Source organism: Vibrio sp. FE10 (assembly GCF_030297155.1).
Taxonomy (GTDB): domain Bacteria; phylum Pseudomonadota; class Gammaproteobacteria; order Enterobacterales; family Vibrionaceae; genus Vibrio; species Vibrio apostichopi.
On sequence record NZ_AP028067.1, the window covers coordinates 2,306,856 to 2,422,198 of the forward strand.

Consider the following 115,343-nt stretch of genomic DNA (forward strand, 5'->3'; position numbering starts at 1 on the left):
AGTAATCAAAACAATTTTCAGATTAGTGACTCAAGATCACCTGATTTCGCCCTGAATGCTTGGCTTGATACAAGGCTTCATCAGCGCGGGCGATCGTCTCTGTCACCCTCTCCTGCTTCATCTCGGCAATCCCAATACTGCACGTGAGTGAATCGCCATGAATCCAAAGATGTTGGCTAACCAATAATCGAATTCGCTCAGCTTTAATCTGTGCTTCTCCGGCCTCCGTTTCTGGGCAAAAAACGATGAACTCTTCACCGCCCCAGCGCACCAGTTTGTCGGTCGCACTGATAGAGCTACCCACAACCATACTGAATTCACGTAAAATATGGTCGCCCATTTGGTGTCCGTATTTGTCGTTCACACTCTTGAAGTAGTCAATATCCAGATACAGCATGCTCAGCTTTCCATGACCCTGTTTCACATACTGAGACTGCATCTTCAACCAATCACGAATCGCGTGTCGGTTAAGTATTCCTGTTAACTCATCTCGGTGAGCCATCTCCGAAAACTCAAAGTTTTGTTCTCGCAATGCTCGGTTGACGTTCTTCAAATGATGATGTCTTTTCTCTGCAATCACCATGCGTTTTCTCGAATTGTGCAGCTCTGAAAGCAAGAACACGGTGCCCGTACCGACCCAGACAAACAGCAAGATCATAAATAGGCTTTCACCCGTGATATACGAGCCTTCGAACTCAATACTGCGTATGACAATTCGATGGTGGCCAAGCTTGGCACCCGATGCAGTCGCGAATTCCACCATGTTGACGTTCGAATACTCAGGCGCAGAGTGCTCTAGCGCGACATCGTTATCAGCAAGCCACCAAGTCATCACTTGTAAATTCCCAATTGGAATCTCAATCACTCCGCCATCCACGCCAGGCGAAAATTCCATCCCGTTATACTTATGCGTGTACTCGTCGTCAGGGACGGAGTAAGCCGGATTATAATTGCGTAAATAAGTTCTTAAACGGCCGCTAGAATCCGCTTCCGCATGGTAATCAATATTGACTCTAAAGGTGTGATACTGAGAAAGGTCGAGGCCAACCGTGATGTCTGGGTTGATACGAATCGATAGGCCGCAATACGGCCAAGGATACTCAGACTCTTTAAGCTCACAGTCGAGAATATACTGCCCATTTTCGTAGGATAATTGGGATGTACTAACGCCTCTATCTACCTGATCGCTGGTCGCGATAAATTCATACTTATCAGGCGTAATTGCCGTTATCACACGATTCCCGCTCACACGGTAATACTGCACAATGGCAAGCGTTGTGATAACGAGAAAAATAACAATCTTATGGATCCACTTCACGTCAAAGCTTCCGGCTTAATATCCCTATGGTTGGGGTTTCACGATAAAAAATAAGTTAGGTAAATTAGTGATCTTAATGCCAATAATTCACTAAAAAACGTTATATCACGCCCGAACAAAATGTCATACTATATTTTTATGCACATATTTAGTTCCAATTATTCACGCCGAGAATCAAGTAATATTGCGTATAAAAACAGGCTCTATTTGTTATACTCATCGCATAATCATCGTTAACCGTAGCGCCTGCTTACAGAGCGTCCGAGTCGACGAAATAATAATCAAAATACAACGAGTAATGTCATGTCTTTATTAGCAAAAGGAACACTCAAGAAAATGAGTGCTTCGCTTGATGGTGCGGTTACCTACCGTTTACCTGTCGGTGAAGAGTTTGTAGAGCTAAACCCTCTGATTGGTAAAACCATCAACCTCACTCACACCGGTAATATTTTTTGCTGCTCGTGTGGTAAGAAAACCAAGAAAAGCTACTCTCAAGGCCACTGCTTTGTGTGCATGAGAAAGCTAGCAAGTTGCGACATGTGCATCATGAAGCCAGAGACTTGCCATTACGATGAAGGCACGTGTCGTGAGCCTGAATGGGGCGAAGCGAACTGCATGGTTGATCACTTCGTTTACCTGTCGAACACATCAAGCCTGAAAGTGGGTATCACTCGACATACTCAAATCCCAACTCGCTGGATTGACCAAGGTGCGACTCAAGGCCTGCCAATCTTGAAAGTGAAAACACGTCAGATTTCTGGCCTGATTGAAGTTGAGTTAGCAAAACACATTGCCGACAAAACCAACTGGCGCACGTTGCTAAAAGGCGACGGTGACGATATGGAGTTGGTAGAAAAAGCCAAAGAACTTTTGCCATTGGTTGAGGATAAAATCCAAGAGATCAGAGCAAAGTTTGGTGACGATGCTATCGAGATCCTAAGTGAGAACATCACTTCACTCAGCTACCCAGTAGAACAGCACCCAGTGAAGATTGTGTCGCACAACTTTGATAAGAACCCAGAGGTGACAGGTGTACTTCAAGGCATTAAAGGCCAATACCTAATCCTAGATACGGGCGTGATTAACATCCGTAAATTTGGTTCTTACGAAGTCGAAGTGTCTGCATAATTTGTAGAACTTAAGCGTTTCTCACAGTGAGAACCGTTTAGCTGTTTAGCTGTTTAGCTAATAGCCAAAAACTAAAATGCCCTGAAGCCAATACTTCAGGGCATTTTTGTTAGGGATGCGTTTCGATTTGAAACGTTAATTCAGGGGATTAAAGCGCAACCACATCGCCACACACGCGATTCTTACCAGCCGCTTTCGCTCTGTAAAGAGATTGGTCAGTTAGGTTAACCAGCGCATCGATAGACACTTTTCCTTCGCAAGCTCGGCTATCACTCACACCGATACTCACGCTCACATTAAAACGCACCTGCTCATCAATCTTAAACTCGGTTTGATGAAACTGTTGGCGGATCTGGTCAGCGACTTGACGCGACACTTGAGATGACGCGTTAGGGATAAAGACAATGAACTCCTCACCTCCCCATCGACCTGCAACACCGCCCACAGCCTCAACATTACGCTTGGTAATATCAGCCAATGCGCAAATAACCTCGTCACCCACCATGTGCCCGTAAGTGTCATTGATCGATTTAAAATCATCGATATCAAGCAGCATACACACAAGATGAGTATCAGAGACAAGATGCTCCCTTAACCATTCATAAATCGCCCTGCGGTTAAGCAAGTCGGTCATTTCATCGTAATTTGCTTGGTGAACCAACTGCTTTTCCAACATCACCTTTTGAGTCACGTCTTCGAGCACCACCTGAACGGCTGGCTGACCTTTCCAAGTGATCGCATTATCGTAGATATTGAAGAATCGATGAACACCATCTAAACCAATGTTTTCAACAACCGTGCTGGTACCCGACAACTCACCAGACACGATCGCTTGATAATGGCTGCGAATGCCTTGGGTATCTTTCTGTGGCACTAAGTCGAGGATGGACTCTAGCTTTAAGACTTGCTCAATCGACTCGCCACCCTGAAGTTTTACCCATGATTGATTGGCCATCAACGGCTTGAAATCTCGGTGAACCAAGATGCCCTGCCCTGACTGCATGATCATATCGTGGTACATCTGGTCTTGCTCACGCACCACATTTTGCAGCTGAATCGCAGGAGACAGATCGATGACTGTCACTTGCAGTGCAGGTCTACCTTGCCACTCAGTCACATGATCAATAGAGAACACTGTGAACTCTCTGCCATTGCGGTCAACATTGGTAAAAGTATGAACCTGAGGATCTCGTTGACCACCGACGGTTTCTAGATAATTCTTATAGGCCGCGACATGAAACTTGTCTGGAATAAGATCCAGAAAGCTATCTATTTTAGACAGCAGTTCTTCGGGGGATGGGTATCCATAGATGCGCGCATAATTAGCGTCAACACTAACCACATTCATATCTTGAATAGTTATTACACCGTACGTGGATTCGAAATTTATTGAAGACATGGCCAACTCCGCACTCTCGCTATACTTCACAAACTGGAGTATAACTACATATCCTACCAACGCTTCCACATAATCCTTCACGCGTTAGGGGGAATTAATATTACAACTAGTATATCGTACTGATATAGGCTTCTCTACAATTCTATCGCTAACATCAGTTATCAAAAGTAGACAAGTATCTCATTCCTATTATTCGCGTCAAAAAACACAAATAGATAACCTATATCAATGTAAGTATTACCTTTTTCTACTTTTGGCTTTGAGCTGAGTTAGCACTCTAGCGTTCAACATCTCAAACTTGTTCGCTATTCTTTTAAACCTGCGCGCGTTATTCATTCCAATCGGAAAAATAAGAGACTAAGAAATCAATCGCAAGTCGTGCTCTCTGTGGAAGGAAGCGACGGTTTTGATATACGATCCAACTGCTTGTTCCTGCTCCCCAATATTCTTCTAATACTGGCACCAATTTTCCATTGGCAAGGCCGCCATTGAAGCTGCTTTTAGGAAGATAAACAATGCCAAGTCCCTCTTCACAAGCTTTGAGTACCGCGCTCGAATTATTGCTCTTCCAACGTCCATGCACTCTTACTGCATTTAACGGCTTTCCATCTTTCTCAAACAGCCACTGATCACTGTTGGCAATAATACAACTGTGCAACTTCAACTGCTCAGGCTGGGTTGGAGAACCAAATTGATCGATATAGTTCTGACTCGCGGCTGCTGCCATTGGGCGATCCACCAGCTTCCTTGCCACCAAACCCGAATCATCTAACCGACCATAACGAATCGCGAAATCGATACCATCTTCGATGAAGTTAACCATGTTGGTATTGAAGTTCATTTCGATGGTGAGATCAGGGTGGTCTTTGGCAAATTCCATCAGCGCCGCTGCGACATGATTCTCGGCAAACGCACCCGCCGCACTCACACGTAAGGTACCGCTCAACTGAGCTTGTTGAGACGTGACTTGTTCATTCGCCTGCTGCAACCCGATAACCAGATCTTTGCATTGCTGATAATAGGTATGCCCAGACTCGGTCAAACTCACCATACGTGTTGAACGCGCCAACAACGCCACGCCTACCCGTTCTTCTAGTCTCGATACTTGGCGGCTGACATGGCTGGTACTGCAACCTAATTGTTTCGCTGCCGCAGAAAAGCCGTGGCACTCTGCAACCGCCACAAATTCATTAATACCTTCAAAGCTATCCATACTTCACCTGCTTACATTTAGCTGATTCGCGTCTAGCCAGTTTGCGTCCCGCAAGTTCGCACCCCACTAGTTCAACCCCGACTCATTCATATCTTCACATTCAACTGTTGCTATATAGCAATAATGTTTTGCTTATTACCCATATTATCACTCATACGATTTACAATTAATATAACGACATCAGCAATTCAACTATGCTTAGACAAACATCAGCCCTGAAGGAACGAATCATGAAAAAAATATTAATCCCAGTGACTAACCACGCAACACTAGGCGATACAGACCAAGCGAACGGTACTTACGCTCCAGAACTGACTCATGCATTGAAAGAGATCATTGCCGCTGGTTTTGAATACGACATCGCTTCTATCAAGGGTGGTAAAGGTCCACTGTATGGAACCGATATTGAAGGTGATTCAGTAAACGCAGAAATCTTGGCGGATGATGACTTCCAGAACCGTATCAACAATACAATTCCTGTAAGCCAAGTTAACGTAGAAAGCTACGATGCTATCTTCTACCCAGGTGGTTTCGGTCTGCTTTCAGACCTAGCAACCGACGAGCAATTCGCCACGATTGCCGCTAAGCATTACGAAGATGGCGGTTTGATCGCATCAGTATGTCACGGCCCAGCAGCCCTGCTTCCGATTGTCCTGAGCAACGGAGAAAAGCTATTAAGCTCTAAATCAGTGACTGGCTTTACACGTGAAGAAGAGATCGACTTTGGCACCATCAACGACATTCCATTTCTATTGGAAGAGTCTCTTGCTCGTAGCGCAGCGCGTTTCAACAAGGTTCAACCTTGGCAAGAGCTTGTGATTGTTGATGAGCGAGTAATTACCGGTCAGAACCCAACCAGTGCCCACGCAGTAGGTGCAGCTCTGGCTAAGCATCTGTCTTAGTTAAATCACGGACTTTTTCGATTAGCGATTAGCGATTAGCGATTAGCGGCTTTAGTCTTAATAGACTTTGCTAAACAGATATAAATTCAATCAAACAAAAAGAGCATACTTCCTACTCAATATTATTGAGAGAAGTATGCTCTTTTCTGATTCTGTAGCTATTAAGTGCTAGTGGCTTCGCAAGATCCCTTCAAGCACATTGAACAACAAGTCGATCTCTTCAATCGAGTTGTAATGCATACAACCAATACGCACCACGCCCTGCTCTTCAATACCCAACTGCTTAACCAGCCCTAAAGCGTAGAAGTGACCGTTCCACACACAGATATTATGCTCACCCAACTTCTTAGCGATGAACTCTGGAGAATGGTTATCAAAGGTAATCGCAAACGTTGGAGTTCTTAGGTTTGAATCAAACTCGGTTTTCCCGTAAAGCTTTGCACCTTCAAGGTCGGCCAAGCGTTTAAGGAAGTACTCACTAAGTTGGCTCTCGTGCTTATTATACAGCGCGTAGCTTTGCTCTAAACGAGAACGCAATGAATCGGCTGGATCACCTAATTGAGCCAAGTAATCCACCGCCGCAATCACACCGGCAAGGCCTTCAAAGCTTTGTGTTCCTGTTTCAAATCGACCTGGGCCGATATTGGTTGCAGGCTCTACCTTGTAAGGCTTTAGAGTATGCAGCCATTGAGGCGCAACATAAGCAATGCCCACATGCGGGCCGAAGAACTTATACGCTGAACACGCTAAGAAATCACAATTCAGTTGCTGAACATCGATCAAGTGATGCGGTGCGTAATGCACAGCATCGACATAAACCTGCGCACCATGTTGATGTGCAAGCTCGATAACTTTCGCCATGTCGACAATAGAGCCAGTCGTGTTCGAAGCAAACGTCACAGCGACAAGCTTGGTTTTCTCGTTAAGAAGCGATTCAAAGTGCGCCATATCCAAACTGCAATCCGACTCGTCTACGCGAACTTGGCGAACAATCGCGCCTTTGTCGTCTGCCGCTTGCTGCCAGCTCGATACATTTGAGTAATGGTCTAACGCAGTGACGATAACCTCATCGCCCTCTTTCCAATCGCGGCTGATCGCTCGGCTAAGTTGGAAGGTCAGAGATGTCATGTTCGCACCGAACACAACGTTGCCAGAAGACTCCGCATTAAGCAGTGCTTGCGCCGCTTCTCGCGCTTGCTGCATTAAGCTCGTGGTCTTTTGGCTAGAAAAATAGTGACCGCCTAGGTTTGAATTGAAATGCCCTAGGTATTCGGTCATCGAGGCTAAAACATTTTCAGGCACTTGAGATCCACCCGGTCCATCAAAAAAGGTCACAGGCTTGCCATTATGATATTGGCCTAAAGCACTAAACTGTTGGCGTACATCATTAAGAGTGAAGGACATTGCGCGCATCCTTAGCCGTTAGAACAAACACATCCATATAGCCCATCTCATCGTGGTCTATGGTGCGAATCGGTTGTGCATTGTGCCAAAGCTTACTGTCTGCCAGCATCGCAACCTCGCCATCGCCTAACACCTTTCTAAAAAATGGCGCTTCATGTGAGTCTTGGTACAACATGATTTCACCACCCACAATGTTGTGTCGGTTCACACCGATTAAAGCGATGTGGTCAAAGCCGTCTTGGTGAACACCTTCTGGAGCAACCTGAGTCTCTTCAAAAATAGCGGCAATACGGATTTGATGGATTTCGATTTCTTGCCCGTCTTCAAGCCCGTTGGTTTCAATAAACAGTTCACACATTTCTTGCATGCCTTCACTGCTTAGAATATTCGCTTCAATCGGCTCGAACTGACGAACAACGTCACCTTGGAAGTGATTAATGTTTTCAGACTGAACAAAGTTATGTTTGTCTTGCTCAACGACTTGTCCATTACTGAATTGAACCACCGAGTACCTTCTCAATCGAAACTGGCCATCCGCATGCTCTGTGCTTGGTAGCTTAGAGAATGATGGTGACAACTCCTCAACCGCGTGGTTACTGAGGTGGGTAATATGTAGGGTATTTTCGTGAGCATGTAACATCATCGACTCCTTAATGATTGTTAATTTACTTTCGATATTTAACGTTTTATTTACATAAAGGATACTTGAAGATCTTGTCAAATCAACATTAAACAATCATTTATCCCGTCAGATTTAATAATTCAGACACTAAATCCAACTTGAAATTCAAAAGCAGTGTATAACACCAGAATAAAAGATGACCAACTCTTAAAACTAGCACACTCCACTAGCTAGTTATAAATCCCTACGAATTTGAATTTAACGATATTAAAAACTAGCAAGCTATGTTTCATATTGTGTCAGACCTTTCGCTTCAATACGCCAGCCTTATTGTATGAGTTCAGGCATCACGCTCGTCATCATTCATTTCTATGCTTTTGCACAGCAAAATACGACCTACCTATCAGTTGCCAAGCTATTGATTATTTACACAACAAACTGAAATTGGTTAATTTATGAGTAAGCCAGAAACCAAACGCCTTTGCTTGCGCGTCTGGAACAGGTCGAGTTCGGGGGGAACTCGGCCGCCCTCAAATCAATTTGCTTCCTTTCAGATAGCGGCTTCACTGTTCTTTCAGTTACGAAAACACTCAGCTTTAAACGGTGTGCTGCCAACTCGAATTGATAATGTGGTTTATGTGAATTGCTTGAAATGGAATATTGCGAGAGGAATTTACTTTGTGGTTTCTGACAACTAAGAGCACGAAGCATTTGATATCGATAATAACAACGGACGCAACTTCAAGTTCATCGGCAGGTATTCACCAATATTTGATGTTCTTCGCTAACACGTTTATGCCCCGTTGTAAGCCAGTGTAAAATTGAACCTGATTTCAACCCCTGCTATTTGACTTACTTTTCCTCATGCAGAGGTCTCTAACTTTGTTGCTAAATTAGCTAGTCAATGACGCTGACAGGTGGCCATAAATCAGGAGAGGCATAGGATGATAGATGCCGTTATCACTCAACTCTGTCGCATCATCTTGTAATCTGTAAATCTCACTCAGTGGCACAACCCACAAAATTTAGATAAACATGTCTTTTCATCTAAGTCGCTGTTTTAGTTTGATTTAATTAGACAGCGACACGTAGGTTTTAAAAACTATGTTACTTACAACTGGTAATATATTGTATTACTATATTATTGCGTTATCCCTGATTTTTTCGATAGAATATTGCTTTAAATAAATCAATTCTGCGCAGGTATTACAATGTTAAAATTCATAATGGGAATGCTAACTATAGTTTCATTTCATTCCATAGCTGAAACAAATTGGGTCCTATCTGATAAATTTTCGTGGAATCAAGATGGGGAAGTGTTGCTTGTTAAATTTGGAGAAAATGACGAGCCTGAGAAAATGGTAATGATAGAAGCTACAAGAGATATACACGGTAATTTCACTATGTTTTTTAATTACTTAGATTTTGAAGGTGACATCTGTGAATATGACCGAAAATCAGATAATCAGGGTCACGGTTACAATCTACTGCCAGAAATTCATACCCATTTTTTTAATGGACAACCAGTGAGGATGAGAGCTTTCTGTTCTCGCGGTCCGAATGATAACGCTGCTTATATGTACTTCAGACCCTACACAGATCCAGGAATGGATTTCGTTGCCGCGGAATTTAAAAAAAGTAACATTGTGAAAATTCAACCGAGCGTATGGAATAGCAATGAAGTTATCAGTGTAACGGGATCAGGCTTCACAAAATATTGGAATACGAATAATCTTAAAGCGTTATAACATTGCCTCGAGTAGTCAGTTCCTGAAACGCCATTTGGTTGTATGGCGCTCTGTAAATCCTATTGTTTTCATAACCTTTTATGTTCGGGAACGGCTTAGGGGGTACCTTCATTTGTCACTATATCGACAATGGTTTTTGCCCCTGTAGAACCATTGCTCGCCGCAAGAACCTCTTAATTATCAAAATAGTTTAGTGAATCCGACATCTCCAGAGCTGTCGTGGAAGTGTATATCTGGTCACTAAGCTATAGGTTTAGTGATACCAAAGGTAATCTTGTGAATGCTAATTTAGGAAAAGCGCTAAAACGTTTATGTCCTGTGGTATTTTTGAGCCGATCACGGCAAACACGCCTTTGCCTCAAGTGAGCCAGAGAAGGGTTGAACTCATTTTAAACCCTGCAACTTTCCTCATTCCTAGGGATCAACAATATAGCTAAATTTTCTAGTCCACAATAGACTGACCTTCAAACACAGTTACGCACGAATATGTTGTTCAAATAATTCTAAGCTATTGAATAGTAATGAACTAAAGGGAAGTTATTGATTGATAATGTGACTTGAATCGGAAGCAATGTGTGCTTGCACGCTTTTCAACTAGAAATTAGATCTAACCTTAACTATATGTATACTTTTTAGTTTGTTAGGTGTGTTTCTTGAGGTGTACTGAATACATCATTTCGTGCTGGCACGATATGAAATATGTTAGGGCTAAACTTTGTCGATAGTCAAATCGTCATGATATATTACCTATTACTTTCAAATACTTAAATTGTAGGGACATACTGTGTCGAATAAGGTAGCTTACAAAAAATCTAGAAAGGTAATTCTGAAGTTATTAAACGATAGCTTTCCGACTCCTGTAGATATAGATATTTTTTACATTGAAGGCGAGACTCCGCCCGCTGATAGAAAGCTCAAAAATTACAATGATGTCACGCGCTCATGGGATAACGGATATAGTTTTGATGATAATCCAATCCAGAATGAGCTCTATATATACAGAGAGACGTTGAGAGTTCTAGTGGATGAAGGATTGGTGAGTCATGAAACAGAAGATAAGGAAAATCGGAGACTTTACGTACGTTGTAAGCTGACACCTAAAGGACAGAATTCAAGTTTAGCAAGTGGTTCTGAGTTACTAATGCTGGAGCCAAACTTTTATGGTATTGGAATTAGGCTCAGAGTGCTGTTCAAGAAGTTGGGAGCCTTGTTTGGAATAAAGCCCTAACAATAAATTTAAACAGATTCGCAATGCTTGGCACTTTTGGTTTGAATTGGCTTAAGTGTTTACGGAAAAATGTTTTAGGTAGGTGGTAGCGTTGCTCACTACTTAATTTGGCGTTAGCCGTCATCAACCAATTTATAGTAAGAGGAATAGAATTGAGTTCTCCAATATTAGAAGCGCTTCCAGCGTTGCATGTGACAATTATCGGTGTAGTTGCTGCATTTTTCTCTGCTTTTGCAATTTATGCTTATCAAAAAGTAAATGACGCTAAGGAGAAATTAGAAGACGCTTTAAAACATAGTATGTCTGTTAGTACTCCAAATACTATGATGTTTAATGGCAATAATATTTACGTTAATGAAGATGGATCACTGAATTGGGATAACAGTGGCAAAGAAGCATTGAGAAGAGCAACTATGTTGTACTCATATTTAGATTATGAGGAAAAATATGGAATCCCGAGAAGTTCTCACCAAAGTGAGCCAAGTTCAGAAGATGTAATATCTGCATGTAATGAGCTTTTTTCACTTTTTACTACGATATTTACTACTTACCCATTTTGGAATAATAATTTAGTTCATATTGAAGGACAAACGGATAAAGTTGCTAAGCTATGCTCAAAGGAGTTTGACGCTAAACGTATTCAAGAGATGCACCGGATTGTTAGCTACTTAAATTGGACTTGGAATACAAATAACCGCTCACTAATGACTTTAGCAAGTTATGCCATTGAATTTACAAGACAGAAACAGTTAAAGGAACAAACTGAGATGTTTGAAAAACAAATGGCAGAAATGCCTTATAAAATGGATGAAAATGAAAAGCAAAAAATTTGGAAGCAGTATCATTTACCTCATATAAATAAGGTTACTGATTTTCAAGGAGTATTTGTTAGTTACTTTGAAAAGGCTCATGTTGTTGAAAAAGAGGTCATTCCATTATTGTCAGTAGCTATTTCTAACTTTAATACCTACAACGAAACTTTTCGTGTTAAAGAAACAACATTAAAAGTGATCACATTAATCATGTTCAATATGCTTTTTGGGGTTTTGCTGCCGTTAGTTACTCTTAACTTACTTGTTGGTGTTCAGTTTGAATGGTCTAATTTCTGGTTTAGTTCTTTTGAATATTTCGTACTGTTTTTAACAATGTTCCCATACTTGTGGGCTGGTAAATTCTTATACTATAAAGTTAAGAAATTAAATTTCGCATAAACGGCTAACAATCGCATCAACACGATTTGCTACACTCGGCATTGTCAGTTTGCCTTTATTTTCAGTGATTAAGACGCTAAAATTCAGCTAAGTCTGTATCGTAGCAAACGTGTTATGCAGGCGTTAAATGCACGAGGAAGTTATGGATAAACCGTTTCAGAGAATAGGCTCTAAATCCAACGCTCATGTAGGTCGTGAGTTCGAATCTGCTGCATCAAAATTTTTTCTGAGCCAAGGCTTAGAACTTGTTCCCAATCTGAAAGTTGAAGTCGGAATTTCAAACTTGAAGAAACTACATGCGTTCGACCTCGGTTGTATTGATCAACAAATCATTGTCGAGTGTAAGGCTCATAAATGGACAACAGGTGGTAATGTTCCTAGCGCGAAATTGACGGTTTGGAATGAAGCAATGTATTACTTTTATACAGCGCCAGCCGGTTTCAGAAAAATCATGTTTGTTCTTAGTGATTTCAGTGCAAAAAGAAACGAGACTTTAGCTCACTATTATATCCGTACTTATAAGCACTTAATCCCAAATGACGTCGAGCTTTGGGAATACGATGAGAACACTGAAAGCGCCTCGAAACTGTGCATTTAACAAGCATTTAAGGTTTTCAAGATACTTTTTCTAATCTTCTATAAACGATTTAGAGCTATAGGTCTAAATCGTTTTTGTCCAAAACTAAGTTAGCCCTTCCTAACTAACTTAGCTTGTCACGCTTACATGAGATCAACTATCTGCAGGATAAAGTTTAGTCGGGCCAAGAAACATGGATTGGTCGCTCGGAGCCAGAATTTGGGGTAAGCCATTAGATTTTTCTGTACTTCTTACGTACGTACAATGTACTTCTAATACAGGAACATTGGCTGCACCTGGATAGGCTGGTTTTTTCACTATACGGTCAATAGATAGTTGAGCTGAAGGTGGCAGTAAAAACTCCGCTTGAACAGCAATGGCGGAATCATTGCTCTTGAACCCCATAAGCTTTGACATATTCTCAAACCCTTGTTTCATTTTATTTATACGGCGATGTTCAAAAAATAGGGTTTTGCTTTTTTCGATTACATCGTTAACGTATTTCTTCTCATAACTAGCAACGCTATTAATAGAAGGGTCGTTTAAGTTCAATAGCCTAACGGCAGTTTCATCCAAGCGATTAGCGAGATTGGTACTATTGTAACCGCTGAAGGCACTAATATTGACACCTTGAGCGCGACGAATAATAAAATTCAGAATACCTTCAGTATTTCTGTAAACGGGGAAACAAGCACCTTCGATAAAACCTTTGTGAAAACTACATGACAAATAACGGCTACTTTTTATGGTACCGACTGGTCCTTTGGGGTTAGCACCGTTAACGATGTCATCCGCATACTTCCACCAAGCTGAATTCTGTGGGTTTGGTATGGTAATTTGACGGTACACTGGAACGTCGACATGCGACGTTGAATGTTGTCTCCACTTTTTGTAAGAATTCCAGACATCAACCGCACGACTATCAAGTGCTTTCGCTTTAGTTGTGTATCCCGTCATTCCTGTATTAAGAGCACTAGAATTAAACGTATAATAGGAAAGTGCTGTAACCATTTCCATTTGTTCTACTAATGCTCGAGCTTCGGAGTCGGTGACTTTCAATCTAATGCTATCAGGAAGAGACCAACTGTGACGCATGCTTAGTGCCACTTTGAATTGGTTAACAAATCCTCTCATCATGTTAATCCAATCCATTGGATTCTTATTCTGACGGCAATGTTCTCTATATGAGGTTTGAGTGATTTGTAACGCCATTTGGTGTAACGCATCTAGACACTCTTTTTCCACTGCTTCATTGATTTTTAAATATTTTAGTCGCTTGTCTAAATTACCGACTCCGACAGACCTTAATTGTTCGTAACGATATTCATCGTAACCACCAATTTCCATTCCAATTCCTTTATTTAATGGGTGTCTTTATTTAGGAGTATTTTTCTCACTTAGCACACCTCAATCGAGGTTTGAATGAAACTAAGATTGAAAATTAAACCTCTTCACGACAAAACGTAGATTAAGTTCTATAACTTGACAATACTGTTCTCCTTAATTGGATAAGGCGTTTTTTTTAATCCAACTGAGATCTAATAGTTCGGGTCTTTTATTGGTTAATTTATCAATTTAAATGATGGTTCGATTAGTTTTGGGAATAATCTTGTAAAAAGTGAGAGCTCACGGATTAGACAACTCTGTGAAAATCGTAAGTTGATAGCACTAATTGAATGCTATCAACAATATTAAGTGGGAAATTATCTAATAATGAAGTACACAAGTGGTGACTTCCCAAACATATTATTTGTTCAATAAACCTCCGAAACTCACTTTGTGTCCAATTGTGAGCTTCAAAATCCGTAACTCCCCTTGTGCAAACTAAAACATACAAGCTTCTTCAAGATCGATTTCAAAATCAACGGGCGGTAGGTTTACTAAGTGCTTGTTCGTTGTGTTTAGCAGTTCGACTTTCGCGGGCTTCCCTACTTCGTTTGTGTAGATAGTCGCTAGGTAAAGCTTGTCTGAATGGTGGAACGCATCATGAAAGCTCACTTCTCTGTTTAGCAAGCTGGCAAGCAATGGTTTGGTCACAGGAATGTAAGCCCACTTAATGCACTGGCCGTTGTCGTAGTCCCCACTCCAATACACCATAAACCTTTGAGTGTTTTCATTCTTAACCGAAAAGCACTTCGGCCCTAAGACGTCTTGATACACTTCCAGTAGTTCCAATTTGCCTAGCTGTGTGCCTGTTGGGAGTAAGTTCATTGCTCGTTCCTCATCTTTCTAACTTTGCCTATCAAACATTGCGTGTAATCTTATAGTTAAATACTGTTTTTATATACAGTTATTTGGGCGTATTTTGATATGGCTGTTCGCAATCGAAAAGGCGGCAGCAACAATCCTTGAAGAAGACGGTGGTTTCGCCGATCTTTAAGCTACGAAAACGTTTGTCTCCATTAAGTTCTAACGTATAACGATTAATTACACTTCAGCCCTTGTTTACACTTTTATTGCCTCCATATTTTCCATACAATCCTAAGCGATTATAAATAAAAACAATTTCAATTTCGGAGTCCTCATGAGCGACGTAAAGCACTGTAATTTATTGATTCTTGGTTCTGGCCCTGCTGGCTATACAGCTGCAGTTTACGCTGCTCGTGCAAACCTAAACCCTGTACTTGTTACGGGTATGCAGCAAGGTGGTCAGCTTACAACCACAACAGAAGTAGAAAACTGGCCGGGTGATCCTGAAGGTTTAACGGGTCCAGCTCTAATGGATCGCATGAAAGAGCACGCAGAGCGCTTTGAAACAGAGATCCTGTTCGACCACATTAACGAAGTCGACCTATCAAACCGCCCTTTCCGTCTTAAAGGCGATTCTGGCGAGTACACATGTGATGCATTGATCATCTCAACGGGTGCATCAGCTAAGTACCTAGGTTTAGATTCTGAAGAAGCATTCAAAGGCCGTGGCGTTTCTGCTTGTGCAACGTGTGATGGTTTCTTCTACCGCAACCAGAAAGTGGCGGTTGTTGGTGGTGGTAACACCGCTGTTGAAGAAGCACTTTACCTATCTAACATCGCGTCTGAAGTTCACCTAGTTCACCGCCGTGACACGTTCCGCGCTGAAAAGATTCTAGTGAAACGTTTAATGGACAAAGTAGAGAACGGCAACATTGTTCTTCACACTGATCGCACGCTAGACGAAGTTCTAGGCGACGACATGGGCGTAACGGGCGTTCGTATTAAAGATACTCAGTCTGATAAGACAGAAGATATCGAAGTAATGGGCGCATTCATTGCTATCGGTCACCAACCAAACACTGAAATCTTCAAAGGCCAAGTTGATATGAAAGATGACTACATCATCGTTCAGTCTGGTCTTGAAGGTAACGCGACACAAACCAGCATCCCAGGCGTATTCGCTGCGGGTGACGTAATGGACCACAACTACCGTCAAGCAATCACTTCTGCAGGTACGGGTTGTATGGCTGCACTGGATGCTGAACGCTTCCTAGATGGCCTTAACGATAAGTAAATCTGAGATTGCAGATTTGATTATCGGTGCTCTCGCCTCAGTAGATGCAGGGCGTCATCACACTTTGTTGTAAATCCCTAGAGCCCAGTGGTATATCCACTGGGCTTTCTTTTGTATACTAGCCGCCCTCAACGAATAATAATTATCATTAAGCCTTCATAATGGATAAGAAAAAACAACGCAGCTTGAATAAGTGGCTTAAGCAACAGAGCAGTTTAGCGAAACGCTGGCTCATGATTGCGATTGGCCTTGGCGTACTCTCAAGCGTGTTTTTAATTGCTCAAGCAGCTCTTCTCGCCTCTATTCTTCACCAGCTGATCATCGAGAATGTCGATAAATCTGAACTGGTTGGTCATTTCGCTGGCTTAGCACTATCGGTCGTTGGCCGAGCTGGGTGTACATGGGGACGTGAAATCGCAGGCTATCGCTGCGGTGAACAGGTTCGTATTTACATCAGGCAGCTCATTCTCGATAAATTACGAGAGCTTGGCCCTGCCTACATCAAAGGTAAACCTGCAGGTACTTGGGCAACCTTGTTGTTAGAGCAAGTAGAAGACATGCAAGACTTCTTCTCTCGCTACTTACCTCAGATGTCTCTGTCGGTGATGATTCCGTTTATCATTCTTGTGGTCGTATTCCCAGTCAACTGGGCGGCAGGTTTGATCTTCTTGATTACCGCACCACTGGTACCAATGTTCATGGCACTTGTCGGTATGAAAGCCGCTGATGCAAACCGTAAAAACTTTAAAGCGCTGCAGCGTCTTTCAGGTCACTTTTACGACCGTCTTCAGTCTATGACAACCATTCGTCTATTCGACAGAACAAGCTCAGAGACAGAAGTATTGAAAGGCGCATCTGAAGTGTTCAGAACGCGTACTATGGATGTGTTGAAAATCGCTTTCTTGTCTTCTGCGGTTCTTGAATTCTTCACCTCTATCTCAATCGCAATGACGGCGGTTTACTTTGGTTTCACTTACATCGGTGAACTGAACTTTGGTCACTATGGCGCTGGTATTACGCTATTCGCTGGTTTGTTCATTCTTATCTTAGCGCCTGAATTTTACCAACCTCTACGTGACTTAGGTACTTTCTACCACGCGAAGCAACAAGCAGTTGGCGCAGCCGAAAGTATTGTCGAGTTCCTAGAAACGGACATCACTAAGGTTAAATCAGGCAACACTCAGCTCGATCCGGCTCAAGGCATTAATATTGAAGCTACCGACCTAAAAGTGTTAAGCCCTGAAGGTGTGCAATTAGTTGGTCCTATCTCGTTTGCACTGAACACTCGCCAATCGACTGCGTTAGTTGGCCCAAGTGGTGCGGGTAAAACCAGCTTGATCAATGCCATCCTTGGTTTCATGCCTTATGAAGGAAGCTTGAAAATCAATGGTATTGAATTGCGCGAACTCGATTTGTCTTCATGGCGTAAAACCATAAGCTGGGTTGGTCAAAACCCATTACTACTGCACGGCAGTATTCGTGACAACGTCACTCTAGGTAAGCATGATATCGCTGACCAAGTTGTCGAGAATGCACTTGAGCAATCATTTGCTAGCGAATTTGTAAACGAGCACGGCTTGGATTACATGATCTCTGATCGCTCTGGCGGCTTGTCGGTTGGTCAATCTCAGCGTTTAGCTTTGGCTCGTGCAATGATTCAAGATGGCCAGTTCTGGTTGTTAGATGAACCAACTGCCAGCCTAGATACTCGTAGCGAACAGTTAGTGATGAAAGGCATCAATAGCAACATTGAAAGCCGTACTGCCCTGCTTGTGACGCACCAACTCGCTCCTCTTAAATCAGTCGATAATATTCTGGTTATGCGCGATGGTGGTCTGGTTGAACAAGGTCATTACTCTCAGCTTTCAACTGCGGGTAGTTTGTTCGAAGAGATGCTGAACGCGAACTTAGCTCAACAAGATAATAAGGGTAATTTAGATGCGTGATTTACTGCCTTACCTGAAACTCTATAAAAAGCATTGGTTTGGCCTGTCGCTAGGCATGCTATTGGCTTTTGCTACTTTGTCGGCTTCTATCGGCTTGTTAACGCTATCGGGTTGGTTCATTTCAGCTTCTGCGGTTGCTGGCCTTACGATTGCTCGTGAAACCTTTAACTACATGCTGCCGGGTGGCGGTGTGCGTGGTTTGGCAATGAGCCGTACTGCGGGTCGTTGGGGTGAACGTGTTGTTAGCCACAATGCAACATTCAAGCTATTAACCGATTTACGTATTTTCTTCTTCAAGAAGCTGGCTCCGCTGATCCCAGGTCGTATTTCAAACCTTCGTGACGCCGATCTTCTCAACCGTTTGGTTGCTGATGTTGATGCGATGGATCACGTGTACTTGCGTTTAGTCAGCCCTGTCACGGTTGGTGTGTTTGGGATCTTCTTCCTGACTCTGTTCTTGATGTGGTTCGATAGCTCACTTGGTTTGATCTTGGGTTCTATCCTTCTGATCATGCTAGTGGTTTGGCCAATCTTATTCTACAAATTGGGCAAGCGTAACGGCGGTGAACTAACACAGAACAAAGCCGATCTTCGTGTAACTACGCTAGATTGGATTGAAGGCTACAGCGAACTGACTCTGTTTGGTGCTGAAGAGCGTTACCGCAATGCGATTCTAGAGACGCAACGAAAGCTGATGGCGAATCAGTTTGTGAATGCCAACCTAACCGGTATGGCGTCAGCAGCTCTGATGTTGTTCAACGGTTTGACGCTTGTTCTTATGCTTTGGCTTGCCGCTGACGGCGTAGGTGGTAATGCACCAGACCCGTTCATCGCGCTAATGGCTTTCGCTACTATGGCAAGTTTTGAATTGTTGATGCCAATTGCAGGCGCGTTCCAGCATTTAGGTCAAACTCTGTCTTCAGCGCGTCGCTTAAACGAAGTTATTCTCTCTGAGCCTGAAGTTCAGTTTTCTGAAGAGAAGCTCGACATCAGCAAGCCGCTGGATATTACGTTCTCAAACGTGACGTTCAACTACCCTGATTCTGAGCGCAGTGTTCTGAACTCTGTTGACCTAACGATTCCTGCAACTCACAAGGTTGCGATTGTTGGCCAAACGGGTTCGGGCAAATCGACTCTGATTCAACTACTGACTCGCTACTGGGATCCAAAGCAAGGCCATATCTCTATCGCAGGTATCGGACTTACTCAATGGAACGAGTCACAGCTTCGTGAATCTATCAGTGTGGTAAGCCAGCGTGTCGACATCCTAAATGGTACTTTGCGTGACAACTTGTTGATTGCAAGACCAGAAGCAACCGATGATCACTTAGCGAACATCCTTAAAGATGTTGGCCTAGAAAAGCTGCTTGAGAACAACGCGCTTGATAGCTGGTTAGGTGACGGTGGTCGTCAACTGTCTGGTGGTGAGAAGCGCCGTATTGGTATCGCACGTGCCATTCTTCATGACGCCCCTATCCTACTGCTAGATGAGCCAACAGAAGGCTTAGATAAGCAAACTGAGCAGAGCATCATGACGCTGTTCGAGAAGCACTTCGAAGGCAAGACGGTTATCTTCATTACGCACCGTTTGATTGGTCTAGAGTCGATGGATTCTATCGTTCTAATTGAGCAAGGCGAGATTGTTGAAAACGGCTCTCACGAGAAGCTGTTAAACGAAGAAGGACGTTACTTCCAACTTCGTCAGGCAATCTAGTTAGCCCGCTTTCATCAGCACAGATAAGCAATTCAAAGCCCGAGTTTATACTCGGGCTTTTTTGTGTCTCTCACTTTTGACTCTCTATTCCGCCCCGTCAACCTGCAACCCACATCTGTTATTGATATAGGGCTTAGTGTCAAAATCGACATTCAAAATCATAGGTTTAGGAAAAGTAACGAACATCTTCCCCATCTTTGAACCATAAATATAAAAACACATGAAAATCACACGTTATCAAACCGTGTACTTTTGGTTATTACTTAAACAACCCAATAGATAAAAATATCAACACAAACACCAGCACTGTTGCTAATCAGGAGTTAACCGTTGAAACGTATTTATCTAGCAGGACCAGAAGTATTTCTAAGTGATGCAGTCTCTATCGGAGACCAGAAGAAGAAGATTTGTGAAGCCTATGGGTTCGAGGGTATTTTCCCACTCGACAACATTTTAGAGTTGAATGAACCTAGCCCGCAGCAAAACGGTTTGAAGATTGGCCGCGCCAATGAAGAGTTAATTGAAAGCTGTGATGTGGTGATTGCCAACATGACCCCTTTCAGAGGTGCGAGTTGCGATGTGGGCACCGCGTATGAAATGGGGTTTGGCAAAGCACTAGGTAAGACTGTGCTAGCGTATACCAACAGTTCAGAGCTTTTCTTGAAACGAAACCTAGACCAACTGCCAAACGCAAAACAAGTCGACAACCAAACCTATGTCGATGGCATTGGTATGACGCTAGAGAACTTCGGTTTGATTGATAACCTTATGCTCGATAACGCAGTATCAGGATCAATAGAATTAGAAAACGTTGCGGTCGTTTATGATCAAACGGATGTGTATCGTAACTTGCGCGCATTTATTCGTTGTTTAGAGCAATTGAAAAACGCTTAAGCGGCTAGTTAAACAAATTGCTATGATTCTCCTGACATCCTCACAATGTTGGGAGAGTTTCTATTAACGATAAGGTATTAGCGCTGAGATATTAACGATAAGTTATTAAGGCTAAGGAAAAACATGAACGAGACTTGCATGATGTCTCTTACGAGAGATGAAGTAGCGGAACGCAAAGACTATGATGCAATAAAGGCATCATTCGACGATTTATGGTCTTCAATTGACCAAAGCGAAGACGCAGCAGTTAGCATTTGTACCAGTGAAGGGACTTGCCTTTTTGTTGATAGAAAATGTCAGCTATACAACATCAAGCTCAGTGTTGATCAAAATGAAGAGTATCTATCATGCAGGGTGAATCAAGTAGGGATTGAAGAGATAGAGAAGTTTCTCTATGCCTATTGCACGTACAGCAAAAGCCAATTGATCCAGTTAATCAAAGAACACAACGTAGAAAACCAAAAACGATAACCCTTCCTTCCAAAGACTTGCTGTTCAAAGTAACTCACATAGCGCTCTACCCTATCGATTTCACAGGTTAAAAAGCTAACCTCCCACACGAGAGGTTAGTGAACTAAAAGAAAAGGCAGTTCAGTTAAGGGAAATCTAAAAATGGCTTATTTTTAAACGCAGCTCCGTCACTCTACGAGTTAAGCGCTTCTACTCGTAACTCTTGTTTTCTTACTCAGATAAGCATTAAGCCGAAACTTGTCATCGGGCTTTGTCTCACCTTGTTCTATCAGATTTACTGGGTATGGCTTAGGAAGGTCTAGGTAATAACCCTGATAATAATCAGCCCCATATCGACCCGCCGTTTGATAATTTTCGACATTTTCAATTCCCTCAAAGATCACCTTGATCCCTTGTAGGCTAGTGATAGTGTTCAGCTCTTCAAGCAGGTTATTCTCTATTGATTCGCTCATACCAAATTCGAGCAACATTTCTCGGCTGACTTTAATATAGTTGGGCTGCACTATCGCCATACGGCTATAACCAGACCAACCCGTGCCAAAGTCGTCTAACGCGAACGATATGCCAATACTCTTTAGGTATTCTGTGCCCTTATGTAAGCTTTCGATATCCGCTAACGGGCAGTAATCTTCTACAATTTCAACGACTATCTGATTGAGTGCGTATTTCGGCTGATGTGACCCCTAGTTTCGTTTTTAATCGACCACCTTTTTAAGCCTCTCTTTTCTCTTCCTTAGTTTTACTCCAAGTGGTCGATTTAAGCCAGTTTTCTCATTGATTCCCCTCGTAACTCGATTCTATGACTTTGATGAACCAACCTATCTAAGATCGCATCAGCGATCGTCGAGTTGTCGATCATCTCGTGCCATTCTTTTACAGGTAGTTGGCTGATAATGATTGTACTGCACTCTTGGTATCTATCTTCTAGCACTTCGAGAAGATTACTTGCATGCTCTTGGCTGAGTTTTTCCATTCCCCAGTCATCGATAACCAACAGTTTTTTCTTAGACAAGCTCAGTAGCAGCTTTTGATAGCTGCCATCAAGGCGGCTACTACTCAGGTCATCAAGTAAACGATTTAGGCGATAATAACGACTTGGGCAGTGTTGCTCACACGCCTGCTCGGCGAGCGCACAAGCAACATAGGTTTTACCTGCACCTGTTGCACCTGTAATCAGGACATTCTGTCGCTTTTGTAAATAAGTGCCTGATAATAACTCTCCCATCATTGCTCTTTTTAAGCCTCGTTCTGGGCGGTAGTCCAGTTGATTACCGCTAGCGCTTAGGCGCAGCTTGGCTTGCCGTTTAAGTCGTTGGATTTTGGTTTGATCTCGGTTCACTATCTCATGATCAAGGATGAGTCCTAACCTTTCTTCAAAGCCAAGTTCAGCATAGGTCGCGGGGTGTATCCTTTGCTGTTCCAGTGCATCAGAAGCATGACTTAGGCGTAGTGATTTTAACTGTTGGATTATTGCGTCCATATTGTTTCTCCTAGTGGTAGTAGTTGGAACCACGAACATTAGTGTGTTTAAGGTTTGGGGTATCAGTGGAAGGCTGAGAGAGAGTGCCTTCTCGATGGTTCTTCAATAAGTTTTTGACGAAGCCAAGGTATGGCTTCTCTGTCACTAAGGCATCTCGGCAAGCTTGTTCTAACCGTGCGTCTGAGTGCTTTTTGGCAAGACTTAGTAACCCAAAGCAACTTCTAAAGGCCAATGCTTCATGCTCTGGGCGTTTGAGCAACATCTGAGTCAGTTCACCTGTGGCTGGCCCAATAGATTTTCCCCAACGGATAAAACGCTCGGGTGTCCATGATTGGTATTGATGGTTGCTTGGCATATGCTCGTAAACGGTAGAGAGACCATATTCTTTTTGGCTTGTGCAGTGGTGAGCAACAATGCTCCCTTTGTGGTAGATACGTATTATTTGATGCGTTGCTTCAAGCTCAACTTGTTGCCCAACAAGTTGGTGCGGCACAGAGTAGAAGTGCTTTTTATATTGAATGTGATAATCAGGGGAGACGGTTGCTCGTTTAGTTTCGATATACACATATGGTTGCGATGGCAGTGGTTTTAACGCTGGACGGTCAACTTTGTTGAACAAGTCATGTCGATTGACACCAAGCTGTTTCATCTCTCGTTGGTTTAAGTCATGCATCAGCTTTCGGATAGCCAGGTTCAGCTCAGCCATTGTATAGAACACTTGGTGGCGAAGGCGCATCATTATCCAGCGCTCTACGATGAGAACTGCGTTCTCAGCTTTGGCTTTATCTTTAGGCTTGTAGGGCCTGGCTGGCATCACAGCAACGCCGTAATGTTGTGCCAGTTTTCGGTAGCTCTCATTGAGGATAGGGCTATGACAGTCTGCTTTCGTTACAGCAGATTTCAGATTATCAGGTACAAGTAGATTCGGAGCACCACCAAAGTGATTAAAGGTATTCACATGAGCCATGAGGAAGTGTTCAAGCCCTTGGCTCTCACTCGCCTCGACATAGGTGTAATTTGACGCTCCTAAAGTGGCGACAAATACCTGAGCATGTCGGCATTCTCCTGTATCTGGATTCACAACAGGGATCGTTGGGCCACAGTAGTCAATGAAGAGCTTGTCACCAGCATGGTGAAGTTGGCGCATACTGCGTTTTTGTGTCTTTAGCCAACGTCTATACAGTTCGCAGAACTGTGTATAGCCATAGGCTTTGTCTTGATGCTGATGACAATACTCTTCCCAAAGCAAAGCTTTAGTCATCCCTTTACGCTTCAATTCTAAGTAGCAGAGAGTGAAATCAGGCATCACTTTATGCTGAGAAGATGAGCGACCATCAAACAAAGCTTGGGTGACTTGATTTTCATGATGAGTCTCTTCCAGTGGCCACGTGAGGCCACTGGATTTAAATCGGGATAGATGCTGGGATACAGTGGAATGAGCAATATTGAGGCAAGCGGCGATCTGTCGATTAGAAAGATTGCACTCGTATCGGAGGCGTAAGATTTCCTTAATTTTATTCATTGGCATTCTCTTTTTCGGCATGATTTATCCTTAGTGCTCTCAACATGAAAGACTCAGGTTAAACCTATTGATTTAAAAGAGAAAAGAGGTTTATTTCGGTAAATCGACCATCGATTTCGGAAACACACCGAAAAGTGGATGATTAAAACCGAAATGAGTGGTCGGTTAAAAACGGATTTGGTGGTCGATTAAAACCGAAATAGGCGGTCGGCTAGCTCCGAAATATGCAATTGAGATCGACCTGCTCTTCTTCGATTAACGGAAGGTATAAATTGTTTAAGTCATGCCCGTGCGAGAAGTATTTAAAGAAGCAAGGTGTCACGTTGAGGAATAACTTGGTATCACGATCGTAGATGCTCGATTGTCTAAAATTTCTTAAATGCATGATGTTCAGAAAGAACTTAAACCTGAACTCTGATTTTTCACCAAAGCCCTCGAGTATTTTAAAGAACCTCTTGATGTTAACTTTTTCACCTTGCATCTCAATCCGGCAAAGTGCTTCATAGCCAAACACACTCTGAGAGTCATCACTGATGGATTGAAATACACTGTGTACTTTGAATCCAAGTATGGTCATCTCATATCGATTGTTCTCTGAGCTCCACTCAAGCATAGGTGAGCCTCACTTGGTTTGGTTAGAACAGCACAGAGGCTGAATTGAACCCAATAAGATTGCCTCTGCCTCTTCTAACTCCATATTCCTTGCAAATGTGAGCTCTTCAGACACCAGCTCCTTAATATGGTCAGCTAAGATTTGGCGATCATCGGTTGAGATTTTTTTGCTCTGCAAATGGCATAGGCGCACCAACAAACCGATCACATCTAACCCTTTCGATTCCACGCAAGCGAGTTGTTTATACTCTTCAATGCTGCCTAGAATACGTGTAACACTTTCTTTAGAAACAACTTTCATTTCCACTCCCAAAAACAAACAACACGATTGATTATCCCTTTTTCTGTTGATGCTCTATCCGTGAATAAGTTTTTAATGTTACTTACGCCTACCTCAAACCACATCACTCAAAAATAATGAAAAACACACCAAATCTACATTCCACACATTTTTCAAACGAACTTGATTTTTGATGGCTAAAACTAGGAAAAAAAATAGAATCGGCAGCAAATAGGTTAAGCGCAATAACGACGACAATAATTAATTTTTGAGAAGTAGAATGAATAATGATAATTCACTTGTAATTAATGATGAGCTACATATAAACCTTAGCGATCGTTCAATAATGAATATTGAAAATAAAACCTTAATCAAATTAAGGCCAAAGCCTTTTCGGGTTTTACTTTACCTTCACACCCACAGTGGCCTTTGTATTAGCAAAGATGAGCTGTTTACTGAATGTTGGAATGGCGCAGTGGTATCCGACCAATCACTGACCAATACAATTAGCACACTAAGAAAAGCGCTGAGTACACTTGAAATAAAGAAGGTAAAACTCACCACAGTAAGTAAAGCTGGCTATTTACTTGAGAACGTCGTGATTGAAGAACTTACAAATACTGTGGTTCCTATCGACATGGATACCGAACCTTTAGAAATTGAGGGGGAGGCTGAGGTTGGGGTCGATGCAAAAATCGAGGCGTTGCCGCCAATTAACGAGCAAGCGATAACTAAAGCCCCAATAAAAAGTAATGACAAGGTGGTTTACCTGAGAAAGGTAATGATGCTGTTATTGGCGATTACTTCCCTCTCACTAATCAGGGGTTGCTATAACACCAATAATATTAATAAGAACATGAATCAACGTTTAGTCTCTACCGAGAGTATTTCATACAACCTTGTTGATCATACGGGAATATTAGATCTTGATAACGTTGAAGGGATAATAAGATTTAACTCTTACAAAGACTGTAAAGCGCGCCATATTGATATCACAGTAACTAAAAATGATGATGGCGTCTTCGAAACGGACTTCTCAATAATCTACAAAAATAAAGCTCATAATTACTTACACTCTTACAAAGTAAGAAACGACAATTCAGAAGTGAGAATAATACAGATCTCCAAGATACTCAGTTTATGTAAACTTTCTTTTTAACCAATAAGTCAATAGTGATTCATCCATTGGTATTGGCACGTTAATTCGATTGTCATTAGCGTATTACATCAATTGGTGTAATTTTCGTTATCTATTTGTTTGAACAAAACCTGAATAACTCAGATAGAGTTCGCTCCGCTTGGAAACTGAGCTTAATTAAACAAATTCAAGAGACTAAACATGAAAAAAACGCTAATCACGCTAGCTGCACTATTTCTTACAACGACAATGGCAACAACGGTTACCGCTGCGGACTACTTAACCACCAGCGATACTGCTCCTACAGGAAAAGACAATACACTGACTCTATACTATGAGACCACTTTCAACCTTGTTGGCAACAGCCTGTCTGTGGGTGACTACTTGCCTTCGGTTACATTGATGACGAACCAAAATCAGCCATACGACACCACGGCAAAAACAGAAAAAGTTCGTATCTTCAGCGTTTTAGCATCGATTGATACACCAGTATGTGACCAACAGCTTCAAGATCTTTCTAACTTTGTAGAAGCGAACCCTGCATTAACAAGTAACATTGAATTCATCGGTTTGAGCGCAGACACCACATTCGCACTTGACCGATTCAAGAAAGAGAAAGGCATCACCGACAGACTAACTTTGCTTTCAGATGCAAAAGACCACGTATTTGGTTTTGAATCAGGCACACAAATCAACGAACTGGGCTTACTGGCTCGTAGTACTTTCGTTGTCGATAAAGACAACAAAATTGTTCATATTCAACGTGTTCCGGAGCTGACGATGATTCCAGATCTGAACAAGGCAGTTGAAGTCGCGAAAGAGTACTTCTAAACACCGACACGAAATGGGTTAGCTGCGGCTAGCCCATTTAAGTCTCATTCAAGAAAGACCCTCAAACAATTGACAGGTGTAATTCATAACCCCAAACCATTTGTAAGCATTATCAATACATAACTTACAAAAGCTTACTAAGAGCAAATACCATCTCTAGTAACATGTTGGCTTTATAGCTTGCAGATAACTTGGTTCCCTATGGTATACAAACTCATTATTCCAACTCTTGTTCTGACTACGATGCTCACTGCGTGCGGCGGCAGCGACAGCAATAACACTAGCGCATCAAAGAATGTAATCGATGCATCAAGCGCAAAATCCGTTGTTAGCTTAGGAAGTAATTACTCACTGAAATTCCGTGTTAAGTCGATTACAACGGGTACAGATAAGAACGTGAACATTGATATTACCCAGTACGGTAATAATCTAGAATCGAGCGGCAGCTTCGCGCAAGTTCACGGCATTCCAGAGCGCAATTACAAGACTCAAAGCGATGCAGATATCACCTTCTCTGTAACAGCAACAAACTCAGCAGGTAAGACGTTCGACGTTGAAAACTTCAGTATTTACTACGAAAACTTTAACTCAACGAGCACTCTTGAAAAGCTTGCAATTGCCGAAGTTGAAAACAATATAAACAACGTTGTTCGATGGAAACAGGCCGATACTGTCACTATCAACAAACAATTCATAACTGATAGTACAGGCGTCAAATTTAATATCGAGCAAATGAGACCGATGAACCTCTATGTTCGTGTGGGCAACACTTTAAGTAACGGCATTCAATTTGTTCCATCCTTTGCTCAAAGTGCGTCAGAGACGTTTGCACGTGTACCAACGAGTGACTGCTCTGTTATCATAAATACGACAGGTGATTTGCTCGCCAATGGCATCAAGCAACGCACATGCGTAGAAGCACACGGTTATAAGATCCCACTGTTGATTGAAGACCAGTCAAAAAATAACGGTGCAGCAAAAGTGGCTCACGTTAAGAACATCATGCAGTACTACTTGGATAGCTTCCCAACAGAAGTAACTAAGGCCATTTACGACAGTAAAGCGACCATGGGTTTCTTTTATGATGAAGATTGGTCTGACAGAGACGGAGGAGACTTCTTAGATGAGAATTACCGCTTCCAAGATCTGTTCGCGACTGAAACTACAGACACGACAAAAGGCGAGAACAAACCGGACTTAGCGACTCAGAGAGATGCTGCATTTGAAGAAATCATCCACTTTGTACACGATTACGGTGTTATGAATCTAGCGGTACAATCGTCTTCTTCGAAATGGGCAACGATGCAGAAAGAGTTAGATGAACTCAATGAAAAAGCGATTCTTGCGGGCTCTTACTTTCCAAACGGAAAAGACTCAACGATTGTCGAAGCAGATCTAGACGCAGAGTCATACGATCAAGAGTACCTAGCTTACTCTCTGTATGCTTACTACGACGTGAACTACAAAGGCTACCGTGCTCAAGAGCTAAGTTCTGCAACATTCACAGAGCTGCAAGCTAACGACCCTGCGATGGTTAAATTTATGGAGCAGTACTTCCCTACTCGTGCAGCCCTTAAAGCTAAGTTCCCAGGCTACCCAAACAACTAGTTCGGTAGTTTAAGGCTCTAACGAGCAGGCACAAAAAAGCCGAATGTGATAATCACATTCGGCTTTTAAATTACCTGTTAGCGCTTACAGCTTGAAGCGGCTGATTTCGCTTTCTAGCTCGTGAGACAGTTCAGACAGTTGAGCAGCTTGCTCTGCAGCTTGGTGTGCTTCGTCAGCTAGCTCGTTAGATACGTCACGGATTCCTTCAGTGTTACGAGTAATCTCAGACGTTACAGACGCTTGCTCTTCTGCAGCAGAAGCAATCTGTGTTGCCATGTCGCTAATGCGTTCAACGGCAGCATGAATTTGCGTTAGGCTCGCAGCTGCTGAGTTTGCGTCATCAACACTGGTTTCAGCAAGCGTACGGCTATCATTCATGATGTTAACCGCTTTGCCTGTCGTACCTTGCAGCAATTCGATCGTCTGTTGAATCTCTTGCGTTGAACCGTGTGTACGTTGGCTCAGAACACGAACTTCATCAGCAACAACCGCGAAACCACGACCTTGCTCACCCGCACGTGCTGCTTCGATAGCGGCGTTAAGTGCAAGTAGGTTAGTTTGTTCAGCGATACCTTGAATGTTCGACAAGATAGCGTTGATGCTGTTGCCGTGCTCTTCTAGTTCTAGAATCACGTTCGTTGCGATTTGAACTTCTTGAGCTAGGTTTTGGATAGAGCTTTGAGTCTGTGTAACTTGACCAGTACCGTGCTCACACGCGCCAACGGCTTCAGATGAGTTCTGAGCTGTGTGGTCAGCGTTACCTGCGATTTCTTGTGTTGCTGCAGCCATTTCGTTAACGGCTGTTGCGACCATGTTGATTTCGTCTTGTTGCATCTGGATGCGAGCGCTACGTTCTTCAGCTTGAGAAGCCGTTTGGCGCGCTTGGTTGCCCAATGCAGCAGACACTTCACTTAGCTTGATAACCATGGTGTGCATGTTGCCCACAAAACGGTTGAAGTTTGTAGCAAGCTGACCAATCTCGTCGTCGCTCTTAGGCTCAAGACGTTGAGTAAGGTCACCTTCACCTGAAGCAATTTCTTCAAGTGCAGCAGAAACGCGGTTTAGGTCGCGGAATAGGAAGCTCACTAACCAAGAAACCAATACGATCACGATAAGCGTAATCACAACAGCGGTCATGATTAGCTGAGTTAGCAGTGTCGAGTGGTTCGCTTCTTCAGTCGCTCGGTCCATTTGAACCGCGAAGATCCAGTTAGTGTTAGGAACCTTCGTGAAGTAAAGCAGCTTCTCAGCGCCACGCTCTTTAATGATCTCGATGCTACCAGTACGCACTGCGTTCTCGATGATAGGCATAGAGATGTCGTTTGAAAGCTGGCTTACCGGCTTCAGGCTCAATGCTGAATCTGGGTGTGCTAGGAATGTGCCGTCAGAGGCATCAATTAGCATTGCGTTTGCATTGTCACCCACATCTAGGCTGATTACATCGTTAACCAATTGATCAATAAGTACGTCTGCACCCACTACACCAACAAGTTTGCCGTTATGGCGTACAGGTTCTGCAATTGTTACTAGCAGTGCTTTAGTGATCGCGTCTTGGTAAGCCGTCGTGATGATTTGCTTACCTGCTGCGTTTGCTTCTTGGTACCAAGGACGTTGACGAGGATCGTAATCTGCACGATTACGTTCAGGATGTGAACGGTACATTCCGCCTTCTGGAGTACCTAAAAAGATATCGTCAAAGCCACCCGCTACACGAGCTTGCTTAAGGAAAGGAACAACATCATCCTCTCGTGAAAAGTCATTGAATGCTGAAGCGATATCCGTACGAATATCGATCCAGTTCTTAATACCTTCAGATGCTGCTTCTGATACGCTTTCAGCTCGTAGGTATACGCCATTACGAGTCTGTTCAAATAACTGGTTTGCTGATAACCAAGTCAACGCTGTAGCCATAACGACAACAGCAGATAGGCTAGCACCTATTAACTTCTGTTTTAGTGTTAGTTTCATGTCAAAGTTCACGAGTGGTGGGAAATCTCGCGCATACTACCCAATATCAGTATTAAATTCGAGCGATTTCACGATTTAATAATGGAATATATTTTTATGTAAACCATAGCCTTAGCTTATGCCAATTAGTTGTCATGCCGCCAAATTCAAGGCGCTACTAAGTATATGGTTATTAGTAAATATGTCAGCTCCAATACGGTAAAAAATGTATAGAAATAGGTATAAAACCTAGATAGAAAATAGATGCAAAAAAGGCAGGTGAGTTTCCTCACCTGCCTTCGTATTATTTAGCATTCGACCGCCTATAAATCGCGGTCGATTTAAGCTTCAGAAGTTAGCGTTTTTCTGTACGCATACCCATTAGCAAGCTCACACACATCAATAATAGAATGATGGTGAACGGCAATGCTGTCGAGATAGCACCCGCTTGCAGAGCTTGTACTGCTTCTGTACCGCCAACCCACAATAGAGCCACAGCAATCGCACCTTCAAGGAACGCCCAGAACACACGTTGAGGCACTGGCGTATCAACTTTACCACCCGCGGTGATGCTGTCGATTACTAGAGAGCCTGAGTCAGACGATGTAATGAAGAATACTAGAACCAAGATAACCGCAATGATTGATAGCAGCGTACCAAACGGCAGAGCATCAAACATTTGGAACATCGCTAGTGATACATCAGTCAAACCATCTTGACCAAGGATACCCACGTTATTCACGATTTGATCAATCGCCATACCACCAAATACTGACATCCAAATGATAGTAACAGTCGTTGGAACAATCAGAACCGCTGTGATGAACTCACGAACAGTACGACCTTTAGAAACACGCGCGATAAACATACCTACGAATGGTGACCATGAAATCCACCAAGCCCAGTAGAATACCGTCCAACCGTGCATCCACGTTTCATCTTCGCGACCATGAGGGTTACTCAATGGAATGATGTTTTCGATGTATGCCATAAAGGTGGTTGGGATAGAACCTAAAGTCACCGCGTAGCCGATTAGAGCCACTAAGATAAGCAGTAGGAAAGCAACCAACATGTTGATGTTACTGATAACTTTAACGCCGCCATCAATACCGCGAAGTACTGATACGACCGCTAATAAAGTGACTACGGTAATAACAACAACTTGTAACCCTAAGCCAGCCTCGATTCCGAAGACATGTTGGATACCACTTGCTGCTTGTTGCGCACCTAAGCCCAGCGACGTCGCCAAACCGAACAGAGTTGCAAGAACTGCTAGAATATCAACAATGTGACCAGCCCAACCCCACGCTCTATCACCCAAGATTGGGTAGAAAATAGAACGAATAGAAAGAGGTAAACCTTTGTTGTAAGAGAAGAAAGCAAGTGACAGCGCTACAACACCATAAATAGCCCAAGGGTGTAGACCCCAGTGATACATGGTTGCACCCAATGCCAGTTTTGCAGCTTCTGGTGTGTTTGGTTCAACGCCTAACGGGGTTTCAAACCAACCTGTGAAGTAAGCAGCGGGTTCCGCCACACTCCAGAACATAAGGCCGATACCCATACCTGCGGCGAACAACATCGATAGCCAAGACATGAATGAGTAATCTGCGGTTGCATCAACGCCACCAAGGCGGATTTTGCCGTATGGTGAAACAATCAGGCCTAAACAGAAAATAACAAAAATGTTACCAGACCAGATGAACAACCAATCAAACGAGTTGATGATTTGACCTTTAACACCATCAAGTGCTGCTTTTGCTGATGCAGTATCTGTAATCAGAACACCGATCAAAAACAAAGTAATTAGGCCTGCGCTAATGCCAAATACAGGGTTATGAACATCAAAACCCCATTTTTGGACGTTATCTTGACCGACAGTGTAATCCGTACTGTCGATACTGTATTTATCTATACCTTTAGTCATTATCCCTCTCTACGGAATACTAATACGGTCTGTTGACCTCGTATCCCTTACTTACCTGCGACTTAATCACAAACTCGAACATACGATCCAAGTAGTACAAGCTGTTGTCACATAATTCAAATACTTGGATGTCTGAAGTTTAGCAGGTTAACTTATTGTTTTCAGTAAACCAGAATCGGTTCGATGAGTTTTCAAACAAAATTCACGTAATTACTCAAATTACTGACGAAAAAAAGGCCGACTCTGTCGACCTTTATTTGGAAAATACTTTTAGCTCAAAGCATTTTGATGCTTAACCAATTGATTTTCTGTTCGTAAACCTAACAATAAGCTTAGGCACATAAGCAATAATATGAATGCAAATGGTAACGCCATAGATACTGTTCCGGCTTGCAATGCTTGGATTGATTCAGTACCGCCAACCCAAAGTAAAACTGCGGCAATCGCACCGCCCATCAACGCCCAAAATACACGTTGTGGCACAGGTGCATCTACTTTACCGCCAGAGGTAATACTATCGATAACCAATGAGCCTGAATCTGAAGAGGTGATGAAGAACACCATGATCAAGCCAATCGATACAACAGAAAGCACTGAACTCATTGGAAGCGCATCGTAAGTGTGGAACAGAGACAGTGTAATATCTTGCAGACCATTCACACCTATCTCACCGACCTTGTTTGCCACTTGGTCAATCGCAATGCCACCGAAAATAGCCATCCAGATAATGATTACTGACGTTGGGATAAACAATACCGCCACGATGAATTCGCGAATGGTACGACCTTTAGAAATACGAGCGATGAACATGCCTACGAATGGTGACCAAGACATCCACCACGCCCAGTAGAATACCGTCCAACCTTGCATCCAAGTTTCATCCTCACGACCATGAGGATTACTTAAAGGAATGAAGTTTTCGATATAACCCATCAATGCCGTTGGAATGGCTTTAATACCCGCCATGCCACCAGCGATGGTTACGAAGATAAGCAAGCCCAAAGCAACCAACATGTTGACGTTACTTAGAACCTTTACGCCGCCGTTAATGCCGCGAACCACTGACATGGTTGCTAAGAAAGTCACCACTGCGATAACAATCAGCTGCATGCCAATACCACCGTCGGTACCAAACACATGGTTAATACCACTGGTGGCTTGCTGTGCGCCTAGGCCAAGCGATGTTGCAAGGCCAAATAGCGTTGCTAATACCGCGACGATATCAACGATATGTCCAAACCAACCCCAAGTTCTGTCCCCTAAAATTGGGTAGAAAATAGAACGAATAGAAAGTGGTAGACCTTTATTGAATGTAAAAAAAGCAAGAGATAGAGCAACAACGGCGTAAATAGACCAACCGTGTAAACCCCAGTTATAGATAGTCGCACCAAGCGCCAACTTAGCGGCTTCAGGAGAATAAGCTTCAACACCAAGTGGCGTTTCATACCAACCAGTGAAGTAAGCTACTGGCTCAGCAACACCCCAGAACATCAAACCAATACCCATTCCTGCGGCGAATAACATCGACATCCAAGATAGGTTAGAGTGTTCTGCTTTGGCATCATTGCCACCAATACGTATCTTGCCATACGGGGAGACAATGAGGGCAAAACAGAAAATAACAAAGATGTTAGCTGCCCACATGAAGAAACCATCGAAGTTACCGATGACTTTCCATTTAATTCCATCAAGTGCTGATTTTGCGGTTTCAGGATCAGCAACCAAAAGTGCAATCAGGAAGACGATGATCGCTCCTGCACTGATTCCAAATACTGGGTTATGAACGTCAAAACCCCATTTCTGAACGTTATCTTGTCCTACTGTATAATCGGTATTTTCAATACTATACCTATCTTTTACAGGCTCCATGCTTCCTCTCTAATTTGTAGCGCACAGTTTGCAACATTGCATTCGGCGCTTAAATTTCGAAAAGAAGAATATCAATCTGTCGCAAAAATACTAAAAAAACCTCCAAAAAGTAGGCGTAAATGGCAAAGTTAGTAATTCAATTACACTTTTCATGTAATTTAGCGTAAGATCAGTCCACAAGCCCCAAATTGACAGCATACTTAGCTAATTCTGCAGTTGAGTGAATATCAAGCTTATGCTTAATGTTTTGTCTGTGTGTTTCTACCGTTCGGTAACTGATATTTAAACCCTTCGCGATCTCTTTACTGCTCTCCCCTTTTGCCACCAATTTCAACACCGCTTCTTCACGTCTGCTCAATGGATTCTTGACGGATTGCGTGGGAGTAATCGGCTGAGTAAACAAATTCTGTGTAACTTTTTCACAGAAATAGGTCGAGCCTTGATTGACCGTTTTGATCGCCTGCACCATTTTTTCAGCGGAAATCTCTTTCAACATATAGCCAACTGCGCCCGACTGCATCACCTTCATAATGTATTCACGGTTGTTATGCATGGTCAGCATCAACACCTTGGCATCAGGGTCTTCTTCTTTAATCAGGTGGGTTGCATCAATGCCGTTCATGATAGGCATGCTAATATCCATCAACACCACATCGGGCCTTAAAGACTTAACAACCTCTACCGCTTCTAAACCATTACTGGCGGTGCCTATCACGCAAATATCTGGCTCGAGTTCCAATCTCGCCATAAAGCCATCCAGTACCACTTGGTGATCGTCAGCGATCACAACTCGAATAACTTCACTCATTCATTAATCCCTCTAGTGTCAGTAACACTGTAATTTCCGTTCCGAGGCCAATCTCACTCATCAGTTCAAAATCACCACCGATGAATTCCACCCGCTCTCTCATATTGCGCAGACCGATCCCTCGTTTTTCCATCGCTTTATAAGTGTTGAAACCGACACCGTTGTCTTGGATCAGCAGTTGCAACACATTGCCGATTTGCTGCGCGATAACCGTCACTTTAGTCGCTTGTGCGTGCTTTTCTATGTTGTTCAAAGATTCTTGTACTACTCGATATAAGGTCGTCGCCGCTTCTGATTTCAACTTGCCGGGTTGAGTGGTGAACAAAGTCTCCACTTCAATGCCCGAGTGCGCCTGAAAATCTAACAGCAATGAAGACAGCGCCGCTTCTAAGCCAATATCATCCAGTGAGCTTGGACGAAGTTGATGGGAGATGTGCCTCACCTCTTCAATCGCTCGCATCAGTGAATGCTGCGACTTATTCAAATGCGCTTTGAGGTCTTCATTTTGTAATTTATTACCAAGCAGTTCTAAGTGGCAACGACTTGATACTAATAATTGATTAATACCGTCATGCAGCTCTCGCGCTAAATGCTTCTTCTCGTCTTCTTGGAACATCACCGTTTTATGGGCGAGCTCTTTTAAGTTGTTATCCGCGATACGGTGTTCATGCATATTAATGGCTAAGGTCAGCACGATAATAACCGCCACGGTCACACTAAGAATTACGACAATGGAGAAGAACGTGGTTTCAATATTCTTGTTGATCGCAGCCTGCATCGAAGCCACTTCTTGATGCACGTCTTCGATATACAAACCCGTGCCAATCATCCAATCCCAACGTTCCAACCAAGCGGCATAACTCAGCTTAGACACCACTTCTCCGGTCGACGGCTTTTGCCACAAATACTGGTGAAACCCTCCTCCGGTTTGCGCCTCTCTTAATAGCGCTTCTATCAGAAAGTCACCGTCTTCATCTTGAAGTTCAAGTAAGTTTTGGCCAACCAACTCTGGTTGAATTGGATGAACCAAATTGGTTCCGTGGCGATCGTACGCAAAGAAGTACCCATCAGAGCCATATCTAAGTTTAGACAATATGCTTCGGACTTCTGCTTTGGCTTGCGCTTCTTTGATGTCGGGGTCGTTGTAGATATGTTCGATCGCATCGAATGCGAGGTCGACGGTGTCTTTGAGGGCGTTTTCACGCGACTTGATTAAGCTGTCTCTGAAGATCTCGACCTCTTTCGCACCCAACGTCTTGGTTTGGTGTAACGAGATCCAACTTATGCTCGCCGTTACTAACAGCAACGGGAGTAGCGTCAGCAAAATCAGCTTAGCTTTTAGAGGCATTCCTTTCCCTCACAAAAAACGGCTTACTGAACATCAATAAGCCGTTTTACTTTATCAATTTATAGATAGCCGTTGAAACATATCATTCACATTCTAGGCTTCACTCACATTCCATAGAAAGATGGGAAAGCGAGAAGTGATCCAAGTACGAGGATTTGAATCAGAATGAATGGCATCACGCCTCGGTAGATGTCCTTAGTGGTGACGCCTTTCGGTGCAACCCCTTTCAAATAGAACAAACTGAAGCCAAATGGCGGCGTTAAGAATGAGGTTTGTAGGTTCATTGCGATAAGGATAGCGAACCACGTCATGTTGATGCCCATCAATTCAGCCACTGGCGCAATGATCGGCACGATGATGAAACAGATCTCTACGAAGTCAATGAAGAAACCCAGAATCAAAATAACCAACATGGTGATGATCAGGAAGCCCCACTTTTCACCGGGTAGCTGCAACATCCACTCTTCAACAAGGTAATCACCACCCGTGTAAGTAAACGCCATCGAGAATGCCGTCGCACCAAGCAAGATAGCAAAGACCATCGCGGTCACTTTAACTGTCTCTTTCGACGCAGCAAACACCATCGACCAACTAAACTGACCGTATAACAGTGCAAGAACCAATGCACCAGCACCACCTAACGCTGCCGACTCAGTTGGCGTAGCGACACCCGCAAAGATAGAGCCCAGAACAACAATGATCAGTGCTAATGGTGGAAGAATCGCTTTAAGCGCATTAAACACTTCTTGCTTACGGCTAATAGAGTCATCACGTTCAATCGGTTGAGCCGATTCAGGGTTGAGCTTCGCGTATATCAAGATATAGACAATGTAAGCACCCACTAGCATCACGCCCGGCCAAATTGCCGCTTGGAACAAGTCCCCAACCGGTACACCCAATACATCACCTAATAAAATCAAGACGATGGAGGGCGGAATGATTTGCCCTAAGGTACCAGAAGCACAGATGGTGCCGCAGGCTAAGCCTTTGTCGTAGTTGTACTTGAGCATAACAGGCAGAGAGATAAGCCCCATTGCCACTACTGAAGCACCAACTACACCCGTTGATGCGGCAAGTAGTGAGCCCACCAGCACGGTCGAGATAGCAATACCACCTCGAACACCACCAAACAGTCGCCCCATTGACTCAAGCAACTGCTCAGCAAGCTTGGTCTTTTGTAGAACAAGCCCCATGAAAACGAACAATGGAACGGCCATCAGCACCGTATTTTCCATGATCGATTGAATTCGATATGGCATGAAGGCGAACATTTCGATGCCTTCAGCCCAAACACCAAAGATTAACGCAATACCACCAAAGGTGAACGCAACCGGGAAGCCAAGTAAAAGTGCAAACAAGGCTACGAAAAACATTACTATTCCAATCATGTTCAGCCTCTACTTATTCTTTGTATGAGTATTATTTGCATGGATAAGGTGCGGATTAAAAATCTTGTTGAGCGAATGCAGGATCAAACCGACTCCGCTGAGTGCCATTAAGAAAAATGAAAGTGGAATCATCGCTTTAATGATCCATCGGTAAGGAAGGCCTCCGGGATCGCCCGACGTTTCACCGAGGTTATAACTTTCTTTCGCAACATCGATTCCAAACCAAGCAACCAGCAAACAGAAAGGAAGCAGGAAGACAACGGTGCCGATTAGGTCAATAATCGCTTGTGCCTTGAAGCTGAGTTGTTCGTAGAAAACATCAACTCGCACGTGGCCACCCGCTTTGATGGCGTAAGGAACACCTAGCAAGAATACGGCTGAGAAAAGGTGCCATTCCATCTCTTGAAAGGCGATAGACACGTCGTTAAAGGCGTATCGCATCACAACGTCATACACAACGTTAGCAACAAGAAGGATAAACAACATACTGGAAAGCCATCCCAGTGCATCACCGATACGATTAAATAGGCGTTCAATATAAATTAGACTTCGCATTCCCGACTCCATGGAATTTGAAAAGACATCGCGTATTAGAGTTAGTGCAACTACAACGAGTAGCGCTAACAAGATGCACGACGTAGAAAGGGTTCTTGAGCGTATTACAGGATTTATCCTGCTTAATTATTATGGTTAAAATGAACCCGCCGCTTATCTGCTTATCTGCTTATCTGCTTATCTGCTTAGATACTTAGAGACTTAAGCCCTTAGGCACAAGTGACATCACAGTGCATCTGCTTTGGGTTCATTTAACTTTTAGGTCAACCGCTGTCGACTATTTCGCTTGGCTATTTAAATAAGCTCTATGTGAAATATCCGTCCATGAACGTACTTGCTCTAGGTAGCTTGCTTGTGAAGCTTGAATCTCTTTTGCTAGCTCATCTTTCTCAGCATGTGCAGCAAGTAGGCGATCGTTCGCTTCTTTCAGTGCAGACATAACCTCTGGCGGGAAATCTTTCACTTGTACATCTGGGTATTCTGTTTTCATTGAAACCCAGTTTTTGCCACTTTCATGTGTTGCTTGTGTGTACATGTCGTAAGCCGCGGTACGCATTGCAACACGCAAGATTTCTTGTAGGTCTTCAGGTAGCTTGTTCCAAGTACGTTTGTTCACTAGGAATTGAAGCTCTGAACCTGGCTCATGCCAACCTGTGTAGTAGTAAGGCGCGATCTTGTGGAAGCCCATTCGTAAATCAAGTGATGGACCAACCCACTCTAGTGCATCGATCGTGCGACGCTCTAAAGACGTGTAAAGCTCACCTGGGGCAATATTGGTAGGTTTAGCGCCTAGCTCCGCCAGAATCTCACCCGCAAAGCCTGGGATTCGCATTTTCAGACCTTGTAGGTCTTCCACGCTGTTGATCTCTTTTTGAAACCAACCGCCCATCTGGATATCCGTGTTACCACCAGGGAACGACATCAAGTTATGTGGAGAGTAAACCTGCTCCATCAACTCCATACCACCACCGTGATAGAACCACGCGTATTGTTCTGCAGGCGTCATACCGAAAGGCATAGAAGTGAAGTAAAGAGTGTTTGGAACTTTACCTTTCCAGTAGTAAGAGCCTGAGTGACCCATGTCGTATTGACCAGACTTGACCATGTCAAAAACGCCAAGCGGTGCTTTGTGTTTGTTCGCTGAATCGATTCTGATTTGCAGTCGACCATTCGACATTTTCTCAGCCATCGCAGCCATGTTCTTCGTCGCGTCACCGAATACAGGGAAGTTTGGTCCCCATGTTTCAGCAAGCTTCAAGCGATAAACCTTATCAGCAGCAGTTGCACCAGTAGCGACCAAAGCTAAACAAGCCGCTGCAGTTACCGCAACGTTTTTAAAAACTCGTGTGAGGGAGTTAGAAATGAGACTCATGTTCACGTCCTTTTGTTGGGTTAACACTCTTTCTTTGAGTATTTTTTATGATTCAACATAAGAGTGCACCTTGATGAGGCAACTAGATATCAGGGAGAGCACGCACGACGGACCCACACAAACTGCGTATTAGACCAAAGGATTACGTAGAACTACGTAGGAGATCATTGAGTAATGTCGATTTTAAAGGACTCACCTTATTCACCGGAGAAATACTTATTGATAAATACCTAAGTATTAATAATTAAATACCGTTAACAATTGATTGCCATTTCGTGATAAAGCCCTATTTCCACCACACATCAGATATGCACACGAGCACACTTAATCCATAAGAATCAAGGTTTCAGAGAATTAGACGCCCTATTTTGGTGCTTACTGATTCGAAACATGGGACACGCGAAACACAGATGAAAAACTGAAGGGGTCAGCCGATTGGAAATAAAGCTTCTGGGGCTAAGCGTGAATGTTAGGTTTGAATATGGGATTGGGATTATCCGTCAGATACAAAAAAGCCTCGATAATCGAGGCTTAAAAACTTTAACGAAGCGAATGTAATCCCGAAGGATTAGATAGCTTTGTAGATAACCTTGTTACCTGCAAGTTGCTCTTTCGCTACTAGGTTTTCTTCAAGAAGTTTTTTCAATGCGCCTGTTGCCCATGAAGCTGCTTTCGCGTCTTCTTGACCAGCTGCTAGGCCGATACCTTTAGGGTTAATGCCTTCAGCATTGCTAACAACGATGTCTAGAACTTGTTGTTGCTTAGGAGTCAGTGCTACTGCAACTTCTTTCGTTGCTGCTACTGCTTTCTCTACCGCTGGTTTTGCTGCTACAGTTTTTTCTGCTACAACTTTCTCTGCGACAGGCTTCGCTTTTTTCGGCGTTGCCACTGCTTTAACTACAGCCGCTTTAGTGCGTTTCTGCAGTTTAGCCTGCACCTTACGCTTATGAGCAAGTCTCATTGAATATTTCTCCAGTTCACTGCTCTTTTCGCAGTGGTGAAAATTTGAAGCGCGATTTATACCAAAAAACGGGAGCTATTTGTAGAGTGAAGCGTCGAAAGTCGACGAAAAATACCGATATTGTCTACTACCGTCTATTATTTAAACATAGACTTATCAATTTAGGGTCATATACACTGGTTATCCATCCAGACAAAAATATGAAAACTTGGTGTTGCCTATGGACACTCGTCACCTTACAAATTTCTCTTTGCCTGCATTTACGCAATCATATCGAATTATCGCCATCACTTTAGGATTCGCTTGCCTAATCATGGCGTTATACATTGATAACTCAAAATTACTGATCGTGGGTGCATTTTGCATTAGCGCCCTTTTGGGTACGGGCTATTATTTGATGCTTCGTAGCAGAGTGATGTTCACGCTCACCCCCACTCACTTTCAACAGCATTTTTATAAAGGTGGATGGGTTTTAAAGTGGAGCAATATTGAGAAGATTGGCATGTGTACCTACGAACAAGAAGGGTGGCATCAACCTCTCCCTTGGGTGGGCATTAAAATGAAAGATTACTCGCCCTACCTCGACTCTATTTGCCCAAAAATAACCTGCGAATTATTGCTGAGCCAACGTGCGCTTTTGTACTTGGGAGCGAAACAAGCGGGTAAAGAGTCGAACTTTGAAGACATGGTTTTAGACTCATCGCACTACCACACGCGTTGTACCGAAAACGGCTGTGTTGAATTGAGCCAATATAAAGACTCAGAGAATATCGACGACGATAACGTCAGTAATTACCAGCCACAGACTGCCCTTGATTCAACTAATGAATCAAACACTCAAAACGCGTTGATTAAAGACTATTCAGGATTACAGGCGATGCTTGCGAACAGGATGAAATATCAAAGAGGGTTTCACGGCTACGATATTTTCATATCAACCCATGATCTGAATATCAGTGGAGAGGAGTTTATTGGACTAGCTCGACGCTACTTGGCGGCTGCCGAGCGCTTTTCTGATTAAAAACAGACAAGTTTAGAAATAAACTCGCACGCTAATCCACGATGAACCATAAAAAAGCTTAACTTTCATAAGAAAAGCTAAGCTTCATTTTCAATCGTTCTTATATTAAATCAGAGACTTAATTAATAAAGAGGCATTTCATCCGCTACGAATGGGTTTGATGCGCGCTCACGGCCAAATGTAGACTCAGGACCATGACCCGGTACGAATGTCACGTCACTGCCTAGCGGCCAAAGCTTAGTCTTGATTGAAGCAATCAGTGTGTTGAAGTCGCCTTGTGGGAAATCCGTACGACCAATAGCACCGTTAAATAAAACGTCGCCAACAAACGCCATACGCGCTTGCTCGCTGAATAGCACGACGTGACCTGGTGTGTGGCCCGGAGTATGAATCACATCAATCACTTGGTTACCAAAAGTAACTTTGTCGCCCTCTTCTAACCATGTGTTTGGTTCGAAAGCTTTGCACAGTGGGAAACCAAACATCTGGCTTTGATTCTCTAAACCTTGAAGCCAAAAGTTGTCTGCCTTATGTGGGCCAACAATGTTCACGTTCAAGATCTCAGCAAGTGGTACTGTTCCGCCCACATGATCTAGGTGACCGTGAGTCAATACCAAGTTCACCACTTTAACACCTAACTCTTCGATGATAGCAGCCAGTTGCTGAACATCACCGCCCGGATCGACAACGATGCCTTCCATTGTCTCATCACACCACACAATTGAGCAGTTTTGAGAGAAAGAGGTAACAGGGACAACTTGATACTTAAGAGACATATACAAACCTTAGAGGGCAAACTGAAATTTGGGCAAACTATGACATTGGATGTCTACTTTGACAAGTACCTAGCATTCGCTCGTAAATTCAGTTTAACGCTACCAACTGCGTACAGGACCAGTATCAATATGGATAAAGTTGCTACGCGCATAATAACCGACACCACCCGCGTTCAGGCTTTTGGCTACGTCTCTTAATTCTTTTAGGTTAACGCCATCAATACGGAAATCGATCGCTTTACCCAACATGTGGTAGCTCTTCTTAGCTACGCCACTCGACTTAGAGCGCAATGCTTCATTGGTCGCTGGAGAACGGTAACCAGAGATGATTTGAACTTCTTTTTGAATACCCAGAACATTTTGAATCTGTGTGATCTGATCAAACAGGTTCTTGTCCATAGGATGAATTTCATTGCGGCGGAAATCACGACACAATTTGCTTAAACGAGCCATTTCATCACCAACATAGTTAGTGCCATCGAAATAACAGGTCTCTAATCGTTCACCAGTGTGAAGATTGTTCATGCTAATCGTTCTTGGTTGATCAGGGTATGAAGCAAAAGCGATAGAAGGAGTAATTGAGGCGACAACAGCGGTACCACCAGCGTAAGTCAGAAACTGACGGCGTGAAAATAAACTTTGAGACATACAGCAAAAAAACCAATTAGATCGAACGAAAAATGCACGATACATAATGGAAATTGCTGCGTCAACGTACAAAAACCGGCCAAAAGGTTAGTATTTGTAACCTTTGCACGGTTAGTTATTGATCCACATTATAATTTTATCAATAGAAGCTTCGTTGTCATTTTTTGGTCAAGATCACCCTTATTGGCTTCACTGATAATTAACCACCCTCTTTATCATATTGGTAGATGTCACCACGATACTGAATGCCCCCTTCTTCAAACAGCACGGTTTGATAGATGATATGCACGGGGATTCGCTTCTTGAGGCGAACCTTAGTATTAGGAGCAAGGTCATTATTCTGGTTCGGTGCTTTCCTTACCTTGGTGGCAAACAACAACTCAGCTAATTCCTCTGCATGTTCGACACGTATGCAACCGGAGCTATAAGCGCGGAAGTCGTCATTAAACAGGCCTTTACTTGGCGTATCGTGCAGATAGATCGCTCGCTTGTTCGGAGTATTGAACTTGTACAAACCTAATGCATTACGCGAGCCTGCTTGCTGACGCATTCGATATGGGAAAGAATTGAAGTTAATGGTCTGCCAATCGATCTCTGTGGTGTCAACCGTCTCCATAGTGCGCCAACCGTCAATCACTTGGAAGTTGTGTGTTTCTAGGTAGCTTTCGTCTGCTTTTACCTTAGGCAGGATGTCTTTGACCATGATTTTCCACGGCACGTTCCAAGTCGGGTTTAGGATGACCGAATCTAGGTTTATCTCTAAAAGCGGTGTTTTTCGCGACTTTCTGCCCACGACAACTTTGGACTCAAACACTTCTTCACCATCTTCCCAATACTTCATATCAAAGCTAGGTACGTTAACGACGATGAGAGAATCTCTGTCTCGTGGCCACAAACGCACGCGTTCCGCATTCAAAGCCAATGACGTCAATCGATCATCAAAGCTCATGTTGATCCATTTGATCGTGTCTGGCCCAACGATCCCATCGTCTGTAAGACCGTGCATGCGCTGAAATGATTTAATCGCCGCTTGCAGATCTCGATCGAACTCGGGAAAATCGACGGCGATCATCGAGGTATCAACGCCGACTAAAGCAATACGCTCAACAAGAATGGCTTTGTCTGAAAGCTGATCACCTAATCGCTTCAAACCTTTCTGTCTATAGCGTTCGATATTGAGTTCAGAGGCGGTTTCTAACACCGAATAGGTTGCTTTAAATTGGTCAAAATCCCCAACAGGCGGCGCGTAAGACAGCACTATCTCCAATAAGTAATCATTGGCGACGCTGCTTTTTAATCTCATTAGAATATGCGGAGAAGGCGCGGGTAATTTGGAATGCAACTTGCCTGAGAAATACCACTCTTTACCGGCAAGTGGCGCATTTTCAACGTAGCTAAGGTAGTAGATAAAAGTATCGGTTAATAAGATGTCCAACTCTTGCCACTGGGCATTGGATTGATAGTAACGGATTTGCTTGAGTTGTCGTTCGAAGAGTGGCGCCATTTGCGCTTGTTCGAGAAGCGACAATTGGAATTCAAACGCTTTAACAAGTTCAGGGGAATCCCACAGAATAGGCAGAGAAGAGTCTTGATAAATACTTTGGGTGAGCTCTGGATAAATCAGCATAAATGAGAGTTCTGAATCAGCCGGAATAAATCGGCTCTCGTCAGAACTCGTATAGCTCCATGCATGCACAGACACTAACACCAATAATCCACAGAAGTATTTCGCTAACATGCTTAACCCCATCACCAATCATCCCATAAGTATGGCAAAGAAATAGGAGTAAGCATGTTATTTTTTAAGGAGTTTTATGAACTAGATTGCACTCCAGTGATTATCCCACTGGACCGATGATTGCTGACTGGATTTCTCATAAGGCTTGCGTTGGCTCACCACACTGCCCGCTCCAGAGCTAAGTCGAAACTCACCATCAAGCAACACTGCACCAGAAGCATCAGATAACGCAGAGAGTTCAACTAACTCTTTCGTCTCTTTAGACCAAATACCGTAGCAGTTGCCTCTTGGCGAGGTCGCAATAATCCAATCGTCTGATGCCGCAATACTGGCGATATAGTGATTGAACCTTGCCCATTGCTCTGGTTCCGCGTTCAGTGATTCAAACTGCCCGCCTTTAGTATGCATCGCCAATAGCGAAGGATACTCGTCAGGCTCACCACGATATTGCTGACCACAAAGTACCGTTTCAGCACCATCATGGGCTAAGTGTCGAATGCTTAGCTTCTTGTCTAGCAGTTCAACCTGATCAAGCAGCGTACCTTCAGGTGAAACATAACTTAAGCTCGGTTGCATTGAATCCAAGTTTTTCGGGGTTCTGCCATCAGTATGAACGCCCCCTACGCCAATCGCGAGATTTCCATCCGGCATGATGATCACTTCATGAGGGCCAATACCAAAGCCAGTGAACTCCTCGACCTTGCGATAGCCTTGTGCGACATCGTAAACGCCAATCACACCTTGGCTGCTGTCCGTTTTCCCTTCAGTGGCGTACAGTAACTTGCCATCTAATGAGTAAACACCATGACCGTAGAAGTGACGATTATTCCCTTTCACAACTAACTTGATTTGGTCACCGCTTTTATAGTCAAACACCATAAAATAGTCACCAGGACGACGAGCAAATACCACCGCATGCGATGAGGTTGGGCAAATCGCGACGCCATGGCCACGGTCGGGGATCGGTAGCTGATTCAATGGCATACCATATTCGTCAGCCACAACCGCTGAATATTGGCCACGACCATTAAGCGCACAACCAATCAACTGGGGATCGTTCGACGAACTCGCCCCATCCTTTCGACTCACACAGCCAAATGGAAGCATCGGAACAGCTGCACAACCCAGTGCAGCCTTGAGTAGCGTTCTTCGCGTAGTATCAGTCACCATCGGTAGCATTAAATCCTATTACCACGCCAAGCTCTATCGCCACTTCTTCATGAATCAGGTACTTCAAACGTTCTAGTTTATTGTATTGAGTCAGCACATCTCGGTAGCCCTCTTTGCTCTGCAATAACTCAAACAAGCTTGAGTCTGTAGGCCAAGTATCTAGCGTCAATGTGAACTGGTCAGCAACGCGATCAGCAAGGTCGTTTAAGCCCTTCTCTCTTAATAAGCCGTCTAGACCATTGCCATCAGCCAGGTAAAGCTTTTGAAGTGCTGCTACATTCGCTTTTAGTTGAGTCATCGAGGTTTGTGCACGCCATGATTCAGAGAAGTAAGGACGTGGATGACCGATTTTCGCCATCGGACGGCTCAGCTTTTTCATGCTGTAATCAAGTTGGTTGGTCAATAAAGCGATGTATTCAGACTCCCAACGCGTCTCGTCTAGCGCTAACCAAGGGTTAACCTGCCATGCCTGTGCAATCAAAGATGACTTAATCGCTAAGTTTTCAGTAATCGCTTGCGACGACTGGCAACCTAGTGCTTTGTCTTGCAGCAGTGGCGATTGCTCGTCATAAAGCGACCACTCCAATGCGCCAAGTCCTTGTACTGTCACACTCTGCTGAGCAATTTCGTCTTGAGACCAAACTTTATCTTGCTGAGTCAGTTGGCGCATTTTTAGGCCGGTGGTGTTCTTTTTGTCTGGCCAGAATTGAACATTCCAGCTCTCTTCAAGCGCTGCTGTTGGGCCTCTTTCTTGGCCTTGCAGTGCCATCCAACTGTTCATGGTGAGCTGCCACTGATTTTTCAACGCATCTAACTCAACATCGTTGGTTTGGCAGTAACCCTGCATCAGGACTTCTAGCTCATTGGCTTGCTTGGCAAATAAGACGGCTGAATCAAACTCTTGTTGATAAACACTACGACTGATGTGATCGGTCGTGTCTGCTTGATAAGACACACCGTTAACCTCAGATGAAGCGGGTTGCTCACCCGATGATTGGCAGCCTGCCATGATTAATACCGACAAAGGCATTAACAAAAATTTATGTGTCATGCTGTTACCTTACTTCCTAGTTTTTCTTTTAATTATATGAGTTCATTAAATATGAAACGACCGCTGACCTCGTATTCCTACAAGTTCAGCGGTTGTGGGCTTTAAGTTAACTTTTTATCCGTGCCAACTCAGTCGTCGAGGCGCTGAGCTTCAGACTGCCTATAGTGAGTTTAAAAATGCCAGTAATGCTTCGCGCTCGGTCGCATTCAAAGACAGAACTTTTTGTTTCGCCATTTCAGCTTCACCACCGTGCCAAAGCACCGCTTCCATAACGTTTCTTGCACGGCCATCATGAAGCAAGAAGGTGTGACCATTCACTTCTTTGGTATAGCCTAATCCCCACAATGGCGTGGTGCGCCACTCTTGACCATTGGCAAGATACTCAGGACGGTTATCCGCTAAACCTTCACCCATGTCGTGTAGCAACATGTCGGTATATGGGCTAATTAACTGATTAGACAATGCAGGTAAGCCTTCACGCTCAGCCGTGCGGAATTCAGCTTGGTGACAACTTTGACAACCCGCGTCTTTAAACAGCTTTTTACCCTGAACAACGACTGGATTGTCGACGTTACGACGAATAGGTACCGCTAAATGCTGCGAATAGAACTCAACGAAATCTAAGATGTTGTCGCTGACTTCTGGCTCGCCACCATTCGGAAAATCATCACAGGTTGATTGCGCTGATGTGCAGTTTTCATTCGGGAATAAACGACTCGTTAGACCTAAGTCACCGTTAAACGCCGCGGCATTTTGCTGCATTAAATTTGGCTGACCGGCTTTCCAACCGAAACGGCCTAACGTCATGTCATTAGTTTGAACATCAAGAACGTAGTTGGCTTTGCCTGATACACCTTGCTTGTCAGCTAACTGCTGCTCAGCAAATCCAAGAATCGTTTCTTTTGAAATGCTCTCAAGCAAGCCAAGGCCAATCATTGGCGGCGCAACACGCGCAGAAAATTCAGTTTTAGGGTGCATCTCGCCAAAAGCAAGATCGGTAATCTTTAAAGTGGGTTTACGCAGAGTAACGACAGTGCCGTCTTTGAATTCAACAGGAACATCGGTGTAACTGATATTCACTTTACCCTCTGGTTTAACACCTTGAAGCGCGAAATCTTGTAGCTGTCCGCCGTAAGTCGGTTCTGGAATGCCACCATCGCGAATAAAAGCTTGTCTCTGCTCTGGTGTTTCAGCAGGAATACTCAAGCGAACCAGCATGGATACCGCGTTCTCATCGCCTTTTTCTGGCGCGTGGCCACGACCATCTTTGATGTGACAGTTTTGACAACCGTTGGTGTTGAACAATGGGCCCAATCCATCACGTGCATCGGTTGATGATGGTGCAGGAACCCAAGGGTTTCTAAAGAAGCTGTTACCTACGCTGAAATCCAAGCGTTTGCTCATTGGCAAATTGGCAGCAGGAAGAGAAAAAGCATTCGCTCCCTCTTTCTTCACGGTAGTTTTGCCACCAGAGTAGGTTTCATGAGCGTGTAATGGAGATAAGAAAAACAGTGCGGTTAATAGTGAGGCTGAGAGATACGACTTCATACATTGCCTTGCTGTGTTTTTGATTTTAGTTTTTATTTGGGAGTAACTTTCTTGAGTAGCAAACAATTAAGGGCTCAATGAGAGCCCTTACAATAGTTTTGGACTCGGGTTCTTAGAACTCGTGATCGGCCGTGTCTGGGTTTAGGCTATCAATGCCAATAACACCTGCAGCACGCTCGATTGCAGCTGTTTGAGACACTAGCGCAACAATTGTTTTGTTTACTAGTGCATTACCCGCAGCGTTGTCAGCAGCAATTAGCTGATCGAAGTGCTGGTTGTTTTTCTCCGCAGAAACAACAAGCTGACCAACTTGTGCACGTGCTAGGTCAAACTGCTTTTGAATCTCTTTCGCAGCTTGCTCGTCTTTTTGCTCAACTAGGTCAAACAGGCTAGGGCCTGAAAGTAGAGAACCATCTTCACGCTTGTACAAGCCAGTGTATACGTTGTAGATACCTTGCTCGTTGTAGTAGTGAGAGTTGTGCGTGTTATCAGAGAAACAGTCGTGCTCATCTTCAGTAGAGTTAGCTTCTAAAGCCACTTTCATACGCTCACCCGCCAATTCACCTAGAGACAGTGAACCCATGCCGAACAACATTTTACGTAGGCCGTTGTCGCTAGATTCAGAAAGAAGCTCTTGACGGTAGTTGCCTTTTTCGCCTTCAGCCCACTGCTTTTCCATCCACTCTAGGTCTTGGATAAGTAGTTCAGCTGATGCTTTTAGGTATGCGCCACGACGGTCACAGTTGCCGTTAGTACACTCAGCGCCAACAACGAAATCAGTGTAAGCACGCTCACCTGCACCGCTGTTTGTGCCGTTTAAATCTTGGCCCCAAAGTAGGAATTCAATAGCATGGTAACCAGATGCTACGTTTGCTTCAGAACCGCCGATCTCGTTAAGATCTGCGATTAGCTCAGGAGTAATGTTGGTTGCGTCTACTGTAGTTTGACCAATTTGGAACGTTTTGTTCGCAACGATGTTTGCGCTTGCGCCTTCGTTACCAAGCTCATATTGGTAATCAGAAGAAACGTAATCGATTAGGCCTTCATCTAGTGGCCATGCGTTTAATTGACCTTCCCAATCATCAACAACAACATTACCAAAGCGGAATACTTCAGACTGTTGGTAAGGTACGCGAGACTCAAGCCAAGCTTGTTTTACTTGTTCGAAGTTGCCAGCAGAAGGAGAAGCTAAGAAGGTATCAATAGAAGAGTTCAACGCTTTTGCTGTAATTACTGAATCTGCAAACACTGCATGAGCAATATCTGCGTAATGTTCTACAACTTGATCTTGAGTTACTGCTGCGAAAGAAGAAGCAGAGGCAAAAATGAGTGACGAAGTTACGGCTTTGGTCACTAAAGATTTAATGGTCATGAAGCATCCTTGTTGAGCTTTAAATTATTATTCGTAGTAATAGTGCAAACCATTATCATTTGCACTACGGATTGGAATAATACAAACTTACAATTTTATTGCAAGATAAATACAAAAAAACCTCACATTTGTGAGGTCTTTAAACATTTTTGTGTTAAGCGCAACAGTGGAGGCTAATCAGATGTCCAGATTATGCTTACCGTGTGAGACTTTGGCCTTCAAGTAGCTTTCGTTACCCGATTTAATGTGGGCCGAAGTGTTGACCACTTCTGCAATCTCAATACCAAACTCTTTAAGTTCGTTGATTTTCTTAGGGTTGTTGGTCACCAAGCGGATTTTTGTGGTACCCAAAGCACGCAGCATTTCTGCCGCTTCGGTGAAATCACGTAAGTCGTCGCCAAAACCCAAGTGGTTATTCGCTTCGTAAGTGTTCATCCCTTCGCTTTGAAGGCGGTACGCATCAATCTTGTTATATAAGCCGATACCACGACCTTCTTGGCGTAGATAAAGAATCACACCGCCAGTTTCACCCATGATTTGAATGGTTTCGTCTAGCTGCTCGCCACAATCACAGCGAGATGAATGAAAAACATCACCAGTAAGACATTCAGAGTGCATACGAACAAGAGGTATGTCTTGTGTCTTATCGGCTGATTTAAATATCACAGCAACATGCTCTTTATCTGTTTTCAATCCATGAAAAGACAGAAGTTCAGCATCAATACTGCTCGTTACCCCTACTTTGAAATCTATTCTGGCACGTACTTCCGCCATATTTATACTCACTTGAAAATTCGATGTATTTAACAACACTACATTATTTGTCTAAACAAGTTTTTGTAGCCAACTATCTAATGATAGACACTATGGGGCTGTTAACAATTTTTTTCAAGGTCGACTACGCACAAAGTGTTACATTATAACAATTAATCATCGAACAAGAAAAAACCCCACATTGGTGATACCAACATGGGGTTATAAATTAATCAGTTGCGACTGAGGCTCTACTTTTTACAGAACGATCAACTTACTTGAGTTTGCTTCCAAATGACCAGTTGAACCCAAGCATTCTCCAGCTCGGTCAGTTCTTCTTGCGTAAGCGTAGAAATACTCGACTTAGCACTGTATTTTTCTCCCCACTTGTCGGATTGGACATGGGTATGGAATTCTTTTTTCAAATTTGAGATTAGGTTATCCACAAATACATCCTTATATAACAGTGCTCAGCCTTTATAATCCCTTAATGTTACAAAATACAGGTTAATTGGTAAACAGTAATACGTAATTTTTATGAGCTCTTTCTAACACTTTTTACTGATAAATATATAAATAAGAGAAAAAATGCGATCGGTAAGAGCCAAAGTAATAGGGTTGAGGCCCCCATTGGTGGCTTATAGAGCACAAATTCACCAAACCTTTCCGTCATGTATTGAGTGATTTCATTATTGCTCTTCCCTGCTTTCACCATATTAAACACAACCAAACGCAAGTCTTTTGCTATCGGAGAGTTTGATTCAATCAAATTTTGATTCTGACATTGTGGGCAGCGCAGCGATTTTGCCAAAGTAATAGCACGCTGTTGTTGATCAAGGCTTTCAAACTCAAACAACTCGACTTGAATGCTTGTCTCTTTATCACCTGCAGTAAAAAGGTCTTCCGCTTGAAGAGGAAAAACAGCGAGCAGCGTCGTTGAGAGTACAAAGACCATTTGTAGAAGAGACTTCCTCATCAATTTGTACCTGAAAAATAGACGGCAAGTTGCTCCTGCCAAATCGATTCATTCAACACGCCCAAGAGTTTCTTAACGATTTGCCCATCAGCATCGACTAAATACGTCTCCGGAGTTCCTATGACACCGAGCTCTAAAGCCAACTTCCCTTGAGGGTCGCTGATCACTCTTGAGTATGGGTTTCCGTCGCTGGACAATACATTGAGCGCCGCTCCGGGGTTATCTCGGTAATTGAGACCAACAATTGGAACGCCTTTCTTCTGCAATTCGAGCAAAAACGCGTGTTCTGTTTTACAAATACCACACCATGAAGCCCATACATTAACGAGCTGGTAAGGATGCTGCGTAATATCAGCTAACGTAAGCGCTTGTGTGTCTGTGTTGCCTCTACCACTATTTATTAGCTGAATAGACGTGAATTCAGGGAACGCTCTTTGTTGTTGTGACACAATCGTCGTTTGCTGCTTGTTCTCGAGCACAAACACAAAAGCAACGACCAAAATCAGGGCCATTGTGAACAGAAGAATCAGTTTTTTACGAACGCTGGTATGCATACTGGGCAGCCTTAACGGTTATCTTTTTACGATGTGTCAATGAAAGTACGGCACCCAGAATTGAGAAAAGTGCACCAAACCAAATCCAACGCACGTAAGCCTTATACTGCACTCTAAACGCATAAGACGTGGCGTCTACTTTCTCGCCCATCGTAATATAAACATCACCATGCCAGAACCACTTCATCGCGGGTTCGCTCATGTTCATCACTCTAACTTGATAATGCCTTCTTTCTGGCGCAATCAAAAAGGTGTGCTCTTCATCTATTAAATCGAGTATTGCTTTTTCAGCGGTAAAATTTGAAGCGACATAAAGCTCGGTGTCCCGATGAGAAATGACCCAATCGACAAACTCAACCTGTTCGCCTGGGCTCAATTTATAACTGCGTTCGAATGAGTGGTAACTGTTCATCGCAGCGCCTACGGCTAAAACAGCAATCCCAACATGAGCAAAGGTCATCACCCAGACTTTGCGTTGGAACTTGGAGCTTCGCGTCACCATTAAGCCATAAACATGCGTCAATACCACCCAGAATGCGAGCGCCCAAGTCAGCAGCGCCATTATTTGTAGTTGTACCTGTTCCACTTGCCAAGAATAACAAAGGTAACCGAGCAACAATGACACCAAAGCTAACGAGGCAATCACACCTTTGCTTGCTTGAGGTTTAATACTTAACAATGGGGCCAGACCAACCACGCCAAGTGCGAGCAAAGCCAAAGGCGCTATCAATAGATTAAAGTACGGCGCACCTACCGATATGTTGCCCAATCCAAGCAGTTCAAAGACCATTGGATAAAACGTACCAAACACTACAACAGCGGTCGCCAGTACAAAAATGAGCATCGCAACTAAGCTCAAAAAGCTCTTACTCGCGAAGCTGGTAATCGGGTTCGACTCGAAAGACTCGCCTCTCACAATAAGCAACGAGAAGGAACTCAACAGCACAGCCACGAGTATTAATAACAGTGCGATGCCTTTAGTTGGGTCAACCGCAAACGCATGCACAGACGTTAATACGCCAGAACGAACAATAAAGGTGCCTAAGATACTCAGACAAAACGTAATGAACGCAAGGCTTAGAGACCACTTCAACAGCTGCTGTTTTCCTTTGGCAACACCTAGGCTGTGCAGTAATGCGGTCGATGTCAGCCAAGGTAACAAGCTCGCATTTTCAACCGGATCCCAAAACCACCAGCCTCCCCAACCTAATTCGTAATACGCCCACCAAGATCCCAAGGCAATCCCTGCAGTTAGAAAGATCCACGCAGTCAAACACCAGCTTCGACAATGCACAACCCAGTCAAACTCGATCGGATCGACCAGCAAGGCGGCAACAGCAAAGGCCAACACCACAGAAAAACCGACATAACCAAGATAAAGCAGAGGTGGATGAAAAATCAGACCAACATCTTGTAGCATTGGATTGAGGTCGCGTCCTTCAAAGGGCAAGGTCGAGTTCATTTCAAATGGGTTTGATGCAAGCAAAGTAAACCAAGCGAAGATTGCCAACAGTACGTTCATCACCCACAAAACACGACTTTGATACTCACTTGAATAGTGCTTCTGCAAGGCAATGACACCTGACCAACAGCTGATGGTCAGCACCCAAAATAACAGCGAACCTTCATGACCCGCCCAAACGGCCGCCATTTTAAAAAAGGATGGTAATTGTGTATTGGAATGTTCAGCGACATAGAGGATAGAAAAGTCATCGCTGATAAAGGCATAGCCTAGAAGAACAATCGCGCCACTCGAAAACAAGGCACTGGAAAGGGAAAAGCTACGAATTAAACCAATATTCAATCTTTGTTTAGTTAGCATTTGATAAAGAGATGACACAGCAATAATGCTACTGAGGACAGCAACCAAAATTAAGCTAAACAATCCCACAGAACCGACCATATCACCTCAATAAGGCTCCGCTAGAGCAGAGCCAATTAGAACACGCAAACTCATGTTTATTTAAAGCATTTTCATTAAAAGCATGTTTATCAAAAACAGACTTATTAAGAGTATGTTCATTAATAAGCAGATATTGAGTATCCAACATCTGCTCACTAATAAACTTGCGCGAAATTAAGCTAACGTTAACTGCCCTGCATAAAGGACAAAAGTTCGCAGCATTAACACGCCCATTAGGCTCAACGAAGTTACAGAGAAAATATACACCGAACTATGACGGATAGACGTTGGGGTGACCGCATTCAGCAGCAATGGTAAAACCATGCCAACGCCGATGACGCCGTACCAGAACCAGCTTGCCCAGAAACCACTGCCAATCGCGTTCCATACTGCTTGTTCACTTTGACCACCGGTGAAGATAAGACCAGTAAAGAAAGTAACAAGAACAAACAATTCAAACATCACAACAGGGCGTTCGAATCCGTGGATCCATGAAATACTCGGGCTATGAGGTGACTCTTTAAAGACCAACACACCAAATAAAATACATGCCGCCGCTCCCGAAGATAAACTCGAGAATAAGAACAAAATCGGCAACACGGGGTTATTCAACAATGGGAAGGTATTTAAAGCGGAAAGCAGGAAGCCAGTATAAGCAGCAAGCATCAGAGCAAGAACAGCTAAGAATATTTCCAAAGCATTCTCGAACACTTCTAATTTGCCAATCCAGTTACCGACAAAATCGAGTCGTCCTTTTAACCATACTTGGTCATTCAAGAACACGACGATTTGATCTCTAAATATAATGCCGATCCAAAGAAACAAGATCACCATATACACTTGGAATAAGATCACACCCATCGACATCACAGACGTTGGATTGTAGAAGATCATGATCTTCCAAAATGATAACGGTTTTGTTAGGTGGAAAACCAAGATCAACAGGCCTGAAATGATCCCAAATGGCGCAAGAAAAGCTGTCGCCTTTAACACACCATTATGGGCAGGATCGCCTTCAATAACCTTGCGCTTAAGGTAAATGGAGATCATTACGGCACCCGCCGACATCCCCGCAAGAAATAGATAGATTGCTATAATCCAGTCCCATACCACGGTACCAGACTGAAAAGCTATGTCCCATGCACTCATAATCAAATCTCCCCTTTTTGGTGTGGCACTTTATAGAGTTTTGGCTGAGTACCTAGGTAAGCTTTATCTCTGTAAACCACTTCCGATTGAAGCACCTGGTTTATCTCACTCTCAGGATCATTGAGATCACCAAATACCAGCGCATTGGTCGGGCAAGATTCGACACAAGCAGGCAACTTCCCTTGTGCAAGATTGGTATCACGGCAGAAGTTACATTTATCTGCGGACTTATTCTCGGGATGGAAAAAACGCACTTGATATGGACAGGCTAATAAGCAATAACCACAACCCACGCACTTCTCTTGATGAACGTCGACAATGCCGGTTTTTTCATCTTTGTAGGCCGCCCCTGTTGGGCAAACCATCACACAAGGGGCATTATCACAATGTTGGCAAGAGTTACGGGTAAAACGGTAATCAACATTTGGATATTCGCCTTGAGGTTCGCTCTTAATAATTTCTAAGCGCGATACACCTTCAGGTACTTTGTTTACTTCACGACATGCTTCGGTACAAGCAGTACAACCAATACACGCGGTTTCGTCATGAATCATTCCATAACGTTTAGTACCATCTTCTTGAACATTGGCTAGCGTCTTACGACTTGTCACTGCCGCAGTTCCCGCAACACCCGTGGTAAAGATAACGGCACCAGCGCCTGCTAAAAAGTTTCTTCTTGAGCAGCTCATAGATTACTCCCCTTCTTTCTTCTGGTTGAAGTCTGAATGGCAATCCACACACAGCTTGATGGTTTGCTTTTTATCTAAACCCAACACTTTCGCTTCAGTGGCATGAACGTCATGACAGTTTGAACAGGTTAAGTTTTGCGCGTGCACATCGTGAGTCCAGCTAGCTTCACGAAGATCATCCGGTTTATGACAATCTATACATTGACTATTGGCATCTAGAATTAAGCTTGGATCTAGGAAAACCTTTTCAGTTCCCGGTTGTGATTGAGCCGAACGATACTTCACCACTTCAGGTGCACCTTCACGGTGATCGGGGCCAATAGAGGTATGACAATCAGTACAATTCACTTCACGGCCAAGTAAAGCGTGTGCGCTTTCGCCATGAGAGCCCAATACGGTTTCTTTGGAATCTTTATGGCATTGAACACACTTGTAATCTTTGTCGCGGATTAATTCGACTTCATGTCTTGTTGATTCTCCTACTGGTGTAACAGCAGGCTCAGCAACAGCATGAATGGAATAACCATAGAGGCAGAATGCTAGAAGGGATTTAAGCATTATGACTATGGCCAATTTAATATTGCCCATTTTATCCTTTCCTTATACCGGCATTATTTAACTCTCAACTAAATAATATTCCGGTTAAACAAAAGTACCCTTAAACGATATTATTACCGTTTAAATGATATCAATTCTTATTTTGGATAAGCCACAACGCTTTCTATAGTTAGAATATACCTCTAATTAGGTAATACGAAATATGAGTAGGTTAATGTGTGAACACAATCACCCTATTTATATCATGGTCAATTTAGGTAATTGATTGTTATATATGATAATAATTATCAATTGAATTTCAATAACCACGCCAGAACATACCCCTTTAGGGTTATATAAACTTCAACGTGATTGAAGTCACTGCTGTTAATTGATCTAAAACAAGCAAACTACCGACACGTAACAAAATGTGTTTATTTATGAATTAATATAAACAGGAATTCTCCAGTTCTTAATTTGAATAGCAAACTCACAACGCTTGGTATAAAAATCAGTATATTGGAGATATCACTGTGAAAAAGCATTGGATACGTAATTCGGTCACAGCACTATTAATGGTTAGCGCATCACTAGCAAGCGCGACCAGTTTTGCTGCGTCTGAACAAAAAGAAATTGGCGATCCTCGAAACGACCAGTTCGAGCAAAATCACCCCGATCAATATCACTCATGGAGACAAACGTCAGAAAGCGAAGTCATTGAAGATGCTCTAAAAGAAGATCCGAATATGGTCATCATGTGGGCAGGCTACGGGTTCGCTAAAGATTACAATAAAGCGCGTGGACACTTTTATGCCATTGACGACGTAACACAAACGCTACGTACTGGCGGGCCAACTGACGAAAGCTCAGGTCCAATGCCGATGGCTTGTTGGAGCTGTAAGAGCCCGGATGTCGCTCGTGTGATTGAAGAGCGTGGCGAGGATGGTTATTTCGAAGGTAAATGGGCGCGTCTTGGCAACGAGATCGTTAACCCTATTGGCTGTTCAGACTGTCACGATACCCAAAGTGAAGGCTTTAAGAATGGCGAACCCGCACTGAAAGTCACTCGTCCTTATGTGGAACGTGCATTTGAAGCGATTGGTAAAAAGTTCGATGAACAAAGCCGACTAGACCAACAAGCGTCTGTTTGTGCGCAATGTCATGTGGAGTACTACTTCACAGGCCCTAATAAGAGCGTGAAGTTCCCATGGGACCAAGGTACAACCGTTGGCGATATGGAACGCTACTATGATGCGATCAACTTTAAAGATTGGACGCATAAAGTATCAAAAGCACCGATGCTAAAAGCGCAACACCCAGGCTTTGAAACATGGCGCGAAGGTATTCACGGTAAGAACAAAGTCGTTTGTGCTGACTGTCATATGCCGAAAGTCACCAAAGAAGATGGCACCGTTTATACCGACCATAAAGTGGGTAACCCATTCGACCGCTTCGAAGACACATGTGCCAACTGTCATACTCAATCTAAAGAAACCATGCGTAACATCGTTTCAAGCCGTAAAGCGCAAGTACTGAACATGAAGCTGACAGCAGAGAAACAAATCGTTGCTGCTCACTTTGAAGCAGGTGCAGCATGGGAAGCCGGTGCCACAGAGCAAGAAATGGAACCTATCCTACTTGATATCCGTCATGCTCAATGGCGCTGGGACTACGCTATTGCGTCTCACGGTATTCATATGCATGCACCAGAAATCGCTCTAGAAGTGCTAGGTACTGCCGTTGATCGCGCAGCCGATGCTCGTACTAAGATCATTCGTCTACTTGCGAAGAAAGGCATTACGGACCCAATTGAAATTCCTGACATCTCGACCAAAGAAGCAGCTCAAAAAGCGCTTGGAATGGACATGGACAAGATGAACGCAGAGAAACAACACTTCTTAGACACGGTTGTTCCTCAATGGGAAGAGCAAGCTGAAAAACGTGAAGCTAACTACGAATACTAATCTCGTCAGTTAGACCATTAGGTAAAAACCAGTCACACTATTGTTGTGTGGCTGGTTTTTCTATTTTGAATCTTAAGCATTAGATTCTCGCGTATTCAAACCGATGCCGACCTTTAAATACCCAGTGACGTCTAAATACCCAGTTACCTTTAAATACCTAGTTGCTAATTCAAGGAATCAAGAATGAGAACCCTACTTTCGCTTTCTGCACTGTGCATTACGTTGTTAAGTTCTGGAGTTTACGCTTCTGAACGTGCTGAGATAGGCTGGGAATTAATTGAGAAAGGCGCATTAGTGGTTGATGTCAGAACGCCTGAGGAGTTCAAGCAAGAGCATTTAGACAACGCCATCAACTACCCTCTTTCTGAAGTAGCGACTCACTTCGCCAATATAGAGAAAGACCAACCGATCGTGCTGTATTGTCGTAGTGGCAATCGTTCAGGACAAGCTTACCAGTTCTTGCGCGCTCAAGGGTTTACTCAAATCCACAATGCTGGTGGCTTAATCGAAATGCAGGAAAGCCAATAGTTTTAGAAACGCGTTCTTAAATTAGATCGTCTCTTTAGCTATTAACCCAAGTTTAACGGATCATCTGTTTGGCTTGGTTGATCGAATGAATAATAGAGACACGATCAATGCCCTTCTGATTAGAATCGAGTATTTGTGTCCACGCATCGATCGCTTGTTGATAGCGCATACTAATGAAATGATCGGTCGCAATCAGCATCAAAGCTGTTCGATCATTAGGATCAAGCAGCATAGATTGTTTCAGCAGGCCACTGACTTGATTGTTCATGGTTTGAGAGCTCAAGTAATACAGCGCCGTCGCTTTCGCGGCGTATAAACCAGAAGGCGCTTGTTGGTCTAAACGAATCGCATAGTCATAGCACGTGAATGCGGCATCAAACTCCCCTTTCTGCATGTACACACCACCCAGCTTAAACCACAAATCGGATTGATTCGGATCTTGCTTAAGGCTCTGTTGAAGCTCATCTTCAAAATCTGTCGTCGTATAGTTGTTGCTATCATCCAAAGGAAGTTGAGGTAACTCTTGTTTCAGTTGAGACCAGACGAGTACGCTTAAAGCCACTGCGGTAAGAGAAATCACCACATTACCTTTTAGATAATTGCCATTCTTGCTCGCGGCAATAACGACCACAATCAAAAACAGACTCATCAGTAGTAACGCAACCAACAACCAGATATCCATTCCACATCCCTTTTATTTAGCTCTATCTCTTACTCTATCGTTTTCGTCTAGCCTAGTTATTGATCAAAGTTTAGCGTTCGAGATTTAGTGCTCAAACTTTCGCATAAAAGCGACGGATTAAGGTTGGTGCTCAGACCCAAGCGATCAGCGATCAGCGATCAGCGATCAACCATAAGCCATAAGCCATAAGCCATAAGCAAAATGAGAAATGAGAAATGAGAAATGAGAAATGACAGGCAATAAAAAACCGAGCACTTAGGCTCGGTTTTTTCATTGGTAAGCTTAATTACTTAGCGTAATCGAGATTACTCAGTGTCTTGCTCGCTATCACTTTCAGAGTCAGAAGCATCTGATGCTTGCTCTTCGCTTGATTCAGAAACAACTGTTCCTTCAGCGTTTACTGCGTCAGCATTTGCTTCTTCAGTTTCTTCGCCTTCAACAATCTCAGCTTCTTCTACTTCGTCGATACGTTGTAGACCTACAACATTCTCGTCTTCAGCAGTACGAATCAGTGTCACACCTTGAGTGTTACGACCAACTTGGCTTACTTCCGCTACGCGAGTACGTACTAGTGTACCTGCGTCGGTGATCATCATCATTTCATCGCCTTCTTCAACCTGAACAGCACCAACTACTGGGCCATTACGATCAGAGACTTTGATAGATACTACACCTTGCGTTGCACGGCCTTTCGTTGGGTATTCAGCCAGCTCAGTACGCTTACCGTAACCGTTTTGAGTCACAGTTAGGATATCGCCTTCGTTTGAAGGAACAATCAGTGAAACCACTTGATCGTCTTCTGGAAGCTTCATACCACGAACACCAGAGGCAGTACGACCCATTGGACGTACTTTGTCCTCGTTAAAGCGAACAACTTTGCCCGATTTCGAGAACAGCATGATGTCGCTATTACCGTCAGTAATATCAACGCCAATCAGTGAATCATCGTCACGTAGGTTAACTGCGATTAGGCCGTTAGCACGTACGTTTGCGAATTGATCCAGTGATGTCTTCTTAACGGTACCGTCGCCTGTTGCCATGAAGATGAATTTCTCGTTTGAGAATTCAGAAACAGGCAGGATAGCCGTAATACGCTCACCTTCTTCTAGAGGAAGAATGTTAACGATAGGCTTACCACGAGCGGTGCGGCTTGCTTGAGGCAGTTGGTAAACTTTCAGGCGGTACGTTTTACCACGAGTAGAGAAACATAAGATGTTGTCATGAGTATTAGCAACAAGCAGACGCTCAATGTAATCCTCATCTTTCATCTTAGTTGCACTCTTACCTTTACCACCACGACGCTGAGCTTCGTAGTCACTTAGGATTTGGTACTTAACGTAGCCTGCGTTAGAAAGCGTTACTACAACGTCTTCTTGAGCAATTAGCTCTTCCATGTCGATGTCATGAACCGCTGCAGTGATTTCTGTACGACGTTCGTCGCCATAGATATCACGCACCGCTTCAAGTTCTTCACGGATCACTTCCATCAAACGCTCAGTGCTTGCAAGAATATGCATTAGCTCAGCGATCTCTTCTAGAAGAGCTTTGTATTCGTCTAGAATCTTCTCGTGCTCAAGGCCTGTTAGGCGGTGAAGACGAAGTTCTAGAATAGCTTGCGCTTGAGTTTCCGTTAGGAAGTATTGACCATCACGGATACCGTATTGGTCTTCAAGCCAATCTGGACGAGCCGCATCAGTACCAGCACGTTCAAGCATTGATGCAACGTTACCAAGATCCCAACCACGAGACACTAGACCAACTTTAGCTTCTGCTGGTGTTGGTGCGTTCTTGATCAGTTCAATGATTTCATCAATGTTTGCAAGCGCTAAAGATAGAGCTTCCAAGATATGTGCACGATCGCGCGCTTTCTTCAATTCGAAGATAGTACGACGTGTCACAACTTCACGACGGTGATCAACAAAACACTTCAACATATCTTTAATGTTGAAAAGTTGTGGTTGGCCGTTGTTCAGAGCAACCATGTTGATGCCGAAAGTTGTTTGCAGTTGAGTTTGTGAGTAAAGGTTGTTTAGTACAACTTCACCGACAGCATCACGCTTACATTCAATAACAATACGCATACCATCTTTATCAGATTCGTCACGCAGTGCACTGATGCCTTCAACTTTCTTGTCTTTTACAAGTTCTGCAATCTTCTCGATCAGACGAGCTTTGTTCACTTGATACGGGATTTCAGTAACGATAATGGTTTCTTTACCGTTCTTTTCCGTTTCAATTTCAGCTCTCGAGCGCATGTAGACTTTGCCTCGGCCAGTCTTATATGCATCGACAATGCCCTTACGGCCACTGATTAATGCTGCTGTCGGGAAGTCTGGACCCGGGATGTAGTCCATTAGCTCATCAATAGTGATGTCTTCATTATTGATAAATGCTAAACAGCCATCAACAACTTCGCCTAAGTTATGCGGCGGGATGTTGGTAGCCATACCTACTGCGATACCAGAAGCACCGTTAACCAATAGGTTTGGTATTTTTGTTGGTAAAACTGCTGGTATTTGCTCGGTTCCATCATAGTTAGGAACGAAGTCAACCGTATCTTTATCAAGATCCGTTAATAGCTCACCAGCTATTTTTGACATACGAACTTCGGTATAACGCATTGCCGCAGCTGAATCGCCGTCAACCGAACCAAAGTTACCTTGGCCATCGACTAACATATAGCGTAGTGAAAACGGCTGAGCCATACGAACAATTGACTCGTATACCGCACTATCACCGTGTGGGTGATATTTACCGATTACATCGCCTACTACACGAGCAGACTTTTTATATGCTTTGTTCCAATCATTACCTAGTACATTCATCGCGAACAAAACGCGGCGGTGTACAGGTTTTAGGCCATCACGCACATCTGGAAGGGCACGACCAACGATGACGGACATCGCGTAGTCTAGGTATGAACCTCTAAGCTCATCTTCAATATTTACGGGCGTGATCTCTTTCGCTAGATCGCTCATAGAGCCATTTTCCCTCTATAGTCAGATCGTATTTTTGAATACGTATAAGACCGAAAAATATAACACAAATTTACCTACGGAGGCATCACTTTCCCTCTCCTTTTACCATCTTGTGACCCTTGTAGCCAATCTATTGATAAGAAATTGCACCTCAGCGTCATATCTTGCTGAAACATGGTCACTTTACACCCAATAAACTAGCAAAATTGTAGATCTTCTGGTCAGCAGGAAAAGGCAAGTTATAATGCCTGCAATTTCATGGATGCATTATTTAACTTGGAAATGCCGATTATGACTAAATCACAGAACGTAGACCCAGCAGAAATCAAAAAATTCGAAGACATGGCGTCGCGCTGGTGGGATCTAGAAGGCGAGTTTAAGCCACTACATCAAATCAATCCGCTGCGCCTAAATTACGTGCTAGAGAAAACCGAAGGCCTATTTGGCAAGAAAGTTCTCGATGTTGGCTGCGGTGGCGGTATTTTGGCTGAGAGCATGGCTGTAGAGGGTGCGGTAGTTACCGGCCTGGATATGGGTAAAGAACCGCTAGAAGTCGCTCGTCTGCACGCATTAGAAACCGGCACCAAGCTAGATTACATCCAAAGCACCATTGAAGACCATGCAGAGCAAAATCCACAAACTTACGATGTGGTGACGTGCATGGAAATGCTAGAGCACGTTCCTGACCCACAATCGGTTATCTCGGCTTGTTCAAAGTTGGTTAAACCAGGTGGCCATGTGTTCTTCTCGACATTGAACCGAAACTTTAAGTCTTACCTGTTTGCGATTGTTGGTGCAGAGAAGCTTCTTAAGATTGTGCCTGAAGGTACTCACGACCACGAAAAGTTCATTCGACCAGCTGAACTCATCAAGATGATCGACAATACGCCTCTACAAGAGTTAGGTATTACTGGGCTGCATTACAACCCACTAACAGACACGTATCGTTTAGGGTCGAATGTCGATGTGAATTACATCGTCCACACTCAAAATTTCGCCCAATAAATATTCGTATATCTACCAGTATCCCTACCGTAAAATCTTTTATAAAAAAGACCCATGAAAAGAGTTGCAATTAACATAAGTTTGCGACTTTTTTCAGTCTAAATTTCGTGCGCCAGCTTCCATTTTGACCACCTCGATTTAAATTTAATCACCTAAAATCCATCGCCCATTTTGCTCAAAGATCAAGGGATTTTTTTTTATGGGAGTGCAAAAATAAAGCATCCTTAAAAGGCGGCTTTTATACAATCAAGTCACATCTAACCTCATCAGTTAGTGGTCACTTACAGTTTTTTTTAATCCACCACTTATCCACAAGCAACCCAATTTCTTTACCTTGAAAAATATCAGTTGTAGCACTATCTTGTAACCCAACAAACAAATGACCCCCATATGTTGTGTTTGAACTACAATGTATGGGTAGACCAAGATCACAAAGCCGAAACGTAATTTACAAAAATTACACAGAAATACACAAAAACACGGCCTTGTTCAGTTTTGTTAGGGAAATTAAGCAGAATGAACCAACAACTTACTGTTACCAAGCGTAACGGGCGCAAAGAAACGATTGATTTAGAGAAAATCCATCGAGTGATCACATGGGCAGCTGAAGGCTTGCACAATGTTTCTGTATCACAAGTAGAATTGAAAGCTCACATTCAGTTTTACGATGGCATTACCACAACTGACATTCATGAGACAATCATCAAGTCAGCAGCGGATTTAATCTCTGAAGAGACTCCTGATTACCAATATCTAGCAGCACGTCTGTCAGTGTTCCACCTACGTAAAAAAGCGTACGGTGAATACGAGCCGCCTGCTCTTTATGACCACGTTGCAAAACTGGTTGATATGGGTAAATACGATAGCCACCTTATGGAAGACTACACGAAAGCTGAATTCGAAGAGCTTGACGCGTACATCGACCACAAGCGTGACTTAAACTTTTCTTACGCGGCGGTTAAGCAGCTTGAAGGTAAATACTTCGTGCAGAACCGTGTAACAAAAGAAATCTACGAGAGTGCTCAGTTCCTTTACATCCTAGTTGCTGCGTGTTTGTTCGGTAAATACCCGAAATCAACTCGTCTGGATTACATCAAACGTTTTTACGACGCCTCGTCTACGTTTAAGATTTCTCTACCTACACCGATTATGTCTGGTGTACGTACGCCTACTCGTCAATTCAGTTCATGTGTACTGATTGAGTGTGGTGACAGCCTTGATTCTATCAACGCAACAGCAAGCTCTATTGTTCGTTACGTATCTCAACGTGCTGGTATTGGTATCAACGCAGGTCGTATCCGTGCGCTTGGTTCTGAAATCCGTAATGGTGAAGCGTTCCACACTGGTTGTATCCCTTTCTACAAATACTTCCAAACAGCAGTAAAATGTTGTTCTCAAGGTGGTGTTCGTGGCGGCGCAGCAACCGTGTTCTACCCACTATGGCACGGTGAAGTTCAGTCTCTACTAGTACTGAAAAACAACCGCGGCGTTGAAGAGAACCGTGTTCGTCACATGGACTACGGCGTACAGCTGAACAAGCTTATGTACTCTCGTCTTGTTCAAGGTGGCAACATCAGCCTGTTCTCACCTTCTGACGTACCTGGCCTTTACGACGCGTTCTTCGAAAACCAAGAGCGTTTTGAAGCGCTTTACGTTAAGTACGAAAACGATCCTTCAGTGAAGCGTGAAACGGTTAAAGCCGTTGAGCTTTTCTCTCTGCTAATGCAAGAGCGTGCTTCTACTGGTCGTATCTACATTCAGAACGTTGACCACTGTAATACACACAGCCCGTTTGATTCTGAAGTAGCTCCTGTTCGTCAATCGAACCTATGTCTAGAAATCGCGCTACCAACTAAGCCGCTTTCTAACGTTGAAGATGACGAAGGTGAGATTGCACTATGTACGCTTTCAGCGTTTAACCTAGGCGCAATCAACGAGCTTGACGATCTGGCTGAGCTTTCTGAATTGGTTGTTCGTGCTCTAGATGCACTACTTGATTACCAAGACTACCCGCTTCCAGCAGCACGTAAGTCGACAATGAACCGTCGTACTCTAGGTGTGGGTGTAATCAACTACGCATACTACCTAGCGAAGAATGGTGTTAAGTACTCTGATGGCAGCGCAAATGGCCTGACTCACCGTACTTTTGAAGCAATTCAATACCACTTGCTAAAAGCGTCTGTTGACCTAGCGAAAGAGCAAGGCCGTTGCCCATCTTTCCACGAAACCAACTACGCGAAAGGCCTACTGCCAATCGATACTTACAAAAAAGATATCGACTTAGTATGTGAAGAGCCACTGCACTACGATTGGGACACGCTACGTGAAGAGATCATGGAGCACGGCCTACGTAACTCTACACTGACAGCGCTTATGCCTTCTGAGACTTCGTCTCAAATCTCGAACGCGACTAACGGTATCGAGCCACCACGTGGTTACGTATCAGTGAAAGCATCGAAGGACGGCATCCTGAAGCAAGTGGTTCCTGATTTCCTAAATCTTAAAGAGAACTACGAGCTACTTTGGAACATTGGTACTAACGATGGTTACCTGCACTTAGTGGGTATTATGCAAAAATTCGTTGACCAAGCTATCTCTGCAAACACTAACTATGATCCAAGTGTTTACGACAGCGGTAAGGTACCAATGAAGCAGCTGCTTAAAGACTTGCTAACAGCGTACAAGTACGGTGTTAAGACGCTTTACTACCATAACACTCGTGATGGTGCTAAAGACGACCAAGGCGATGCAGTTCAAGTGCCGGAAGAAGATTGTGAAGGCGGCGGTTGTAAGATCTAAACCGCAATAAACATTAAGACCCCAGAGAAGTTATCTTCTCTGGGTTTAAAGCATTAACAGGGTTCGTTTTATTACGGGTCCTTAAAGGATTTGAGGCATTTATGGCTTACAGTACTTTTTCTCAACAAAAAAATGACCAACTAAAAGAACCAATGTTCTTAGGTCAGTCGGTAAACGTTGCACGTTACGACCAACAGAAATTCGAAATCTTCGAAAAGTTGATCGAAAAGCAGCTTTCTTTCTTCTGGCGTCCAGAAGAAGTAGACGTGTCTAGCGACCGTATCGACTACAACAAGCTTCCTGAGCATGAAAAGCACATCTTCATCTCTAACCTGAAGTACCAAACACTTCTAGATTCTATCCAAGGCCGCAGCCCTAACGTTGCCCTACTTCCTTTGGTATCACTGCCAGAAGTTGAAACTTGGATTGAGACATGGTCATTCTCTGAAACGATTCACTCTCGTTCATACACGCACATCATCCGTAACATCGTGAATGATCCAGGCGTAGTATTTGACGACATCGTTGAAAACGAAGAGATCCTAAAGCGTGCGAAAGACATCGCCTTTTACTACGACGATTTGATCAAGCTAACGGCTGACTACCACCGCTACGGTGAAGGCAACCACAACATCAACGGCGAAGACGTTAAGATTTCACTTCACGACCTGAAGAAGAAGCTTTACGTATGTCTAATGTCGGTAAACGCACTGGAAGCGATTCGTTTCTACGTGAGTTTTGCATGTTCATTCGCATTTGCTGAACGTGAGCTAATGGAAGGTAACGCGAAGATCATCAAGCTAATCGCTCGTGATGAAGCACTTCACCTTACTGGTACACAGCACATGATCAACTTGCTGCGTAATGGCCAAGATGACTTCGAATTCATGCAGATCGCTGAAGAGTGTAAGCAAGAGTGTTTCGACCTATTCAAAGAAGCGGCAGAGCAAGAAAAAGAGTGGGCAGAATACCTATTCAAAGATGGCTCTATGATTGGTCTGAACAAAGACATTCTTTGCCAATACGTTGAATATATTACCAATATCCGTATGCAAGCGGTTGGTTTAGGTACTGCTTACCCAGAAGCAACATCGAACCCAATCCCATGGATCAACGCATGGTTATCTTCAGATAACGTACAAGTTGCTCCACAAGAAGCTGAAATCAGTTCTTACCTAGTTGGTCAAATCGACAACGAAGTAAAAGCTGACGACTTTGAAGGATTTGAGCTGTAATGCCAACAATCAAAATCAACAAGCTGACTTCGATTGAATCTAACCCGTCGAATACTCTATTGGAAACAATGGAACAAGCGGGCTTAGAACCAGAATACAACTGCCGAGATGGGCACTGTGGCGCTTGTCGTTGCACGTTGGATTCTGGTGAAGTTGAGTACGTTGGTTTTGCCATGGCTTACACACAAGGCGACGAGATTTTGCCGTGCATCTGCAAAGCAAAAACTGATTTGTCGCTGAGTAACGTGATTCACAGAAGCAAACAGAAGCGCGCCTAAGCTATTCCGCTAAAGTTCGATTTGCTTAGTTTTATTCTGTTTGCTTTCGCTTGAGATAGAATCACGTAAGTTCAAATGCTTTATTTTTGAAACGCTTTAGGTTTAAAGCAACGCTTCTTCAAAGATAACAAATGTAAAAAAGGGTCTGCTTCCTCTTGGAATGCGGACCCTTTTTCTATTCATACCTTTAGGCCTCTGAGACCAACTCACCTATAACTCAATTTAAGCCTTACTGTTAACCATCTACCACCAAACCCTGACGTTTACTGTTGAGTCAGGTTCAGAGTCACGGAGCCAATATAACAAGCACTTCGGCACTCTCCACAGCCATTACACTTATCTTGAACTACCGTAGGCAACTCCCCAACTTCAATGTGTATCGCAGCCGCTGAACAAGCGGTCTGGCACGCATTGCAATCCATTTGCATGTAGTTGTTGCAGCTATCCGCAAAGCTAGGCTTTAGGTCTATATAGGGCGTGACCGTTTGATGAAGTGCGCCAGTCAAGCATACTTCACTGCACTTATTACACATCGAACAACTGTTGTAATCCAAATTTAGCAGCGCACTGCCCTCTAGCATCTCAATGACGCTATTTGGACACGCTTGCTCGCACAAACCACAACCATCGCAAAGACGCTCAAACAGCACCTCATCGACAGCTCTTGGTGGCCTTGCATGTAGGCGCTGCGATTTCTCTTCATAACTCGCAGCGGCTTTAACTGGTTTAGAGAGCCGAGTTAAGAAACCACGCCTATTTGAATTTATTTGTTCAGACATTAATCGATATATAACTTTTTAATGGCAACGTTTAAATTATATTCAGATGTTAATTGCTTAAGCCAATCTATTACATCGTTTGATAGCTTCTTATAAAAAGATAACTCTGATGCTGAATTAAATTTTTCCAAATAAACAGAAGACCAAGTTAATAAATGAGACTCTAACAATTCACGAGCTGAATCAATATTATTGTTTTCTAACAAATACGCATGTGCGAGCAGCATTAAACCAAATTGGTCTTCTGGCTCTCTTAAGCCTGTATCTAATTCTATATGATTCAATTCTAGAAACTGTCGATACTCTACAGTCGATGCGCCAAACACAATACGGTCTTTATCGAGATAAACAGAACCCCAAGGCGGTGCTGGCATGTCTCCAACACCTTCAAACAGTCGACTGAACTCTGCAGCTAGCGCATCTGCCTGTTCGTTTTGGAGTGCCAGTAAACAATCTTCTGATAAAACTTGGCTCTCTACTAAGGCCTGAACAATATCTATTAACTGTTCTTTATTAGTTGCTTGATAAAATAATGAACCGAGCAACTTATGCGTATCAATAATCATTCTTATTTATACCGTAATTGGTTTAACGATAATTATATAAATAATACGATTGGATTCTTTGATCTATTTTATACATTCGATTCATAATATTTTAATTCCGATCTTATTTGATGCCAATCAATCAATAATTAGAAATAAAAACATAGAGACCAAACTACCTATAAAGTGCTAGTCATCAATAACAATAGGCATCTTAGAATGACGAATAAGAAAGAATCTGGGGTAATGAATCTTACTCGAAGAGGCTTCATGAAAGCTTCTTCTGCGGTAGGTAGCGCAGCCGCACTCGCGGGCGGTATCGCTTTACCTTTCAAATCCAAACCAGTAGCAGCTGCGGTTGCTGAAAGTGTGGATGAGAAAATCGTATGGAGTGCATGTACTGTAAACTGTGGCTCTCGCTGCCCATTACGTATGCATGTGCAAAACGGTGAAATCAAATACGTAGAAACCGACAACACGGGTACTGACGAATACGGTCATCACCAAGTTCGTGCTTGTCTACGTGGTCGCTCTATGCGCCGCCGTGTTTACAACCCAGATCGCCTGAAATACCCAATGAAACGTGTGGGCAAACGTGGTGAAGGTAAATTCAAACGTATTAGCTGGGAAGAAGCTTACGATGAAGTTGCTGGCACCATGCAACGCCTGATCAAAGACTACGGTAACGACACCATCTACCTAAACTACGGTACAGGTACACTTGGCGGTACGGTGACTAAGTCTTGGCCACCAGCACAAACGCTGATTGCTCGTCTAATGAACTTAAGTGGTGGTTACCTAAACCATTACGGTGACTACTCAACAGCGCAAATCGCGAAAGGCTTGAGCTACACCTATGGTGGTTGGGCAAACAACAACTCCTTCTCTGATCTAGAAAACACCAAGCTTAACATCCAGTTTGGTAACAACCCTGCTGAGACACGTATGTCTGGTGGCGGACAGATCCACCACTACGTTGAAAGCAAAAACAAATCAAACGCAAGAACGATCATCATCGATCCACGTTACACCGATACTGCCGGTGGTCGTGAAGATCAATGGATCCCGATTCGTCCTTCTACGGATGCTGCTTTGGTTGCGGGTCTTGCGCATGTAATGATCACTGAAGACCTTGTCGACCAACCGTTCTTAGACAAATACTGTGTCGGTTACGACGAGAAGACCCTTCCTGCATCAGCACCTAAAAACAGCGACTACAAATCTTACATCCTAGGTTTAGGTGAAGATGGCGTAGAAAAAACGCCTGAGTGGGCTTCTAAGATCACAGGTATTCCAGTTGATACCATCGTTAAGCTTGGTCGTGAAATGGGCACAGCAAAACCGTGTGCAATCCACCAAGGTTGGGGCCTACAACGTACTGCGAACGGTGAGCTAGCTTGTCGTGCAATCGCAATGCTGTCGCTACTAACCGGTTCTGTTGGTGTATCAGGTGGTTCTACAGGTGCTCGTGAAAGTGACATCAACATTCCATTTGTTCGCTTCCCTACCGTGCCAAACCCAGTTGAAACTTCCATTTCAATGTTCATGTGGACAGATGCGATTTACCGTCACGATGAAATGACTGACATCACTGATGGTGTTCGCGGTGCAGAGCGCCTGAAGAACCCAATCAAGATGATCTGGAACTATGCAGGTAACTGTATTATCAACCAGCACTCAGACATCAACAAAACCCACGCAATTCTTCAAGACGATACCGCGTGTGAAATGATTGTTGTAGTCGATAACCACATGACTTCTTCTGCAAAATACGCCGATATCATCCTGCCTGATTTAACAACATCAGAGCAAGACGACTGGTGTATGGACGGTAAAGCGGCGAACATGCCTTACTTCATCTTCGCGCAGAAAGCGATCGAGCCTCAGTTCGAAGCGAAATCTATCTACGAGATGTGTTCTCAACTGGCGAAGCGCATGGGCGTAGAAAAAGAGTTCACAGAAGGCCGTACTCAAGAGCAATGGATTGAGCACCTTTACGCAGAAACTCGTAAGAACGATCCAACGCTACCAACCTTCGAAGAGATGAAAGAGCTGGGTATCTACAAACGTAGCTATGACCACCACTACATCGCTTATGAAGATTTCCGTAAAGATCCTGAAGCGAACCCACTGACCACACCAAGTGGCAAGATCGAGATCTACTCAGAGCAACTGGCTGATATCGCGAAGACTTGGAAACTGAAAGAAGACGAAGTGATTCACCCACTTCCCGTTTACGCGGACTCTTTTGAAGGTCACAACGACCCACTGGCTGCGAAGTACCCACTTCAGCTAACCGGCTTCCACTACAAGGCGCGTACTCACTCCACTTACGGTAACGTTGCAGAAATCAAAGCAGCAGCTCCGCAAGAGTTGTGGATCAACCCTATTGATGCGAAAGAACGTGGTATCGAAAACGGCGACATGGTGAGTATTTTTAACGACCGTGGCGAAGTTCATATTCCAGCGAAAGTGACACCAAGGATCCTTCCTCGAGTTGTCGCACTAGGCGAAGGTGCATGGTACGCACCCGATGGTCAGAAGATCGACCATGCAGGCTCTATTAACGTGCTGACCACTCAGCGCCCGAGCCCACTTGCTAAGGGGAACCCTCAGCATACAAACCTAGTTCAAATCAAAGCGCTAAAGAAAGCATAAGGTAGGTTGGAATGAAACAATACGGCTTTTACATTGATTCAAGTAAATGCACGGGTTGTAAAACCTGTCAGCTTGCTTGTAAAGATTATAACGATCTAGACATCAAAACGAACTACCGTCGCGTATACGAATACGCCGGTGGTGGCTTCACTCAAGATGGCGATACCTGGGTTCAGAAAGATGTCTTTTCTTACTACCTGTCTATCGCTTGTAACCACTGCACTAACCCTGCATGTGTGAAAGTGTGTCCTTCGGGCGCAATGCACAAACGTGATGAAGATGGCCTAGTTGTGGTTGACGAAAGTGTGTGTATTGGTTGTCAGCACTGTAGCAATGCGTGCCCTTACGGCGCACCGCAATACAATGCGAAGAAAGGTCACATGACCAAATGCGATGGTTGCTACCAACGTGTTTCTGAAGGCAAACAGCCTATCTGTGTTGAATCTTGCCCACTTCGTGCATTGGAGTTTGGTGAAATCAACACACTTCGCGAGAAGTACGGATCTGGTGCAGACGTGGCGCCACTGCCATCTTCAACCGAAACGCTGCCAAACATCGTGATTAAGCTGAACAAAAACGCGAAGCCTACTGGCGATACCAGTGGTCACCTAGCAAACCCGAAGGAGGTTTAAGATGATTTTTCATGAGTGGTCTTTGATCTTCTTTACGGTACTGGCGCAAACAGCCGTGGGTGGTTACTTACTTATTGGCGCACGTGCACTGGTACTTGGTCATGACGAAGAGAAACTGAACAGCTACAAGGTTCCAATGTTCATTCTGTGGGCATTGATGGGTCTTGGTTTCATGTTCTCGACAACGCACCTTGGTTCTCCACTGCGCGCGTTTAACGCTTTTAACCAACTAGGTTCTGCTTGGTTGTCTAACGAAGTGTTCTTCGGTGCGGCATTCTTCGCTGTCGGTGGCCTGCAATGGCTATTGTCTGTGGTTAAGAAAGGTGGCGTTGCTATCCAGAAAGCACTGATGGTCGGCGCTATGGTACTGGGTGTTATCTTCATGTACGCGATGATCAACGTATACATGATCAACACAGTACCGACTTGGGACAACATCTACACACCGCTAAGCTTCATCATGACCATGGTTGTGGGTGGCTTACTGCTGTCTCAATTCGTGATTGTGTTCGCCAATGACAGCCGCTTCACAGTTGACCGCAACATCACCATGCTGGCTGTTATCGCAGTCGCGATCAGCTTGCTTGTGACAGTCGGAAAACTGAACCTAATCGGTGATATCCAAACTTCAGTAACTAAAGCCTCTGAGTTGGTTGACGGTTTAGGCAGCTATGTGATTCTTCAAGTGGCATTGCTGATGGCAAGCTTACTGATTTGGATTCTACCTATGCTGAACAAAGCAAAAGTGAACCCAGTAAACCTAGGCCTAGCATTGGTACTGTTCTTAGCTTCAGAACTCATTGGCCGTGGTTTGTTCTACAGTCTACATATGACAAGCGGTTTGTGATCACGCATACGTGTAAACATCGCAGCTTGTCTGGTTATCTAGAAGGCTAGATAAACAAAAGGCCCAACACCTATTTAGATGTTGGGCCTTTTTATTTGTTCTGACTTAACCTTAGTTCAAGAGGTCTTGGCTCAAGAGAACTTGGTTAACTAATAGAGCTACTTACTTGATGATCGCCGAAGGGATAAACATATCCTTCACACGTTTTAATGAAGAGTAATCACCAAACATAGGTTTGTTGTCTAGATGTCTTCTCAGCATATCTGCCGCAACGGTTTTGATTATAGTTCGTGCATCTTCGCGGTTGTATTGGCGGTAAAACTCAAGCACTTGACCCCACTCACCCGCTTCGCTCGACAGTGCAATGCTGAATGTGTTGCCTTCCAACTTGCCCGTCACCAAGGCTAATTCAGTCCCGCACTTTTCTCTTGTTGCGCCAGCCAATGCAAAAGTCGCCGCCAATGGGTCACTCTTTTCGAGCTCACTCTCTTTTGGTTCAGCCGTCACCCATGAATGACCAAAACAATCTTCAACCTGCTCATTCGATTGTAACCAAGCCGACAATGCGCCTTTGGTCGACACTTCAGAAACAGATAGGGTCTTCTTTCTCTCAGCCATGATGTGTCCAATATGGTCAATCATCGGCTCATCAACGCTCACTACATTACTCTCTAACAGCTTGTACACCATTTGTAGCAGCTTAACGCGCGTTTCTAAGCCTGACTTAGGCCCAAACAATTTCACCTCAATGAACGGCAGATAAGAGCGATAACCCAACTCATAACCTTCAGGCAATTTCAATTGGTCCAACACATCAGAGATACCCGACTCAGATAAGCCAAAGGTAAATAGTCGACTGCATTCAGAGGCAACTACTTGAGGGTAAGCGCGTGACAAATCAGGCAGGATTTCAAAGGTCACCATACGCTTGAATTCACTCGGTACGCCCGGCGTGAAATAGAACGTCGCATCGTTGATTTTCAGCTTGAAACCACACGCAGTACCGACTGGGTTATCGACAATCTCAGAGCTTGCTGGCAACAAGGCTTGTTTAAGGTTGCTGTCAGGCATCGGCATACCACGTCCAGAAAACATCTCTTCCATGCGGTCTAGCCATTCAGGGAACATGACTAATTTCTGCTCTGACGCTGCTGCAGCGGCGGCCGCACTCATATCATCCGTTGTTGGCCCTAACCCGCCATTGACGATAACCACATCATAGTTAAAGCTCAGCATCAGCAGTTCTTCAATGAGAGCATTCATTTGGTCACCCACAGTGGAACGTTTGGCGAGAGCAAAGCCGTGTTGGTAGAACTCTCCAGACATCCAAGCTGCGTTTGTGTCTACAATGTCTCCATGAAGAACTTCTTCACCTGTGCTTAACATTGCGATTTTCGTCATATTTCTATCCCTTGTGGTCATAAAAAGACACTGCATTATTCATAAACTGGTCTATGGTTGAATTTGAGACATTCCAGCTTTTCACAAATATTATTAATGTTAAATCTAAGGTTTTCTTAGGAAAAGCGATAAATTATTAGTTCCCTAAATCAGGCATTTAATAGATAATTGTGACTCTGATCAATTCTTAACTTCTCATGGAGACCCTTGTGGCCAAATCACCGTTACTAGCGAAGGTTACTGCTGCATTTTCAATGCTAATGTCAGTTAACTCGGTTGCAAGCCAATACGACTTCGACCAGCCAATCAACCTTTCTTATTCGGATGAATGTGCTCAAGACTACTGTGTTAATGATAGCTTGTACACCTACAAGCCAAGTGCCAATTACGCACTGAGCGAATCAAGTGATGAGTATGACTTCTCAATCCAACAACCAAAACATATGTTGGTGAGTCAAGAGAAGGATTGGGATTATCTAATGGGTCAAACCTACACCATTCTTGGCCTAAGTGTCGCTACAGTGGGTCTAATGACTCTGCTACCTGAAAGTATCACTAAGTGGGATGATGACCAACGTGATATCAGTTCATTAGGTAAAAAGTGGAAAGATAACGTGTCTGAAGGCCCAGTATGGGACCGCGATGAACACTTCCTAAACTACGTGATGCACCCATATTTTGGTGGTGTTTACTACACCGCAGCTCGACACGCAGGTTACGATGAGTTTGAGTCTTTCTTATACTCTTGGACCATGTCGACATTCTTCTGGGAATACGGCGTAGAAGCGTTTGCTGAAGTACCATCATGGCAAGATCTGTTCATCACACCATTCTTTGGTGCGGTTGTCGGTGAAATGATGCTAGAAGCAGAACAAGACATCGTTGCTTCAGGTGGTGAAGTGATGGGCTCTCAAACCATGGGTGATGTGTCTCTATTCTTCCTAAACCCTGTTGGCCACATCCACTACTGGGTAAGTGACGCTTGGGGCGGTGACGCAGAAGTTAACCTGAATACTAACCCTTGGTGGGACAACCAAGACGCCGCTCGATTCGCTTACGATGCTGGCGCACGATACGATTCTCAGTTTGTTGGTATGAACTTCAAAGTCACGTTCTAAACCAGCATCCACATTATTTGCTAAGTTGTTTATTCCGTTACTTACTAAGCCGTTTACTCGTTACTTGCTAAGCTTCTGAACCACAAATAACTGCGATAACTCTTCTAAAAAGCGGCTCTCGAGCCGCTTTTTTTGTGCCCTACTCTTCATTCTCTTTTTTTGTATCGAAGCTTAGTTTCAAAAATTGACGTAGGTCAAACATTGTTCGATGTAAACTTCTACACTGAAATTAAAGAACTTTATCGCGTGATATCAAACATTTAATTAGCAACGATTAATTGAGACTTTGGGGGCTGATATGAACAGTACATTTATCGTAAACTTTATCGGAAAAGCATCACCAGCAACAATCAAGCAACTTGCTGCGGTTACTCACGAAAACGACGGGAAATGGCTCATCAGTAAAGTGAACTTTATTGAAGACCAAGTCGCAGGCGTACTCAAGGTTCAACTTCCAGCCATCAACGAATCCATTGTCAAAGAAGCGTTCAGCGCCAATGCTGACTTGATCGTGCAGTTTGTTGATTCAGACCATACTCACAATGCACAAGATACAATACATCACCTACGACTCGACTCGAACGACCGAGCAGGGATCGTCAACGAAGTAACACATGTATTGGATAGACAAGGGATCAGCATTCTCGATATGGATTGCCACCGAGTCTTCATCGCTGGTGGCGGAGGTGTCAGCTCAAGCCTATTTACTTCCAAGATTGCCGTTAAGCTACCAATCGAAGTCTTGATTGATGATGTCGTCAACGAGCTAGAAACGCTCAGTGAAGATACTCGTGTGATGATTGAGAACTAACAGATAGCACTTAACTTCTATCCTTACTGTTGTTTTTAGATAACAGTTATCTAAAAACAAAAAAGAGCAGCTCATCGGCTGCTCTTTTTATTATTCTGAAACTATGACTCAGTTACTTAACTGACCACTGTGACAGAGAACGCTTGAAGTCTTCATAGCCAAACTCATTCAGCTTTTGAATTTCGCCATTGCTGCGCTCGCAATAGATCGATGGCATCTTCAAACCATTGAACCAGTTCAGTTTCACCATGGTGTAACCCGCACTGTCCAACAAATGAAGCTTTTGACCAATCTTCAACGGCTCATCAAAGCTTGCTTCGCAGAACTGGTCGCCCGCAAGGCATGAACACGAACCAATCACATAGTCATGGCTACCGTTTTCAGAGGCTTCCAATACCGATGCTGGTTCATTGTAGATAAGCGTATCAAGGCGATGAGCTTCGGTTGCCGAATCGACAATTGCCGTTTTCTTCACGTTCTCTACGATATCAACCACTGTCACAACCAAGTCAGTTGTTTTAGTGATGATGGCTTCACCCGGCTCAAGGTACATCTGCACGCCGTGCTTTTCAGAGAAGGCTTTCAGCGCAAGACCCAGTTTCTCGATGTCATAGCCCGGCCATGTGAAGAACACACCGCCACCCATGCTCACCCAATCTAACTTATCTAGGTGATCGCCAAACTGTTCTGAGATTGAATCAAGCAGACCAATAAAGGCATCGACATCTTTGTTCTCACAGTTCATGTGGAACATCACGCCATTAATCTCGTCGAAGATCTCAGGCTTAATGTGGTCAGCCTGAACACCTAAACGAGAGAATTGACGCGCAGGGTTCGCTAGGTCTTGCCCTGCATAGCTCACGCCCGGATTTAAACGTAAACCCAGCGAAGCCTTACCTTCCACAATATGACGGTAAGCAGCAAGTTGACTTTGAGAGTTGAAGATCATCTTGTCGCAAATATCCGCAACTTCTCTCACGTCACCTTCACTGTAACCCACACTGTAAGCGTGCGTTTCACCACCAAAAGTTTCGTGGCCAAGTTTCACTTCATATGGACCAGAGCTTGTCGTGCCATCGAGGTAAGGTTTGATGATGTCAAACACACCCCATGTCGAGAAACACTTCAGTGCCAATACCAACTTCACACCTGAAATCTCTTTCAATTGCTTAGCTATCTCTAAATTCGCAATCAACTTGTCTTCGTTGATCATGAAATAAGGCGTTTTTAGTTCGTTGTTTTGCATGTTAATACCTTGCGGCCCTCGAGTTCACGAAGACACATGATAATCGAACAAAGCCGACGCTAATGCGTCGGCTGAAATTATACGTTCTCGTCAATCATATGACTTTGAATGGAATTCGCAGAACTTTGCCCTTATCGCTAGGACATCGCGCGGAGTTTACGAACGTAAATGAGCACGATGGACAACGCGATGAGGGCAAAGAGCCAGAAATTACTTCAAAGTATGGATCAGAGGTAAACCGGCTGTTGGCTCTAGCTCTTGAACATGCCAATCTAGACCGATCTCTGGCATCGTTGCTAGGAACGGGTCTGGGTTTAGCTGTTCCATGTTGAATACGCCTTTATCAGCCCATTCGCCACGGAAGAACTGAAGTGCAGCAGTAATCGCTGGCACACCGGTTGTGTAAGAAATCGCTTGGTGTTCTACGTCTTCGTAAGCCACTTCGTGGTCTGCGTTATTGTAGATGAATACGCTGCGCTCTTTACCGTCTTTTTTACCTTGAACCCAAGTACCGATACACGTTAAACCTGTGTAACCCGGAGCTAGAGAGGTTGGATCTGGTAGCAATGCTTTAAGAACATGAAGAGGCTGAACCACTGTACCATCGTGCAATGTTAGCGGATCTGGGCTTAGAAGGCCGATATCACGCATGCAGTTGAAGTAGTTCAGGTAAGCATCACCGAAGCCCATCCAGAATTCGATACGCTTAGCTGGGATGAATTCCTTCATTGAACGCACTTCATCGTGCGCCATTGAGTACACTTTATGAGAACCACAGTTCGGGAATTCAAACTCAAGCATACGAGAGTGACAAGGTACTTGTTTCCACTCTTCATTTTCCCAGTAGAAAGAGTCGCCTTGGATCTCAAGCATGTTGGTTTCTGGGTCAAAGTTTGTCGCAAACTTCTTGCCGTGGTCGCCAGCATTCACGTCCATCACGTCAATTGAGTCAATCTCATCGAACAAGTGCTTAACCGCGTACGCTGCAAAGATTGATACCACACCTGGATCGAAACCAGCACCAAGAATACCTGTGATGCCCGCTTCAGCGAACTTCTCACGGTAGCCCCACTGCCAATCGTAAGCTTGTGGTACTTGTTGGCCTTCAGAACATAGGTCAACCGCTACCGATGTATCTAGGTAAGAGACTTTAGATTGGTAACACGCTTCCATGATCGCCATGTTTACCCAAGGAGGACCAGCATTGATCACAAGATCAGGCTTAACTTCTTTAATCAAAGCAACAAGCGCATCAACATCGTCAGCGTCTACTGAACGTGCTTCTAGTTTCTTAGTTGAATCTTTAAGGTTGTTTTTACCTTTGATCGATTCGATGATTTTTTCACATTTCGCGATTGTGCGCGAAGCGATTGTGATATCACCCAGTACTTCGTTATTTTGTGCTGCTTTATGTGCAACAACCCAACCAACGCCGCCTGCACCAATTTGTAGAATAGCCATAGTATTAATTACCCTTGTTGTTCTGCTAGCTCAGTGGCTAGAGTTTGAATTTTGTTAATTAGAGATTTGAAATCTGATGTCTTTAAGCACGGGTTCAAGATAGTAAATTTCAGCGCGCTTTTACCATCAACGACCGTTTCGCCAAGCACGGCAACGCCACGAGTCAGCGCCTCCAGCCTTAACGTCTGATTCAGTTTGTCTAAATCAAGAGCGCCTTTTGCCGATTGCTCATTGTTCGGTACCGCACGGAACAGCACAGTCGACAGTGACGGCTCAGCAAGTAGCTCAAAATCGTCATGCTTCTGAATCAAATCGGCAACTTGAAGCGTCTGCTCTAAGAGATGGTCGTACATATCGCCCAATTGCTTTGGCCCAACGCTTTGCATCGTCATGAAAACTTTCAGTGCATCGAAACGCTTGGTGGTCGCGATAGACTTGTCGACTAAGTTCGGCAGCTCATCGTGTTCACGGTTTAGGTAATCTGCGTGATGTAGAAGGTACTTAAAGTTCGCTTTGTCTTTGAGCAACACCGCACCACAGCTGATTGTTTGATAGAACAATTTGTGGAAATCGACGCTCACTGAGTCTGCTTTTTCGATGCCTTTTAGACGAGCTTTATGGCTACTTAAAATAAGTGCGCCACCGTATGCACTGTCGACATGGAACCAAAGATCTTGCTGGCTTGCGATGTCTGCAATCGCATCAAGGTCATCGATAGCACCATGATCGGTGGTGCCCGCCGTACCAACCACAGCAAAAGGAATCAGACCTTGTGCTTTCAGTGCTTTCACTTCTGCATCTAACAAGTCAGCTTTGATGGTGCCGTTAGCGTTGGTATCAACACAGCACACAGCCGCTTCGCCTAACCCCATTAATGATGCAGATTTTTGAACCGTGAAGTGCGATTTCTTTGAACATAAGATACGCAGTTTGCTCGCGTACTTTGGCAAACCTAACTTTTGGATTGAGTGACCATCGTGCTTATCGGCAACCCAGTCTCTTGCTAGCAACAAGCCCATCAGGTTACTTTGCGTGCCGCCGCTCGTGAAAACACCATCAGCTTGATCGCCAAGTTGGTATTTCTCACACATCCAATCCACGACTCGTTGTTCAACATAAGTCGCTGCAGATGCTTGGTCCCATGAATCCATTGATTGGTTCAACGCCGCGATAATCGATTCCGCAGCAACAGAAGCCATAAGAGGTGGAGTGTGGAGATGTGCAATACAGTCTGGGTGTTGCACGAAGATGGAGTTTGCAGCGACTAACTCAGCCGTGCTATCCACAACATCAACCAAAGCGTGTTGGTTGTTATCGAGGTCGACAGCATTGATAGCTGCTTCTAACACTTTTGGATCTAAACCCGAATAAGGGGTTTCAACTTGTTCAAAAACCGCTTTCATCGCTTGAGTGGTTTGGTTCATCACGTTAGCAAATTCGTCGCTACCGCCTAAACCTGTCTGGATGAAATGCTTATTCCATTCTTGGTTAGTTTGTTCGCTTGAAGCTGGGTCTTGTTGTAAACCACCACCCGCTGCGATGATCGCTTCTTCCATCACTCGCAATGCAAAGTCGATTTGCTCGAAAGAGATAATCATTGGTGGAAGGAAACGAATAACCGAACCATCACGACCACCCTTTTCGACCATCAAGCCGCGCTCTAACGCCGCTCGTTGAATCGCTAGGGTCAGTTCACCGTCTGATTGCGGCTCACCAAATTTGTTAAGCTCACCATTTGGTTGCTTGATCTCAGCGCCAAGCATCAAGCCTTTACCACGAACTTCAGCAATACAACTCACACGAGATTGAATCTTCTCGAGTCCATGACGTAAATATTGGCCCGCAATGTTTGCGTGCTCAACTAAGCCATCTCGCTCGATGATTTCCAACGCCTTAGCGCCAGACACCATTGCCAATTGATTACCACGGAATGTGCCTGTGTGTTCACCCGCTTTCCAAGTATCAATGCTCTTATCGAATACAAGCAGCGACATAGGCAGTCCGCCACCAATAGCTTTAGACAAGCACAAGATATCAGGATTAACGCCTGACTCTTCAAACGCAAAGCGATGACCAGTTTTACCTACACCACACTGAATTTCATCAAAGATCAGTAGAATGCCGTGTTCATCACAGATGCGACGCAAGCCTTTTAGCCAAGATGCAGGAGCTGGAATCACACCGCCCTCACCTTGTACAGGCTCAACGATCATCGCAGCCGGTTTCATGATGCCGGATTCGTCGTCATTCAACATACGTTCGATATAACGAATGCTCGCGTTAGCACCCGCTTCACCACCAATGCCAAACGGGCAGCGAAGGTTGTATGGGAAAGGCATGAAATGTACGTCAGACATTAAGCCGCTACGACGTTCTTTAGTGCCAAGGTTACCCATCATGCCCATGGTGCCGTTCGTCATGCCATGGTAAGCACCACGGAAAGCGAACATGGTGTTGCGACCTGTGGTTTGCTTCGCGAGCTTGATCGCGGCTTCCACAGCATCAGCGCCAGACGGACCACAGAATTGAAGAACCGAGTTCGTTGAAAAGTCTTGAGGGAGAAAAGCTTTAACTCGCTTGATAAACGTCTCTTTTGCTTGAGTCGTGATATCAAGAGTCTGGTATGGTAAACCTGAATCGAGTTGGTCTTTAAGTGCTTGGTTGATTTCAGGGTGGTTGTAACCCAAAGAAAGTGTACCGGCACCGGCTAAGCAATCGAGAAAGAGTTGGCCACGAGTATCTTCAACTAAAACACCACATGCTCTTTTAATAGCAATCGGTAGGCGTCTTGGGTATGAACGAACATCCGATTCATGCTGTTCTTGCTCAAGCAAAATAGCGTCGGGTGTTAGGTCGTAAGTTCCCTCTACGATAGGAACCATAGTTGAAAATGAATTTGCGATAGTATTAATATCGACTTCAAAGGCGGTAGTCATAAAAGTCCCCTTGAATGTGTTCATACTCACCTCCATCAGACGCAATTGCACACCGTCCCTCTATTGATTTAGAGAGAATTCAGAGTGAAACATGCGTATTGTCTAGAAATGAGATATAGCTGTACGCTCGCATAAGTCAAATGACAAATACGAAATTAGGCCGTCTTAGGACAGCAAAAATTAGTTAGCGAGAGCTCAAGGTTCAGTAATGCTACTGTTTTGAAGAATTGGACATTTGTGCAGTATCGGACAGCTATGAAGAACTGACCCTTTTGGAAATGCAGAGCTGATTAGCAATGTTGTTATTAGTGTGTTCAATGTTGGGTTTCCCATTAGCATGGCGAATTGCGCCATAAGTATCCCGTCTATCAGCTAAAGGCTAGCTGATACCTACCCTACGTAATGTCCCAATCAGCAAGAATGGTCACTACGCGTATCCCCCAGAAGCAATCACGGCTCTTTTTGAGCATCGCCATTCCGAGATTGCGCGGGAAAGTAACATAAAGTGAAATGAACGATCAATAGTTTTTAATAATCGCTGGATAAATAGCAGCGGTGACTGACATATTGCTGAAAATATCGTCAAATTGATCTTTAAGTAAGGAGATCCCCGGTTCGCTCGTTCCTTGCGCCCGAGGATAACGAAGCAGGTATACAGGCTGTGTTAGTGATAGCTTTGAGGTCATGGCGTCTTTCCGTCATTCTATAGCACGAGGAACGAGTTCATAGGGAATCTCGCTTTTAAAAGCTAAGTAATCTAAACGAAATTGATAGCGACATTTTGAGATAGAAAAGGAAATTTGGCTGTGTGTTCAAACAGAAAGAGGAATAACGCATAGAAATCAGAACAGCAGAAACCAAAAAGCCCGAACATTTCTGTTCGGGCTTTTTAATTTGGAGCGATACATCGGGTTCGAACCGATGACCTCAACCTTGGCAAGGTTGCGCTCTACCAACTGAGCTAGTATCGCATTTGCTACATCCGTTAAGACGTAGACTTTAATAGATGGTGCCCCGGGCCGGACTTGAACCGGCACAGCGCGAACGCCGAGGGATTTTAAATCCCTTGTGTCTACCAATTCCACCACCAGGGCACGCAATTCTTTATTGCGATGCCGATTACTGAAAAGTAAAACACCATCTTAATGTCGAAGCCAATCAACATTACAAATTTTGGAGCGATACATCGGGTTCGAACCGATGACCTCAACCTTGGCAAGGTTGCGCTCTACCAACTGAGCTAGTATCGCATTTTCATTACTCTTCAAAAGAAAGAGATAATGGAGGCGCCTCCCGGAGTCGAACCGAGGTCCACGGATTTGCAATCCGCTGCATAGCCACTCTGCCAAGGCGCCTTAGTAACTCCAATCGAATCGCTTATTGCCATCCTCTTGGGTACGGGATGCATTCTACGGATTCGAGCGTTTGAGTCAATATTATTTTTGTATTTTTAATTCGTTTGAATAGATTTCATACGAAACAGGCTAAATAGCTGACTTTGTGTGCAAAGCACTTTGTGAACAGGCCATTCAAAGGAGATCTATATCACATTAGATATCCACTATTGATAACTTAACCTTAGGTTAAAGATCAAAAAAGCGAGCCTCAGCTCGCTTCTTCATCAATGGTGTTTTTCGTCTAACAAATCATCTTTGGCGGCCATTAAGTATTGCGCCATTGACCAGTAAGTAAGAACGGTTGCAACATAGAGTGCAATGTAACCTACCCATACCATCCAGTCGTCGTATCTCCAGATAAGTACCCAAAGAGCGAACATCTGAGAAACGGTTTTGACTTTACCGACCCAAGATACCGCAACGCTTGCACGTTTACCGATTTCAGCCATCCATTCGCGAAGCGCTGAAATGATAATCTCACGAGCAATCATGGTCACCGCTGGAATAGTTATCCAAATCGAATGGTAATACTCAGTCATCAAGATAAGAGCGGTAGCAACCAGCACTTTATCCGCTACAGGGTCAATAAAGGCACCAAAGCGAGACGTTTGTCCGAGTTTACGAGCCAGCATGCCATCTAGCCAGTCAGTAAAACCCGCTACCCAAAACACCATTGCAGCAGCAAAAGGAGCCCATTCATAAGGTAGGTAAAAAACAACAACGAATACTGGGATTAAAAATAGTCTCAGTAAGGACAAAATGTTAGGTATATTCAAACGCATATTATTAGGCTCTTATCAATTGCGCTTTAATGGTGCGGGATTTTTACTATTGTTTCAATGCTTGATAAATGTTTTCTGCCAAAGAATGACTAATGCCCGGCACTTTGGCTATTTCTTCGACAGTTGCACGCTTAAGTTCTTGTAAGCCACCCATATATTTCAACAAAGATTGACGACGTTTCGGTCCTACCCCTTCGATTCCTTCCAACGCACTGGTTCGGCGAGTTTTACCTCGTTTCGCTCTGTGCCCTGCTATCGCGTGATTATGGCTTTCATCACGAATGTGCTGGATAAGGTGCAACGCTGGTGCATCGCTTGGTAAGTTAAATTCCTCACCTTCAAGAGTCACTAAGGTTTCTAAACCCGGCTTACGGGTCACACCTTTCGCGATACCCATCATTCTTGGTCGAAATGGCCAATCACCCCAATATTGAGAAACAATCTCATGAGCGCGATTCAGTTGCCCCTTACCACCATCGATAAATATGATATCAGGGATCTTATCGACATCGAGTTGTTTGGAATACCGTTTCTCAAGGGCCTGAGCCATCGCCGCGTAATCATCACCTCCAGTAATACCAGTGATGTTGTCACGACGGTATTCCGGCTTAACAGGGCCTTCCTGATTGAACACCACACAAGACGCTATCGTACTTTCACCCATGGTATGACTGATATCAAAACATTCCATGCGTTTAATCGCATCCATCGACAACACTTCTTGAAGCTCTTTGAAGCGCTGATTGATGGTCATCTTATGATTAATCTTGGTGGTAATGGCCGTCAGTGCGTTGGTATTCGACAACTTAAGGTAACGACCACGAGTACCAGAAGGATTGGTATTAAAGTGAATCTTACGACCTGCAACTTCACATAACGCTTCTTGAATCGGTGTGACATCTTCCATCAAATCGGCATTAAGAATTAAACGTGTTGGGATGGTTCTTGCTTCATTGTGCGCCAAATAATATTGACTTAAAAAGCTCGAAAAGACCTCTTCTCGCACCGTATTGTTAGGAATTTTAGGGAAATGACTTCGACTACCCAAAACTTTGCCTTGGCGGATCATCAAGATATGGATACAAGCTACTCCATTCTCTTGGGCAAATCCGAGCACGTCCATATCTTCCATAGAATCGTCAGATACGTACTGCTGTTCTTGTACACGTCGAATCGCTTGAATTTGATCGCGGAAAGCAGCGGCTTGCTCAAAACGAAGCTCTCGGCTTGCCTTGTCCATCTTGTCGATAAGCGTCTCAAGGACGAGCTTGTCTTTCCCTTGCAGGAACAAACGAACATAATCGATAAGCTCGCTGTACTCTTCATCAGAGATAATGGAGCTAACACAAGGCGCAGCACAACGACCAATCTGGTACATCAAGCACGGGCGTGTTCTGTTCGCATAAACCGTGTCTTCACACTGGCGAGCAGGAAAAATCTTTTGTATTAGGTGTAGCGTCTCACGCACAGCGCCAGAATCGGGATAAGGACCAAAGTATTCACCCTTTTTCTTCTTAGCACCACGATGCATCGACAAACGAGGATGCTTGTGACCACTAATGAAAATATAAGGGTACGACTTATCATCACGCAGAAGTACGTTGTATTTCGGTAGGTACTGCTTGATGTAGTTGTGCTCAAGAATAAGAGCTTCTGTTTCCGTATGCGTTACAGTGACATCGATTTTGTCGATATTGCTGACTAAAGCGCGTGTTTTTTCACTGTCGACTTTTTTACGGAAATAACTGGAAAGGCGTTTTTTGAGGTTCTTAGCTTTACCGACGTAGATAACAACAGCCTCGGCGTTATACATACGATAAACGCCGGGCTGTTCTGTTACTGTCTTAAGGAATGAGACTGAGTCAAACAAGTTGGTCACTATAAGATCTCAGAGTTAAAGGGTCTCAGTATCTAACATTCCATGTCTAATCGCTAAATGCGTAAGCTCTACATCACCGCTGATGTCTAGTTTACTGAACAGTCGGTAGCGGTAGCTGTTAACTGTTTTAGGACTTAGATTGAGTTGTTCTGAAATATCCGTCACTTTCTGACCTTTGGTAATCATCATCATGATTTGAAGCTCACGTTCAGATAGATCGGCGAATGGATTTTCAGACGCAGGCGAGAATTGGCTTAAAGCCATCTGCTGCGCAATTTCTGGTGAAATGTATCGTTGGCCACTATTAACCACTCGAATTGCATTTACCATCTCGTCCGGACCTGCACCTTTAGTAAGGTAACCTGCAGCTCCAGCTTGCATCACTTTAGTTGGAAACGGATTTTCCGTATGCACCGTTAAAACGATGATTTTAATATCAGGGTTGAAACGCAGGATTTTCTTGGTTGCTTCTAAGCCACCAATACCAGGCATATTCATATCCATCAAAATAACGTCAGTATTATTAGTACGACACCATTTTGCAGCATCTTCACCGCTTTCAGCTTCCCCTGCTACGTTCATTCCACGGACGTCTTCAATAATACGTCGTATCCCTGTGCGAACCAGCTCGTGATCATCTACAAGGAAAACATTTATCAAATCTTGTATCTCCACACTATTAATTGGCTCTGCAACCACCGTAAAGCTTCATCTGTTTGAAACAATTGAACAAAGAAACAGTGGGTCGCAGCATTGTGTATATCTTAACTCAATTACTAAATTAAATCTCTGTTGAATATGTGTCGAAACACTAACTTTAGCAAGTACTTATTTATAAATAAGCCAACTAAAACAACAAGCTTTAGGTAAAAATCAACTAGTTAAAACAACACCCAATAAAATTACACAAGATAAAGACATTTTCAATACCATTGAATCTTGATTCATTACAATTTCACTTTTTTGCTTATTAAGTCCCGTTATTCTTCTCCAATTCGCAAAATATAGAGACTATTTTCGTTTGCTGTTGTGCGTGATGAGGCGCTAGATGGTAGTATTCCGCTCTCCATTTCAATAGGTTACTACATTGGATATTCAGCAAGGCTTTGTACTCACAAGACAAGCGCGAGACTTTTCAGGGCGCACACAAATCGACTTGTGGTTAAGCACCCCTAAAGGCCCAACGCTACTGACTATTCAAAACGAAAAGCCTGTCTTTTTTGTTGCTCAATCCGATATCGAAACGTGCCAATCTATTGCCGATAAAGAAGCCATAGATTGTCAGTTTAAGCCCTTAGAGCTGGCGACATTTGACCAAACCCCTTTAGCCGCTTGTTACACCTCATTGTCGAGAAGCAGCTTCGGGTTAGCTCAGGCCTTTAACGGTGAAGAGATCCAAACCTTTGAAAGTGATATTCGACTGGCCGATCGTTTCTTAATGGAACGCTTTATCAAGGGCAGTATCGAATTCACAGGCGCTATCACTCAAAAAAAACAACACCTCAGAGTTTCGAACGCAAAATGTCGAGCTGGCGATTACTTGCCAAACTTGTCTGTGGTTTCGCTTGATATTGAGTGTTCAGAAAAAGGTGTGCTTTATTCCATCGGCCTAGACAGTCCAATGGATAGCCGAGTGATCATGGTCGGCGAACCACAACAAGCAGACACCAATATCCAATGGGTTGCCAATGAGAAAGCTCTGCTTGAAGCCATGATTGCTTGGTTCTCCGAGTTTGACCCCGACATCATCATCGGTTGGAACGTCATTGATTTCGACTTTAGGCTGCTGCATAAGCGTTCAGAATGGAACGAAGTAAAACTCAGTATTGGTCGCGACAATCAACCGAGCTTCTTTCGCAGCTCCGCACAAAATCAACAGGGCTTCATTACCATTCCTGGCCGAGTGGTCTTAGATGGTATCGATATGCTTAAAACAGCAACCTACCATTTCCGATCATGGTCTCTTGAGTCCGTGTCACAAGAGTTGCTGGGCGAAGGCAAAGACATTCATAATGTTCATGACCGTATGGATGAAATCAATCGAATGTTTAAGTTCGATAAACCTTCATTGGCCAAATACAACCTTCAAGACTGCGTGCTAGTAAACCGTATATTTGAACACACTCACCTACTCGATTTTGCTATTGAACGCTCTCGCTTAACTGGTGTTGAACTTGATCGCGTTGGCGGCTCTGTTGCCGCCTTTACCAATTTATATATGCCTCAAATACACCGCGCAGGTTACGTCGCGCCTAACTTAGAGCCCGAAAATTGGATCGCTAGCCCCGGTGGCTATGTAATGGATTCAATTCCTAACCTTTATGACTCTGTGTTGGTTCTCGACTTTAAGAGTCTGTACCCATCGATCATTCGTTCATTCTTGATTGACCCAATGGGGCTGATTGAAGGGCTAAAATTAGAATTAGGCTCTGAAGAAGACCAAGCAGTGGCTGGGTTTCGTGGCGGTCAATTCCACCGCTCTAAGCACTTTCTACCAGAGATGATCGAAAACCTCTGGGCAGCCCGTGATGTCGCGAAGAAAAATAACGAGAAAGCATTTTCTCAGGCGATTAAGATCATCATGAATTCTTTCTATGGGGTACTTGGTTCTTCTGGTTGTCGCTTCTTTGATACACGCTTGGCATCCTCTATCACCATGCGCGGGCATGAGATCATGAAGCAGACCAAGGTTTTGATCGAAGACAAAGGCTATCAAGTGATCTACGGGGACACCGATTCAACCTTCGTGTCTCTCAATGGTAGTTTTGAGCAAGAGCAAGCGGACGAGATTGGCCACTCTCTCGTGGCTTATATCAACGACTGGTGGACAAATCATCTGAAAGAGGTCTATAACCTCACCTCAATACTTGAATTGGAATACGAGACCCATTACCGCAAGTTTCTAATGCCGACTATTCGAGGCTCTGAGACAGGATCAAAGAAACGTTATGCAGGTTTAATCAATCAAGGTGACCAAGAGAAGATCATTTTCAAAGGCCTTGAAAGTGCACGAACCGATTGGACGCCTCTCGCACAACAGTTCCAACAAACCTTATATGAGATGGTCTTTCATGACCAAGATCCAAGTGATTATGTTAGACAGTTTGTCGATGAAACATCCGCGGGCAAACACGATGATTTACTGGTTTACCAAAAGCGCTTGCGCCGTAAGTTGCATGAATACCAAAAGAACATTCCACCGCAGGTTCGCGCAGCAAGATTGGCCGACGAGATCAATGCCCAGCTTGGTCGCCCGCTTCAATACCAAAACAAAGGGCGTATTGAATATTTGATTACGCTGAGTGGCCCTGAGCCCAAGGAGTATTTGAAGAGTGGCATCGATTATCAACATTACATTGATAAACAGATTAAACCGGTCGCAGAAGCGATTCTGCCATTTATAGGGTTAGATTTTGAAAGAGTTAGCGGGCAACAGTTAGGCCTGTTCTAGATTTAATTCTCTTTTCGAGGCGACCTTTAATCGATATATCGATTAAAGGTCGAACCAGGCATCAAAACGAAAAAAGCAGAGAAGTGCTGTGTTACTCAGCCCGCTCTGCTTTTTAGTATTCATCGGATAGGTTACGAATCTCTATCCGATACGAAACTCTGTTTTCTGGTACTGCTTAACCAGCCATTCACCAAAGCCATCAAGAATCCCTATCACCGAACGTTTTGGGATCGCTCGTCCAGACAGCAGAATCCCCAATCTTTGAATCTCGACTTCTTTCTCTGGATGGTATCTTAAGAACTGTTGACCGCACTCCATAGGCGTATCGAACCAATTCTTATCTCGGTACATGATCAAAGAGTAACTGGCTCGCAGAAGCTTCTTGGCAATAATCACCTGCGCGGCGACTTGCTGCTCTGGCGTTGTTGATCGGGCAATCTTGTTACGATAAACCGCTAACCAGTTTTCCGCATCCATATTCCAGTGCTTAGCAATTTCCCAACTCGTTTCGAAATCACCATAGCAGTCTGATAAGTCTTCACCATGTACACACACGGCTAAATGCTTGAGCATGAAGCCCCAAGTAAAGATGTTGTCGAAATCAACGATCTCGCTTACCAAGGTGGTTTTGATTGCCACTTGAGTGACCTGAGGGAAGCTCTTTTGGAAGCGCCATTTGATGGTATTCAGCAGCGTGGTTCGTTGATCTGGGAAAGAACGATGGGTAACCACAACCACATCTAGATTCGAGCGACCGACAACGGCTTGCTTACGTGCCACACTGCCATAAACATAGACACTGTGCAGATTAGAACCTAACCCACCTTTTAGAAAGGTAATCAGATCGTTAACCACAGGTTGAAATTCAGGTTGAAATGGCTGTATTGGGTCAATAACAGGTAGCTGCATAGGTCGTTTCGGTAAATAAAATAATGATTTAACTGTCTCTCTATGATCGCTTAGGTGACTTTATGATTCAAGCTATTCCTATTTATAGCGTCTACGAGATATAATCACCGGATAGACCCAATAAGGACAAACACAAAATGCCTAGAGCAAGTGAGATTAAAAAAGGTTTTGCGATCAATGTTGATGGCAAAACAGTACTAGTTAAAGATATCGAAGTAACAACACCAGGTGGCCGTGGCGGTCAAAAGATCTACCGCTTCCGTGGTCACGATGTAGCAACTGGCGTTAAAACAGAAGTTCGTCACAAGGCTGACGAAATCGTTGAAACTATCGACGTAACTAAGCGTGCAGTAATGTTCTCTTACGTTGATGGCAACGAATACATCTTCATGGATAACGAAGATTACACACAGTTCATCTTCAACGGTGAAATGATCGAAGACGAGCTGCTGTTCATCAACGAAGATACGCAAGGTATGTACGCGATTCTTATCGACGGTACTGCGGCGACTCTTGAGTTACCAACTTCAGTTGAGCTAGTGATCGAAGAAACAGACCCTTCAATCAAAGGTGCATCTGCTTCAGCTCGTACTAAGCCAGCTCGTCTGTCTACTGGTCTTACTGTTCAAGTTCCTGAGTACATTGCAACTGGCGACAAAGTTGTTGTGAACACAGCTGAACGTAAATACATGAACCGCGCAAGCTAAGATACTGATTATGACCGAAGCTAACGACCTAATGTCTTACGACGACGCAATTGACACTGCATACGACATCTTTCTAGAGATGGCTGCTGATAACCTTGAACCAGCAGACGTGATCCTATTCACGGCTCAGTTTGAAGATCGTGGCGCTGCAGAACTTGTTGAAACTGGTGACGATTGGGTTGAACATGTTGGCTTTGAAGTCGACAAAGAGATCTACGCTGAAGTACGCATTGGTCTTGTAAATGAAGCTGATGATGTCTTAGATGACGTTTTCGCTCGTCTGCTGATCAGCCGTGATCCTGAACACAAGTTCTGTCACATGTTGTGGAAACGCGACTAGGCTCTTCTTAAACCAGCTCAGAGTACTGAGCTGGTTTTCTTACGACTTCATAGCCTCATCACTTTACCAAACTGCAACTCTACAAAATTATGACCAAAGCAAAGACAGATACCCTATCCAAAGGCTATGCCTGTGTTGGATTAGTAAATCCCAAAACCCCTGAAAATGTTGGCTCAGTAATGAGAGCGGCTGGTTGCTACGGAGCAAACTCTGTATTTTATACTGGCACCCGTTATGACCACGCTCGACAGTTTCATACCGACACCAAAGAAAAGCACCTTGAGTTGCCATTAATTGGTGTGGAAGACCTGAAAGACATTATTCCTGTTGGCTGCGTACCCATCGCGGTTGATTTGATAGAAGGCGCTAAGCCTCTGCCTGATTATAAGCACCCACCCCGTGCTTTTTATATCTTCGGCCCTGAAGATGGGACTCTGAAAAAAGAGATCACGGACTTCTGTCGTGAAACCATCTACGTTCCGACTAATGGCTGCATGAACCTCGCTGCCGCGGTCAATGTTATTTTGTATGACCGCATGGCGAAGGGTGACAACTTCTCGAATCATTTGAAAGTGACCTAATACCAATCGTAGTAAATAGCTAGTCAGCTTAGCTGGTTAATCGTTTCGAGCTAGTTAATCACTTCTAGCTAGTTATTCACTTCTACCTGGTTAAGCACTTCCACATGATTTGAACTGCGCCATATTCAAGACATAAAAAAACCTGCTAAGTTAGCAGGTTTTTTTGTATTCGAAACGTTGAATTAAGCTTTAAGCTTAAGAACTGTAGCAACTACTGGTGTAATTACTTACGTGATCTTGGCTTAGCCGGTTTAGCCGGGCGTCCGTTGTTCAGTTTAGGCTTTTTAGTAGCCTGAGGTTTGCCATTTGCCGCTGGAGCGCTACGACCTGAATCAGGTGTTGTAGTACCGCGGGTTGCAGGCTTCTTACGCTTAGTCTGGTTGCTGCGGCCTTTAGGAGCATTTGCACGCTCTTCGTGACGCTTAACAGCACGACGAATTTTCTGGCTACGAGAACGCTCACGCTTACGAGAAGTGTTTGCAGGATCAAGATCCAACAGTGTCTCTTTTTCTGGCTGAAGTTCTACAAGCTCACGCAAGTAGTTTACTTCTTGAAGATCTAGCTCTTTCCAACCGCCACGAGGCAGTTTCTTATCAAGGTAGATATCACCGTAACGTACACGTTTCAGACGGCTTACTGTTGTTTCTTGTGATTCCCAAAGACGACGAACCTCACGGTTACGACCTTCGTTAATTGCTACGTAGAAAGTATGGTTCATACCTTCACCGCCAGCGTAAACCACATCTTCGAAACGAGCCATACCATCTTCAAGTTGAACGCCACGAGTCACGTTCTTAACTTTTTGCTCAGTTACTTCACCAAATACACGTACTAGGTACTCACGCTCAACCTGACGGCTTGGGTGCATTAGGCGGTTTGCTAGTTCACCATCGGTTGTGAACAACAGTAGGCCTGATGTGTTTGCATCAAGACGACCAACTGAAATCCAACGAGAACCACGGATCTTAGGTAGACGATCGAAAACAGTACGGCGACCTTCAGGATCGTGACGAGTACAAAGCTCACCTTCAGGTTTGTAGTAAGCAAGTACACGACAAACCACTTCTTCAGAGGCTTTGCCTGTAATTGTGTGGCCATCGATACGGATCACTGAGTTCTCGTCTTCAAGACGCTCACCCAATTTCGCAACTTGACCGTTAACACTTACACGACCAGATTTGATTAAACCTTCTAGTTCACGACGAGAACCGTGACCAGCTCGCGCTAAAACCTTCTGTAATTTTTCGCTCATTTACTCTTTTCTACCTAATTGTCGTCTTCACAGACGTCGAATGAATTTTTCGCGACCAAATCGCGGTCGCGTATTATCGCAAATAACCTGCCAAAAAGCACTTGTTATTTACTCTGGCAGGTTTGCTGTTTCGTTACAGACTGTTAATCAGTAACGCTATTATTCAAACGGCGCTGGATCACCGGCACCACGACGTAAAACAACCGCGTCATCGTCACTGAAGTCAATAACCGTAGTAGGTTGCTCACCCAGGTAGCCACCATTCAAAATGACATCAACCGCATGCTCTAAGCTGTCGCGAATTTCTTCTGGATCCGATTCAGTTGTCTCGTTACCCGGCAGGATTAGCGAGGTCGACATCAAAGGCTCACCCATCGCTTCTAGAAGGTCTAGGGCAATTTTGTTGTCTGGTACTCGAATACCGATCGTTTTACGCTTAGCGTTCATCAAACGCTTTGGCACTTCTTTTGTTGCTTTGAAAATAAACGTGTAAGCACCTGGCGTGTGCGCCTTAAGCAGACGGAAAGCCACGTTATCTACTCGTGCATACAGTGACAACTCAGAAAGGTCACGGCATAACAAAGTGAAATTGTGCTTGTCATCGATTCGACGAATTTTACAGATGCGTTCGAGTGCTTGTTTATTCTCAAGCTGACAACCCAGTGCATAACCTGAATCTGTTGGATAAACCACAACGCCGCCATTGCGAATAATCGCAACCGCTTGAGTAATTAAGCGCGCTTGTGGGTTATCTGGGTGTACATAAAAAAACTGGCTCATTGTTGATCCTCGTTATCGAATCTCTCGACTCTATCATCAGAAGGAGCTGGCTCACCTAAAGACTATTCAGATGGTGAAACCGTTTGAAACTCCCAATCTTTCCATACTTCTTCGACCCCAGAAGGTAGCCAGAGATTACGTCCAAGTTCCATCCATGGGGATGGGTAATGGAAGTCGCTGCCTTGGGAGGCTAATAGTTTGTATTGTATAGCATAATCCGCAAGTGTGCGTCTTTCTTGTTGCGCTTGCTGAGGTTGAGCCACTTCCATGGCGTCACCATTTGCTTCAACAAATGCAGCGAGCAGACGTTTAACCCACTTGGCTGTAAGGCCATATCGCGCAGGGTGTGCTAATACCGCTTGACCACCAGCCGCATGAATAGCCGTTACAGCATCACTCATTGAGCACCATGTTGGCGGCACATAACCTGGGTTGTTGCGCGTAAGAAACTTTTTAAACACCTGCTGCATGGTTTTCGCATAGCCGTTGTCGACTAACCACTTCGCAAAATGCGCTCGAGTAATTGGTGCATCACCAGCAATCAACTTAACTTCTTCCAAAACGCCTTCACGGGTCGCTTTCTCGAGTCGTTGAGCAATCATCTCAGCACGCCCAATACGATGAAGCTTCTGTTGTTCAATTAACGCTTTCAATTCTGGTGATTCAGGATCGACGTTTAACCCAACAATATGGATATCTTTGTTTTGCCAAACGGTTGAGATCTCGATGCCGTTAATCAACTGAATAGGAAGATTGTTATCAGCAATATAGCTACGTGCTTCAGCAAGCCCATCAGTCGTATCATGATCTGTAATCGCTAACGCTTCGATGTTAAAGCCTAACGCTCGGTCAATCAGTTCAGGTGGAGTAAGTCGGCCATCTGAGGCTGTTGTATGACTATGTAGATCAATTCTCATATATTCTTTTTCATTGTTTTCAATTTTTATCGTTATATTTGTGTCAACGCACTTGACCTGCAAGCGCAAAACTAGTTAACTAGTACATAAATACGAAGTATCACATTTGATAGGTTCACTATGTTACAAGAATTTAACCAAAACCATAAAGATAAAGTTTTAGAACTTTCTTCAGTAGAAGCAAGTTCAGAGCTTAATTGGTGGCGCACTTGGACAAGTTCTTGGTGGGCCAACGTGTACTTCTAATTAAACAGTTTGTTTATAAAAAAGTTATCACTAAGCCCGCTTTCATAGCGGGCTTTTTAATTTGTCGAACATCTCACATTCAACTGACTAACAAATCAACGAATTGACCATATTCTAGATTGGGTGAACGGTATCTTTATGCGACTATGTACGGCAGGAAATTTAAAGAATCATAAAGGAGGTCTTGTGAACAAGGCCATTGAAATCAAAAAGCTGGGAACCATTGAGGTCATCAATTCTTCCGTTCCTTACTCGCAAGATCCAACCAGTGTTTTTCATACTCTGTGTGAAAACAAAACAGACAGTCTGCTGTTGGAATCTGCTGAGATTGAATCTAAACAGAACCTGACAAGCCTACTCCTTATCGACTCTGCTGTTCGCATCGTATGTCGCGGACATGAAGTAACCTTTCAAGCGTTGACTCAAAATGGTCAGGCGCTTATCGAACACCTAGCTCAAAACGTTAAAACAGAGATCAAATCTGACCTTACGGATAACGTATTGACGCTGACTTTTGTCGAACCAAGCAACGAATTAGACGAAGATTCACGTTTAAGGGAAGCGTCTTCATTCGATGCACTGCGTTTGGTTCAACACAGCTTTGAGCAAGACGCGGATAACAAACACGCGTTATTCATGGCTGGCCTATTCGCTTACGACATCGTGGCGAACTTTGAACCGCTAGGCGATGCTGAAGCGACCAACAACTGTCCTGACTTTGTTTTCTACGTTGCCGAGACTCTATTGCGTTTCGACCACCAAGAGAACGAAGGCCTGCTTCACGCAAGCTTATTCACTCAAGATGAGAGCATTAAAGCGCAATTAACTGAGCGCCTAGCCGACATTCAAACACAGTGTCAGTCATTGAAAGCCATCACAGAAGTCACGCCACTCGACAACGTTGACGCTGTACCAAGCGTTTCAGATGAAGACTTCTGCCAAACGGTTCGTGACCTAAAAGAGTACGTAGTAAAAGGCGATGTATTCCAAGTGGTACCTTCTCGCCGCTTCACGCTGCCTTGCCCTGCTCCACTGGCGGCTTATAAAGAGCTCAAGCAAAGTAATCCAAGCCCTTACATGTTCTATATGCAAGACGAGCTATTTACTCTGTTTGGTGCTTCTCCAGAAAGTGCGTTGAAGTACGAAACTGAAACCAACCAAATCGAGATCTACCCAATTGCGGGTACTCGTCGTCGCGGTAAGCGTCCTGACGGTCAAATCGATTTCGACCTAGATAGCCGTATCGAGCTTGAACTGCGTACCGACAAAAAAGAAAACGCTGAACACATGATGCTGGTCGACCTAGCACGTAACGATGTGGCGCGTATTGCAGAAGCAGGCACTCGCCACGTAGCAGATTTGCTAAAAGTGGATCGCTACAGCCATGTGATGCACTTAGTTTCTCGTGTTGTTGGTCAGCTACGTGAAGACTTAGATGCCCTACACGCTTACCAAGCTTGCATGAACATGGGTACGTTAACAGGCGCACCAAAAATCCGCGCAATGCAGCTTATTCGCGATGTAGAAAAAACTCGTCGTGGTAGCTATGGCGGTGCGGTGGGTTACCTAACAGGTGAAGGGACGTTAGATACGTGTATCGTGATTCGCTCAGCTTACGTTGAAGATGGCGTTGCACAAGTACAAGCGGGCGCTGGTGTAGTATTCGATTCAGACCCACAAGCAGAAGCGGATGAAACTCGTGGCAAAGCTCAAGCGGTTATCTCTGCGATTCAAGCTGCACATACCAAGAGCTTGTCGTCAAACACACTCGCATCAAACAAGAAGGAGTCGTAATCATGGCTGATATTGTATTCATCGATAACTTCGACTCGTTCACATACAACCTTGTAGACCAGTTTCGTTCATTAGGTCACAGCGTAAAAATTTACCGTAACAACATTCCTGCAAAGGTAGTTGAAGCGGCTATCAACGAATTAGATAACCCGGTTGCACTGCTTTCACCAGGCCCTGGCGCTCCAGCAGATGCGGGTTGTATGCCAGAGCTGATTCAATTGCTAAAAGGCAAAGTACCAATGATTGGAATTTGCTTAGGCCACCAAGCGATTGTTGAAGCCTACGGCGGCACCGTTGCAGGCGCTGGCGAAATCATTCATGGTAAGGTGTCGATGATGGAACACCAGAACCATGCGACTTACCAAGGCTTACCTTCGCCACTGGCTATTGCTCGCTACCACTCTTTAGTGGCAACGCATGTATCTGATAGCCTAACGGTGACCGCTGAAGTCGATGATTTGGTGATGTCTGTGGTTCAAGAACAAGACAAGGTGTGTGGATTCCAATTCCACCCTGAATCAATTATGACGACCTACGGTGCAACGCTTCTTGCGAACGCTATCGAATGGGCTCTTGAGAAGAACGCCACTCTTGATAAAAAGACTAACTAGGACGAAATCATGGAACAGATTAATAAACTTTACGAACAGCAGTCTCTTACTCAAGAAGAAAGCCAACAGTTATTTGATGTGATCATCAAGGGTGAGCTCGATCCAATCTTGATGGCTTCTGCACTGACTGCACTGAAAATCAAAGGTGAAACGCCAGACGAAATCGCGGGTGCGGCGAAAGCACTGCTTGCCAATGCAAACCCATTCCCACGCCCTGATTACGATTTCGCTGACATCGTGGGTACAGGTGGCGACGGTCATGACACCATCAACATTTCTACAACTTCTGCATTTGTAGCAGCAGCGTGTGGCTTAAAAATCGCCAAGCACGGTAACCGCAGTGTATCGAGCAAATCAGGCTCTTCTGACCTACTGGACTCGTTCGGCATTAACCTAGCGATGACAGCGGAAGACACTCGTACTGCAGTCGACGAGCTTGGCGTAGCATTCCTATTTGCTCCGCAATATCACGTCGGTGTACGTCACGCGATGCCTGTTCGTCAAACAATGAAAACACGCACTATCTTCAACATCCTTGGCCCACTGATTAACCCTGCTCGCCCTAACATCGAGTTAATGGGTGTTTACAGCAAAGAGCTAGTACGCCCTATCGCGGAAACCATGCTGCAAATGGGCATGAAGCGTGCTGCTGTTGTGCACGGTAGTGGCCTTGACGAAGTGGCTATTCACGGCGAGACCATCGTTGCTGAAATCAAAGATGGCAAAATTCACGAATACACAGTGGCACCGGCTGACTTTGGTTTGAACACTCACCCTCTTGAAGCAATCAAGGGCGGCGAGCCAGAAGAGAACAAAGCTATCACAACGGATATCCTCACGGGTAAAGGCACAGATGCTCAAGTTGGCGCTGTGGCCGTCAACGTTGCTCTGCTGATGCGTCTATTTGGTCACGAAGATCTAAAAGCTAACGCACAGCAAGCGATTGACGCGATGAACTCTGGCAAAGCGTACGAGCTTGTACAAAAGCTTGCTGCACACGCCTAACGAACGACGAGACAAAAAACATGACACAGACTACCGATAAACTGTCGACCCACGTTTCAGTCAAAGAAGCTGAAATGGCGGAAGTACTAGCAAAAATCGTTCGTGATAAATACCAATGGGTTGCAGCGCGTAAGCAAACTCAACCATTGGATGAGTTTAAATCGGAGTTAACCGCAACAGACCGCAGCTTTTATGATGCACTGAGCGGCGATCAAACGGTTTTCATCACTGAATGCAAGAAAGCATCTCCGTCAAAAGGGCTAATCCGTGACGAGTTTGACCTGGACTACATTGCGTCGGTGTACAACAACCACGCAAATGCAATTTCAGTTCTGACCGACGAGAAGTACTTCCAAGGTGACTTTGAGTTTTTACCTAAGGTTCGCAGCATTGCCAAGCAACCTATTCTTTGTAAAGACTTCATGGTTGATACTTACCAAGTTTACCTAGCTCGTCACTACTCAGCTGATGCAATCTTGCTGATGCTATCGGTATTGGATGACGAAGAGTACAAAGCACTTGCTGAGGTCGCTCACTCGCTAAACATGGGTGTACTTACCGAAGTCAGCAACGAAGAAGAGCTTCACCGCGCAGTCGCTTTAAAAGCAAAAGTGATCGGTATTAATAACCGTAACCTACGTGACCTTTCGACTGATTTGAACCGTACTAAAGAGTTGGCTCCGCTGATTCGCGAACTGGCTCCAGAAGCGATTGTCATTTCTGAGTCGGGTATCTACAACCACCAGCAAGTACGTGACCTTTCAACATTTGCAGACGGCTTCCTAATCGGTAGCTCTCTGATGGCTGAAAAGAACCTAGAGCTTGCGGTGCGTAAAGTCACGCTTGGTGAAAACAAGGTGTGTGGTTTAACTCACACTGACGATGCAGCTAAGGCTTATCAAGCTGGTGCAGTATTCGGTGGTCTGATTTTCGTTGAGGCATCTAAGCGTCATGTGGATATCGAAGCAGCTCGTTTAACCATGAGCGGCGCACCTTTGAACTACGTGGGTGTGTTCCAAAACCATAGCGTTACTGACGTTGCAAAAACGGTTGCTGAGCTAGGTTTATTTGCGGTGCAACTGCACGGTGATGAGTCTCAAGCATTTGTAGATGAGTTGAAACAATCACTACCTGAAAACGTTGAGATCTGGAAAGCTTACGGTGTGGCTTCTGACGCTGAAAACGGTGCTAAAAGCGCGCTACCAGAATTACTAAAAAGCAACGTGACTCGTCACCTGCTAGATACTAAAGTGGGTTCTCAAACTGGCGGTACAGGCCAAGCGTTCGATTGGAGCCTAATCAACAACCAAAGCGCAATCATGTTGGCGGGTGGTCTAAATCCAGAAAATGCTAACCAAGCAGCGAGACTAGGCTGCTTAGGGCTAGACCTAAACTCTGGCGTTGAATCCTCTCCAGGTAAAAAAGACGCAGACAAGCTGCAACGCGCTTTTGCTGCGATTCGTAATTACTAGTCTGGCTTCTAGAACTTAAGACCTAGAACTTAAAACCTAGAACCCAGAAGCTAGAAAGCAGAATCAAAAAACATATTTGTGAGCTTTGCTTTTGCGAAGCTCAAACAAGATTAAATGACTTGGTGTGAATACACATCGATAGAATTGAAGGAATAACACAATGGCTAAACTCGATGCCTACTTTGGTGAATACGGTGGTCAATACGTACCGCAGATCCTAGTGCCAGCACTAGACCAACTAGAACAAGCATTTATCGATGCACAAGCCGATCCTGAGTTCCGCAGCGAATTCATGACGCTTCTGCAAGAGTACGCAGGTCGCCCAACGGCACTAACGCTGGCTCGTAACCTTACTAAAGGTACAAAAACCAAACTGTACCTAAAGCGTGAAGATCTACTTCACGGCGGCGCACACAAAACAAACCAAGTACTTGGCCAAGCGCTGCTTGCTAAACGTATGGGTAAGCAAGAAATCATCGCTGAAACTGGTGCAGGCCAACACGGCGTTGCGACTGCTCTAGCGTGTGCTCTATTGGGCCTTAAGTGTCGCGTTTACATGGGTGCCAAAGACGTTGAGCGTCAAAGCCCGAACGTATTCCGTATGAAGCTGATGGGCGCAGAAGTTATCCCTGTTCATTCTGGTTCTTCTACGCTAAAAGACGCATGTAATGAAGCTCTACGTGACTGGTCTGCAACTTACGAAGAAGCACACTACCTATTAGGTACTGCGGCTGGCCCTCACCCATTCCCAACAATCGTTCGTGATTTCCAACGCATGATTGGTGAAGAAACAAAGAACCAAATCCTGGCTCGTGAAGGTCGCCTTCCAGATGCGGTTATCGCTTGTGTCGGCGGTGGTTCAAACGCTATCGGTATGTTCGCTGACTTCATTGAAGAAGAGTCTGTTCGCCTGATCGGTGTAGAGCCTGCTGGTAAAGGTATTGATACCGACCAACACGGCGCGCCACTTAAGCACGGTAAAACGGGTATCTTCTTTGGTATGAAAGCACCACTGATGCAAGATGAGAACGGCCAAGTAGAAGAGTCTTACTCTGTTTCTGCGGGTCTAGATTTCCCATCAGTGGGTCCTCAACACGCGCACCTAAATGCCATTGGCCGTGCTGAATACGACAACGTGACCGATGACGAAGCGCTAGAAGCGTTCCAATTGATTGCACGTAAAGAAGGTATTATCGCAGCGCTAGAGTCATCTCATGCTGTGGCTCATGCAGTTAAAATGGCTCACGATGACCCAGAGAAAGAACAACTATTAGTGGTTAACCTGTCTGGCCGTGGTGATAAAGACATTTTCTCGGTACACGACATTCTTAAAGAGAAAGGAGCATTATAATGGATCGCTATCAATCACTCTTCACTCGCTTAGCTGAAAAGAATCAGGGCGCATTTGTACCATTCGTAACGGTTGGCGATCCTAACCCTGAGCAGTCTCTTAAGATCATGGAAACACTTGTTGAAGCGGGTGCTGATGCACTTGAGCTTGGTATTCCATTCTCAGATCCACTTGCTGATGGTCCAACAATCCAAGGCGCAAACATTCGTGCTTTAGATTCCAAAGTCACGCCAGATGTATGTTTTGATCTTATTGGGCAAATTCGCGCTAAATACCCAGAGCTGCCAATCGGCCTACTGATGTACGCGAACTTGGTTTACGCACGTGGTATCGAGAACTTCTACGAGCGTTGCGCAAAAGCAGGTATCGATTCAGTATTGATTGCTGATGTACCAACCAACGAAAGCGGTGAGTTTGTTGCGGCAGCGAAGAAGTTTGGTATTCACCCAATCTTTATTGCTCCACCAACAGCAAGCGATGAAACACTTCAGTCAGTATCTGAGTTAGGTGGTGGTTACACTTACCTACTTTCTCGCTCAGGCGTGACAGGTGCTGAAACAAAAGCAAACATGCCAGTAACGGCACTGCTTGACCGCTTGAACAAGTTCGATGCGCCACCAGCACTGCTTGGTTTCGGTATCTCGGCTCCAGAGCAAGTGAAAGAAGCGATTGTAGCTGGCGCTGCAGGTGCTATCTCTGGTTCAGCCGTTGTGAAAATCATTGAAAACAACGTTGAACAACCAGAAGCAATGCTTAAAGCACTTGCGGAGTTTGTTACGCCAATGAAAGCGGCTACGCAGAAATAATCGACGGTCAATAAATAGACGCTCGTAGCCATTGGTCATTGATCATTGATCATTGATCATTGATCATTGATCATTGATCATTGATCATTGATCATTGATCATTGATCATTGATCATTGATCATTGATCATTGATCATTGATCATTGATCATTGATCATTGATCATTGATCATTGATCATTGATCATTGATCATTAAATAGAACCAATGGTTCAAATAGTAAAAGGCTCCACAACTGTGGAGCCTTTTTTATTGCTTTTCATTTGAGCCAATCACTCATCGGCTTTCATCGCTTTCTTGATTGCAGCCTCATTGAGTGTCGCTTTGATCGGCTCGGTTATCTTCTCCACTAGATCGATCGGCATTGGGAATATGATGGTGGAGGTTCTTTCGTTAGCCACCTCGGTTAACGTTTGCATATATCGCAATTGAATGGCGTTAGGCGCTTGATTCAACACCTCTGCGGCTTCGCGTAACTTAGAAGATGCTTCAAGCTCACCCGTCGCATGTATTACCTTAGCTCGACGAGAACGTTCTGCTTCCGCTTGTTTTGCAAGAGCTCGTACCATACTGTCATCCAGATCAACATGCTTGATCTCGACATTGGCAATCTTGATCCCCCAATTATCGGTATGTTGATCCAAGATCGCTTGTAAGTCTCTATTAAGCTCTTCACGCTCAGACAACAGCTCATCCAACTCATGCTGACCGAGCACCGAGCGCAGCGTTGTTTGTGACAGTTGACTGGTCGCTTCAAGGTAGTTCTCTACGTTATTGATCGCCATCTTCGGATCCAGCACTCGAAAATAGACCACGGCATTCACCTTGACCGACACGTTATCGCGTGTGATCAAATCTTGAGTCGGTACGTCCAACACGATAGTTCGTAGATCCACTCTTACGATTTGTTGAATGAAAGGAATGATGATAATCAACCCCGGCCCTTTCACACCGTAAAAGCGCCCGAGGAAGAACACCACTGCACGCTCGTACTCGCGCAGCACTTTGAACATGCTGGCTATCAACAAGATAACGAGCACAATGACAATACCTATAGTGTGTATAAACATAACCGCCCCCTAATGGTAACGATGGCTAAGCAATTAATAATCCAATAACGTTTGTACTAGCACTCCACGCTAACAGTCTGCGCTAGAGAGATTTCGATGATGTATCATCGGGCAGCGCTTCAACATCCAATGAAAGCCCCGTCAGCTTGGTGACTCTGATGATCTGCCCCGCTTGCAGTTCACTCGCGCATTTGGCTTGCCAGATCTCACCTTCGACCAATACTCGACCTGCTCCAGGGAAACCGCTTACCACTTTGCCTGTGTCACCGACAACCGCTTCCATTCCTGTGGTCACTGGTTTGTTTCTCACTCGGACTAGCATTGATATTGTTACGACGATAAAGGCGACAGAGAACAAACTGATTCCAATAATTAACGGTAATGCGATTTGGTAACCCGGTACCTCAGTGTCCATCAGCATGATTGAGCCCAATGTAAATGCGGCAACGCCACCCAAACCGAAAATACCAAAGCTCGGACTAAATGCTTCTGCCACCATTAAGGCAATTCCCAATAGAATTAAGGCAAGGCCCGCGTAGCTCACAGGCAGCATTTGTAAGGAATACATGGCGAGTAGCAAGCAAATACCCCCTAAGACACCCGGTAAACCAACGCCGGGGTTATAGAACTCAAGAAGCAAGCCATAGATACCGATGAGCATCAGAATGTAAGCAACATTTGGATTAGTAATCACCGAAAGCAGGCTGAAGCGCCAATCTTGCTCTCGCTCGACAAAAGCCACCTCACTGAGCTGAATTTCCTGACTGACACCATTGATTGTGATGATGCGTCCATTACTCAACTCAACCAATTGCTGTAGGTCGCTCGCGATGAAATCAATCACATTCAGTGTGAGCGCATTGTCCGAATCCAAGCTTGCCGCTTCTCTTACCGCCTTCTCTGCCCACTCTTCATTACGATTGTGTAGCTTAGCCAAACTTACGATATAAGCCGCTGCATCATTAATGACTTTCTTTTCCATCGCGGTAGTGGCTTTCACCTGATCTGAGTTTTGTGGCTCTTGAGTATTTTCATTGGCTGCAGAAGTGTCGTCGTCTTTGTTGGTGTCATCTTGAGGAGATAGAGGATTTGAAGGCGCTTTACCACCACCTAGAGAAACAGGGGTAGCTGCACCTAAGTTGGTACCGGGGGCCATTGAAGCAATGTGGCTGGCTAGCAAGATATACGTCCCCGCGCTCGCAGCACGTGAGCCTGCAGGCCCCACCCATGTTGCGACAGGAATAGGCGATGTCGTGATCGCTCTAATGATATCTCGCATCGACGTATCTAAACCGCCGGGCGTGTTCATTTTCAACATGATGAACTTAGCTTGCTCATCATGAGCCTGTTCTATCTCTCTGGTGAGGTAGTCACTCGTTGCCGGTCCAATACCACCATTAATCTCAATAACCCAAACATCATCAGCCTGAGCTAAGGCAGAACTAAATAGCAGAAGGAACGCAAATAAGCACTTTGATATAAAAGTCATGCACCTTCTCCTTACAACTGAGATGCTAGATTGACGTTTTATTCAAGCGTAGAGGTAACATCTTGGTAATAAATAGATACCTTAAGCATAGTTCAGGCTAAATTTCGCACAACCAACATCTCATCTTATCCCCTCCCAGATTTGTATAAAAAGCACTCGCCAATGAAGATTAAATGTTAATAAAGATGAGTTAACAGAACCCCACCAAAAGCATTCACAAAATCACACCGATCAAACCTTTTATAAATTAAACAAATAACGTATCAGCCAAAAACAAAAGCAAACGTTTGCCATGGTATAAAAAAACACCTAATAGCGATTCAGCTCCGGTTTTTAAGAGACTTTCATCTCCGCTCATATTGATAAATGTAAAGGATACGTGTAAAACTCTTCGCGAAATATTTATCCAATGGTACATCGTACATTGGTGAGTAATTCTGGGATTTTTATATTTAGTAGCACAGAGGTTATGGAAGTGTTAAAAGAAAAGAGTTTACTAAGCAACATCGGCATCCAAGTCGTTATTGCAATGATCATCGGTACCGTAGTCGGCGCGATGATGGGTGAGAGCGCAACAATGTTCGCTCCACTGGGTGCTATCTTCATCAACTTGATCAAGATGTTGGTTATTCCTCTAGTCGCGGTTGCCCTAATTTCAGGAGCTGCAGGTCTAGGTAATAGCTCATCGGCAGGTAAAGTCGGTGTAACAACACTGGGTTACTTTGCATTAACGTCTGCACTTGCTGTAGCACTAGCGCTTGTAATGGGTGAAGTATTCGAACCGGGTCGTGGTATCGATGTTTCTGGCGTTGAAGGTATGTTCTCTTCAGAATACGCTGCGAAAGGCGAGCTTCCAACGTTCTGGGCAACCATCACTGGCATGATCCCTACCAACGTTTTCCAATCATTGAATGAAGCAAACATTCTGCAAATTCTCGTTTTCTGCTTGTTCTTTGGTATTGCGATTTCTAAACAAGCAAAAGAGAAGCGTGACCCTATCATCAACGGTGTAAATGCTATCGTTGACGCTATGGTATGGATGATCAACAAAGTTATGATCATTGCACCACTTGGCGTATTCGGCCTAATGGCTGAAGCTGTAGGTACGTTTGGTTTTGGCGCGCTTATGGTTGTGTTCAAACTGTTCGTTGTTTACATCGCTGCGATTCTTATCTTCGGCTTTGTTGCTTACCCACTGATGATTCAAATCTTCACTAAGACTTCTGCGAAGAAGTTCCTAGTGGCAATGAAGAAGCCTCAAGCGGTTGCACTATCAACAGCCTCTTCTATGGCGACACTACCAGTAACAATGGAAACAGTAGAGAAAGAACTTGGTGTTCGTAATTCTACCGCTTCATTCGTTCTGCCTTTAGGCGCGACGATCAACATGTCTGGTAACGCAATTTACTACGGCCTAGTGGCTATCTTCTTCGCACAACTGTTCAACATCGACCTGTCTATGGGTGCTTACGTTGCTATCATCGTAACCTCTACGCTAGGTGCTGTTGGTCAAGCGGGTGTTCCAGGTCCTTCTTTCCTAGTGGTTGCCGTTCTTCTAGCCGCTGGTATCCCTATCGAAGGTCTACCTCTGTTGTTCGCTCTAGACCGTATCTTCGATATGATTCGTACTGCTCTAAACATCACTGGTGATGCAGCATGTGCGGTAATCGTTGATTCTCTAATCAAAGACGAAGAACAAGAAGCTGAGCTACAAAAGCAGCAAGCTTAGTCAAAAGACAACAGGCTTAATTAAAATTTAAGCAAATTACTTATAGATGTCTTTTAATAAATAAAAACCGCCTTCATGAGGCGGTTTTTTATTAGGCAATAATCAATATTGATTCGGTAAGTCTTACTCTTGTAAGACTAATTGATTAATCCAAATGCACGAGGCAGAGCCAAACTAATTTCAGGAATAAAAGTAATGGCCAACAATGTGACGATCAATACGGCACAAAACGGCATGATACTTCTAATAACATTTTCAATTTTGGAGCCACTGACACTACAACCTACAAATAGGGCCGTGCCAACGGGTGGCGTTGCAATGCCAATACATAAGTTGAAGATAATCATCATCGCAAAGTGAATTGGATGCATACCTAAATGCTCAGCAATCGGCATAAAGATAGGGGTAAAGATCAATACGGCGGGCGTAAGGTCCATAAACATACCCACGATCAGTAGAATCAGATTCATCAGAATAAAGATGATAATCGGATTATCTGAAATAGAGAGCATCCAATCGCTGATCATTGTTGGCAGACCAGTAAAAGCCATTGCCCATGACATGATGGTTGAAGCACCAATCAAGAACAGCATAATGCCAGTGACCTGAACGGTTTCTCTACAAATTATCGGGAAGTGCGCCCATTTGAGGGTTCGGTAGCAAAGTGACAATATAAAAGAGTAAAGAACCGCTATACATGCCCCTTCTGTTGCAGTGAATATACCGCCAATAATACCGCCAATAACAACAACAATAAGCCCTAAGCTTGGTGTTGCTTGCCAAACAATATTCAGCACATCTTTCGCTGTAAAGCCGTCATTCGCACTTGTTTTGTAGCCTTTCTTTTTAGCGATGAAATAGGCTACGACCATACAACTTAAACCCATTAAAATACCTGGGACATAACCGGCGATAAACAACGCCGCTACGGATGTTCCACCCGATACCACTGAAAATACGATCAATGAGTTACTCGGCGGTATTAGTAAGCCTGCAGGGCAAGATGCAACGTTTACTGCTGTTGCTAAGTTTTTATCATAGCCATCTTTTTCTAATTCAGGGCCTAAGGTTTTACCAACCGCCGCCGCAGCAGCAACGGCGGATCCTGAAACAGCGCCAAACATCATATTTGCAAAGATATTTACGTGAAAAAGTGAGCCAGGGATCCAACCAACCAAGAGCTTTGCAAGATTGATGAGTCGACTCGCGATGCCACCCACATTCATTATGTTACCAGCGAGGATAAAGAAAGGGATTGCTAATAAACTGAAACTATCGATACCGGTAATAATTTTTTGACCCGCAGTAATACTTGCGACTTCAAACGGTAAGATGAAATACATGATCGTTAAAGAAGACATAGCAATTGCAATCGCAATAGGCATGCTTATCGCGATCATGAATAAGAAGAGGCCTAGCAGCCAAACACCAATGGACAAATCCATAATATAGAGTCCTTTTATAACTTACTTTTTGTTGGGTTCACAAAAAAGATCAAACGTATTCATGACCAAATAGATGAGGATAATAACGGCTGAAATCGGCAATATTGAATAAACCGTCGACATCGGTAATTGCAGTGCTGGAGATAGTTGTTGTGTGGTTCTTCCCATTAGGGCGATGCCACCTTGAAGCATTGCTAAAAATACAAATGCGCCAGAAATGGTATTGATGAGTACGTGCAATGCGATATGTGCTTTACCCTTAAGATAACCATCCAATAACGTTATAGCTAAATGTCCTCTGATACCGAATAAATAACTTGCTCCTAATAAGCCAAGCCATACCATCGCATAACGAGCAAGTTCATCAGTCCAGTTACTTGGGTCATTCAAAACATAACGACTAAAAACCTGCCAAGTGACGGTAACGACAAGTAACATTAATGCGAAAGAAGAGACAAAAAGAATCAACCTATCAAGTAGGTTTCTGAAAGTTGCTAACATGGTGTGATACCTCAAAAATTTTGCCTTAGCAAAGCCAAGGCAAAATTATATTTTCACTAATACTGGTTAAAGAACTTCAATTTTTTCAATGAATGAAGCTAATTTAGGGTCTTTTTTCGCTTCATCAATCATAGGTTTAACAGCTGCACGGAAAGGGGCTTTATCAACTTCAACAAACGTTACGCCTGCTTTCATTCCTTTCTCTTTGTTCATGTCATCTGTTGCGTCCCAGATCTTGATCTGCTCTTCAAGAGACTCTGCTGCTGCTTCCTTTAAGATTTTTTGTTCATCTGCCGTTAGTGAGGCCCATTTATATTCTGAAATGATGATCACATCAGGTGTCATCATGTGCTGATCCATAGAATAAAATTTAGCAACTTCGCTGTGTTTCATTTCAACTAAGCTAGAAATATTGTTTTCAGCACCATCAATCACGCCTTGTTGCAGTGCCGTGTATACCTCATTGAAAGGTACAGGTGTTGCTTTACCACCTAATAGGTTGACCATTTCCATCATGGTTGGAGAACCAGGAACTCGAACTTTCATCCCCGCCAGATCGGCCGGCGAGTTAATTGCTTTTTTAGCGTAGAAGCTACGTGTACCTGAATCATAAAATGTAAGTCCAATGAAGCCTTTACCTTCGCTTGAAAGCAGCATCTCTTGTGCCGCTTCACTTCGCATGAACGTTCTCATATGTGGAACATCACGGAATAAGAAAGGCAGTGCATTAACCTTAAACGTTGGTTCAAAAGATTCAGCTAATCCACCATTGATTTTCGCCATATCAATCGCGCCAGTAACAACTTGCTCAGCTTGGTCACGCTCAGAGCCTAATTGACCGTTTGGAAAGATCTTAATCGTAAGGTCACCATTCGATTTTTCTTTAACTTTATCAGCCATGATCACCATGCCTTGGTGAGCAGCGCTTTCTAATGACATTGCATGCCCTAGGGTCAAAGTTTTTGCTTGAGCTCCAAATGCCATGAGAATTGATGCCGCAGCAATCGTCAGTAGGTGTTTTTTCATGTTCTTCTCCAGAATCCATTTTTGTAAGAGGTACTGTTGTATATGTCACGTTAGAACCGAACTTGAGATCTAAAAATCAATTGCATATCGCTCATGACTTTAACGCTTCATTACAATATTCTTACCTCATGCATTTTGTATTACAATACTATGTGTATATTTTGTGAGCTAAGGTTCATCTATACGCCGGAGAGCTGAATTGATTGTGATACCAATCATATTTGACACTAATTAAACCATTAAGCAGTCTAACTTCGGATTTTCTGGGGATTTCGAACACTTCCAACTGCTTTTAGAACAATCTGTTAGCAAGAAATGCATTTGCACATTTGTGTTATTTTAAGATCCAGAGATCGTTTATAGAGCACGAGCAAAGAAGGTCTTATCGATTGAAAAGCGAGTCGTCAACTGTGATTTCTGAGGTGGTAGAGATAAGGTTTTAAGCTAAACGTATGGAAAAAGAATGGATAAGCACGGATAAAGGCAATAGAGAGAAACTTGATAGGACGAATTGTTTGTAACAAAAATCCGAGAACCTCACAGCTCTCGGATTTTTGTTTTTAGTGATTTAGTTTTAGGCGTTAGACGAATTACAAATCAGCGCCATAAATATCAAACGTGAAGTACTTAGCAGCAATTTTGTCGTAAGTACCGTTCGCTCTGATCTCTTCAATAGCGGTATTGAATTGTTTTGCCAGTTTTGAATCCTGCTTTCTTAACGCTAATGCAGTGCCTTCGCCAATGTAGGCTTTGTCGGTCACTGCTTTGCCTTTGAATTCAAAACCCTCTCCTTCTTTCTTATCTAAGAAAGCGAGTGATAGTTGGTCGGAGTTACCAAACGTTAGATCTAAACGACCATTCTGCATATCAAGGTAGACTTCGTCTTGTCCTGTGTAACGTTTGATGTTTACGATGTCGCCAAACTTATCAGTGACGTAACGATCGTGAATCGTACCCTGCTGCACACCAATAGTTTTACCCGCTAGGCCGGCCTCATCAATGCTAAATTCTGCGTTCTTAGCAGCAACAAACACAGCTGGCGTTTGATAGTACTTATCGGTGAACAGTATTTTGCGCTTACGCTCTTCGGTAATACGCATCGAAGCCATGATCACATCTGACTTTCTCGCCAATAGACTTGGAATCAACGAATCCCAGCTTTGTGATACCCAAGTACAATCCAACTTCGCTTGCTCACACAAGGCGTCTGCTATCTCAATATCAAACCCAACAGGTTTACCTTCGCTGTTTTTGTAGTTGAATGGCGGATAGGTAAAGTCTGACGCTAAACGGATTTCTTTCGCCTGTACTGTGGTACCAAGTAAAGCAGCCGCACAAGCGAGTCCTAGTATTATCTTTTTCATCATTGCCATCCTAGATATGATTTTTATCGAGTTGAGATTGAGTTTCTTTATGTTGAGATTGTTGAATTTGTTTGTCTTGTTGATTCTTTTCTAATTCGGTTTGGTAGCGTGAAAGTGACGCTATCACTTCTGCCATACTCTCTTGACTACCGATACTGATACGCACGCAATTACGCAAAGCAGGCTCATGGCTCTGATTTCTGGTCACAATGCCATCTTTCGTCAATACGCTAAACAGTTCATGCCCCGATTTTTGACGCAGCAAAATAAAGTTGGTCGATGATGGATAAACATGTTCAATGAAGTCGAACTGGGTCAACGCAGCTGCAAACTGATTACGAATCTCAACCAGTTTAGCGGTCGCCTGTTTCATCACCGCAACACGCTCATCAGACAAAGCTTCTAATACGATCTGAGAAGAACAATCTGGCATTGGGTATGGAGGAATCAGCTTGGACACATATTGCATCACGTTGGGACTAGCCAAAATAAAGCCACAACGTACAGCAGCTAGTCCAAACGCTTTAGATAAAGTGCGAATCACGACTAGATGCGGATAACGCTCAATAAGGTTCACAGCCGATGTCTGAGGTTCAAATTCAATATACGCTTCATCGACCACGACTAGCGATTTACCCACAGTTCCTTCCAGTACCTCAATCAGGTCGGCTTTTGGAATCACGTTGCCCGTTGGGTTGTTCGGTGAACACAGAAAGACAAGATTAACCAGTTCGGACTTCTGCACAATATCGGCGACATTAAGATTAAAGTCTTCTTGCAATGGCGAGTCTAAAGTCTCTATCGCCAGTGCATCGGCACAAAACTCGTACATAGCGTAAGTTGGAGAACAAATGAGGATATTGTCTTGTGCTGGTTTGCAAAAGGTTCTTATCAGTAAATCAATCGCTTCATCAGCACCACGAACCGCAACGGTGGCAGAGTCAGTTTCACAATAGGCTTGATAAGCCTTGGCAATGTCTTGCGGTAAGAAATCAGGATAACGGTTATAACCTTGTTCACCCTCGAACAAAGTATTTTCCAGTTCATTGGCATTTAACCAGACACGTCCATCGCCGCCAATTCTTCTTGCCGATTGATAAGGTATTAATTTTTTTACAGCCTGAGGCACTAAGCTATCAATAAAAGATGTCAAGAAGCTATCCCTTTCATGTAATTACGATTCCTTCACCACTGCCTTCATATTCAAAATATGTGACTTATACACATATTGAATCACAAATGATGACTAAGTATTTACATTCAAACAGAACACTATTGATAAATGAATCGAAATAATCACATAATAGCCATGATAAAAAGTCATAGGTAAAGCATGAATAAAACTCTCCCTTCAACAAAAACACTGCTCGCGTTCTTGTCTACAGCTAAGCATCTCAACTTTACACGTGCTGCACATGAGCTCAATGTCACGCAAGGTGCAGTAAGCCGTCAGGTGCTGTCGTTTGAAGAGAGTCTTGGGTGCGATCTTTTCTACCGACATGCTCGTGGGTTGTCATTAACCCCCAAGGGAGAAGAACTGGTTCCGCTGATTCAAGAGACCATTCAACAACTGCAATCAGCGCTTAATCAAGTTGCCAGCTCTCCATCGAAGATCAAACTCAACGCACCAAGCTGTATTACCTCTTGGCTATTGCCTAAGCTGATGTCATTCCAACAAGCTTTTCCTGAAATTGATGTTGAGTTGACCTCAACCATCAAGCACGTTTTCGAACCAAGCTTTGATCCTTTTGATGCCGTCATCACCTATGGCAAGAAACCAAGCCAACAATCGATTGTTAGCCAACTCTTGTTTAATGAACAACTCGCGCCAGTCTGCCAAGCGCAAAGCATTAAACCGAGTCACCTTACCAGTGGTTCTTCTTCTCTAATCAAGCCACACAAGCTCGCTCAATACACATGGCTACACGCTAACAACGAACAAAGTGATTGGCGACTTTGGTTAGAGCATATTGGAAGTCATGACCTTTCAAGCAAGAAAAACCAGCAATTTGCGACACTCGATCAAGCGATGAACGCCGCAATACAGGGCTTTGGGATTGCGATAGGCGACATCACTCTCGCCAAGCAAGACATCGACTTAGGTAGGTTGGTCAAGGTAAGTGAAGGAAGCATCTTTTCTGGTAATGGGTATTTTTTTCTGCAACCTAAAAACCGGCAAAACCCTTCCCTATCAACTTTAGTCGATTGGCTAGTCGGTTAGCGGTTAGCGGTTAGCGGCTATCAAATTGCCAATTGAGAAACATTAAAGCTTCAGTCGTTCGTCAGAATGAGAATTTTACCATTCTCAAAATAAAACTATTTTGCGCCAACTACGTATTGGTTTTTAGAGAATAGAACGTACATTCCTTTAACTAGTTGAAAAGAAAATTAATTCAACTTTTTATCTCAGAAACTCTATTCCAACGGACAAAATGGCATTCGAATTGCTTTGTCATAGATAACCCAACCAATATACAGCAGGTTGCAAAGATATAACTGCAGCTTGTCACGGAGGATAGGCTATGACCTTACAAAGACATACATACTACGGCTTAATTCACCATGGAATTAAAACCTTATTAATCGATAGAATTGGCCACTTCACTGAGCGTGAGTATCACGAGTACCTTGACCTAACGACTGGTAAATCGACGTGTTTTGCGATGAGTGAGCAAGAGCTTGAAAACACCTTAGACAGTTTGAAGAGTGAGGGCTATCTTGAGGACATCAAGAAATTGATCCCTCGATACCAAACATCGTCCATGCGGTAACAGGAGTTACACAACATTAGTTTTGCAGCCAATTGTCTCGGGCTATTTAGCATCGAGGCAATTTTGGTTAGACTGTCTGCAACTCAACTAACTGGATACTCAGTGCCACATGAAGCAAATCCTTGATTTCATTCCTCTCATCATTTTCTTTGCGCTGTATAAGATGTACGACATCTACACAGCTACAGGCGCATTGATTGTTGCTTCCGCAGTACAAATCGTTTTGACGTACATTATCTACAAGAAAGTGGAGAAAATGCAGATCATCACATTTTTGATGGTTGCCGTATTTGGCGGCATGACCATCTTTTTGCATGATGACAACTTCATAAAATGGAAAGTAACCATCGTTTATGCATTGTTCGCGATCGGCCTGACTGTCAGTCACCTAATGGGCAAATCAGCGATTAAAGGCATGTTAGGTAAAGAGATCTCTCTTCCTGAAGCGGTATGGGGCAAGATCAACTGGGCTTGGACTCTGTTCTTCACTCTGTGTGCGATCCTCAATGTTTACGTTGCTTTCAACCTACCATTGGATGTGTGGGTCAACTTCAAAGTGTTTGGCCTTCTCATCGCTACTTTTGCATTTACCTTGCTAACGGGTGTTTATATCTACAAGCATTTACCAAAAGACCAGCTTCAGTCAAAAGAGCAAGCTCCAGAAAACGATAAGCAACAAGAGCTCTCAGGTAAAAATACCGACGAGAAATAACCCTTAGAGATGAGTCCGCATCCCCTTTTTGATACAATTATTATCAATATGCGATTTAACAGTGGCCAATGATACTCGTGATCATTGGCCACTGATTGTTTGTGTTCGGTGAATACGTTAAAAATACGACCACCGCGAGTACCGCAAACACATCTATTTAAATTCAAAACAATCAATACCATTAAGAGTACAACAATGACTATTCAATCAACTTTGAACCCGATTGGTTCTTTACTTCTTCGCACCTTGGCGATGCCCTCTGATA

Annotated in this window: 100 protein-coding genes, 4 tRNA genes and 1 other annotated feature (1 of these 105 only partly in view); of the genes, 42 read left to right on the forward strand and 62 right to left on the reverse strand. The window is 43.9% G+C overall.

Annotated elements, in window-relative coordinates; all coding sequences use genetic code 11:
• Nucleotides 1-22: 22 nt before the first annotated feature.
• Nucleotides 23-1,318 carry a GGDEF domain-containing protein gene (locus tag QUF19_RS10255; RefSeq protein ID WP_286292755.1) on the reverse strand — a complete coding sequence of 432 codons (1,296 nt, stop codon included), beginning with the start codon at nucleotides 1,316-1,318 and terminating at the stop codon, nucleotides 23-25.
• A 303-nt stretch (nucleotides 1,319-1,621) separates the two neighbouring features.
• On the opposite strand from QUF19_RS10255, the gene QUF19_RS10260 reads away from it, so the two are divergent.
• Nucleotides 1,622-2,446 (forward strand): DUF2797 domain-containing protein, encoded by an 825-nt coding sequence (locus tag QUF19_RS10260; protein WP_017082764.1) that lies wholly within the window; start codon nucleotides 1,622-1,624, stop codon nucleotides 2,444-2,446.
• A 148-nt stretch (nucleotides 2,447-2,594) separates the two neighbouring features.
• Here QUF19_RS10260 and QUF19_RS10265 read toward each other — a convergent pair whose 3' ends face one another.
• On the reverse strand, nucleotides 2,595-3,845 hold the full coding sequence (locus tag QUF19_RS10265) for a sensor domain-containing diguanylate cyclase (protein WP_434784908.1): 1,251 nt from the start codon (nucleotides 3,843-3,845) through the stop codon (nucleotides 2,595-2,597).
• Between the two features lie 328 nt (nucleotides 3,846-4,173).
• The gene (locus QUF19_RS10270; protein ID WP_102314993.1) at nucleotides 4,174-5,058 is read right to left on the reverse strand and encodes a LysR family transcriptional regulator; all 885 of its coding nucleotides are present in this window, start codon (nucleotides 5,056-5,058) and stop codon (nucleotides 4,174-4,176) included.
• Between the two features lie 230 nt (nucleotides 5,059-5,288).
• Between QUF19_RS10270 and QUF19_RS10275 the strand changes: the two genes are divergently transcribed.
• A complete protein-coding gene (locus QUF19_RS10275; RefSeq protein ID WP_286292772.1) occupies nucleotides 5,289-5,960 on the forward strand; it encodes a type 1 glutamine amidotransferase domain-containing protein in 672 nt (223 codons plus the stop codon).
• Nucleotides 5,961-6,128: 168 nt separating this feature from the next.
• On the opposite strand, the gene QUF19_RS10280 is transcribed toward QUF19_RS10275, so the two are convergent.
• Both QUF19_RS10280 and QUF19_RS10285 read right to left on the reverse strand, forming a co-directional pair.
• A complete protein-coding gene (locus QUF19_RS10280; RefSeq protein ID WP_286292774.1) occupies nucleotides 6,129-7,364 on the reverse strand; it encodes a cysteine desulfurase-like protein in 1,236 nt (411 codons plus the stop codon).
• Nucleotides 7,348-8,004 carry a 2OG-Fe dioxygenase family protein gene (locus tag QUF19_RS10285; RefSeq protein ID WP_029225866.1) on the reverse strand — a complete coding sequence of 219 codons (657 nt, stop codon included), beginning with the start codon at nucleotides 8,002-8,004 and terminating at the stop codon, nucleotides 7,348-7,350. The genes QUF19_RS10280 and QUF19_RS10285 overlap by 17 nt, the downstream gene beginning before the upstream one ends.
• 1,193 nt (nucleotides 8,005-9,197) lie before the next feature.
• Here QUF19_RS10285 and QUF19_RS10290 point away from each other — a divergent pair.
• The 4 genes from QUF19_RS10290 (at nucleotide 9,198) to QUF19_RS10305 (ending at nucleotide 12,771) form a co-directional block, all read left to right on the forward strand.
• A complete protein-coding gene (locus tag QUF19_RS10290; RefSeq protein WP_286292784.1) occupies nucleotides 9,198-9,734 on the forward strand; it encodes a hypothetical protein in 537 nt (178 codons plus the stop codon).
• Nucleotides 9,735-10,518: 784 nt separating this feature from the next.
• Nucleotides 10,519-10,962: a hypothetical protein gene (locus tag QUF19_RS10295; RefSeq protein ID WP_286292788.1), complete on the forward strand. Its 444-nt coding sequence runs from the start codon at nucleotides 10,519-10,521 to the stop codon at nucleotides 10,960-10,962.
• 152 nt (nucleotides 10,963-11,114) lie between these two features.
• The gene (locus QUF19_RS10300; protein ID WP_286292791.1) at nucleotides 11,115-12,173 is read left to right on the forward strand and encodes a hypothetical protein; all 1,059 of its coding nucleotides are present in this window, start codon (nucleotides 11,115-11,117) and stop codon (nucleotides 12,171-12,173) included.
• A gap of 142 nt (nucleotides 12,174-12,315) precedes the next feature.
• Nucleotides 12,316-12,771, forward strand: coding sequence for a hypothetical protein (locus tag QUF19_RS10305; protein ID WP_286292793.1), 456 nt, complete (start codon nucleotides 12,316-12,318; stop codon nucleotides 12,769-12,771).
• Between the two features lie 132 nt (nucleotides 12,772-12,903).
• Here QUF19_RS10305 and QUF19_RS10310 read toward each other — a convergent pair whose 3' ends face one another.
• Complete coding sequence (locus tag QUF19_RS10310) at nucleotides 12,904-14,097, reverse strand: hypothetical protein (protein ID WP_286292796.1); 1,194 nt, start codon at nucleotides 14,095-14,097, stop codon at nucleotides 12,904-12,906.
• A gap of 477 nt (nucleotides 14,098-14,574) precedes the next feature.
• A complete protein-coding gene (locus tag QUF19_RS10315) occupies nucleotides 14,575-14,961 on the reverse strand; it encodes a DUF6575 domain-containing protein (RefSeq protein WP_286292799.1) in 387 nt (128 codons plus the stop codon).
• A 313-nt stretch (nucleotides 14,962-15,274) separates the two neighbouring features.
• Here QUF19_RS10315 and trxB point away from each other — a divergent pair, with 313 nt between their 5' ends.
• The 5 genes from trxB to QUF19_RS10340 all read left to right on the forward strand — a co-directional run bounded on the left by trxB (nucleotide 15,275) and on the right by QUF19_RS10340 (nucleotide 21,259).
• Nucleotides 15,275-16,234 carry a thioredoxin-disulfide reductase gene (gene trxB / locus QUF19_RS10320; protein WP_012603688.1) on the forward strand — a complete coding sequence of 320 codons (960 nt, stop codon included), beginning with the start codon at nucleotides 15,275-15,277 and terminating at the stop codon, nucleotides 16,232-16,234.
• Between the two features lie 161 nt (nucleotides 16,235-16,395).
• A complete protein-coding gene (gene cydD / locus QUF19_RS10325; protein ID WP_286292809.1) occupies nucleotides 16,396-18,180 on the forward strand; it encodes a heme ABC transporter permease/ATP-binding protein CydD in 1,785 nt (594 codons plus the stop codon).
• On the forward strand, nucleotides 18,173-19,894 hold the full coding sequence (cydC, locus tag QUF19_RS10330; RefSeq protein WP_286292810.1) for a heme ABC transporter ATP-binding protein/permease CydC: 1,722 nt from the start codon (nucleotides 18,173-18,175) through the stop codon (nucleotides 19,892-19,894). The genes cydD and cydC overlap by 8 nt, the downstream gene beginning before the upstream one ends.
• 330 nt (nucleotides 19,895-20,224) lie before the next feature.
• Complete coding sequence (locus tag QUF19_RS10335) at nucleotides 20,225-20,788, forward strand: nucleoside 2-deoxyribosyltransferase (protein WP_286292812.1); 564 nt, start codon at nucleotides 20,225-20,227, stop codon at nucleotides 20,786-20,788.
• A 123-nt stretch (nucleotides 20,789-20,911) separates the two neighbouring features.
• Nucleotides 20,912-21,259 carry a hypothetical protein gene (locus QUF19_RS10340; protein WP_286292814.1) on the forward strand — a complete coding sequence of 116 codons (348 nt, stop codon included), beginning with the start codon at nucleotides 20,912-20,914 and terminating at the stop codon, nucleotides 21,257-21,259.
• Nucleotides 21,260-21,438: 179 nt separating this feature from the next.
• Here the strand turns inward: QUF19_RS10340 and QUF19_RS10345 are convergent, their stop codons facing one another.
• The 5 genes from QUF19_RS10345 to QUF19_RS10365 form a co-directional block, all read right to left on the reverse strand.
• Nucleotides 21,439-21,909, reverse strand: a complete 471-nt coding sequence (locus tag QUF19_RS10345) for an EAL domain-containing protein (RefSeq protein WP_353505928.1) — start codon at nucleotides 21,907-21,909, stop codon at nucleotides 21,439-21,441.
• 107 nt (nucleotides 21,910-22,016) lie between these two features.
• The gene (istB, locus tag QUF19_RS10350; RefSeq protein ID WP_286291966.1) at nucleotides 22,017-22,739 is read right to left on the reverse strand and encodes an IS21-like element helper ATPase IstB; all 723 of its coding nucleotides are present in this window, start codon (nucleotides 22,737-22,739) and stop codon (nucleotides 22,017-22,019) included.
• Nucleotides 22,740-22,749: 10 nt separating this feature from the next.
• Complete coding sequence (gene istA / locus QUF19_RS10355) at nucleotides 22,750-24,282, reverse strand: IS21 family transposase (RefSeq protein ID WP_286291968.1); 1,533 nt, start codon at nucleotides 24,280-24,282, stop codon at nucleotides 22,750-22,752.
• Nucleotides 24,283-24,472: 190 nt separating this feature from the next.
• Nucleotides 24,473-24,874: a hypothetical protein gene (locus QUF19_RS10360; protein ID WP_286292815.1), complete on the reverse strand. Its 402-nt coding sequence runs from the start codon at nucleotides 24,872-24,874 to the stop codon at nucleotides 24,473-24,475.
• A 9-nt stretch (nucleotides 24,875-24,883) separates the two neighbouring features.
• Complete coding sequence (locus QUF19_RS10365; RefSeq protein WP_286292817.1) at nucleotides 24,884-25,174, reverse strand: hypothetical protein; 291 nt, start codon at nucleotides 25,172-25,174, stop codon at nucleotides 24,884-24,886.
• 259 nt (nucleotides 25,175-25,433) lie between these two features.
• Here QUF19_RS10365 and QUF19_RS10370 point away from each other — a divergent pair, with 259 nt between their 5' ends.
• The 3 genes from QUF19_RS10370 to QUF19_RS10380 all read left to right on the forward strand — a co-directional run bounded on the left by QUF19_RS10370 (nucleotide 25,434) and on the right by QUF19_RS10380 (nucleotide 28,730).
• On the forward strand, nucleotides 25,434-26,312 hold the full coding sequence (locus tag QUF19_RS10370; protein WP_286292819.1) for a winged helix-turn-helix domain-containing protein: 879 nt from the start codon (nucleotides 25,434-25,436) through the stop codon (nucleotides 26,310-26,312).
• 180 nt (nucleotides 26,313-26,492) lie between these two features.
• Nucleotides 26,493-27,122 carry a redoxin family protein gene (locus QUF19_RS10375; protein ID WP_286292821.1) on the forward strand — a complete coding sequence of 210 codons (630 nt, stop codon included), beginning with the start codon at nucleotides 26,493-26,495 and terminating at the stop codon, nucleotides 27,120-27,122.
• A 201-nt stretch (nucleotides 27,123-27,323) separates the two neighbouring features.
• Complete coding sequence (locus QUF19_RS10380) at nucleotides 27,324-28,730, forward strand: hypothetical protein (RefSeq protein ID WP_286292823.1); 1,407 nt, start codon at nucleotides 27,324-27,326, stop codon at nucleotides 28,728-28,730.
• 84 nt (nucleotides 28,731-28,814) lie between these two features.
• Here QUF19_RS10380 and QUF19_RS10385 read toward each other — a convergent pair whose 3' ends face one another.
• The 9 genes from QUF19_RS10385 to QUF19_RS10425 all read right to left on the reverse strand — a co-directional run bounded on the left by QUF19_RS10385 (nucleotide 28,815) and on the right by QUF19_RS10425 (nucleotide 40,905).
• Complete coding sequence (locus QUF19_RS10385; RefSeq protein WP_102434860.1) at nucleotides 28,815-30,698, reverse strand: methyl-accepting chemotaxis protein; 1,884 nt, start codon at nucleotides 30,696-30,698, stop codon at nucleotides 28,815-28,817.
• A gap of 334 nt (nucleotides 30,699-31,032) precedes the next feature.
• Complete coding sequence (locus QUF19_RS10390) at nucleotides 31,033-32,604, reverse strand: BCCT family transporter (RefSeq protein WP_192888920.1); 1,572 nt, start codon at nucleotides 32,602-32,604, stop codon at nucleotides 31,033-31,035.
• A 270-nt stretch (nucleotides 32,605-32,874) separates the two neighbouring features.
• Nucleotides 32,875-34,473 carry a BCCT family transporter gene (locus QUF19_RS10395; protein WP_286292829.1) on the reverse strand — a complete coding sequence of 533 codons (1,599 nt, stop codon included), beginning with the start codon at nucleotides 34,471-34,473 and terminating at the stop codon, nucleotides 32,875-32,877.
• 169 nt (nucleotides 34,474-34,642) lie between these two features.
• Nucleotides 34,643-35,281, reverse strand: a complete 639-nt coding sequence (locus tag QUF19_RS10400) for a response regulator transcription factor (protein WP_102434857.1) — start codon at nucleotides 35,279-35,281, stop codon at nucleotides 34,643-34,645.
• The gene (locus QUF19_RS10405; RefSeq protein ID WP_286292832.1) at nucleotides 35,274-36,629 is read right to left on the reverse strand and encodes a cache domain-containing protein; all 1,356 of its coding nucleotides are present in this window, start codon (nucleotides 36,627-36,629) and stop codon (nucleotides 35,274-35,276) included. The genes QUF19_RS10400 and QUF19_RS10405 overlap by 8 nt, the downstream gene beginning before the upstream one ends.
• A 104-nt stretch (nucleotides 36,630-36,733) precedes the next feature.
• A complete protein-coding gene (locus QUF19_RS10410; RefSeq protein ID WP_017078694.1) occupies nucleotides 36,734-38,017 on the reverse strand; it encodes a TRAP transporter large permease in 1,284 nt (427 codons plus the stop codon).
• 9 nt (nucleotides 38,018-38,026) lie between these two features.
• Nucleotides 38,027-38,584 carry a TRAP transporter small permease subunit gene (locus QUF19_RS10415; protein ID WP_076669855.1) on the reverse strand — a complete coding sequence of 186 codons (558 nt, stop codon included), beginning with the start codon at nucleotides 38,582-38,584 and terminating at the stop codon, nucleotides 38,027-38,029.
• A gap of 265 nt (nucleotides 38,585-38,849) precedes the next feature.
• Nucleotides 38,850-39,944, reverse strand: a complete 1,095-nt coding sequence (locus QUF19_RS10420; protein WP_017060957.1) for a TRAP transporter substrate-binding protein — start codon at nucleotides 39,942-39,944, stop codon at nucleotides 38,850-38,852.
• A 568-nt stretch (nucleotides 39,945-40,512) separates the two neighbouring features.
• Nucleotides 40,513-40,905: a hypothetical protein gene (locus QUF19_RS10425; RefSeq protein ID WP_004733388.1), complete on the reverse strand. Its 393-nt coding sequence runs from the start codon at nucleotides 40,903-40,905 to the stop codon at nucleotides 40,513-40,515.
• Between the two features lie 220 nt (nucleotides 40,906-41,125).
• On the opposite strand from QUF19_RS10425, the gene QUF19_RS10430 reads away from it, so the two are divergent.
• Complete coding sequence (locus QUF19_RS10430) at nucleotides 41,126-41,926, forward strand: DUF2982 domain-containing protein (protein WP_286292882.1); 801 nt, start codon at nucleotides 41,126-41,128, stop codon at nucleotides 41,924-41,926.
• A gap of 122 nt (nucleotides 41,927-42,048) precedes the next feature.
• Here the strand turns inward: QUF19_RS10430 and QUF19_RS10435 are convergent, their stop codons facing one another.
• The 15 genes from QUF19_RS10435 to nrfB form a co-directional block, all read right to left on the reverse strand.
• On the reverse strand, nucleotides 42,049-42,702 hold the full coding sequence (locus QUF19_RS10435; RefSeq protein WP_004733386.1) for an MBL fold metallo-hydrolase: 654 nt from the start codon (nucleotides 42,700-42,702) through the stop codon (nucleotides 42,049-42,051).
• A 99-nt stretch (nucleotides 42,703-42,801) separates the two neighbouring features.
• Nucleotides 42,802-43,350: a peptidoglycan L,D-endopeptidase MepK gene (gene mepK / locus QUF19_RS10440; RefSeq protein WP_004733385.1), complete on the reverse strand. Its 549-nt coding sequence runs from the start codon at nucleotides 43,348-43,350 to the stop codon at nucleotides 42,802-42,804.
• Between the two features lie 199 nt (nucleotides 43,351-43,549).
• The gene (locus QUF19_RS10445; protein WP_286292898.1) at nucleotides 43,550-45,088 is read right to left on the reverse strand and encodes a L,D-transpeptidase family protein; all 1,539 of its coding nucleotides are present in this window, start codon (nucleotides 45,086-45,088) and stop codon (nucleotides 43,550-43,552) included.
• Between the two features lie 81 nt (nucleotides 45,089-45,169).
• The gene (locus tag QUF19_RS10450) at nucleotides 45,170-46,258 is read right to left on the reverse strand and encodes a DUF1513 domain-containing protein (RefSeq protein WP_286292900.1); all 1,089 of its coding nucleotides are present in this window, start codon (nucleotides 46,256-46,258) and stop codon (nucleotides 45,170-45,172) included.
• Nucleotides 46,248-47,309 (reverse strand): imelysin family protein, encoded by a 1,062-nt coding sequence (locus QUF19_RS10455; protein ID WP_286292902.1) that lies wholly within the window; start codon nucleotides 47,307-47,309, stop codon nucleotides 46,248-46,250. The genes QUF19_RS10450 and QUF19_RS10455 overlap by 11 nt, the downstream gene beginning before the upstream one ends.
• Nucleotides 47,310-47,468: 159 nt before the next feature.
• Complete coding sequence (locus QUF19_RS10460; protein ID WP_286292906.1) at nucleotides 47,469-48,857, reverse strand: di-heme oxidoreductase family protein; 1,389 nt, start codon at nucleotides 48,855-48,857, stop codon at nucleotides 47,469-47,471.
• Between the two features lie 112 nt (nucleotides 48,858-48,969).
• On the reverse strand, nucleotides 48,970-50,229 hold the full coding sequence (locus QUF19_RS10465; RefSeq protein ID WP_102434846.1) for an imelysin family protein: 1,260 nt from the start codon (nucleotides 50,227-50,229) through the stop codon (nucleotides 48,970-48,972).
• A gap of 177 nt (nucleotides 50,230-50,406) precedes the next feature.
• A complete protein-coding gene (locus QUF19_RS10470) occupies nucleotides 50,407-51,042 on the reverse strand; it encodes a GTP cyclohydrolase II (protein ID WP_017110963.1) in 636 nt (211 codons plus the stop codon).
• A gap of 209 nt (nucleotides 51,043-51,251) precedes the next feature.
• On the reverse strand, nucleotides 51,252-51,428 hold the full coding sequence (locus tag QUF19_RS10475; protein WP_017106656.1) for a hypothetical protein: 177 nt from the start codon (nucleotides 51,426-51,428) through the stop codon (nucleotides 51,252-51,254).
• A gap of 89 nt (nucleotides 51,429-51,517) precedes the next feature.
• Nucleotides 51,518-51,958, reverse strand: a complete 441-nt coding sequence (gene nrfF / locus QUF19_RS10480) for a heme lyase NrfEFG subunit NrfF (protein WP_286298876.1) — start codon at nucleotides 51,956-51,958, stop codon at nucleotides 51,518-51,520.
• The gene (locus tag QUF19_RS10485; protein WP_286292918.1) at nucleotides 51,958-52,512 is read right to left on the reverse strand and encodes a DsbE family thiol:disulfide interchange protein; all 555 of its coding nucleotides are present in this window, start codon (nucleotides 52,510-52,512) and stop codon (nucleotides 51,958-51,960) included. The genes nrfF and QUF19_RS10485 overlap by 1 nt, the downstream gene beginning before the upstream one ends.
• Complete coding sequence (locus tag QUF19_RS10490) at nucleotides 52,493-54,415, reverse strand: heme lyase CcmF/NrfE family subunit (protein ID WP_286292919.1); 1,923 nt, start codon at nucleotides 54,413-54,415, stop codon at nucleotides 52,493-52,495. Before QUF19_RS10490 ends, QUF19_RS10485 begins: the two co-directional genes overlap by 20 nt.
• A gap of 174 nt (nucleotides 54,416-54,589) precedes the next feature.
• Nucleotides 54,590-55,564, reverse strand: a complete 975-nt coding sequence (nrfD, locus tag QUF19_RS10495; RefSeq protein ID WP_286292921.1) for a cytochrome c nitrite reductase subunit NrfD — start codon at nucleotides 55,562-55,564, stop codon at nucleotides 54,590-54,592.
• Between the two features lie 2 nt (nucleotides 55,565-55,566).
• On the reverse strand, nucleotides 55,567-56,253 hold the full coding sequence (gene nrfC / locus QUF19_RS10500) for a cytochrome c nitrite reductase Fe-S protein (RefSeq protein WP_004733373.1): 687 nt from the start codon (nucleotides 56,251-56,253) through the stop codon (nucleotides 55,567-55,569).
• A 3-nt stretch (nucleotides 56,254-56,256) separates the two neighbouring features.
• The gene (gene nrfB, locus QUF19_RS10505; protein WP_086713605.1) at nucleotides 56,257-56,841 is read right to left on the reverse strand and encodes a cytochrome c nitrite reductase pentaheme subunit; all 585 of its coding nucleotides are present in this window, start codon (nucleotides 56,839-56,841) and stop codon (nucleotides 56,257-56,259) included.
• Nucleotides 56,842-57,323: 482 nt separating this feature from the next.
• Here nrfB and nrfA point away from each other — a divergent pair, with 482 nt between their 5' ends.
• Together nrfA and QUF19_RS10515 are read left to right on the forward strand one after the other, a co-directional pair.
• Nucleotides 57,324-58,754, forward strand: coding sequence for an ammonia-forming nitrite reductase cytochrome c552 subunit (gene nrfA, locus QUF19_RS10510; protein ID WP_286292931.1), 1,431 nt, complete (start codon nucleotides 57,324-57,326; stop codon nucleotides 58,752-58,754).
• 183 nt (nucleotides 58,755-58,937) lie between these two features.
• Nucleotides 58,938-59,282, forward strand: a complete 345-nt coding sequence (locus tag QUF19_RS10515; RefSeq protein ID WP_286292932.1) for a rhodanese-like domain-containing protein — start codon at nucleotides 58,938-58,940, stop codon at nucleotides 59,280-59,282.
• A gap of 52 nt (nucleotides 59,283-59,334) precedes the next feature.
• Here QUF19_RS10515 and QUF19_RS10520 read toward each other — a convergent pair whose 3' ends face one another.
• Both QUF19_RS10520 and gyrA read right to left on the reverse strand, forming a co-directional pair.
• Nucleotides 59,335-59,964 (reverse strand): TPR domain-containing protein, encoded by a 630-nt coding sequence (locus QUF19_RS10520; protein WP_286292936.1) that lies wholly within the window; start codon nucleotides 59,962-59,964, stop codon nucleotides 59,335-59,337.
• 305 nt (nucleotides 59,965-60,269) lie between these two features.
• The gene (gene gyrA, locus QUF19_RS10525; protein ID WP_286292943.1) at nucleotides 60,270-62,942 is read right to left on the reverse strand and encodes a DNA topoisomerase (ATP-hydrolyzing) subunit A; all 2,673 of its coding nucleotides are present in this window, start codon (nucleotides 62,940-62,942) and stop codon (nucleotides 60,270-60,272) included.
• A gap of 258 nt (nucleotides 62,943-63,200) precedes the next feature.
• Here gyrA and ubiG point away from each other — a divergent pair, with 258 nt between their 5' ends.
• The 4 genes from ubiG to yfaE all read left to right on the forward strand — a co-directional run bounded on the left by ubiG (nucleotide 63,201) and on the right by yfaE (nucleotide 68,259).
• Nucleotides 63,201-63,947, forward strand: coding sequence for a bifunctional 2-polyprenyl-6-hydroxyphenol methylase/3-demethylubiquinol 3-O-methyltransferase UbiG (ubiG, locus tag QUF19_RS10530; RefSeq protein ID WP_102297551.1), 747 nt, complete (start codon nucleotides 63,201-63,203; stop codon nucleotides 63,945-63,947).
• Nucleotides 63,948-64,463: 516 nt separating this feature from the next.
• Entirely contained in the window at nucleotides 64,464-66,746 is a 2,283-nt protein-coding gene (nrdA, locus tag QUF19_RS10535; RefSeq protein ID WP_076669905.1) for a class 1a ribonucleoside-diphosphate reductase subunit alpha, read from the forward strand.
• A 101-nt stretch (nucleotides 66,747-66,847) separates the two neighbouring features.
• Nucleotides 66,848-67,981: a class Ia ribonucleoside-diphosphate reductase subunit beta gene (gene nrdB, locus QUF19_RS10540; RefSeq protein ID WP_004733365.1), complete on the forward strand. Its 1,134-nt coding sequence runs from the start codon at nucleotides 66,848-66,850 to the stop codon at nucleotides 67,979-67,981.
• Nucleotides 67,981-68,259, forward strand: coding sequence for a class I ribonucleotide reductase maintenance protein YfaE (yfaE, locus tag QUF19_RS10545; protein ID WP_017632068.1), 279 nt, complete (start codon nucleotides 67,981-67,983; stop codon nucleotides 68,257-68,259). Before nrdB ends, yfaE begins: the two co-directional genes overlap by 1 nt.
• 263 nt (nucleotides 68,260-68,522) lie before the next feature.
• Here yfaE and napF read toward each other — a convergent pair whose 3' ends face one another.
• Nucleotides 68,523-69,038, reverse strand: a complete 516-nt coding sequence (gene napF / locus QUF19_RS10550) for a ferredoxin-type protein NapF (RefSeq protein WP_286292987.1) — start codon at nucleotides 69,036-69,038, stop codon at nucleotides 68,523-68,525.
• Nucleotides 69,038-69,604, reverse strand: coding sequence for a molecular chaperone TorD family protein (locus QUF19_RS10555; protein ID WP_286292989.1), 567 nt, complete (start codon nucleotides 69,602-69,604; stop codon nucleotides 69,038-69,040). Before QUF19_RS10555 ends, napF begins: the two co-directional genes overlap by 1 nt.
• Before the next feature lie 198 nt (nucleotides 69,605-69,802).
• Between QUF19_RS10555 and QUF19_RS10560 the strand changes: the two genes are divergently transcribed.
• The 3 genes from QUF19_RS10560 to QUF19_RS10570 are packed head-to-tail and all read left to right on the forward strand — an operon-like array spanning nucleotide 69,803 to nucleotide 73,720.
• Nucleotides 69,803-72,241 carry a DmsA/YnfE/YnfF family dimethyl sulfoxide reductase gene (locus tag QUF19_RS10560; RefSeq protein ID WP_286292993.1) on the forward strand — a complete coding sequence of 813 codons (2,439 nt, stop codon included), beginning with the start codon at nucleotides 69,803-69,805 and terminating at the stop codon, nucleotides 72,239-72,241.
• A gap of 11 nt (nucleotides 72,242-72,252) precedes the next feature.
• Nucleotides 72,253-72,873: a DMSO/selenate family reductase complex B subunit gene (locus QUF19_RS10565; RefSeq protein WP_004733360.1), complete on the forward strand. Its 621-nt coding sequence runs from the start codon at nucleotides 72,253-72,255 to the stop codon at nucleotides 72,871-72,873.
• Nucleotide 72,874: 1 nt separating this feature from the next.
• Complete coding sequence (locus tag QUF19_RS10570) at nucleotides 72,875-73,720, forward strand: dimethyl sulfoxide reductase anchor subunit family protein (protein ID WP_286293017.1); 846 nt, start codon at nucleotides 72,875-72,877, stop codon at nucleotides 73,718-73,720.
• A gap of 162 nt (nucleotides 73,721-73,882) precedes the next feature.
• Here QUF19_RS10570 and QUF19_RS10575 read toward each other — a convergent pair whose 3' ends face one another.
• On the reverse strand, nucleotides 73,883-75,121 hold the full coding sequence (locus QUF19_RS10575; RefSeq protein ID WP_286293020.1) for a CinA family nicotinamide mononucleotide deamidase-related protein: 1,239 nt from the start codon (nucleotides 75,119-75,121) through the stop codon (nucleotides 73,883-73,885).
• Nucleotides 75,122-75,330: 209 nt separating this feature from the next.
• Between QUF19_RS10575 and QUF19_RS10580 the strand changes: the two genes are divergently transcribed.
• Together QUF19_RS10580 and QUF19_RS10585 are read left to right on the forward strand one after the other, a co-directional pair.
• Nucleotides 75,331-76,239 carry a DUF3943 domain-containing protein gene (locus QUF19_RS10580; protein WP_286293022.1) on the forward strand — a complete coding sequence of 303 codons (909 nt, stop codon included), beginning with the start codon at nucleotides 75,331-75,333 and terminating at the stop codon, nucleotides 76,237-76,239.
• 298 nt (nucleotides 76,240-76,537) lie between these two features.
• On the forward strand, nucleotides 76,538-77,050 hold the full coding sequence (locus QUF19_RS10585; RefSeq protein WP_102434831.1) for a glycine cleavage system transcriptional repressor: 513 nt from the start codon (nucleotides 76,538-76,540) through the stop codon (nucleotides 77,048-77,050).
• Nucleotides 77,051-77,162: 112 nt separating this feature from the next.
• Here the strand turns inward: QUF19_RS10585 and nspC are convergent, their stop codons facing one another.
• The 10 genes from nspC to uvrY all read right to left on the reverse strand — a co-directional run bounded on the left by nspC (nucleotide 77,163) and on the right by uvrY (nucleotide 87,411).
• A complete protein-coding gene (nspC, locus tag QUF19_RS10590) occupies nucleotides 77,163-78,296 on the reverse strand; it encodes a carboxynorspermidine decarboxylase (RefSeq protein ID WP_286293027.1) in 1,134 nt (377 codons plus the stop codon).
• A 210-nt stretch (nucleotides 78,297-78,506) separates the two neighbouring features.
• Complete coding sequence (locus QUF19_RS10595) at nucleotides 78,507-79,757, reverse strand: carboxynorspermidine synthase (RefSeq protein ID WP_004733354.1); 1,251 nt, start codon at nucleotides 79,755-79,757, stop codon at nucleotides 78,507-78,509.
• Between the two features lie 8 nt (nucleotides 79,758-79,765).
• Complete coding sequence (locus QUF19_RS10600; RefSeq protein ID WP_286293038.1) at nucleotides 79,766-82,717, reverse strand: pyridoxal phosphate-dependent class III aminotransferase; 2,952 nt, start codon at nucleotides 82,715-82,717, stop codon at nucleotides 79,766-79,768.
• Between the two features lie 871 nt (nucleotides 82,718-83,588).
• A tRNA-Gly gene (locus QUF19_RS10605) sits at nucleotides 83,589-83,664 on the reverse strand.
• 36 nt (nucleotides 83,665-83,700) lie between these two features.
• Nucleotides 83,701-83,787, reverse strand: a tRNA-Leu gene (locus QUF19_RS10610).
• Between the two features lie 80 nt (nucleotides 83,788-83,867).
• Nucleotides 83,868-83,943 (reverse strand) — tRNA-Gly (locus QUF19_RS10615).
• A 31-nt stretch (nucleotides 83,944-83,974) separates the two neighbouring features.
• Nucleotides 83,975-84,048, reverse strand: a tRNA-Cys gene (locus QUF19_RS10620).
• Nucleotides 84,049-84,314: 266 nt separating this feature from the next.
• A complete protein-coding gene (gene pgsA, locus QUF19_RS10625) occupies nucleotides 84,315-84,872 on the reverse strand; it encodes a CDP-diacylglycerol--glycerol-3-phosphate 3-phosphatidyltransferase (protein ID WP_286293041.1) in 558 nt (185 codons plus the stop codon).
• Between the two features lie 46 nt (nucleotides 84,873-84,918).
• On the reverse strand, nucleotides 84,919-86,751 hold the full coding sequence (gene uvrC, locus QUF19_RS10630; protein ID WP_286293043.1) for an excinuclease ABC subunit UvrC: 1,833 nt from the start codon (nucleotides 86,749-86,751) through the stop codon (nucleotides 84,919-84,921).
• 15 nt (nucleotides 86,752-86,766) lie between these two features.
• Nucleotides 86,767-87,411 carry a UvrY/SirA/GacA family response regulator transcription factor gene (gene uvrY, locus QUF19_RS10635; protein ID WP_026084475.1) on the reverse strand — a complete coding sequence of 215 codons (645 nt, stop codon included), beginning with the start codon at nucleotides 87,409-87,411 and terminating at the stop codon, nucleotides 86,767-86,769.
• Nucleotides 87,412-87,838: 427 nt separating this feature from the next.
• Here uvrY and QUF19_RS10640 point away from each other — a divergent pair, with 427 nt between their 5' ends.
• A complete protein-coding gene (locus tag QUF19_RS10640) occupies nucleotides 87,839-90,202 on the forward strand; it encodes a DNA polymerase II (protein ID WP_286293052.1) in 2,364 nt (787 codons plus the stop codon).
• A gap of 141 nt (nucleotides 90,203-90,343) precedes the next feature.
• Here the strand turns inward: QUF19_RS10640 and QUF19_RS10645 are convergent, their stop codons facing one another.
• A complete protein-coding gene (locus QUF19_RS10645; protein ID WP_286293055.1) occupies nucleotides 90,344-91,111 on the reverse strand; it encodes a nucleotidyltransferase family protein in 768 nt (255 codons plus the stop codon).
• Nucleotides 91,112-91,248: 137 nt separating this feature from the next.
• On the opposite strand from QUF19_RS10645, the gene efpL reads away from it, so the two are divergent.
• The 3 genes from efpL (at nucleotide 91,249) to QUF19_RS10660 (ending at nucleotide 92,739) form a co-directional block, all read left to right on the forward strand.
• On the forward strand, nucleotides 91,249-91,818 hold the full coding sequence (efpL, locus tag QUF19_RS10650) for an elongation factor P-like protein EfpL (RefSeq protein WP_009848748.1): 570 nt from the start codon (nucleotides 91,249-91,251) through the stop codon (nucleotides 91,816-91,818).
• 10 nt (nucleotides 91,819-91,828) lie between these two features.
• Entirely contained in the window at nucleotides 91,829-92,158 is a 330-nt protein-coding gene (locus QUF19_RS10655) for an HI1450 family dsDNA-mimic protein (protein WP_012604336.1), read from the forward strand.
• An 89-nt stretch (nucleotides 92,159-92,247) separates the two neighbouring features.
• Complete coding sequence (locus QUF19_RS10660; RefSeq protein ID WP_004729783.1) at nucleotides 92,248-92,739, forward strand: RNA methyltransferase; 492 nt, start codon at nucleotides 92,248-92,250, stop codon at nucleotides 92,737-92,739.
• Nucleotides 92,740-92,962: 223 nt separating this feature from the next.
• Here the strand turns inward: QUF19_RS10660 and rluB are convergent, their stop codons facing one another.
• The 3 genes from rluB to rnm all read right to left on the reverse strand — a co-directional run bounded on the left by rluB (nucleotide 92,963) and on the right by rnm (nucleotide 95,688).
• On the reverse strand, nucleotides 92,963-93,991 hold the full coding sequence (gene rluB, locus QUF19_RS10665) for a 23S rRNA pseudouridine(2605) synthase RluB (RefSeq protein ID WP_086049662.1): 1,029 nt from the start codon (nucleotides 93,989-93,991) through the stop codon (nucleotides 92,963-92,965).
• Nucleotides 93,992-94,150: 159 nt separating this feature from the next.
• Nucleotides 94,151-94,771, reverse strand: a complete 621-nt coding sequence (locus QUF19_RS10670) for an L-threonylcarbamoyladenylate synthase (protein ID WP_009848751.1) — start codon at nucleotides 94,769-94,771, stop codon at nucleotides 94,151-94,153.
• A 62-nt stretch (nucleotides 94,772-94,833) separates the two neighbouring features.
• Nucleotides 94,834-95,688: an RNase RNM gene (rnm, locus tag QUF19_RS10675; protein ID WP_286293102.1), complete on the reverse strand. Its 855-nt coding sequence runs from the start codon at nucleotides 95,686-95,688 to the stop codon at nucleotides 94,834-94,836.
• 120 nt (nucleotides 95,689-95,808) lie between these two features.
• Between rnm and trpL2 the strand changes: the two genes are divergently transcribed.
• The 7 genes from trpL2 to trpA all read left to right on the forward strand — a co-directional run bounded on the left by trpL2 (nucleotide 95,809) and on the right by trpA (nucleotide 102,973).
• A complete protein-coding gene (trpL2, locus tag QUF19_RS10680; RefSeq protein ID WP_009848753.1) occupies nucleotides 95,809-95,934 on the forward strand; it encodes a tryptophan operon leader peptide in 126 nt (41 codons plus the stop codon).
• Nucleotides 95,881-95,995, forward strand: a sequence feature (Trp leader region). Its footprint overlaps the gene before it by 54 nt.
• A 125-nt stretch (nucleotides 95,996-96,120) precedes the next feature.
• Nucleotides 96,121-97,728, forward strand: a complete 1,608-nt coding sequence (locus QUF19_RS10685; protein WP_286293108.1) for an anthranilate synthase component 1 — start codon at nucleotides 96,121-96,123, stop codon at nucleotides 97,726-97,728.
• A 2-nt stretch (nucleotides 97,729-97,730) separates the two neighbouring features.
• Nucleotides 97,731-98,339 (forward strand): aminodeoxychorismate/anthranilate synthase component II, encoded by a 609-nt coding sequence (locus QUF19_RS10690; protein WP_286293110.1) that lies wholly within the window; start codon nucleotides 97,731-97,733, stop codon nucleotides 98,337-98,339.
• 9 nt (nucleotides 98,340-98,348) lie between these two features.
• On the forward strand, nucleotides 98,349-99,344 hold the full coding sequence (gene trpD, locus QUF19_RS10695; protein WP_017094474.1) for an anthranilate phosphoribosyltransferase: 996 nt from the start codon (nucleotides 98,349-98,351) through the stop codon (nucleotides 99,342-99,344).
• 20 nt (nucleotides 99,345-99,364) lie between these two features.
• On the forward strand, nucleotides 99,365-100,816 hold the full coding sequence (gene trpCF / locus QUF19_RS10700; protein ID WP_286293115.1) for a bifunctional indole-3-glycerol-phosphate synthase TrpC/phosphoribosylanthranilate isomerase TrpF: 1,452 nt from the start codon (nucleotides 99,365-99,367) through the stop codon (nucleotides 100,814-100,816).
• A gap of 160 nt (nucleotides 100,817-100,976) precedes the next feature.
• Nucleotides 100,977-102,167: a tryptophan synthase subunit beta gene (gene trpB / locus QUF19_RS10705; protein ID WP_261884590.1), complete on the forward strand. Its 1,191-nt coding sequence runs from the start codon at nucleotides 100,977-100,979 to the stop codon at nucleotides 102,165-102,167.
• Entirely contained in the window at nucleotides 102,167-102,973 is an 807-nt protein-coding gene (trpA, locus tag QUF19_RS10710; protein WP_102434819.1) for a tryptophan synthase subunit alpha, read from the forward strand. The genes trpB and trpA overlap by 1 nt, the downstream gene beginning before the upstream one ends.
• Before the next feature lie 270 nt (nucleotides 102,974-103,243).
• Here trpA and QUF19_RS10715 read toward each other — a convergent pair whose 3' ends face one another.
• Both QUF19_RS10715 and QUF19_RS10720 read right to left on the reverse strand, forming a co-directional pair.
• Nucleotides 103,244-104,041: a slipin family protein gene (locus tag QUF19_RS10715; RefSeq protein WP_286293127.1), complete on the reverse strand. Its 798-nt coding sequence runs from the start codon at nucleotides 104,039-104,041 to the stop codon at nucleotides 103,244-103,246.
• 82 nt (nucleotides 104,042-104,123) lie between these two features.
• The gene (locus tag QUF19_RS10720) at nucleotides 104,124-105,530 is read right to left on the reverse strand and encodes an NfeD family protein (protein ID WP_286293129.1); all 1,407 of its coding nucleotides are present in this window, start codon (nucleotides 105,528-105,530) and stop codon (nucleotides 104,124-104,126) included.
• A 469-nt stretch (nucleotides 105,531-105,999) separates the two neighbouring features.
• Between QUF19_RS10720 and QUF19_RS10725 the strand changes: the two genes are divergently transcribed.
• Nucleotides 106,000-107,259, forward strand: coding sequence for a dicarboxylate/amino acid:cation symporter (locus QUF19_RS10725; protein ID WP_286293131.1), 1,260 nt, complete (start codon nucleotides 106,000-106,002; stop codon nucleotides 107,257-107,259).
• A gap of 137 nt (nucleotides 107,260-107,396) precedes the next feature.
• On the opposite strand, the gene QUF19_RS10730 is transcribed toward QUF19_RS10725, so the two are convergent.
• From QUF19_RS10730 to hisC, 5 genes are all read right to left on the reverse strand, one after another.
• Nucleotides 107,397-108,704: a TRAP transporter large permease gene (locus QUF19_RS10730; protein ID WP_017078210.1), complete on the reverse strand. Its 1,308-nt coding sequence runs from the start codon at nucleotides 108,702-108,704 to the stop codon at nucleotides 107,397-107,399.
• Nucleotides 108,705-108,725: 21 nt separating this feature from the next.
• Nucleotides 108,726-109,205: a TRAP transporter small permease gene (locus QUF19_RS10735; RefSeq protein WP_102434814.1), complete on the reverse strand. Its 480-nt coding sequence runs from the start codon at nucleotides 109,203-109,205 to the stop codon at nucleotides 108,726-108,728.
• Between the two features lie 66 nt (nucleotides 109,206-109,271).
• Nucleotides 109,272-110,231, reverse strand: a complete 960-nt coding sequence (locus QUF19_RS10740) for a TRAP transporter substrate-binding protein (RefSeq protein ID WP_286293141.1) — start codon at nucleotides 110,229-110,231, stop codon at nucleotides 109,272-109,274.
• Nucleotides 110,232-110,821: 590 nt separating this feature from the next.
• A complete protein-coding gene (locus QUF19_RS10745) occupies nucleotides 110,822-111,595 on the reverse strand; it encodes an ABC transporter substrate-binding protein (RefSeq protein ID WP_286293144.1) in 774 nt (257 codons plus the stop codon).
• Between the two features lie 10 nt (nucleotides 111,596-111,605).
• Nucleotides 111,606-112,748: a histidinol-phosphate transaminase gene (gene hisC / locus QUF19_RS10750; protein WP_286293145.1), complete on the reverse strand. Its 1,143-nt coding sequence runs from the start codon at nucleotides 112,746-112,748 to the stop codon at nucleotides 111,606-111,608.
• Nucleotides 112,749-112,928: 180 nt separating this feature from the next.
• On the opposite strand from hisC, the gene QUF19_RS10755 reads away from it, so the two are divergent.
• From QUF19_RS10755 to yciA, 4 genes are all read left to right on the forward strand, one after another.
• A complete protein-coding gene (locus tag QUF19_RS10755; RefSeq protein WP_286293147.1) occupies nucleotides 112,929-113,816 on the forward strand; it encodes a LysR substrate-binding domain-containing protein in 888 nt (295 codons plus the stop codon).
• A gap of 301 nt (nucleotides 113,817-114,117) precedes the next feature.
• A complete protein-coding gene (locus tag QUF19_RS10760; protein ID WP_061021728.1) occupies nucleotides 114,118-114,366 on the forward strand; it encodes a hypothetical protein in 249 nt (82 codons plus the stop codon).
• Between the two features lie 109 nt (nucleotides 114,367-114,475).
• Entirely contained in the window at nucleotides 114,476-115,078 is a 603-nt protein-coding gene (locus QUF19_RS10765; RefSeq protein ID WP_102434810.1) for a septation protein A, read from the forward strand.
• 195 nt (nucleotides 115,079-115,273) lie between these two features.
• Nucleotides 115,274-115,343, forward strand: partial view of an acyl-CoA thioester hydrolase YciA gene (gene yciA, locus QUF19_RS10770; RefSeq protein WP_017061510.1) — the beginning only. The gene runs 329 nt beyond the window's last position; 70 of the gene's 399 nt are visible here — the first part of the coding sequence; the start codon lies at nucleotides 115,274-115,276; the stop codon falls past the right edge of the window.

What these genes read in the sequence shown, in the direction of transcription:
- QUF19_RS10260 (WP_017082764.1), top strand. Translation starts at nt 1,622, where the DNA reads ATGTCTTTATTAGCAAAAGGAACACTCAAGAAAATGAGTGCTTCGCTT.
- QUF19_RS10265 (WP_434784908.1), bottom strand. Translation starts at nt 3,845, where the DNA reads ATGTCTTCAATAAATTTCGAATCCACGTACGGTGTAATAACTATTCAA.
- QUF19_RS10270 (WP_102314993.1), bottom strand. Translation starts at nt 5,058, where the DNA reads ATGGATAGCTTTGAAGGTATTAATGAATTTGTGGCGGTTGCAGAGTGC.
- QUF19_RS10275 (WP_286292772.1), top strand. Translation starts at nt 5,289, where the DNA reads ATGAAAAAAATATTAATCCCAGTGACTAACCACGCAACACTAGGCGAT.
- QUF19_RS10280 (WP_286292774.1), bottom strand. Translation starts at nt 7,364, where the DNA reads ATGTCCTTCACTCTTAATGATGTACGCCAACAGTTTAGTGCTTTAGGC.
- QUF19_RS10285 (WP_029225866.1), bottom strand. Translation starts at nt 8,004, where the DNA reads ATGTTACATGCTCACGAAAATACCCTACATATTACCCACCTCAGTAAC.
- QUF19_RS10290 (WP_286292784.1), top strand. Translation starts at nt 9,198, where the DNA reads ATGTTAAAATTCATAATGGGAATGCTAACTATAGTTTCATTTCATTCC.
- QUF19_RS10305 (WP_286292793.1), top strand. Translation starts at nt 12,316, where the DNA reads ATGGATAAACCGTTTCAGAGAATAGGCTCTAAATCCAACGCTCATGTA.
- QUF19_RS10310 (WP_286292796.1), bottom strand. Translation starts at nt 14,097, where the DNA reads ATGGAAATTGGTGGTTACGATGAATATCGTTACGAACAATTAAGGTCT.
- QUF19_RS10315 (WP_286292799.1), bottom strand. Translation starts at nt 14,961, where the DNA reads ATGAACTTACTCCCAACAGGCACACAGCTAGGCAAATTGGAACTACTG.
- trxB (WP_012603688.1), top strand. Translation starts at nt 15,275, where the DNA reads ATGAGCGACGTAAAGCACTGTAATTTATTGATTCTTGGTTCTGGCCCT.
- cydD (WP_286292809.1), top strand. Translation starts at nt 16,396, where the DNA reads ATGGATAAGAAAAAACAACGCAGCTTGAATAAGTGGCTTAAGCAACAG.
- cydC (WP_286292810.1), top strand. Translation starts at nt 18,173, where the DNA reads ATGCGTGATTTACTGCCTTACCTGAAACTCTATAAAAAGCATTGGTTT.
- QUF19_RS10340 (WP_286292814.1), top strand. Translation starts at nt 20,912, where the DNA reads ATGAACGAGACTTGCATGATGTCTCTTACGAGAGATGAAGTAGCGGAA.
- istB (WP_286291966.1), bottom strand. Translation starts at nt 22,739, where the DNA reads ATGGACGCAATAATCCAACAGTTAAAATCACTACGCCTAAGTCATGCT.
- istA (WP_286291968.1), bottom strand. Translation starts at nt 24,282, where the DNA reads ATGCCGAAAAAGAGAATGCCAATGAATAAAATTAAGGAAATCTTACGC.
- QUF19_RS10360 (WP_286292815.1), bottom strand. Translation starts at nt 24,874, where the DNA reads ATGCTTGAGTGGAGCTCAGAGAACAATCGATATGAGATGACCATACTT.
- QUF19_RS10365 (WP_286292817.1), bottom strand. Translation starts at nt 25,174, where the DNA reads ATGAAAGTTGTTTCTAAAGAAAGTGTTACACGTATTCTAGGCAGCATT.
- QUF19_RS10370 (WP_286292819.1), top strand. Translation starts at nt 25,434, where the DNA reads ATGAATAATGATAATTCACTTGTAATTAATGATGAGCTACATATAAAC.
- QUF19_RS10375 (WP_286292821.1), top strand. Translation starts at nt 26,493, where the DNA reads ATGAAAAAAACGCTAATCACGCTAGCTGCACTATTTCTTACAACGACA.
- QUF19_RS10380 (WP_286292823.1), top strand. Translation starts at nt 27,324, where the DNA reads ATGGTATACAAACTCATTATTCCAACTCTTGTTCTGACTACGATGCTC.
- QUF19_RS10385 (WP_102434860.1), bottom strand. Translation starts at nt 30,698, where the DNA reads ATGAAACTAACACTAAAACAGAAGTTAATAGGTGCTAGCCTATCTGCT.
- QUF19_RS10390 (WP_192888920.1), bottom strand. Translation starts at nt 32,604, where the DNA reads ATGACTAAAGGTATAGATAAATACAGTATCGACAGTACGGATTACACT.
- QUF19_RS10395 (WP_286292829.1), bottom strand. Translation starts at nt 34,473, where the DNA reads ATGGAGCCTGTAAAAGATAGGTATAGTATTGAAAATACCGATTATACA.
- QUF19_RS10400 (WP_102434857.1), bottom strand. Translation starts at nt 35,281, where the DNA reads ATGAGTGAAGTTATTCGAGTTGTGATCGCTGACGATCACCAAGTGGTA.
- QUF19_RS10405 (WP_286292832.1), bottom strand. Translation starts at nt 36,629, where the DNA reads ATGCCTCTAAAAGCTAAGCTGATTTTGCTGACGCTACTCCCGTTGCTG.
- QUF19_RS10410 (WP_017078694.1), bottom strand. Translation starts at nt 38,017, where the DNA reads ATGATTGGAATAGTAATGTTTTTCGTAGCCTTGTTTGCACTTTTACTT.
- QUF19_RS10415 (WP_076669855.1), bottom strand. Translation starts at nt 38,584, where the DNA reads ATGGAGTCGGGAATGCGAAGTCTAATTTATATTGAACGCCTATTTAAT.
- QUF19_RS10420 (WP_017060957.1), bottom strand. Translation starts at nt 39,944, where the DNA reads ATGAGTCTCATTTCTAACTCCCTCACACGAGTTTTTAAAAACGTTGCG.
- QUF19_RS10425 (WP_004733388.1), bottom strand. Translation starts at nt 40,905, where the DNA reads ATGAGACTTGCTCATAAGCGTAAGGTGCAGGCTAAACTGCAGAAACGC.
- QUF19_RS10430 (WP_286292882.1), top strand. Translation starts at nt 41,126, where the DNA reads ATGGACACTCGTCACCTTACAAATTTCTCTTTGCCTGCATTTACGCAA.
- QUF19_RS10435 (WP_004733386.1), bottom strand. Translation starts at nt 42,702, where the DNA reads ATGTCTCTTAAGTATCAAGTTGTCCCTGTTACCTCTTTCTCTCAAAAC.
- mepK (WP_004733385.1), bottom strand. Translation starts at nt 43,350, where the DNA reads ATGTCTCAAAGTTTATTTTCACGCCGTCAGTTTCTGACTTACGCTGGT.
- QUF19_RS10445 (WP_286292898.1), bottom strand. Translation starts at nt 45,088, where the DNA reads ATGTTAGCGAAATACTTCTGTGGATTATTGGTGTTAGTGTCTGTGCAT.
- QUF19_RS10450 (WP_286292900.1), bottom strand. Translation starts at nt 46,258, where the DNA reads ATGGTGACTGATACTACGCGAAGAACGCTACTCAAGGCTGCACTGGGT.
- QUF19_RS10455 (WP_286292902.1), bottom strand. Translation starts at nt 47,309, where the DNA reads ATGACACATAAATTTTTGTTAATGCCTTTGTCGGTATTAATCATGGCA.
- QUF19_RS10460 (WP_286292906.1), bottom strand. Translation starts at nt 48,857, where the DNA reads ATGAAGTCGTATCTCTCAGCCTCACTATTAACCGCACTGTTTTTCTTA.
- QUF19_RS10465 (WP_102434846.1), bottom strand. Translation starts at nt 50,229, where the DNA reads ATGACCATTAAATCTTTAGTGACCAAAGCCGTAACTTCGTCACTCATT.
- nrfF (WP_286298876.1), bottom strand. Translation starts at nt 51,958, where the DNA reads ATGAGGAAGTCTCTTCTACAAATGGTCTTTGTACTCTCAACGACGCTG.
- QUF19_RS10485 (WP_286292918.1), bottom strand. Translation starts at nt 52,512, where the DNA reads ATGCATACCAGCGTTCGTAAAAAACTGATTCTTCTGTTCACAATGGCC.
- QUF19_RS10490 (WP_286292919.1), bottom strand. Translation starts at nt 54,415, where the DNA reads ATGGTCGGTTCTGTGGGATTGTTTAGCTTAATTTTGGTTGCTGTCCTC.
- nrfD (WP_286292921.1), bottom strand. Translation starts at nt 55,564, where the DNA reads ATGAGTGCATGGGACATAGCTTTTCAGTCTGGTACCGTGGTATGGGAC.
- nrfC (WP_004733373.1), bottom strand. Translation starts at nt 56,253, where the DNA reads ATGAGCTGCTCAAGAAGAAACTTTTTAGCAGGCGCTGGTGCCGTTATC.
- nrfB (WP_086713605.1), bottom strand. Translation starts at nt 56,841, where the DNA reads ATGGGCAATATTAAATTGGCCATAGTCATAATGCTTAAATCCCTTCTA.
- QUF19_RS10515 (WP_286292932.1), top strand. Translation starts at nt 58,938, where the DNA reads ATGAGAACCCTACTTTCGCTTTCTGCACTGTGCATTACGTTGTTAAGT.
- QUF19_RS10520 (WP_286292936.1), bottom strand. Translation starts at nt 59,964, where the DNA reads ATGGATATCTGGTTGTTGGTTGCGTTACTACTGATGAGTCTGTTTTTG.
- gyrA (WP_286292943.1), bottom strand. Translation starts at nt 62,942, where the DNA reads ATGAGCGATCTAGCGAAAGAGATCACGCCCGTAAATATTGAAGATGAG.
- ubiG (WP_102297551.1), top strand. Translation starts at nt 63,201, where the DNA reads ATGGATGCATTATTTAACTTGGAAATGCCGATTATGACTAAATCACAG.
- nrdA (WP_076669905.1), top strand. Translation starts at nt 64,464, where the DNA reads ATGAACCAACAACTTACTGTTACCAAGCGTAACGGGCGCAAAGAAACG.
- nrdB (WP_004733365.1), top strand. Translation starts at nt 66,848, where the DNA reads ATGGCTTACAGTACTTTTTCTCAACAAAAAAATGACCAACTAAAAGAA.
- yfaE (WP_017632068.1), top strand. Translation starts at nt 67,981, where the DNA reads ATGCCAACAATCAAAATCAACAAGCTGACTTCGATTGAATCTAACCCG.
- napF (WP_286292987.1), bottom strand. Translation starts at nt 69,038, where the DNA reads ATGTCTGAACAAATAAATTCAAATAGGCGTGGTTTCTTAACTCGGCTC.
- QUF19_RS10555 (WP_286292989.1), bottom strand. Translation starts at nt 69,604, where the DNA reads ATGATTATTGATACGCATAAGTTGCTCGGTTCATTATTTTATCAAGCA.
- QUF19_RS10560 (WP_286292993.1), top strand. Translation starts at nt 69,803, where the DNA reads ATGACGAATAAGAAAGAATCTGGGGTAATGAATCTTACTCGAAGAGGC.
- QUF19_RS10565 (WP_004733360.1), top strand. Translation starts at nt 72,253, where the DNA reads ATGAAACAATACGGCTTTTACATTGATTCAAGTAAATGCACGGGTTGT.
- QUF19_RS10570 (WP_286293017.1), top strand. Translation starts at nt 72,875, where the DNA reads ATGATTTTTCATGAGTGGTCTTTGATCTTCTTTACGGTACTGGCGCAA.
- QUF19_RS10575 (WP_286293020.1), bottom strand. Translation starts at nt 75,121, where the DNA reads ATGACGAAAATCGCAATGTTAAGCACAGGTGAAGAAGTTCTTCATGGA.
- QUF19_RS10585 (WP_102434831.1), top strand. Translation starts at nt 76,538, where the DNA reads ATGAACAGTACATTTATCGTAAACTTTATCGGAAAAGCATCACCAGCA.
- nspC (WP_286293027.1), bottom strand. Translation starts at nt 78,296, where the DNA reads ATGCAAAACAACGAACTAAAAACGCCTTATTTCATGATCAACGAAGAC.
- QUF19_RS10595 (WP_004733354.1), bottom strand. Translation starts at nt 79,757, where the DNA reads ATGGCTATTCTACAAATTGGTGCAGGCGGCGTTGGTTGGGTTGTTGCA.
- QUF19_RS10600 (WP_286293038.1), bottom strand. Translation starts at nt 82,717, where the DNA reads ATGAACACATTCAAGGGGACTTTTATGACTACCGCCTTTGAAGTCGAT.
- pgsA (WP_286293041.1), bottom strand. Translation starts at nt 84,872, where the DNA reads ATGCGTTTGAATATACCTAACATTTTGTCCTTACTGAGACTATTTTTA.
- QUF19_RS10645 (WP_286293055.1), bottom strand. Translation starts at nt 91,111, where the DNA reads ATGCAGCTACCTGTTATTGACCCAATACAGCCATTTCAACCTGAATTT.
- efpL (WP_009848748.1), top strand. Translation starts at nt 91,249, where the DNA reads ATGCCTAGAGCAAGTGAGATTAAAAAAGGTTTTGCGATCAATGTTGAT.
- QUF19_RS10655 (WP_012604336.1), top strand. Translation starts at nt 91,829, where the DNA reads ATGACCGAAGCTAACGACCTAATGTCTTACGACGACGCAATTGACACT.
- QUF19_RS10660 (WP_004729783.1), top strand. Translation starts at nt 92,248, where the DNA reads ATGACCAAAGCAAAGACAGATACCCTATCCAAAGGCTATGCCTGTGTT.
- rluB (WP_086049662.1), bottom strand. Translation starts at nt 93,991, where the DNA reads ATGAGCGAAAAATTACAGAAGGTTTTAGCGCGAGCTGGTCACGGTTCT.
- QUF19_RS10670 (WP_009848751.1), bottom strand. Translation starts at nt 94,771, where the DNA reads ATGAGCCAGTTTTTTTATGTACACCCAGATAACCCACAAGCGCGCTTA.
- rnm (WP_286293102.1), bottom strand. Translation starts at nt 95,688, where the DNA reads ATGAGAATTGATCTACATAGTCATACAACAGCCTCAGATGGCCGACTT.
- trpL2 (WP_009848753.1), top strand. Translation starts at nt 95,809, where the DNA reads ATGTTACAAGAATTTAACCAAAACCATAAAGATAAAGTTTTAGAACTT.
- QUF19_RS10690 (WP_286293110.1), top strand. Translation starts at nt 97,731, where the DNA reads ATGGCTGATATTGTATTCATCGATAACTTCGACTCGTTCACATACAAC.
- trpD (WP_017094474.1), top strand. Translation starts at nt 98,349, where the DNA reads ATGGAACAGATTAATAAACTTTACGAACAGCAGTCTCTTACTCAAGAA.
- trpCF (WP_286293115.1), top strand. Translation starts at nt 99,365, where the DNA reads ATGACACAGACTACCGATAAACTGTCGACCCACGTTTCAGTCAAAGAA.
- trpB (WP_261884590.1), top strand. Translation starts at nt 100,977, where the DNA reads ATGGCTAAACTCGATGCCTACTTTGGTGAATACGGTGGTCAATACGTA.
- trpA (WP_102434819.1), top strand. Translation starts at nt 102,167, where the DNA reads ATGGATCGCTATCAATCACTCTTCACTCGCTTAGCTGAAAAGAATCAG.
- QUF19_RS10715 (WP_286293127.1), bottom strand. Translation starts at nt 104,041, where the DNA reads ATGTTTATACACACTATAGGTATTGTCATTGTGCTCGTTATCTTGTTG.
- QUF19_RS10720 (WP_286293129.1), bottom strand. Translation starts at nt 105,530, where the DNA reads ATGACTTTTATATCAAAGTGCTTATTTGCGTTCCTTCTGCTATTTAGT.
- QUF19_RS10725 (WP_286293131.1), top strand. Translation starts at nt 106,000, where the DNA reads ATGGAAGTGTTAAAAGAAAAGAGTTTACTAAGCAACATCGGCATCCAA.
- QUF19_RS10730 (WP_017078210.1), bottom strand. Translation starts at nt 108,704, where the DNA reads ATGGATTTGTCCATTGGTGTTTGGCTGCTAGGCCTCTTCTTATTCATG.
- QUF19_RS10735 (WP_102434814.1), bottom strand. Translation starts at nt 109,205, where the DNA reads ATGTTAGCAACTTTCAGAAACCTACTTGATAGGTTGATTCTTTTTGTC.
- QUF19_RS10740 (WP_286293141.1), bottom strand. Translation starts at nt 110,231, where the DNA reads ATGAAAAAACACCTACTGACGATTGCTGCGGCATCAATTCTCATGGCA.
- QUF19_RS10745 (WP_286293144.1), bottom strand. Translation starts at nt 111,595, where the DNA reads ATGAAAAAGATAATACTAGGACTCGCTTGTGCGGCTGCTTTACTTGGT.
- QUF19_RS10755 (WP_286293147.1), top strand. Translation starts at nt 112,929, where the DNA reads ATGAATAAAACTCTCCCTTCAACAAAAACACTGCTCGCGTTCTTGTCT.
- QUF19_RS10760 (WP_061021728.1), top strand. Translation starts at nt 114,118, where the DNA reads ATGACCTTACAAAGACATACATACTACGGCTTAATTCACCATGGAATT.
- QUF19_RS10765 (WP_102434810.1), top strand. Translation starts at nt 114,476, where the DNA reads ATGAAGCAAATCCTTGATTTCATTCCTCTCATCATTTTCTTTGCGCTG.